Below are 115,343 nucleotides of genomic sequence, written 5' to 3'. Positions count from 1 at the left end.
GCCCCCCGCGGCAAGCAACCGCAGGATCTCGCGCTCCGTCGCCGTCAAAGCCGCGTAGCCTCCCGTGTTCTCCGCCATCGGGAGCTGCTCGAGCAGACGCGCGATACCGCCGAACTGCTCGGCGCGCAACCGCTCCATCGTCGTTGCGATCCCGTCGTTACCGGCCGGCTCCAACGCCCTCCGATAGAACGCCCAACCTGCCTCCGCCAGCGCGTTCAAGCGCGACATCGCGGGATTGAGCTCGCGCTTGACCGCCGCCAAGTGCCGGTGCGCCGACGTTAGCCGCGCACGCGTCAACTCGGCGAACGCCAAGATCAGTTGCGCCCGCAGCGCGCGGCGCGTCGGCTTTCCCCAGCGCGCGATCGCCGTGTCCGCTGCGTCGATGGCGTCTTTGGTTTCGTCGCGCAGCCCCGCGGCGCACGCGTAGAGCGCGACTTCCGCGTAGTACTCCGCTCGCCGCTCGTCGGTGTGATGGTCGCGCGCCTGCGCGAGCAGCTCGTACGCGCGGCGAAACTGTCCGTGCCACGTGGCGCGCAACGCCATCGCCGGAAGGAGCACCTCGCTGCGATTCTGCGACAGCATTCCGGGAATTTCGGCGAGCAGCAGCTCGATGCGCTGGAGCGCCGCTTCGTTTCCGCGATCGGCCTCGATCCCGTACGACGCAATCAGACCGTAGAGCCGGCCTTGCACGCTGCCGCCTTTGCGCGCGCACTCGAGCAGCTTGTCGAGAATCGTCAGGCATGCGATCGGATCGTCCGAATCGTCGTAAGCAATTTGATAGAGCGCGCTGTACGCGCGGACGGCGACGTCGTAGAGATCGCGCGATAATGCAAGATCCACCGACAACGTGGCATAGCGGCGCGCGTTGTCGTGATCGGAGGCCTGACTGTAGACGTACGCCGCCTGTTGGTATAGCCTGGCGCGGGCGTCGTCGCCGACCGTCGGGTCGAGCAGCGAGAGCGCCGTGGCAATCGCGCCGAGCGCGCGTTGGTCTTGCGACGAGCGCGCATACGCCGTTGCGAGCGTCCCTAAGATCGGCACGCGCAACGCCGACGTGATTCCGTTATCGCCGGCGTAGGGCTCGAGCAGTTCGATGCAATCGCGCCCCTGACGCACGAGTTCGATCGCGTACCGGTGCACCAAAGTCAGGCGCAGGCCCGCGAACGTCGCTCGCTCGATCCCCGCCACGAAGCTGCGGGCGGCCGGCTCGAAATGTCCGCGCGCCGCTTCGAGCATCGCCTGCAACCCTAGCGCCGTGGCACTTTGGGCGCGCAGTTCTTCGGGAACGGCTTCGAGCGCGACGGAGAGCGCACCGGCTTGCCCGCGCTCGAAAAGACCGAAGCCGTCAGTCGTCAAGACTTGCAAGATCGCCGGCGCGTCCTTTGCTTTCGTATACAACGCCAACGCACCGGCCGGATCGCGGCGCTCTTCGAGCAATCGCGCGGCCGCCATCGCCGCGCTCTTCCACGCTTCGCGACCCCGCCGGAGCAGTTCGCTTTCGAGATACTCGCGGAAGAGATCGTGATAGCGAAACTCGCCCGGCGCCGTCTCGTTCAAAAACGCAACGCCTTGGCGCAAGTCTTCGATGAAATCGTTCGTGCCGCCGAGTGCGTGCGCGATCGACGCGTCGAACGACGAAAACACCGACGTTGCGAGCAAAAAGTCGCGTTGCACCGGCGAGACGCGCTCGAAGACCTGTTCGGCGAGATAGCGGTAGATCAGGTCGCGCGTGGTAGCGCCGCGCAGTTCCTCGGCTTGCGTCTGCGTGCGCAGCGCGATCGCGAACGCGACGGGCCAGCCGTCGGTCAGCGTCCACAGCGATTCGACGTCCGCAGCGTCCATCGCGGGCCGCTCGGTGCGCGCCGTTACCAGCGCTTCTTCCAACGTGAACCGCAGATCGTTGCGATCGATCGGTAAATCCATTTTTCCGTATGCCAGCCACGAGGCCGCCGGAAGGCCGGCATCGGATCGGCTTGCGAGAATCCACGACATTCGCTCGGCGGTGCGCTCGACGAGTGTGGTGAGAAACGTCATGCAATCCGGATCCGGCGCCGCAAAATGCAGATCGTCGACGACGATCGTTGCCGTCATTCGCTTGAAATGCTCGGCAAACCATTCGGAGAGCAAACCGGGCGCGGCCGCCGTCGACAGTACGTTCCCGGGTTCTTGCAGCGCTGGGAACGACGCGACGATGCTGGGAACGACGGGCTGCAGCACTTCGCCGAAGCGCCGCGCGAATGCCAAGAGCGTATTTTCTTCGGGGCGAACGTCGAAGCGCACCGCTTCCATGCCGGCTTGGCGCAGAAAATCGTCGAGCGCCACGCTCTTACCGAATCCGGCCGGCGCCGTCACGAGCACGATCGGATAGCGCGCGGCATGAGCCAGGCGATCGTTGAGCCGGGGACGAGTCAAGTGCGCTGTTCGCACGCGATGCTATTTACGGCCCGAGAATAATTTCGCCTTCGGATGCCAATGGGATAGCCATTCTTGAACCACGAGTTCAAAAACGCGGAATCGGCAGCAGCGCGCGCACGCGCGAACGGTAGGCTTCGTATTCCGGGCCGAACGTCTCGAGCAGCATCTTTTCTTCGACGCGCATCTTGAGCGCCAGGCCGATAGCCCCTGCTATCACCGGACCGGCATAGGGTCCGACGCCGCACGCCAGCGCGGTTCCAACGAGCATCGCCAAAACGCCGGTGTAAATCGGATGACGCGCGACGGCAAACGGGCCGTTCGTGCGCAGTTGATGCCCCGACCGCTGCGACGGGATGCCAGTCCACATCGTGCCTAGCGTAAAGCGCGCCCACAATGCAAACGCCGTTCCGGCAATGACGAACGCGATGCCGATGCCCTGCAGCACCGGGGAAACGACGACCATCGCATCCCACACGCTGGTGGGAACGAGCCACGATGCAAACCAAGCGATGCCCGCGCCGAGCAAAATCGTCGGCGAAAACGCGCGGCGATCGATTTTCGGTGCGCGCAGCAGATTATAGATCCAGCCGGTAATCCACACGCCGGCGAAGATCAGCCAACAGCTCAGCACCGTCCAGACGACGGCCGGATCGGGATCGTAGGGCATTACCGGTACGATACCCACCGGCCGGCCGTCCGATTCAAAACAGGCGCGCCTGCAGCCAGTCCAGCCGGTCGTGGCGCGCGAGCGGCACGTTGAGATCGTGATGGGCCTCGTACACGTACATCGCCCGCGGCGGCGGAGCGGCCGAGAAGAACCCGGTCGCGTGTTCGGCGCTTACATATTGGTCGTGCGACGCGAACTGAAACAAGAATCCGTGCGCCGTCGAGCGCATCAAATACGCAAGCGGATCGAGCGGCGCCATCTGCGCGCGATAAGCGTCGACGTCGGCCGGCTTCTTCCCGAGCAAATACCAATCCGCAAACGACGTCGTACCGGCCATGAGCACGTAGTAACGCGGACGCGAATCGACGCCGGCGAGCACGGCGCCGTACATCGCGCCGAAATCGTGCGCCACGTACGCGATCCGACCGGGATCGACGCCGGGCTGCGCGAGCAACAGATCCAGCGAGCGGCGCAAATCGACGACTTGATCGATCGAGTGTTTGTAATCGGTATCCGGCGATCGTACCGCCGAAAACCAATCGCGCCTCCCGTTCACGACGGTCGACCACATCGCGTCGAGCAGAACGCACGTCGCGCCTTTGGCGGCGAGCGCTCGCGCGTCGGGCTCGAACTCCTTATGGTTGGTCGTTGCGTCGTCTCCGAGCCAATGCACGAAGAGCACGCCCGGTCCGTGCGCGGTTGCGTGCGCCGGCGCGACGATTTCCGCGGTCAGCCTCCGATCGCCCGACGCAAACGTTACCAGAGTGCGCCGCACGCCGTTTTCGACCGACGCGCTCTGCATGCTCGCCTGTAACGGCGCCGGCGTGTACGCGAACGCTGCAGCGGCCAACGGAATCACGCAGCACCCCTTTCCACGATCGCGCGCGCGAGCCGCGACGGAGCCGACGGCTCGGCGTAGAGATACAGCGTTGGTTCGATGAGCTCGACTTCGAGAATGCACGGCCGTCCGCCGTCGTCGCGCACGACGTCGACGCGAGCGTAGACGTGTCCCGGCGGCGACGCACGCAACGCCGCCGTCGCAACGGCGATCTCGTCGCCGGTCGCAGGGACGGGAACTTCGCCCGAGGTACCCGGCGGCATGCTCGCGCGATCGCCGAGCCGCTGGCTGGCGTGCATGAACGGCGCCTTGGTCACCGCGTGCGAATATTGATTGTCGATAAAGACGAGCGCGCGCTCGTGATGCGTCGCGATGCTTTCCAGGTATGGCTGGACGATTGCGTCGCCGGTTTCCAGCAGTTCCCGTACGTGCGCGCTGCCTTCGCGAACCTGCGCGGGGTCGCGGCGAACGTGCATGACGTTGTGCGCCGATCCGCCGTGCGCCGGCTTGATCACCGCCTCGCGCCAGTTCCGGCGCGCTAACAGCGCGGGCAAGTCGACCGCCGTTCCGTGCTCGAGCCACTCGCTTGGCACCACGGGAACGCCGCGCTGCTCCAGATCGCGCAGATAGAACTTATGCGCGTTCCAACGGACGACCGACGGCGGATTCACCAGATGCGTACGCTGCGAAACGTCGTCGACCCAGGCAGCGAACTCGCTCGGCCGGCGATGATAGTCCCAGGTCGAGCGCAGCACGCACAGATCGGCCGAGCCCCAATCGACGCTCGCGTCGGTCCAAACGGCCGGTCGCACGCGAACGCCGAGGTCGGCCAGCGCCCGCGCCGCGAGCTCGTCGTCGGGATCGAAGCCCGGCAGCTCTTCACAGGTGACAAACAGGCAATCAGTCATTTTTACCGGGGTAAGAGGAAGCATGAGGATTGTGGTCGCTTTCTCGCTCTTCGCCGCTTTTGCCGCGTGCTCCGGCGGCCAACAACGCAATGCGCAGGACGCCGGTAACGACGCCTATGCGACCGTCGCCGTGAAAGCGAAACTGGCCGGGGTCGACGTCGACTCCGCCGATGCGGTCGGTGTTGCCGCTTCGGGCGGGACCATAACGCTCACCGGCAAGGCGCATTCCGACGCGGAACGGCAAGCCTACGTCGCCGCCGCACGTTCGGTCGACGGCGTCCAAAACGTGGACGACCGGCTGGTCGTCGATCCCAACGAACGCGGCGTCCGCGAGCAATCGGCGGACGTCACCTTGGCCGGCAAAGTCTCGGCTGCGATTGCGGGACAAGCCGGAATCAACGTCTTTCACGTCAAGGTCAGCGCGCGCGACGGCGTCGTCGCGCTCGACGGAGCGGTACCGTCGGCATCGATCGCGCGCACGATCGTCGATACGGCGCGCGGCGTCGACGGCGTCAAGCGCGTCGAGTCGCGAATCGCCGTTCATCCATAGTTCACGTCTGCCTGAAGCGTCCTCGTGCTACAATCCGGGGGTGCGCGAATCCAGACGGGTCCCCCTTAGTCCCGATCCCGACGTCGCCGGCGTTGCCGAACTCTTCGGCGATCCCGTTCGCGCTGCAATGCTTCACGCGTTGCTCGGCGGCGGAGAGCTTCCGGCGACCGACCTCGCGTCGCGGGCGGGTGCATCGCCGCAAGCCGCCAGCGCCCACTTGGCCAAACTTGCCGGCGGCGGTCTGATCGAAGCGCGATCTTCGGGCCGGCAGCGTCTCTACCGCATCGTTTCGCCGAGTGTCGGGCACGCAATGGAAGCCCTCGCGGCCATCGCGGCACCCGTGCGCGTCCGCGCGCTCGGCCAAGCCACCACGATGCAGCGCTTGCGCGAAGCCCGCTCGTGCTACGACCATCTGGCGGGACGCGTCGGCGTCGCCGTCGCCGACCACTTGCTGGGCGGGAAGCTCCTCGACGTCGCGGATGCGGAGTTCGTGGTGACGCGCCGCGGCAAAACGTTCTTCGCCGCGTTGGATATCGACGTCGACGAGCTGCACGAGGAGCGCCGCACCTTCGCGCGGCAGTGCATCGATTGGACCGAACGACGGCCGCACGTTGCGGGTGCGCTCGGCGCATCGCTGCTCGAACGCTTTCTCGAACGGCGCTGGCTGGTTCGAAACTCGCGCGACCGCGCGCTGTCGCTCACGCCCACCGGCCGCACCGAGTTTGCCCGTCAGTTCGACGTGAGGATGACGTGATTGTAAAGAAGACGCACGCTTACCGGACGTCCTTGCACTGGAGCGCGGGCGACGGCGAAGGAACGGTGAACTATCGCAGCTACACTCGAAACTTCACCCTGTCATCGGGCGAGAAAAAGCCGATCGAAGGCTCCAGCGATCCGGCATTTCGCGGCGACGCGTCGCGTTACAATCCCGAAGAGCTGCTCGTTGCGTCGCTTTCGTCGTGCCACATGCTCTGGTATCTGCACCTGTGCGCCGTCAACGGCATCGTCGTCACCGCGTACCGCGACGACGCGTCGGGCGAAATGCGCGAAAACGACGACGGCTCGGGCGAGTTCGCGAAAGTGGTGCTGCGTCCGGTGGTGACGTTACGCGAAGGCAGCGACGAAGCCAAAGCCCGCGAACTGCATCATAAAGCGCATGAGATGTGCTTCATCGCTCGCTCGATGAACTTCCCGGTGGAAATCGAAACCTAGAATCGCGTTACTGCGGTTCGGTGAGGACGTTTTTCATCGCCGCGATCGGCGTCCACAAATAACGGCCGGGCTGCGCGGGGCCGAGGCTCTCAAACGAGATCGTCACGCGCTCGTAGAGGTGGCGCCCGGAACCGACCGGTGCGAGGGCTTGCTCCGATGCGATGTATTGCGCGCCGTTGACCGTCGCAAACGTAATCGCCCACGGGACGTTGCTGTTGATGAAGTTCCCTTGCGTTACGAGCTTAACGGTCCCAAACGTCTGCGTATCGACCCACAGGTCGCGCAGCCGCAGCCGTCCCGGATCGTGCGTTGGGCGCAGCGACAGGTGATAGGCTTGGACGCCGTCGACGGAATCGACGCCGTCGAAGGTGATCGCGTAATCGCGGTCGGTCGACGTGACGCGTCCGATTTCTTTGAGTCCCTCGGCGTCGCTGAGCTTCTGCGCCTTCGCGGCCGACATCGGATCGTTGAACTGCCGGCGAATCTCCTCGACGAGCGCCGCTTGATCCGCCTGCGACGTCGCTACCGCGGGCACGTAAGCCGCGATGCCGAACGAGTAATTGGGCGCGAGCATCGGAACGCCAAGGAAGTCGACGGCATCTTCGGGGTGGCCGACGTGCCGTTTGAACAGCGTCATCCAGTCGCGCTTGGGCTCCAACGTGATAGTGGTGCCGGTGGGGACGTGAGGCTGTGCTCGTTCTTCTTCGCTCACCCCATTCATGTAAATGTGGTCGTGCGTCGCGTCGTAGATCGCGCGGTAGTGCGTCGTCTTCGGGACGCCGCGCTCGTCGACGACGACGGCGATCGTATACGCCACGTATTCGGGATAGTGCTGAGCCAGCCACACGGCACGCGCGTGTCCGTACAGCTGGTAGGGATTCGGGGCGATCGCCGCGCGTGCAGTCGTGCACAGCGACGCCGCGATCGCGACGACCCACAGCAGACGTTTCATCGGGCTACGGCCCCGAACTCGGTACCGCGCGATAGACGGCGACCTGATCGGACACGATCCTTTCCCGCACGACGAAGCTCGATCCGGAAGTCAACCGGATCGCCCAGTGCTTCGACGCGTGGGCCGCGTTCGCATTGAATCGCTCGTCGGGGACGTCCGAGAAGCGGTCGTACCGGTAGAGCGTATAGTCCGTGCCCGCTCGCAGGCCGGAGACGGTAACCGTCAGCACGATCGGCATCGGCTTCGGGCGCGCGTTCGAATGGTTGCGCATCTTCGGTTTTTCGTAGTTTACGTTGGTTGCCACGCGTACCGGCAGCGTTTCGTGGTGCGGGTCCGATACGCCCATAATCGCGATGCCGTAGTCGCGAACGCCTGCCGGGAGTGAGTACGGGGGAGCGGTATGCGCGTTGGCTTGCGTGCGCGTCCGCGCGAACGCTGAATCCTGATAGGTAAACAGGTAGGGGCGGGGCGGCCCCCAGAGGCCGCTGTCGCTGAACGTCACCGACGTCGCGCCGGCCGCGACGACCGGAACGATATGGTCGTACGACGCATCGCCCGCCTGCGGATTCGTGTGTCCGTAAAACTTGTACTCGTTGGTGTACACGCCGATGATGACCGGACGGTGCGCCGCGACGTTCTGCTCGATCCAGCCGAGAAACGACGCCGGCGACGCCGACGCATCGTTCCATTTGACCATCGTGAGATGCATGACGTTCGCGGCGTGCTGCGCGTTGACGCCGAGCAAGAGCTGACTCTGCTGCCGATTCTGTGGGATGCCGTCGCTGGCGATCGAGCGAACGTCGTACTGCGACGCCCATTGGCCGTAGTAAAGTCCGGCGCTGATAAACGACGTCTCGCCGCAGTAACCGAAGTTCGCGTTCCACTGCAGCCGCGGCGGAATATCGTTGTGGACCGCGGGCGCGACGATCGCCGGCCCGCTCGCGGGAACCGTTGAAGGGAGGCCTTCCCACGCGCTGCATCCTGAAAGCAGTATCGCGCCGAGCGCAATAAGGTAGCGTCGCACGAGGTACCGGTTCGACGTGGCGGGCGCTTTCCTCTGGAAGCGCGAAGCGCCGCTCATGCAGTTTCTGTCAATTTCGCGCCGGCTTACCGAGCGCTTCAGCGACGAACAGTTTTCGGCTCACATCGGCGCTGAGCGCGAACGCGTGCGCGAACTCTACCGCGACGGCGTGGTGCGCGCGATCTGGAGCCGCAAGGACGCGGCCGGCGCCGTCATGCTGCTGGAATGTACCGACGAAGCCGCCGCAAAACAGGCGGTCGGCTCGCTTCCCCTGGCGCAGCGCGACATGCTCGAAGTACAGATCGTGCCGCTCCAGCCCTATCCGGCCTTTTTCCCAATAAACGCTTAGAGTGCTCGCCGCGCTCGTAGTCGCTGCGACGCTCGGCGAAGCGTCGTACACGTTGTCCGAGCAGCGTGTCGCGGTGCCTGCGGCGACTGCGTCACCTGCAAGTCCGGCCTGGTCGCATGCAATCGATCCGCCGGGCGACGGCAACATGCTCGCCATCGGCGACGGAATCGTCGCGTTCGCCGACAACGGCCGGCTCTGTGCGTATGACGACAAGACGGGCGCGGGTGTGTGGTGCGCCGGTGCGGGGAGCAGCCCGGTTTATGCGCCGGGAGTCGTCGTCTACGCCACGACCGGCAATGCCGTTCGCGCCGTCGACGCGCGAACCGGCTCGACGCGGTGGCAGATGAGTGACGCACATAGGATCTGGCGAACCGGAGACGGACTCGTGCTCGCGAGCGTTTCCGTTGAAGACCCGCAAACGCGCGTTTTTCACGCAACGCTTCAAGGCGTGAGCTTCAACGGAGCCGCGCGATGGTCGAAGACTCTTCCGGCCGACGGCGCGGAAGCGACGGCAACATCGCAGTACCTCATTTGGAGATGGTGTGAAGGCGGCGCCACGCTAACCTGTCAATCAGCGGTCGCCGCATACGACGGCGGTATCGTGGGAGAGGTCGCGGCCGACGTCCTGGGAGTAAACGGGTCACTCATCGTCGACGACTCCAGTTTCAATGACCTCGAAGAGGTTCAAGATCACTTTTTGATGTTCGACATCGGCGCGTTCGATTCGCGCAGAGGTACGTACGCGGCCCAGTTTACCTACGCACCCGATTATCAACAAAACCTCGCGCGTTGGAACGCCAACGCGTGCCAGGGCTCCAAAGACGCCGTTACCAGGCGTCTAGACGGCGATGATCTCTACGTAACAAGCTGCCGCAATCTCTATCGCTATCGACTCGCGCCCGCGGCCGGCCAGCGACCGCTGCTCCTGGCAAACGACGTGACGTTCTGGGGCGGCCCGTACCGCCAACGGCTTTACGTGGAACGCGACGACGGCATCTGGTCGCTCCAGCCAGGCGCCGATAGCGTCCGCGCACAACTCGTCGTGCCGTCGTCCCAGTTCGTTGCCGATTTCACGATCGCGACGGGAATGGGATTCGGCGTTTTTCGCGACGGGAGCGTGCATGGCTTCGATCTCGATTCCGGGCGCGCGACGTTCGAAGCGACGCCGTGTCACGGCGAAGGCTTCATCCCGGTTCGCGTTGCGGCGACGGAAAAACGCATCTTTATCGCCTGCGCGTCCGCGCGCTTTTGGACCCTATACGCGTACGCCCGCTGAGGCTTCGTGCGGCGCGATCCTAAGGGCGGCTGCGCTTGTAACGCGCTTGTTCGACAACTTCGTCAACTGCTGAAATAACCACGGCCGGGTGGTACAGCTGAATCGCATGGGGCGAGTTCTCAATGACGAAATGCGCACCGACGGTGGATAGTCCCGCAAGGCGCTCTTCGGCCTTGTCCTTAGCGACCCACTCTGCTTGCTGCGCGGCCACCGATACCGGACCGCCGTTGTCGATATCCTCGTTTTCTGAGTCGGTGAGTACGATGAGCGGAAGATTGCCGTATGGATGCTCGGCTGCGCGGACCTCCGCCGCGCTTTTGTCGCCGGCCTCGAGCTCTAGCTCCTCGTCTCTCCAGAGCGAACCTCGATTCAAGTGTTGGCCCTGCACTTCCGCAACGGCGCAAGCGGCGGGCGAAATCGCCGGACAACCGGCTGCGCGCAAGTGGCGGTTATACGCGGTAAGGCCGGGAAAGAACGCGCACGCTTCCCGCGAGACGTCTACCGCGCAGGTGTCGTACTGCTTGTACCAGTCGCGCACTTGCTGGTCGAACCATTGAGGCGGTTTTTTCATGACCGTCGTTACGATTTTCGAGTCGTCGGCGAGCGTCTCAAACTCTGAATCGGGATCGACCTCGACGAGGCCGGCGACCTCCTCTGGGAAACGGTACTGATACAGTCGCGTGTATAGGCCGCCGCTCGACCATCCGACGAGCACGTAGGGCGGCGCAATTCCTACTCTCCGCAGCAGTGCGTGCAAATCGCGCACGATCGCTGCCGCGTCCCGCGGCGCGCCAGCGAAATCACTGAAACCCAAACCGGCTCGATCGTACGAGCAGACTCTGGTTTTTCGTGAAATGGCCGGTTGCACCAGCCGCCAGGCGGCCGAATCGGCGACGAGCCCCGCCTCGAGGATCACCGTCGGCGAACCTTTTCCGGTGCACAGAATGTTCAGCCGGCGTCCGCCGACGTCGACGAGGCGTTGCGGGTGAAGATACCAATTGACGTTGTAGGGCGGCCGTTTGTGCGCCGGCGTCGCCGCGATTTGTGTTACAACCGCGGCGCCAATCACGGCAGCACGAAATAAGCATATCGATGCGTTCACGCGGAACCCCCTAGACGAAGCGGTTTACTTTTGGCTAGCTATCCTGCATCTGATAGCCTGATAGATGCCGGCGCCGATGCACATCGCGGGGATGACTCCGCACAACAGAATCCAGGCCGAAAGTGGCGCCTGAGAAGCTGGGTTGCCTGCGAGCGCGGGGATGACGAAGCACAAAACCAGAAATAACGCCGCATAAAATGCAACGCGTGGGCCGTCGGTCCGAACGAGCACCGCAAGGATCGCGCCGAAAACGACTGCATCGGCCCAGTTGACGCAGAACCACAGCCACGCCGGTAGCCAGTGCTCGCCGTGAAATAGAGCTTGCGCTGCCATATCCATAACCGTAACCGCCGCAAGCATCGCAAACAATACGGCGAGCGCAATAAGCGCGACTCCAATCCGGCGAAGCACCGACCTATTCGATCGAGAGTACGAAAGCAGCGACGGAATCGAATGCAGGGTTTGCGCCCAATACCACCGGTTCGCCGCGTTTGCCCCGCTCAAAGACGCGATGCGAAGATACTCCTCGTGCAGATCGCCTGCAACGATCTCGTAATCGCTAGAGGGTGCGGCTGCAGCGATAAGCATCTCAGCGAGTACAGGCGGCCTCATGCCATTGTATTCCGAAGCGGCACGCCTGCGTGAAGCCGTTCCAAGGTTTTTCGCGCGTTCTTGAGGGCCGAGATGCCGTCGGCCTCAATCTTGAAGTGCCTTTTCGCCTTGCCGCCGCGCTCTGCCGTCGGCTCGCCGATCCAGGACGACACCAAACCCTTTCGCTCGAGGCGATCGAGCGTCGCGTGGACCGCGCCAATTGCGGGAGAGCGACCCGTCACGCCCTCGATTTCAGCGCGAACCATCGCTCCGTATGCCCCGTCGCCCAGACGAAGAATCGTCAGTAAAACGATATGCTCGAACTCACCGAGGTAATCGCCCTTCGCCATAATATCTGCATAATAGATAATATGCGACGTTCTGTCAACCCTTTTGCGCGCTTCGTTTTACTTTAGCTCTTCGGCCAGCGCTACGATGATATTCCCCGGACCACGCATGTAGCAAAGCCGGTACGAGTTCTCATATTGGGCCACTTCGCCGACGAGTTCGGCGCCATGGACGCGCATTCGAGCAACGGTGTCGTCGACGCTTTCTACCGCAAACATGACGCTCCGCAGACCCAGCGAGTTCGGCGGTGCGACCGCCGGTTCGCTCCCGACGAGTTTTGGATTGCGAAATCTCGTCAGTTCTAGCCGCCCATGCCCGTCCGGGGTCCGCATCATAACGATGTCGACTTGGACGCTTTCGAGTCCGTTGATGCGGTCGATCCAATCTCCTTCGAGCGCGGCCTCGCCCTCCAACTCTAAGCCTAGCTCGGAAAAGAAAGCGATTGCCGCTGCGAGGTCGTCGACAACGACGCTGACGTGGTGCAGTTGCAACTAAAAACTCAGTGCGCACACGCCGCTAGCGCGGCTTGTCCGAGACAGATGCCGGCGTCGTTGGGCGGAACGATGCGATTGGTCCACAGCCGGTCACCGAGCGCGTCGTACAGATCCCTCGTGAGCACCGCGTTTTGGAACACGCCGCCCGAGACGACGACGTGCTCCTCGCCGAACTCACGCGTCGTCTCGACGACGGCACTGGCAATGGCGCCGTGGAACGCGCGCGCGATTTCGCGCGCGTCGCGGCCCGCGAGCCGGTCGTGGACGACGCAGCTCAGCAGCGGTACGTAATCGAGCTCGCCGTACGCAAACGGCATCGAATACGCGCGCACGGGTGTACTCTGCCGCGCCAGATGCTCGAGCCACATCGCCGCCTGCCCTTCGAATGCGATCTCGCGCGTAAATCCCAGCAGCGCGGCCACCGTGTCGAACAGCCGCCCGATCGACGTCGTTGGAACGACGCGCACGCCGCCGCGCAGGAGCTCGCACGCCGCCTCGTAGCGCGCTGGAAAATGGAACGGCGGCCCTTGGAAGTCGCCGGCGTCGCCGAGCTGCGGATGCTCCCAGAGAAAACCCGCCGCGACCGCAACCGGAAATCGCGCCGCAGCGTCGCCACCGGGGAGCAGCGCGCGACGCAGATGCGCGACGCGACGTAAACCCGACATCACGTCGCCGGCGAAGACTTCGCCGCCCCAGATCTCGCCGTCGTCGCCGTATCCCGCTCCGTCGAACGCGAAACCAACGACCGGCTCGTCCAACACACCGCGCTCCGCCAGCACGCTTGCAACGTGTGCGCGATGGTGCTGCACCGCGTGTTTTTCGCCCGGCAGCCCGCGCGCGAACTCCGAGGAGCGATACTCGGGGTGGGCGTCGTGCGCGACGATCGCCTCGTCGGCGGAAATCTCGTAGAGCGCGCTCCAATCGGCAACGGTCGCCTTGAACGATTCGTAGGCGCCCTGCCGCTCGAGGTCGCCGACGTGCTGGCTCACAAATGCCTGTCCGCGCACGACGACAGCGACCGCGTTCTGAAGGTCGGCACCCGTCGCGACGATCGGGCGCGTGCTCGGGAGCGCCGCGACGGCCTGCGGCGCGTATCCGCGCGCGTGGCGCAGGATGACGGGACCGCTCGCGTCGCTTCGCGCGACCGAGTCGTCGATACGGCGCGCAATCTCGCGCTCGCCGATCAAAAACGCATTGGCGATTTCCCCGAGCGAGCGCCGCGCGTCTTCATCGCGATAGGCGATCGGCGCGTTCGAGCGATTCGCGGCGGTCATGACCAGCACGCTCGGCCCGCATGCGGCAAACAGCAGGTGGTGTAACGGCGCGTGCGCCAGCATCACGCCGAGATCGCCGTTGTCCGGCGCGACGCCGGGCAAATCGGCTTTGGCCGGCGCCAACACGGCGGGGCGCGCCGGCGATTGCAGCAGCTTTTCGCTGCGTTGGTCCAACCGCACGATCGTTCGGGCTGCGCTCAGATCGCGCACCATCACCGGCAAAGGCTGCTCTTTACACGATGTCCGCTCGCGCAGCATCGCCACGGCGATGTCGTTGCGCCCGTCGCACGCAAGATGGTATCCGCCAATGCCCTTCACTGCGAGGATCGCGCCGCCGTAGAGCAGCCGCGCGGCACGGGCGACGGCATCGTAGCCGCGCGACGTCTTTCCGCGCTCTTCCAGCACGTACGCCGGCCCGCAGTCCGGACACGCGATTGGCGGGGTGTGAAAACGCCGATCGAGCGGATCGTCGAATTCGGCGCGGCAAGGGTCGCACATCGGCCACTGCGCCATCGTCGTCTGCGCGCGTTCGTAGGGCAATCCACGGACGATCGAATAGCGCGGACCGCAATCGGTACAGTTGATATACGGGTACCGGTAGCGCCGGTCGCGCGGATCGAACAACTCGCGCAAACACGCGTCGCAAACCGGCAGATCGGCGCAGATCGGAACGCTTGGCGCCTCGCTGCGCTCCCTCTCGCGAGCGTCGACCGCGGGCAATCCAATCCCCTGCACGACCCCACCGGCGCGAAGCTGCGTTCGTGCGTCGAGCATCGGCGTCAACAGATTCTCGGCAGCGGATCGCCGGCGAGCATGTCGACGATACGGGTTCCGCCCGACCGCGTACGCGTTAGCACGACGCCGGCCGGCTGCCGGGCTACGACGCCGACGATAGCCGCCGCTTCGCCGCCCGGAACGGCCCGCATCGCCGCAAGCGCGGCTTCGGCTCGATCGCGCGCGACGACTGCGAGAAATTGGCCTTCGTTGGCGACGTGCAGTGGATCGAGTCCCAGCGTTTCGCACGCGCCGCGCACCGCGTCGGCTACGGGAATGGCTTCTTCTTCCAGTACGATTCCCAAACGAGATTCGCGCGCCAGCTCGTTGAGCGCTGTTGCGACGCCGCCTCGCGTGGGATCGCGCATCCATCGCACGCCGGCCGCGGCGACCGAGCACAGAGCTTCGACGAGCGGCAGCACCGAGCGCGTGTCCGATGCGACCTCGGCTTCGAGCTCGAGTTGGCCGCGCGCGAGCAGAATCGTGATCCCGTGATCGCCGATCGGTCCCGACAGCACGATGCGGTCGCCCGGACGCACGAGGTGCGCGTTCAACGCCAAACGCTCGTCGACGAGTCCCAGCCCGAACGTCGAGACGTACATGCCGTCGGCCATACCGTGCTCGACGACCTTCGTATCGCCGCCGACGATCGCAACGCCCGCGTCGCGCGCCGCAGCGGCCATCGCATCGATCTCCCGCGCAAGGTCGTTGCCCGGCAGACCGGCTTCCAAGATGAGCGTCGCCATCAACGCGATCGGCCGCGCGCCCGAAACGGCCAAATCGTTGATCGTACCGTGCACGGCGAGCGTTCCGATCGAGCCCCCGGGAAACTGTAGAGGCTTGACGACGAAACCGTCGGCGGTGATCGCGATGCGCTTGCCCCCCACCGTGAGCAGCGCGGCATCCGAGAGCGCCTCGAGAACGGAATTAGAAAACGCGGGAAGGATCACGCCTTCGATCAATCGCCGCGTCGCCTTTCCGCCTGCGCCGTGCGCCATCTCGATCTGCGCGATCGTCTCGCGGACGTTCACGTTACCGCCACTGCCTGCCTCACAACCGGCCTTACCCACATTTTGGGATACAGCAACAAAAGGCACGTTTGCCGGCCTCGCGGGATGCGGTAGCCTTGGCGCGAATGAGCTTGCCATGATTGCGTGGGAGAGCGACTACACCGCCGCCATGGGGCGCGCGAAGGAAGAACACAAGTTCGTCTTTTTGGACGTTTTCAACCCTGGTTGAGGGGGATGCCAAGCGCTGGATACCGTGACGTATCCTCAACCCCCGGTCGTCAAGACGATCACCGACTACGCGATCCCGGTTCAAATCGACAACTCGAAAAAAGAGAGCCAGCAGTTTTTGCACGGCATCCATCACATCTGGACGCCGGACGTTCGCATCCTCGACGGTAACGGTTACGAATTCTACCGTTTCGACGGCTTCTTGCCGCCTCCCGAGTTCATGGCGCGCACCCTGTGCGGATTTGCCATGGCATACTTGCGTCTCAAGCGCTTCGATCGCGCCGAAGAAATCTACGTCGACGTGCTCAAGCGTTTCTCGACGACTTACGCCGCGCCCGAAGCGCAATACTATCTTGGCGTAACGCGTTATCGCCGCGATCCCGATAGCGACGAGCTGCTCACGCAGTGGGCCAACCTTCGTTCCCGATACCCGATCAGCGAGTATCGCGTCAAGCAATCGTTTAAGGAGTTTCCGTAATGCCGAGCGAGTGGATCGATCTCACTACACCCGACGGACCCATGCGCACGTACGTCGCACGGCCCGAGTCGAGCGCGCCGCGCGCTGGGATCGTCGTCTTTCAGGAAGCCTACGGCGTTAACGATCACATCCAAGACGTCACGCGGCGGTTTGCCCAGCTCGGACTGGTCGCCGCCGCCCCCGAGCTCTTTCATCGCACGGTCCGCGGCTTCGATGCCCCCTACGATACCGAGGATGCGTGGTCCGCGATCGAACCGCACTATACGGCGCTGACGGCAAACGGGTTATCCGACGACGCGCAAGCCGCGTACGATTTCCTCGCCCGCGAAGCGAGCGTCAAGAGTATCGCCAACGCCGGCTTCTGCCTGGGCGGCCGCGCGTCGTACGTCGCCAACGCGCGCGCGCCGTTTGCGGCCGCGATCTCGTTTTACGGCGGCGGCATCGCTCCCGATCTCCTCGGCCTCGCGCCCAAACAGCACGGACCGATCCTCATGTTCTGGGGCGGGTTGGACGCGCACATTCCGCCGGAGAACTATCGCGCCGTCGCCGACGCGCTCGATGCAGCGAAGAAAACTCAGGAGCAAGTCGTCTTCTCTCAAGCCGGGCACGGCTTCTTCTGCGATCAACGCAAAAGTTACAACGCCCAAGCTGCGCAGCAGGCTTGGGCGTTGTCCGTTGCGTTTCTACGCGCTTACGGCGTAATCGGCTAAACGGCGGCGGCTGCGGCCGCCTTTTCGTCCGCTCCGACTTTCTTGCGCTCGCGCAGGAACTGGAAGAACTCCTTGCCCTCGCGCAGGCGGCGCTTCATCACTTGCGGGTCGGTGATCATGCCGCCCAGCAGCGAGAACATCTTCTTCGGCCGGAAATAGAACTGACGGTAGAAATCGTCGACCGACTCGAACAGCATCTCCGTCGTCAGCAGCCCCGGATAGTTCAGCGCCGCGTGCTGCACGCCGTGAACGTCGACGAGATCGCTCTCCTCCGCTTGCAGCCAACCGTTTTCGCGCGCCTGATTGTAGAGAAACGTTCCCGGATACGGTGCCGCCAGCGAAACTTGCAGTGTTTCCGGATTCATTTCCTTCGCGAACTCGATCGTTTGGCGAATCGTCTCCGGCGTCTCACCTGGGATGCCGAGAATAAACGTGCCGTGGATCTTGATGCCCAGCTCGTGACAGTCTTTGGTGAACTTGCGAATGTGATCGAGCCGCGTGCCCTTCTTCATGCTGTTGAGAATATCTTGAACGCCCGACTCGTAGCCCACCAGGAGCAGACGTAAGCCGTTCTCCTTGAGCACTTCGAGCGTGCTGCGCGAAACGTTGGGTTTCGCGTTGCACGACCACGTGATCCCGAGCTTGCCCAAACGGCGCGCGAGCTCTTCAACGCGGGGAGCGTTGTCGGTCAGAGTGTCGTCGTCGAAGAACCACTCCTTGACTTCGGGAAACAGCTCCTTACCGCGCTTCATTTCGGCCTCGACGAGGTCGACGCTCTTCACGCGGTAGAGGTGTCCGCTGATCGTCTGCGGCCAAATGCAAAACGTGCACCGCGACTTACATCCGCGTCCGGTATAAAGCGAGATGTACGGATGCTGCAAGTAGCCGTTGAAGTAGTTCGGGATGGTCAGGTCGCGCTTGTACACGTCGAGCACCGACGGAAACGCGTCCATGTCCATGATCGTCGGACGATCCGGCGTTCTGACGAAGCTGCCGTTCTCGCGGTACGCGATACCGCCGACTTCACCGAACGGCTTCCCCTGCGCGATCTCGACGCACGTGTAGTCGAACTCTTGCGTGCTGACCCAATCGACGGCCGGCGCGTGCTCGAGCGAATGCTCCGGAAGCACGAAGACGTGGGCACCGACCATGCCGATGACGGCGTTTGGATTCTCTTCTTTCATTCGGGCCGCAAAACGCGCGTCGTTGTTGAACGACGGCGTGCTCGTGTGAATGACGATGAGCTCGTAATCCTTGGCCATGGGCGCCACTTGGTCGACGGTCAAATCGTCGGGCGGAGCGTCGACGAGCTTGCTGCCGGGAATCATCGCCGCCGGCTGCGCGAGCCAGGTGGGATACCAAAACGAACGGACCTCGCGGCGGCACTGATACCGCGCGCCGGCTCCTCCGTCGAATCCCTCGAAACTCGGAGGATTGACAAAGAGCGTCTTCTTGTAGTCAGGCATGCGTCCCAGGTTTTCTACGGGCTCCCCAAAGCCTCTCTATTAAGCGTGCGAGCACCAGGGGTCCAGCAGGGTATCCTCCAGCCTATGAAACGCCCGATTCTTCTCGTTATAAGCGCCGGCTTGGCCGTCGGCTTGACCGGCTTCGCCTCGGCGCAGACCCAGCCGTCACCGCCGCCAATGCAGCCGGCGCAGCCGGCACCGGCACAGCCCATGCAGCCGGGGCCCGCGCAACCCGGTACCGCCGTCGCCGGCGGAACCGTCACGTTGAATCCTCCGAACAATCAGGGGCCAAAAGCGAGTGCGCAGTTGGCTCAGCAAGGCGACAACGTCGTGATCACGCTTCACGCGCCCGCCGACGAAACCACCGCAGTCGTCTTTAGCGGCAAGTGCGCGCCAAACGGAAAACCCCAAGCGACCGGTCCGGGAACCGCGCTGCAGCGGTTGTCGAACGGAACGTCGCAAACCACCCTGCCGCATGCGAAAGTCAGCGATCTCGTTTCTACACCGCACGCGATTGTGGTTCAAGGCGGTAACGTCGCGCCGTATTGCGGCGACGTCAGCACCCTGACCTCGGCACCTCCGCCCTAGTCCGCACCGACCGACGAGCGTACAAAAAGAAGGCCCTCGCACGGCGAGGGCCTTCTTCGCTTTTGCACTTTGGCAGCTAGTGCAGCGGAGGTTTCTTGTCCTTGTCTTGATCCGACGGAGGACTGGTTTTGTGCTGATCCTGCGCCGGCGGTTTCTGGTTGGTATGCTGCGGTTGCGCCGGCGGCTTCTGGTTATGCTGCGGCTGCGCGTTATGCGGCGGCGGCGCGTTGTGGTGCTCCGGCTGCGCGTTGTGCTGCGGCTGCGCATTGTGCTGCGGCTGCGCATTGTGCTGCGGCTGCATCGCGTTGTGCTGCGGCGCCATGGTGTCCTGATGCGCGCCGGCCTTGTCCTGATCGGTTAGGGGTTTGGAGTTCGGCGGGGGATTCTTCGCGCCGAACGGCTTTGCGGCCGCGACGACCGGCGGTTTGCCTTTGTTGACGTTGGCATAGAGATCGCGATCGCGAGCCGCGACTTGGGCGTGATCTCGCTGCACGGGCGTGGGGTCGACGTGGCGTTCGTGCATCACTTGCAGCTCGCGCGCGTCGGGATGCATGACGATTCCGCCCTTGCCGCCGTTGTAGCTCGTGCGGTTGATGACGGTCTTGTTGATGACGGTTCTATCGACGTACGTGTTGTGGATCACGGACTGATTGACCGGCCACACGGCGGTGTTGTAACGGAAGCCCGACGGCTGCCACTGGCCGCCGTAGAATCCGGTTCCGGGGTAGCCGAATCCGTAGTTGACTCCGCCATAGAAGCCGACTTGCGACCCCCAATAGCCGTTGTTCCAGCCGTAGCCGCCGTTGTTATAGCCCCAGTATCCCGGGGTCCAGTAGAGACCGGTTTGCGGCGGCTGCACCCACGTGCCCGGCACCCAGTAGTAACCCCCCGCACCGTAGGCCCAATAACCGGGCGTCCACATGTAGTTCTGATAGGGTGCCTGCGGGATCGAATTATAGTACGGCAGCGGCGGCGGCGGCTGACCGATCGTAAAGCCAATGGTGACCTGCGCGCTCGACGGCGCAGGGATGGCGAGCAAAAAGACGGCGATGATAGGTATCCAGATCAACCTGAACGCTCGCATAACGCGCTCCTTTCCAAGCAACTAACTGATAGATTTCTTTCCCCGATTCTGGGTTAATTAACTGCCCTCTCCATTGGACCTCGATAAAACTTCCCGGCGTACCGTTTCCGGTACAGGAGCATGGGCACAGCCCCGGCCAGCAATAAGCCGAAGACGGTCGCGTTGGCGCGCAGCCCGGCCGTGAGCACCTGCCCGGCGGCCACGGCAAAGACAAAGATCGCGGCGGCGATCGGCCACACGCGGCGCAGGAGCAACGGCAGCACTTCCCCGCGATCCGCGCCGGCGTAGTACGTCGCGCACGCGATCGCGGAGAGCCCGTAGAAAATGGCGACCTCGACGCCGATCGCGTTGATCGAGTCGCTCAAGATCGCGTTCACGCTGCTGCTGGTCGCGGCCAACGCGAACAAGACCAGCGATACGAGCGCGATGGCGATCGTCGCGTTCCACGGTGTGAGGAAGCGCGGGTTGAGCGAACCGAACCGATCGTCGAGAACTTCGTCGCGTCCCATCGAATAGACGACTCGGCTCCCCGACACGAGCGTCGTCTCGAGCGAACCGATGGCGCTGACGATCACGACGATGATCGCGAGGTCGCTCCACGGGCGCGGCACCGCGGCATTGGCCAAGGCGACGAGCAGATCGGACCCGGAGTCGGCGATCGCCCGAACCGGAAGCAACAGTTGGACGCCCACCACGGTCGTCAAGAAGAGCGCCAAAATCACGATCATGCCCAGCAAACCCGACAATCCGGGTGCGCGTTTGCGGTCGACGGTCTCTTCCGACAAGTTCGCCGTTACTTCCCAACCCCAGTAAAAGAACATCGTGACGATGGCGCCGGCGACGAAACTCGAGATGCCGTGGTTTCCGATCGGCGACCACCACGACCAACTCGGCGGATTTGCCGGATGCGCCAGGCCTTTGACGATGGCCGCAATGGCAAACAGCAGGAGCCCCAAGACTTGCACGCCGGTAACGGCCTTCTGAAACTCGGCGGTGGTTTTGATCCCCAATAAAACGATGCCGACGACGACGAGAAACCACGCGAAGCCGATCGCCGTGACGAGCAACACGTCGTGCGTGAGTTTCGGCGCGATCAAATCAAGGGTCGCGTCGGCGACCGGGAGCGATCCCACCACCATGAACAGCACCTGCGCGACGAGCATCGCCCAGCCGGCAAAGAATCCCAGCACCGGCGAGAGCGCGCGGCCTACCCAGACGTACGCCGCCCCCGCATCGGAGCGCCACGCGTTGAGGTAATAGTACGACAGTGCGATGCCCAACATCGGCAACGCGCCGAACAGCAGCGCGCCCGGTCCGCACAGACCGACGACCGCGATCAACGCGGCTGTGCTCGTCGCAATCGTATTTGCCGGCGCGGTACCCGCGATGGCAATGAGCGTCGCTTCGATGGCCGATACCGCGTTGTGCCGAAGCTGCATGAAGGTACCTACGCGATCCGATCCAGCACGCGCTGCCACGTACCGACGAGCGGCAAGAACCACGGACGTCCTCGATACCATGCCGGGCCGGCCGGAAGCGCGCGCTCGAACGCGTGACGCGCCGGCACGCCGGCCAGTGCCTCGCCGGTCAGCGTGCCGAGCAAGGTCGCCATCGCGACGCCGTGTCCGGCAAAGCCGAGCGCGTAATGCACTCCGTCCTGCGTTGCGGCATGCGGCATCACGTCGAACGCAATATCGAGCGTTCCGCCCCAGGCATATTCGATCTCGGTGCCGCGCAGTTGCGGAAAGACCGCGAGCATGTCGCGCCGCAAGATCTGCGCGCTTTGCGCGACCGTTCGCGGACCTTCCGGCAGAAACGCCGCTCGCCCGCCAAAGAGCAGCCGTCCGTCGGGCGTCAGGCGAAAATAGTGCAGCAGCCGCTTCGAGTCGTAGACCATGCGATTGCGCGGGATCAGCGAGCGCGCGAGATCGGGCGCGAGGCGTTGCGTCGCGATGACGTACGAACCGAGCGGAACGAGCCGGCGCCGCAGCGCCGCAAACGCGTTGCCGGTATACGCACCGGTCGCCGCGAGCGCGCTCTTGGCGCGCAGCGATCCGCGCGAGGTATCGACGCGCCAATCGCTGCCGTCGCGCGTCACCGCTGTGACCGCCGCGTTCTCACACAGCACGCTGCCCGCCGACACGGCGGCGCGCGCTAAGCCGGCTACGTAGCGCGCCGGATCGAGTCCCGCGCTCCGCTCATCGAGCAGCCCGCCGTAATATGCGCCCGAACCGAGCTCGCCCGCGAGCTCGTCGCGCGCGAGCGTGCGGACCCTGTGCCCGAATGCGTCGCGCAGCAGTTCCGCCGTGCCAATGAAGTCGGCGAAGTGCGCCGGTTTCGCCGCAACTTCGAGATGGCCGCTGCGGGCGAAGGCGCAGTCGATGCCGTGAAGCTCGACGAGACGTTCGACGAGATCGATCGCGCCGAGCGTCGCCTCGAACATGTCGCGCGCGGCCGGAAGTCCGTACCGCCGCCGCAAGGTCGCCGCATCGAGCTTGAGACCGGTCAGCGCCATGCCGCCGTTGCGCGAGCTGGCGCCGAAACCGGCGTGCGACGCCTCGACTACGCAAACCGATGCGCCGCGCGTAGCGAGGGCCAGCGCGGCGGACAAACCGGCGATGCCGGCTCCCGCGATGACGACGTCCGCTCGCTCGGGCAGCGACGTCGCCGCATACCCTCCGGTGGGCGTTGCGGCGCTCCACACGGACGCTTCGATCAAATCTTCAGCGTTGCGTTGACGAACAGATTGAAGGGTTGCTCCATCGATGAGTTCCCTACTTCGGTGATGTTAAAGAACGTCCCGTAGGGATATTTCACCTGAATCGGCGGCGCCATCAAGAAGTTGCCGGCGGATCCGAGGATGTTCGAGGGCAAGGTCGAGTACACGCACGTCTGCTGGTTGTCCCACGCATATCCGCGCTGGAAGCATTTGTTATAGAGGTTGACGGCGGAGAAGCCGATCGTGAGCCGGTCGCTGACGTCGTAGCTTGCCGACAGGTTCAGCGAGAGCTGCGACGGCTGTGCGTACGTCCCCAGGTTGTCGAAACGATAGCCGTTGTACGGATCCGGTAAAAAGAGCGCGCCGCCCGATCCGCAGAACGCGCCGGGCGTGGCCGGGTAGAGCGCGGGATTGCGCGTGCAGGCTTGAGGAACGTATCCGGGCCACACCAGCGGGGAGCCGTACTGCGAGCCGCTCAAATAATGGAGCGACGGCGTAAAATCGTATTTTCCGTGGCGATAGTTGACCACCAGCGTCGCCACGTCGGGGACGTCGAACCCATTAGCGGCGTTAAACGGCGACGGAATGACGTCGTACGGCGGATAGGATGCGTTGACGTCGAGAATCGGTTGGAACGACCACGGACACGACGACGTCGTCGTCGGGCAATAGTACGGATTCTTCACGCTGCATCCGGGCCCGCAGGCGCCGTTGAAGACCGGCTGGGCGTTACCCGCGTACTTGCCGGACCCGCACGCCGCCCAGTTGGCCGAGCTCGCGGTCACGCCCGCACAACCCTTCGTATAGGAGTTATACTGCTCGATTGGACCGTTGAGGCTGTCGATGACGCTGATGCCGTTGATCAAGTGGAAGCTGATCGAGTTGTTCGTGTGCGTGTACGCTAGCGATCCGGACAAACCGTCCTGCGCGAAATCGCCCATCTGCAGCGCGAGCTCGATGCCGTACGACTTCTGCGTTCCGACGTTGAGGCCGGCCAGCGTTCCGCCCAGGGCGTCGATCGACTGGAACTGCACTTGATTGCGCGTCGACCGGTAGAACGGTGTGACCTTGTAAGAGATCTTGGTGCCTTTGAGGTGCTGCTCGAGCGATACGTCGTAGTTGTTCGACGTATCGGGATACAGCTCGTGGTCGGGCGTGTGATAGCCGTACGAATAGAATTGGCGGATAAACGACGCCAGGTTCTGCTGGGCCGTGTTGTACTGGTAATACGACGAGGCTTCCGCACGGGCGTATTCGCCGGCCGAGCCGCGGACGACGGTGTTGGGATTGAGCGTCCACGTGAACGAAAAGCGCGGCTGGAACGAGTTATGCACCGAAAGCCCGGCGCCGACGTTATACAGCCCGTTGCCCGGGTCGGTCATCGGCAGATACCCAGCGGGACACGGCGAGAACCCGCTGCCGTTCCACGTCGACACCGGCGCGGAGCCGAGCACGCCGCAATGCTCCTTGTTGAACTGCGTGAACCAGAACTGCCGCGCCGGCCACAAGCTCGCGTCGGCGAGATTGCTCGTCGCATAGGCAAAGTGGTCGAAACGCGCGCCGATGTTGAACGTGAGCTTATCGTTGGGCTGCCAGAGATCGGTCAGCGAATAGCCCGAGAACAACGGTTTGACGTCGTCGACTTGCGAGCTGCGGCCGTCCTCCGTCATGATCCAGTGCGCGCCGGCCTTCGCGCCGGGCGATCCCTTGGGCGCCGTTCCGGGCGTGAGATTGAAGGTAGACGCGAGTCCGGGATAACAGCCGAGATTGAACTCGTTGTAACCGGTGAGAAGACATCCGCCCTGACTGCCCGCGTCGAAGCAGCTCCAGCGCTGCCCGGTCGTATAGTTGTAACAGTTGCCGTCGCGGCCGACGTAGTTGCTTAAAATCGTTCCGAGTCCCGTCGGCAGCAGGCTGTTCGCGGTCGGATCCGTCGAACTAAACGTCGCGTTGTACGTCTGCAAGATCTGCTGCGAATACGTCGCACCGGCGGTGAGCAGATGTTTGGGCGAAAGCTGATTCGAGTACGTCAGCACGCCGCCGACCGCGTGCTCGTACACTTCGTAGTCCGCAAGCTCCGCACCGAACGCTAACTCGGCGCTGACCGGTGCGGTGATGAACCAGTTGCTGTACTCGCCGTACGCTTGAAACCGCAAATACGACCGCTCGTTGAAGTTCTTCTGGTACTGGAACTTCTCGATGGCATAGTTGTTTATCGATCCGTCGCGCTCGTTGGTCGGAACCGGCGCGCCGGGAGAATGCTGCATGCTGTTGGGGAACGGATTGAACTGCAGGAACGAGTTGCTGGGCTTTTGCATGAGCGGACCGACGTAGTACGTCGAATCCAAGAAGGCTACCGGATACGCGCCGTAGGCAGCGGCAACGTTGTTCTTGCCGAGCTCCTCCTGCGAGCTGTAGAACCAGGTATTGATGCCGCCGGTCACCCATAGCAGTTGAATGTCGTCGCGCATCGGGTCGTGACGATGTGGAATACCGATGTGAACGTTCGCGACGTTCTCACGGTCCTGATTGAAGGCTTGGGCGTAGCTGTTTCCCGGCGAGAAGGCCGCGCCGTACGACGGCGCCGAGCACGTCGGATGCTTGATCGCGGCGCAGTTCCCGTCGAGAATATTGAATGCCGAGTTGGTGGTCGGGATAGCCAGCGGATAGAAGTAGAGCGGATTCGACGCGCCGTTGAACTGGTCGGCGTAGCGATAATCTTGGTTCGTGCCGGCAAGACCGAGATAGTAGGAAAATAGCCGGTCCGGCGTCGCGCCCGAGGCTTCGACGGTCGCCGAATGATAGTACGACGGCGTTCCTACGCCAAGCGACGCGTCGGCGTAACCGGGACTCGTTCCGGTCTTGATGATCTGATTGATGTAACCCGCCAGGCCCGACGAGTTGGAGCTCGCGGCCGTGCCGCCGGTATAGACTTCGACCTGCTGCGAACCCAGCGCCGTCAAGGTCGCGATCGGATTGAGGTCGGATTGGCGCGTCAGCGGAAGCCCGTCGAACTCGTAAGCGACCTGCTGGTAATCGCCGCCGCGGACGTAGACGCCTTGATTCCATCCCTGCTGGTTGGTTGGAATGTTCACACCCGGCACGCTGTTGATCGCGCCGTAGACCTGGTTCATCGAGCCGGCGCCGCTGGTCGCGATCGTCTTCTGGATGCCGGTGTTGTTGACGGAATAGAGATCGCTCGTGGTACCGGGACGTACTTGATCGCTAGAACCGCGCGAGGCGACACGAGCGATCGTTTTGAGCGTGGGCGTCATCGCGAGGCTCAAGGTCAGCGGCTGATCGGCGAAGATCACGACGCCGGCTTGCGCGAGCGGATCGTAGCCGCTCTTCGCCGCGTGCACGACGTACGTGTCTGGCGCCAACGAGATGAACTGGAACTGACCGGCTGCGTCGGTCAGCGTCGTTGCGACCTGCGAAGGCGCGTCCGCCGTTACGCTCACGCCCGCAAGGGGCGAACCGGACTTGGAGTCGACGATGACGCCGCGCAAAGTTCCAGTGGTACCGGCGAAAGCCGGTCCACTCGCATAAGCCCAGACGATGGCGGCCAGAAGGGCGCCGAAGCGAAGGCCTCGCACGTTGACCTCAGTCTACTTGGCTAGTGCTTGCTCGTCTAGGTGGGCGACGCACAAAGCGCCGGGTCGAGTTTGTGGATCGGCTACGGAATGACGTGGACGACGTTGCCCACGGCGCTCTCCGACAGCCACATGCTGCCGTCCGGTCCGCGGATGACGAACGTCGGGTTGGAAGCGCCGGTGGGCAGCGGGAACGTCTCCACGACGCTGCCGTTAGCCACGGGGAGCCGGTCGACTTGATTGTTGGTCGAGTCGGTAAACCACACGGCGCTGTCGGCACCCGTAGCGATGCTGTTGATTACGTCGGAAGTGGCAATGCTGCCGAACTGTGTCGTACGCGTCACCGTCTGAGTTCCGACGTCGAGGCGGCCGACGTAGCTGATCGTGGTCGTTGAGAAGTTACGAGCCGTATACCATACCGCACCGCTGGCACCGTCGTTCGGCGCCGACGTCAGATACGCGACGGTAGCCCCGTTAGGCTCGGCGATTTGGGTGAAGTTCGTCGTGTTCGGATCGTAGCGATCGATGTTCGTTCCGTCGGCAAAATAGAGCGCGCCGTCGGGACCCTGCACGATCTCGGCTGGAGAGCTCGCGGCCGTGGGGACGATGGTAAAGCCACCACCCACGGTGATTTCGATGAGGGCCGAGCAGCTCGGCGCCCAAACGTTGCCGTCATTGCCGGCGGTAATCCCGCCGGTGCAGTCCATGTTGCTATTCGGCGAGGGAAACTTCGTGATCGTACCGCTCGGCGTAATCCGATCGACACCGACGATGCCTTCGTCGATCACCCACAGCGCGCCGTCGGAAGCGGTCGCGACGTCGTTGAGTAGGGCGAACCCGCCAACCGGGATGGCCGTTCCCATCGTCGGCGCGCCCGACGCCGGCTTGAACGGAAGAATTTCGTTGCCGCCGCTGCCGGAGCTATAGTTTCCAACGACGTACAAATTGTTGTCGGGGCCCACGGCCATCGGCCCGGGACTCGCGCCGATCGAGTACTCGGTAATCCGCACGCCGTTGATCGTCACGCCGCCGGCGATCGCCGTGTTGGTGACCGGCAACACGAGCGTCGTCGAAGATCCGTCGGCGACCGAAATCGAGCATCCGCTCGCGCTTCCCGTCGCACCGCCCGTCGCCGTGAACGACGCCGCCGCGCCGGAACCCGAGAAGCCCGAGATGGTTGCGATACCGGTACAGCCGCTGCGAGTGACGTTATACGTCTGCGACGCGGGCGCGCTCTTTTCGGTAACGGTCAACGCGTTTGCGATGGCGGTGCCGTTGAGGCCGAGTGCGTGCGCCGCAATGCCGGGACCCTCGACGATTAACGGCGACACCTGCAGCGTTTCGGCCGGAGCGCCGTTGGCCGCAAGCTGCACCTGGATCGTATAACCCGACTTACCGCCGCCGTCGTAACGCACGCCCAACGTGTCGTTCGAAAACTTGATTTTCGCATTGCTGCCGCTACCGCTGCCATTGAGCAGCAGCACGGCATGACCGCTGCCGCCGGTTTCCGTGAGCGTAACGTTGACCGGATTGGCGAACGGATCGTTCGAGCCGGCCGTGATTTTATTCCCGCCAAAATCTTTGACGTTGAACGCGATTGCGATGTCGTGCGACGAGCCGTCCGCCGGCACCGACGAGAACAACGGCTTGGCATTGATCGATCCGATTTCGCCGCCTAAATAAATCAGAATCGACGGTGTAACTCCCGCCGTGACGGTCTGGGTAATCGACGAGAAACCCAGCTCCTGTGCGTTCGACGGAAATGTCGCGCCCGACGACGAGCCCGACGGCGGCTTATCGTACACCGTTACGTCAATCTTGTTCGGACCTTCCCAAACCGTCGACGGGATCAGACAGCTAAACCCAGACGACGATGCCGTACAGTCCGGCGCCTTTGGACCCAACGCCGCAACGGTCGTCTCGACGAACGTGGACGTCGATCCGCCTTGCCACGTCGCGACGATCTTGATGCCGCGCGTCGACGGCGAAACGTAGTCGGGTCCACGCCCGTGACGTCTGCGCGGATGGCGACGCGGAATGACGATGTGAACCACGGCGTTGGTGCGTTTGCGATGCTTACGGTCGGTCGTCATCGCAGCGCGTGCGCCCGGGACGAATCCCGAGCCGGGCGCCGTCGCGGAAACTCCGCTCGTTCCCGTGCCGGTACACGCGGCGAGCGCGAACAGCAGTAACAGTGCGATGACTCTACGCATCAGCGGTTCCACCGTACGAGCATTTGCGCATCGTCAAAAACCGTGTACGTGTATCCGCCCGGCGACGTTCCCATCGCGCCCGCCGTCGGCGTCTGCGACGACGAAGAGATTGGTGCGAACGGGCCCGTTGCCATCAAAAACGTCGGCGGATTCACGTTCGTGTCGACCCGTCCGATACCGATTGAGCCGCTCGCCATATAATCGAACCACGCGACGCCCGGCACGACGTTATCGGGCATCAGATACCACGGCGTCGTTCCCGCCGGCAACGATAGCGTATTGACGACGTTCCCGCTCGTGTTGAGGACGTGAATCTTGTTCGATCCCGTATCCGTGACCAGCAGCCGTTCGGTCCCGCTCGTATTCGTCACGTCGAGAATGTCGAACGGCGTCACGCCTAGCGCCGTTCCGGGGGAGCACGCCATGGCGCCGAGCCCCGCGTTGACCGTGCAGCTGCGCAGCGTGCTGCGCGCGGTATCGATAAACCAAGCCTTCGCCGTACTGTCGATCGCAAAGCCGCCGATCGTCCGATCCGCGATGATATCGGTGGCCACCGGCCCCCCGTTGGGCGGATAGAACGCAATATTCGTCCCCGACGAATACCAAACGCCGGCATCCGTATTGTCCCACGCCATCCCGCTGCCGTTGGGAATCGGTGCCGCCGACGCGCTGGCGCACGGGGTCAGTGCAGGCGGCGGACCGGCCGAGACCGTGTCGCACGAGTTTCCGGCAATCGTATAGATGGTGCCGCTGCCGTACTGAGCCGTTCCGGTCCCCGTAAAACCCCCGTAGATCGGCGCCGTCACCGATCCCAGCGTCGCCGAGACGCTCGGACTCGATCCCTCGCAGGAGGAGCACTCGTTCATCGCGCCGTTTCCGCCGGCTGAAGTAAAGTACACGACGTCGGAATACGAGGCGAGGCCGAAGGCGATGCCGCCGTGATACGGATTATTGACGTCGAGATTCGTCACGACGATCGAGGAGTAACTCGGCGCAATCGCCGCCAGCTTCGCCGGTGTCGTCGCGATCGAGGCCGACGAGGCGGTGCTCGCCGAGATCGTTACCGTTTGGTTCGATCCGTTGACGATGCCGTTGGTTTGCGGCGCGTAGGCGAGCGTTACCCCCGCGGGCGGAGGCCCCGTAAGCGAAGCCGGATTGATCGTCAGCGACGGCAAGGACGACGACGACGAAGCGCTGGCAATCAGCGGCAGCGTGTTGTCGGCCGCGAGGTTGACGGTAATCGGATTGCCGTTCCCGTCGACGTACGAATCCGTGACGATGACGTCGCCGTCGGCGTCGAGCGCGTAGACGTTAAGCGTCAAGGTCGTCGGAAGAATCGTGTGCAGCGAGTTCGGCGCGACGTCCAACTGAATTTTCGCCAGCACGCCCGAGAGCGCCAGCGTTACGTTGGCCGCAGTTCCGGCGGTAATGGTCTGCGGCGTGGCGCCGTATCCGAGTTCCTTGGCGGTATTCGGAATGCTGCCCCCGGCGGGCGGCTGATCGTAGGTGGTTGCGACGAACACGTCGTTTCCCGGCGGCGCCTGGAGAGCGATCGTGCACGTGCGCCCGCCGTATGGATCGGATGCGCCGCACTTCGCCGAACCCGCGGAGATATTTGCAACCACGCTGCCGAGCGCGTTCTTCAAGTCACCGCTCGCATACGCAAGGACCCGGATGCCGGCCGTATTGTCCGCAATCGACCAAATATGTTTGAGGCGCGAGCTGAAATGCTCGTGACGACGGCCGTGTTTGCGCTGCCGCACGCTTGGAACGATAACCTTGAAGTTGACCGTTACCTTGACGTGCGACGGCGTTCCGCCGGTAGGCGCGTGCGGAATAGACGCATTGCCGCCGCTGCAAGCGGCGACTGCGAGAGCCAGCAGAATACACCCAACCGGCGCTCTCATCTCATCCAGCAATTAGCAGCCCACCGCCCGCCTTCCTTTATGTGGGTCCGGGTAAGAAACCAGAGACCGAGGGCGAAATCACCCATCCCCTTTCGAGGGGTGTAAAGGAGTTGCCGTGCCCAACTCGCCAGCCGACGAGCAACGCATCAACGCGATCCGGTTTCTTGCCGTGGACGCGGTCCAAAAAGCCAACTCGGGCCACCCCGGCTTGCCGATGGGCGCCGCGGCGATGGCTTACGCGTTATGGACGCGTCATCTCCGCTTCAATCCGAAGGATCCCCACTGGCTCAACCGCGATCGCTTCGTGCTGTCGGCCGGCCACGGCTCGATGCTGCTCTACGCGTTGCTCTATCTCACCGGCTACGACGTGACCCTCGACGATCTCAAGTCGTTCCGGCAGCTCGGCAGCAAGACGCCCGGCCATCCCGAAGCCGAACGCACGCCCGGCGTCGAGGCAACGACCGGCCCGCTCGGGCAGGGCATCGCCAACTCCGTGGGCATGGCGATCGCGCAAGCGCATCTCGGCGCGGTCTACAACCGCGACGACGCGGCGATCGTCGATCACTTCACGTACTGCATCTGCGGCGACGGCGATTTAATGGAAGGGATCAGTCAAGAGGCGATCTCGCTGGCCGGCCACCTGAAGCTGGGCAAGCTCATCGTCCTCTACGACGATAATAAGGTCTCCCTCGCCGGCCCGACGGACGTCACCCTCACGGACGATCCGATCGCGCGTTTCGACGCCTCGGGCTGGCACACGCAGTTCGTCGACTCCGACCACTGCAACGACGTCGCAACGCTCGACCAGGTGATCGGGGTCGCCAAGAACGTGACCGACCGGCCTTCCTTAATTGCGGTGCGCACGCACATCGGCTACGGGTCTCCTCGCCAGGACAACTACCTCGCACACGGCGAGGCGCTGGGCCCCGACAACGTCAAGAAGTCCAAGGAGTTCCTGGGCTGGCCCCTCGAGCCGGACTTCTACGTCCCCGACGACGTGCTGAAGTTCTATCGCGATACCGCCGCCAAGGGCGCGGACCTCGAGAAACAGTGGCAGCAAACCTACGACGCCTGGAAGCGCGCAAATACCGACCTTGCCGCGGCGCTGGAGCGCGCGCTGCGCGGCGAGCTTCCCACGGACCTGCCGTGGCCCACCTTCACCGCCGAAAACGGCAGCGTGGCGACGCGCGATGCGGGCGGCACGGTGATGAACGCAATCGCGCAGAGTCTGCCCGAACTCGTCGGCGGCTCGGCCGACCTCGATCCGTCGACCAAGACGTATCTCAAAGAGTGCGGCGACTTCGAGCCAAACAACTACGCAGGGCGCAACATCCATTTCGGCGTGCGCGAGCACGCGATGGCCGCGATCACCAACGGCATCACCTTACACGGCGGATTGCTGCCGTTCTGCGCGACCTTCTTCAACTTCTTGGATTACTGCAAGCCCGCGGTCCGCTTGGCGTGCCTCTCCGAGCTGCACGACATCTTCGTGTTCACGCACGACTCGGTGTTCCTGGGTGAAGACGGTCCCACGCACGAGCCGATCGAGCAGCTTGCGATGCTGCGCGCAACGCCGAACTGCATCTGCGTGCGGCCGGCCGACGCGCTCGAGACGCTCGAAGCGTGGAAACTTGCCGTCGCGCGTAAAGGCGCGCCGTGGGTGCTCGTGCTCACGCGCCAAAAGGTTCCGTTCCTCGGCGCTCGCGACGCGGCCGTCGAGCGGGGGGCATACGTATTGGCCGAAGCGCAAAACGGCTCGCCGGATCTCATTCTCATCGCCACCGGATCGGAAGTCTCGCTAGCCGTCGACGCCAAGAAGATTCTCGACGGCCGGGGGGTCGCGACGCGCGTCGTTTCAATGCCCTGCTGGGAACTCTACGACGAACAACCGCAAGCGTATAAAGAGCAAGTGTTGCCGCCGTCGGTGACGGCGCGCATGTCGATTGAAGCCGGTGCGACCATCGGCTGGGCGAAGTACGTGGGAGATCGCGGATTCGCGTTCGGCATCGACCATTTCGGCGCATCGGCACCGGCCGCGGCGATCGCCAAGGCCTTCGGTTTCACCGCCGATAACGTCGCACAACTCGCACTCGATAAGTTCGCACTCGCAACGCGTTAGGGAGAGGGGCTTCGTGAAGAACCAACTGCAGCAGCTGCTGGATGCCGGTCAGAGCGTGTGGCTCGACAACATTCGCCGCAGCATGTTCGCCTCGGGCGAACTCAAACGGCTGATCGATCAAGGGCTGCGCGGGATGACGAGCAATCCGTCAATCTTCGAAAAAGCCATCGGCGCCGGAAACGACTACGACGACCAGCTGCGCAAGCTCGTCGGAACCGAAAAGAACGCCGAGGCGCTGTTTTGGGATCTCGCAATCAGCGACATCCAAAACGCCTGCGACGCGTTTTCGAGCGTGTACAAGGAGTCGGGCGGAAACGACGGATTCGTAAGCCTCGAGGTCTCGCCGCTGCTCGCGCGCGATACGCAAGGGACGATTGCGATGGCTAAGGACTTGTGGTCGCGCGTCAACCGTCCCAACGTGATGATCAAGATTCCCGGCACGAAAGAAGGCTTGCCGGCAATCGAAGAGTGCATCTACGAAGGCCTCAACATCAACGTCACTTTGATCTTCTCCGTCGATATGTACGAAAAGGCCGCGCGCGCTTACGTCAAAGGCCTGCAGCGCCGCGCCGCCGAGAAGAAACCGATCGACAAGATTCGTTCGGTGAACTCGGTGTTCGTCAGCCGCATCGACACCGCGATCGACACGCTGCTGCAAGATAAGATTGCCAAAGGTGAAAACCTCCAGGGTCTGCTCGGGAAGACGGGCGTCGCCGGCCTCAAGATGACCTATCAGAAATTCAAGGAGGTCTTCGAGAGCGACGAGTTCGCGCCGCTGGCAGCGGCCGGGGGCGCGGTTCAGCGGCCGCTGTGGGCTTCGACGTCGACGAAAAATCCGAACTATCCGGATTTGATGTACGTCGAAACCGTCGTCGCGCCGCATACCGTCAACACGATGCCGCCGCAGACGCTCGATGCGCTGCTCGAACACGGCAAGGTCGTCGCCGACACGGCCGAGCAGGATCTGCGCGCGGCGCAAGACGTTCTACGCGGACTTCAGGACGCGAAGATTTCGCTCTTCGAAGTGACCGAGCAACTGCAAAACGAGGGCGTAACGCTCTTTGCCGACGCGTTCGCCGCGCTGCTCGGCGCGATCGTTTACAAGCAGAAGCTGTTGGAGTCCGGGGGAGCCGAGCGCGTAACCTTCGCGCTCGGTGCGTCGCAAAAGCACTTCGACGCTGCACTCGAGAAGCTTGCATCGGCCGATTTCCTCAAACGCGCTTGGTCGCACGACGCCACGCTCTGGTCGAGCGCGCCCGATGACGCCGCGATCATCAAGAAGGCGTTGGGATGGATGGACATCCAGCAGCGGATGCTCGAATCCGTTCCCGGGCTGGAATCGTTTGCCGACGAGGCGATGCAGAAGTTCGACTTCGCCGTCGTCTGCGGCATGGGCGGAAGCTCGCTCGCGCCCGACATTATCGCCGACACGTTCGGCGAGTACGACGACTACCCGCAAATCTACGTGCTCGACTCGACCTGTCCGGCCCAAATCAAGGAGCTCGAAGAGAAGATTCGCATTCCCGATACGCTCTTCATCATTTCGAGCAAGAGCGGAACGACGACCGAGCCCAACGCTTTCTACGCGTACTTCCACGAGAAAGTCAGCAAGGCGATCGGTTCCGCGATGGCCGGCAACAACTTCGTCGCGATCACCGATCCCGGCACGTCGTTGGAAGCCGAAGCGAAGCAAGAGAAGTTCCGCGCCTGCTTCGACAACGATCCCAACATCGGCGGACGGTACTCCGCGTTGTCGTTCGTGGGCATTGCGCCGTCGGCGATCGGCGGATACGACATCAACCTTTTGCTCGATCGCGCCCTGGGTGCGATGCACGCCAACGACCGCACCATCGATCCGCGCACCGCGCCCGCGGTCCGGTTCGGCGCCGCGCTGGGCGGCCTTGCGATCAACGGCCGCGACAAGGTGACGATCGTGACGCATCCCGACGTACGGGCGTTCGGCGCGTGGGCGGAACAGCTCATCGCCGAGTCGACCGGCAAGCTCGGTAAAGGCATCGTGCCCATCGAGGGTGAGCCGCTGGGCGATCCGAGCGTTTACTCCGACGATCGGGTCTTCGTCTACGTCGGTGCAAACTTGCCCGATCCCGAACGCGGCATCGAGGACAAACTCAAAGCGCTCGAAGCCGCCGGACATCCGGTGATTCGCCTCGCCATGAACGACGAGTACGATCTCGGCGAGCAGTTCTACACGTGGGAGCTGGCCGTCGCCGCCGCCGGCGTCATCTTGGGTATCGACGCATTCGATCAGCCCAACGTGCAAGAATCCAAAGACAACACCGTCGCGCTGCTCAAGCAGTACGCGGCCAAGGGCAGCTTCGACGAGCCCCAAGCCAGCGTCGAGAACCATTCGCTCGACGTGACGTACCTGTCGGGCAGCAAGGGGATCTCCGGGAGCACTCCGGTTGAGGCGCTGGTGGGCCTCTTCGCGCAGATGAAACCGCACGACTACAACGCGATCACCGCCTACATCGCGCGCAACGATACGCACGAGAAGCTGCTGCGCGAGCTGCGTCTGAAGATCCGCGACTCGCACAAGATCGCGACGACGGTCGGTTTCGGTCCGCGCTTCCTGCACTCGACCGGGCAGCTCCATAAGGGCGGCCCCGACACGTGCGTCGTGCTGCAGATCGTGGCCGACGATCCGGACGATCCGATGATTCCCGGCATGAACGTCGGCTTCCGAACGCTGCTGGCCGCGCAGGCGCTCGGCGACTGGATGTCGCTGGACAAACGCAATCGCCGCGGGGTCCGCGTGCACTTGCGGGGCGACGTCGAGACCGGCCTGCGGGCACTGGTCAACATCGTCGACGAAGCGCTCTCGGTGAAAGCGTGACGGTTCAAACGGCGGCGCAGACTCCCGGCGACGGAGCGGCATTCAATCCGCTCCGCGCCGGCATCGCCAGCGATCGCATCACCGATCCGTGCTCGATCGTCTTCTTCGGTGCGAGCGGCGACCTGTTCAAACGGATGCTCTTGCCGGCCATCTACTCGATGCGCTTGCGCGGGACGCTTCCGACCGATTTCGCGCTGGTAGGATTCTCGCGCACGGACTACACCGACGATGCGTTTCGCGATTACTGCAAGCAGCAACTCGATACGTTCATGCCCGATGGGCAGAAGCCGCAAGGCCAGCTGTGGGAGGATTTCGTTCGGCGTCTGAGTTACATCAGCGCCGACTTCAAGGACGGCAAGTGCTTCACGAAACTCAAGGGCTTGCTGGACAAGAACGACAAAAACCTCGGAACTGCCGGCAATCACATCTTCTACCTCTCGACGCCGCCGCCGGTCTTTCCCGAAATCGTCAAGCAGCTCCACACGTGCGGGCTGGACCCGAAGTCGAACGAGACCGGCTGGACGCGGCTGGTCGTCGAGAAGCCGTTCGGGACCGATTTGGAAACCGCGCAGGCCCTCCAGCGCACGATCGAGCGCGCGTTTTCAGAGACGTCGGTCTACCGCATCGATCACTACCTCGGCAAGGAGCCGGTGCAAGACATCATGGCGCTGCGCTTTGCCAACACGATCTTCGAGCCGATCTGGAACCGCAACTACGTCCAGAACATTCAGATCACGGCCGCGGAGACGCTGGGCGTCGAAGAGCGCGGCGGTTACTACGATCATGCCGGCGCCTTGCGCGACATGATTCAGAACCACGTCACCAACCTGCTGGCGCTCGTTGCGATGGAGCCGCCGATCAGCTCGGCGGCCGACGACATCCGCAGCGAAAAATATAAGGTGCTTTCGGCAATCTCGCCGCCGTCGTACGACGCGGTCGGCTCGATGTCGGTGCGCGGACAATACGGCCCGGGCACGATTGACGGCAAGCAAGTCAAAGGCTATCGCGAGGAGGACGACGTCGCGCCCGACTCCAACATCGAAACCTTTGCGGCGGTCAAGTACGAAATCAACAACTGGCGTTGGGCAGGGGTACCGTTCTACTTGCGCTCGGGCAAGCGCCTCGCCCGCAAAGTTTCGGAAATCGCGGTTACCTTCAAACCGATTCCGCACCGCTTCTACGGCGAACAAACCGACACGATCGATCCCAACGTGCTCGTCATCAAGATTCAGCCCGACGAGGGCATCGCGATGCGCTTCGAGGCGAAGGTGCCCGGTCCGAAGGACCACGTTCGCAGCGTCTACATGGACTTCAACTACGGCGTCGGTTTCGGCGTGCAGTCGCCGCCGGCGTACGAGCGGCTCATCGGTGACGTGATGCGCGGCGATCAAACGCTCTTCACACGTTGGGACGCCGTCGAACGCGCGTGGGAGATCGTCATGCCGGTGCTGGAGACGTGGCTGAACACCAAAGACTTCTCGTTCCCGAACTACGTTTCGGGGAGCCAGGGGCCGCAAACGGCCTTCACGCTCTTCCCCGACTGGCGCCAGTTGTAATGAGCCTCGATCTCCATACCGTGCTTGGCGAGATCACCGAGCGCCGGCGCAACCACCGCGACATGAAGGTCGCGACGATGACCGTCGTAGTCTTCTTCAGCGATGCGGGCGTCGGCGATTGGGCGCGCGACCGTACGCACGCGCTGGCGGTCAAGCATCCGTCGCGCGTGATCGTCCTGGACGGCACGCAGGATCGTGCCATGCAGGTCGTCGGGAATGCGTGCGAGGCGCACGCGGACTGCGTAAAGACGCGCGGCGACTGGATCGAGCTCGGCGTCAAGGACTCGGGCCCTGAAGCATTGCTCTCAGCGGTGACGACGCTGTGCTTGCCCGAAGCGCCGGTCGTGTTGATTTGGGTTGCCGCGGGCATCGGTGAAGATCCGCGATTCGCGATGCTGTCGGAGCGCATGCGCACGGTCGTCTACAACAGTTCGGTGCTGGATTCGGACGATCAGGCGATGCGCGAACTGGTGACGTTCGTCAAAGCGCATCCAAACGTCGCGATCGGAGACTTGGCGTATCTGCGGCTGGCCCCGTGGCAAGAGAGCATCGCGCTGTTCTTCGACGGCAAGGACGTTATTCGCGAGCTTTTCGACCTGCGCCGCGTCGAGATCACGTGCGGATCGGATTCCGAAGCGTACTACCTGCTGGGTTGGCTCGCCAGCCGTCTGGAATGGACGCCGTGCTCGCCCGATGCGTTCTGTAACCGGTTCGGCGTGCAGGTCGATTTTGCGATCGTGCGCGAGGGACGCGCCCGCCGCATCCAGCGCGTCGTCCTGAAGTCGACCGAGACGGAGTTTGCCGCCGAAGTCGACGGCGAGAAAGCCGAAGCCATCATTCTTTCCGTGAGCGGCGCGAAGCAGCATCCGCGGCGCGCCCGTCCGATCAACAACATCGACATCGCTACGCTCGTCGAGCGGGCGATTTTGACCGGACACCAAGATCGTGTTTTCGTGGACTCGCTGATGGCTGCGGGCGAGATCCTGCAGCGCAGAAAGGTGAACGCCTAATGCGGCGCGGCGAAGTAAAAGTGTATCCCAACGCCGATGCGGTTGCGGCCGCATTGGCCGACTTGTTCATCGACGTCGGTCAAACGGCACTGTGCGATCGCGGCGCCTTTCGCGTCGCGCTCTCGGGCGGCAACACGCCCCGGCGCGCGTACGAGCTGCTCGCGCAAGAGCCGCGCAGCTTGGCACTGCCGTGGAAAGACGTCTTTATCTATTTTGGTGACGAGCGCTGCGTGCCGCCCGAGGACGAGCAGTCGAACTATCGGATGGCGAGCAAAGCGTTTCTCGACGCGGTTCCGATTCCGCACGCCAACGTCCATCGCATTCGCGGGGAAGCCGATCCCGGTGCGGCCGCCAACAACTACGCTTCGATCATCCGCACGGATCTCCAGGACCCGCCGCATTTCGATCTCGTGTTGCTGGGGCTTGGGCCCGACGGTCACACCGCGTCGCTCTTCCCGGGCTCGCCGCCGGACCTGCACGATTCGGTGCTGGTTCGTGCGGTCTTCGCGGAATCGCAGGGAATGTGGCGCGTGACGATCACGCCGAAGCTCATCAATCTTGGCCGCACCGTAGCGTTCGCAGTCGAAGGCGCCGCGAAGGCGGACATCTTGGCAAAGGTCGTCGAAGGGCCGGTCGACGCGACGAAGTATCCGGCGCAGATCGTTCATCCGTCATCGGGACGGCTGCTTTGGCTCGTCGACGAGCTCGCGGCGGGAATGCTTCACCAGAAAACGGGGTAGCGCCAAGATCTGTCATCCTGAGCGTAGCGCCATACCGCTACTTGTCATCCTGAGCGTAGGCGCGAAGCGCCGAAGTCGAAGGGCAGGCGCCTCTAATTAAGCGCGTCATCTTTAACGCCGACGACTTCGGTATTTCACGTGAAGTCAACGAAGCGATCGAAATCGCGCATCGTAATGGGGTTCTTCGCGCAGCCAGTCTGATGACGGGCGCGCCGGCGTTCGACGATGCCGTCGAACGGGCGCGGGGACTGCCGTCGTTAGCAGTCGGCTTACACGTCGTGCTGGTGCATGGGAAGCCCGTGCTGCCGCCCGAACGCATTGCGAAGATCGTCGGCCGGGACGGCCGCTTCTTTACCGATCTCGTCGGCGCCGGAGTAACCTTCTTCTTTCGTCCAGGCGCTGCACGCCAGCTCGAGGCCGAGATCCGCGCGCAGTTCGAGCGGTTCGCCGCCACGGGACTCGCCCTGGATCACGTCGACGCGCAAAGCCATATGCACGTCCATCCGACGGTCTATCGCCTGATACTCAAGGTCGGGCGCGAGTTCGGAATGCGCGCGATCCGCATTCCGCGCGAACCGTACGGCGGTACACGCACGATCGAGCCGTGGGTGGCGCTCATGCGTGCCCGCGCCCGCCGTCAAGGCGTGACGAGCAACGACTACGTATACGGCGTCAACGACGCCGGCGCGATGAACGAAGCGCGCGTGCTGCGGATGCTCGACGGCTTACCCAACGGCGTTACCGAGTTGTTCTTCCATCCGGCGACGGGCCCGTTCGCCGGTGCCGACGCCGGGACGGACCGTTTCCAGTGGAAAGAAGAACTCGACGCACTTACGAGCCCAGCCGTTCGCGAAGCACTCACCCGCAACCACATTGAAAGCACCACGTATGGTGCATTGTCATCCTGAGCGTAGCGCCGTAGGCGCGAAGTCGAAGGGCAGGCGCATACCATCGTAGCCATCTTCTTCATCGTCCTACTCGTCATCATCTCCGCGGCGGGGCTGGCGTATCTCATGCTGGCGCTCATGCGTACGGGCGCGTTCGCGAGCCGCACGATACCCGCCATCGTTGACGACGACCTCGCGCCGAGCATCACCGTCCTCAAGCCGGTCGCAGGCGTCGAAGCGGGCCTTTACGAGGCCCTGGCGTCATTTTGCACGCAGGATTATCCCAATTACGAGGTCGTCTTCTGCTTGCACGACGAGGACGATCCGGCGGCCGTTATCGTGGAACGCATACGCGGCGATTTCTTTCACACGACGATTCGCGTTGCGTTCGGTCACAACGACGCGATGGCCAACCCGAAGATCGCCAACCTTGCTAAACCGGGCGCCGAGGCCAACGGTGAGATCGTCGTCATCGCCGATAGCGACGTGATCGTGACGCCGGAGTACCTTCGAGCCGTTGCCGCGGAGTTCGCGACCGAGGGCACCGGCGCGACGACCTGCCCGTACGGGGCGATTCCCAACGGTACCATCGTGTCCGAACTCGGCGCGATGCACGTGGAGGACGAGTTTCTTCCCTCGGTTCTCGTAGCGCTGGCGCTCGGACCGCTGCGCTTCTGCATGGGAGCGACCATGGCCGTTCGGCGCGATCTGCTCGAGCGCATCGGCGGTTTGGAAGCGCTCGGGCCGTATCTCGCCGACGATCACGAGCTGGGTGAGCTCGTCGCAAAACAGGGACGCACGGTCACGCTCTGTCCCTACACGGTAAGCACGTCGGTTCCGGAAAAGCAGTTTGCCGATCTCTGCTCGCACGAGCTACGTTGGGCGCGAACCAAGCGCGCCCAGGCGCCGGCCGGCTACGCTTTTTCTTTCGTGATGTACGCCGTGCCGTTCGCATTCGCATTGCTGCTGCTCGCTCCGGGCTGGCCGTCGTTTACGCTCTTTCTCTATATCGCGATGCTGCGCTGGTTCTTGCACCTGGCATCGCGCGGCGCGCTGCGCAATCGTCGCAAATCGTATTGGTGGCTCATCCCGGTGCGCGACGTAATGAGCTTAGCGATATGGCTCGTCAGCATGTTCGGGCGAACCGTTAAATGGCGCGACGTTCGTTCGACCGTGGCGGCCGACGGCACGCTTCGCTAACCGGCGGGAAGGTTACAGACGCTTGTATACCGATGCTTGACCGCTGGCATATTGCCACTGGCCGCCGTTTTTCACCCAAACGTCGGTATAGCGGGCAAGGAGGTCGTGAACTTTACCGTTTTGGCGATACTTGATGTGCAGCAAGCCGATCAGAATTGCGCAATCGCCGTTGTACGACCGCACCGACACCTCGCTGGGATCGTTGGCCATCCACACGGCTGACCGATCGACGATATCCTTAAGAAACGCATCGCGGTCCCACACTCGTCCGCTGCCGTTGACTAGCGTATAGTCGTCCGTGATCAGCTTTGAAATCGTGTTACTATCGTACCGCTGCGTCGCGGATTGCAGCAGCGTGTTTAAGTCGATGACTTGCTTAGCGATCTGCGCACTTCCGCTCGACGCCGAAGCGCCAAGCAGCAAGACGGCAAGGCACGCGAATACGGTCTTCATAGTGGTCAAGCGTACAAGTAGACGATCCCCTCCGTCGCCTCGGATCTGCCGATTTTGAATAAGAAACGCCGCAAGCTAGCCGTGACGGTACGCTTCGACGAGCAAGGCCTGCGCGCGGGTGAACGGCGGCATGGGCGGCGTGCCGCGCAAGATCGCGACGTCGTTCCAAAAGCGCTCGATGCGCGGATCGTTCGTGCGGCGCCCATAATCGGCAAACCACTCCGGGAAATCGACGGACTGCTCGCAGTTGAGCGCGCTAGCGAAATGCGACGCGTATCGTTCAGCCAGCGCTTGTACGCGCTCGTCGGTCGCGGTCGCGCCCTGCGCAAGCAACGGATACGTCTCGGAAAGAATCTGCATCACGCCGGCCCCGAAAGCCATCTGCTCCTGTTCGCTCCAGGAAACGTCGGCGAACGGTTGATGCTGTAGGCGCAACGTTTCGAGCAGCCCGGGATCGTCGAGGAGGGCGGAGAGCCGCACCCAGGCCGCGAGCTGTTCGTTCGAAAGGTCATTCGGCAGCCCGTCCAGCACCATGCCGCGAATTTTCGCGTTGCCTCCGTCCGACGAGGGTGTCGTCCGTGCCTTCGCGAGCCATTGCTCCAATCGGTGTTCGCGTTCGGCGGCACCCAGCGACGCCGCCGCGTAGGCCGCATCGAGCTGGCGCACCACGTCCTCCCGCGAGCGCAACGTCGCGGCGGCTTGCAGGATCGAGCGCTGCCGCTCGAGCGCGCGCAGCTGCGTTTGCACCAACTCCAACTGCAGCGCCGCGACGTCTTGCGGATCGCGCGTTCCGTCGAGCATCGAAGAGATGGCTTCGAGCGAGAATCCCAGCGCCCGCAGGTTGCGCACGAGCATGAGCCGCCGCGCGTCGCTCTGCGTGTACATGCGGTAACCCGCTTCGCTGGTCGCACTCGGCGGAACCACGCCTTCGTCGGCATAGTGGCGGATCGTCTTCACCGGCACGCCGCAGCGTTTCGCCAGTTCGCCGATCGAAAAGAGTTCTTCGGATTCCATGACCAGACGAGCATAAACTCTCCCGCAAGGGGAGAGTCAAGAGCTGCCTAGCTCGGCTTCCATTGGCAACCCGCCTTCTTGGCGGCAGCAGCGAGGACGGCGTCAACCGTCGCCAGAGGGCACCGCTTTTCCATCGCTAGCGCAAGGTATGCCGCATCGTATGCGGTCAAACCGTGCGTTCGTGCTGCCGCTAAAATCGTGTGCGGATCCGGAGACAGGGTCTGCAGCGGGAGCTTGGCAATCTCGGACAAGATCAGTCCGCTCTTTAGCTCGTCGAGCCGGCCTCGCCGCTCGGCTTTGATGAGGGCGTTGACAATTTCCGTTTGGAAGTTGCCGGGAACGAACGCGCCATGATCGGCGGCACACGATAGCGCGATGTCGGCGTGCTCGCTATTCTCATCCTTGAGGGCGCGAGCGACGACAGTGGATGCGTCGATGACGATCAACGGCGGCCCTCGTCGATCAGCTCCCTGGCGCTAATCGGCGCCCCCTCTAGGTCCTCGCTGAGTGCGCGAATTCGCTCTAGCGCCAAGCGCGCGCGTGCGCGCTGGTTACCTTCGATGGGACGGAGCTCCGCAACCGGCTTTCCGTTGCGCGTTATGATGGTGCGCTTCCCCGCGACTGCATCGTCGATAAGCGCCGAAAAATGCGTCTTAGCTTCGAAAACACCCACCTGCTTCATGAGACTAGTCTATCAGACTAGTTAGCTTTTATCAACGCCCGTAAGGCTAATGCTTCGCGTAGGCTCCCGCGCCCATGAGGTGCAGCGAGACGTAGGGCTCGTCGCCGACGACCCAGCTATCGTGGCCGGGCGCGATATAAAAGATGTCGCCCGCGCGCATCTCGACGATGGTTCCGTCGTCCATGGCAGCAGTTGCACGCCCCGAAACGACGATGCCGACGTGCTCCACGTCGCAGCTCTTCTTTCCTAATGCCGCGCCGACGTCGACCGACCATTTCCAACCCGGTTCGTAGGTCGCGCGTCCGATCGTCATGCCTCCGGCGTTCACGACTTCGAATTTCCCCTTGTCGAAGGTGCGAACTTCATCCGGGCTTTCGAAGCGTTTGAGAATAACGTCGTTCATCGCTGCTTTTCGCCTGCGGCCGGCGACGGAGGCGCCGTTGCGAGCGCTTGCGAGCCCATCGTCTTCAAATCGACGCCGTTGTTGGTGAGGATCGTGCCTTCGACGCGCTGCAGCTCGACGACCGACTTATTGAGATCGGTCTGTGCGAGCAGCTCGCGGCCGCGAGCCTCGTTGAGCTGCACCTCGCGCTGCAATACGAGGAACGTCGTCGATTGGCCGTCGTGGAACCTGCGTAACTCGCTGGCATAGACGTGCTCGGCGGCCTCGCGCGCGTCGCCGGCCGCATCGAGTCGTGACAGGGCCGAATCGTAACGCTGCAGCGCGTTACGCGCCTCGTACGAGATGCGCTCCGCAATCGCGTCCTTCAGAATCTTCGCCTGGCGTTCTTCCTCGGCCGCTTGGCCGCGTAGCCCGTTCGCGAGATCGTTCTGCAGCGGAAAGCTCACGGTAAGATTGATGTTGAAACTGGGATAGAGCGCCGCCCAAAGATTGTGATACGCGTAAGCCATGATGCCTTGCGAATGAGGTGGAGGGGTCGGACAGTTCTTGAACACGACTCTAGCGTCGCTACTGCTGCCCCCAGTCCCAGATTCGAATCCGGGGAGGCCGCACAAGAGCCGCTGGAACTGAGATTGCGGGGCGAGCAACCCGGCGAAGCCGTTGCTCATATACTGCGCATTTAGGTCGGCCTGCGGTAAAGCCTGGTTTCGCGCGTAAGCGCGATCGACGTCGGCTTCGCGCTGTTTGTCGGCGACTTGACGGACCTCCGGGCGGTTTTGCTTAGCTGCGGCGACGATCGCGTCCAGGTCCTCGGCGCTCGGAAGGTCGAGGACCGACTGCGTGGGCACGAGGTTGGCCTTCCATATCGGATCGTCGGGATCGGTGACGACGAGCGCCTTCAAGTCGTTTTGCAAATCCGCGACGTTCTCGAGCGCAGAGTAGACTTGATCTCGGAACGTTGCAACTTGCGTCGACACTTGCACGACGTCCACGCGCGACGCGTAGCCATTATGCAGTAAGCGAACGTTGCTGTTCTGCTGCGTTACCGCATCCTTGAGCGCATCTTCTTGAATCGCGACGTTACGCCAGGCCGCGACGAGACTCCAATACGCTTGCTCCACTTGCGACAGCGTATTGGATGTATCGATGAGTGATTGTGCCGCCGCGGAGTCTTCGTTGATGAGCGCCAGCCTCAGTTGGCGGTTGCCGGCGTTCATGCCGAAGTTCTTCAACAGCGGCTGCGAGACCGATACGTTGAGCGACGCCAAGTAATAAGGGTCGAAGAAGTTGAAACCGGTGTTGTTATACACGCGCTGCTGCTGGATGCCGGCAGAATACTGCGTTCCGGCCTTCGTTTGACCGCCGAGCCCGTACTGGAACCCTGACTGATGCGTGAAGACGTTGTTGGGGCCGCAAAGGTTCTGTAGTGTCGAGACGCAGTCGATCGGAGGACCCCCAGCAAACAGATTCGTCGGCGGTGTTACTTGAAAACTCGAGGAGGGCTCGACGCGAAACTGCATATCGAACGGCGCCTTCGCTTGCACGATCTGGTAGCGGGCGATGTGCGAGTTCGAGACCGACACGGCGAGATTCGGATTCTTCAGGAGCGCCATTCCGATCACGTCTTGCAGCGAGATGCCGACGAAAGGTTGCGCCACGCCGACGATGTGTGCCGGCGACGGCTTCGTTTTTGGCCTCCGGTAGCCCGGTGCAACGGTCGGCACCGGCGGAAGCATCGGCAACGTTGCCGGCGTCGGGTAAGGCGCGCTATCCTGCGCACCGGCCGGCGCGAGCGGCGTTAAGGTCGATACGACGACGGCGAGACATGCCGAAAGAACAAAGGGCCGTGCAACGTTCACGTGGGGTCCTCCTACTATCGGACTTTCCTACGCTCGAACGCCGCCGTGCCCTTCTTTAGCGGTGCGCGTGACGCGCGTTTACTTTTTCGAGGGTGACGTTGCCAGCGCTTGCGAGCCCAGCGTCTTGAGGTCCACGCCGTTGTTCGTCAAGATGGTTCCTTCCACGCGATCGAGCTCGACGACCGATTTATTCAGATCGGTCTGCGCGAGCAGCTCGCGCCCGCGCGCCTGATTGAGCTCGACCTGACGCTGCAATACGAGAAACGTCGTCGACGTACCATTCTTGAACTTGCGCAGTTCCGACGCGTAGACTTGCTCGGCTGCTTCGCGGCCTTGGCGCGCGGCGTTGAGACGCGAGAGGGCCGACTGATACGACTGCAGTGCGTTGCGCGCTTCAAACGAGATTCGCTCGTTGACGCCCTCGGTCAATACGCGCGCCTGATACTCTTCTTCGGCGGCTTGCCCTTTGAGGCCGTTGGCGACGTTGTTCTGCAGCGGGAAACTCACCGTGAAGTTGAGATTGAGGGTTGGGAACAGCCCTGCCCACAGATTGTGATAGGCATACGCCATCCCGCCTTGCGTGTGCGGCGGCGGCGTTGGACACGTACCGCCGCAAAACAATCCCAGTATCGGCGGCTGCGGCGCTAAGAGCCCGGCAAATCCATTGCTTTGATATTGCGCGCTGAGATCGGCCTGCGGAAGCGACTGATTGCGAGCGTAGGCGCGGTCGATGGCTGCCTGGTCGTTCTTGTCCTTGGCCTGACGCACCTCGGGCCGATTGTGATCGGCGACGGTGACGATCGTGCCGAGATCCGCCGCGCTCGGTAGTTGCAACACCGAGGAGGTCGGCACCAAATTTGCCGTCCAAATCGGGTCGCCCGAATCGGTAACGACGAGAGCTTTGAGCTGGTTTTGCAGCTCGGATACGCTCTGCAGCGCGGAAAAGACCTGATCTTGAAACTGGGCGACTTGCGTCGACGATTCCACGGCGTCGATCGGCGCCGCCGCGCCTTTGCGCGCGAGGCGGACGTTGCTGCCCTGCTGCGCTACGGCATCTTTGAGCGCGTCCTCCTGAATGGCCACGTTGCGCCACGCCGATACGAGATTCCAATAAGCGTCCTCAACCTGCGAGATCGTGTTCGAGGCATCGATCAAGGCTTGTGCGGTGGCGGCATCTTGATTGACGATTGAGAGCTTATACTGGCGCTTCGCAGCGTTCATCCCAAAGTTTTTCAGCAACGGCTGCGTTACGGAGAGGTTCAGCGAAGCCAGATAGTACGGATTGAACGTATCGAGCACGGTGTTATTGTACGTACGTTCCTGCTGGATGCCCGCCGAGTACTGCGTACCGTTGATCGTTTGACCGCCCACGCCGTACTGCCATCCATACTGGTGCTGGGTCACGTAGCCGGGTCCCGGAGACGAGCCGGGCACGACGTCCTGCGGCGGACCTCCGCCAAACAGCGTCAACGGCGGCTGCACGCTAAAGCTCGTCGACGGTTCGACGATAAACCGCACGTCGAACGGACCCTTCGCTTCAACGATTTGGAAGCGCGCGATCTTCGTGTTCGACGCCGAGACGGCGAGGTCGGGATTCTTCACCAATGCCATCGCGACCGCGTCTTGCAGCGAGATGCCGACAAACGGCTGCTGCGTGACGCCGATAATATTCGCGGTGCTCGGCGCGACTTGCGGTGCGGCGTAGCCGGGAGCCACCGTCGGCACGGCCGGCAGAATCGGCGACGGCACCGGCGTCGGTATCGTCGCGCGCGGCGTCGAGCCGCGTGCGAGCGCCGGCTGCAGCGGCAGCACGGCCGCAAAGGCGGAGAGCAAAGCAATGCTGGCAAGTATCGGTCGAACGGTTTTCACGTGATTTCCCCTTCTACTCCGCGGCAACGAGCCCGAGACGCGGCTTATTGAGCAGCAGTACCAGTGGTGTCAGCGCGATCGTGATGATCGCCACCCAGCGCGACGTGTCTGCGTAGGATTGCACGGCGGCTTGCCCTGCCACCAAGTTACCCAATTCGATTTGCGACGTCGGCGAACCGTCGGTCTGAAGGTACTGAGCGGTCGGCGCGTGCGCCAAGGTCTGCGTCGCGGCCAGCTCCGTCTGATGAAGCGTCGTTCCGCGAACGAGTAAGGTCACGAGCACGGCCGTAGCGATGCTGCCGCCCACTTGACGCGACAGATTGAAAAACGCCGACGTTGCCGGAACCTCTTTGTCGGGCACGCCGCCGAGCACCGCGATCGAGAGCGGCACGAAGATCTGCGACAAGCCGATGCCGCTGAGAATCAGCGATGCGACCAGCGTGCCGAACTGCGTCTCGGGCGTGGTGACGCCGGCGAGGATCCAGTTCGAAACGCCGAGCAGCACGAACCCGACCGCCGTCGACACGCGCGGATCGATGACGCCGCGCCCGGCCAGCGCCGCGGTGATCGGCGTAAAGACCATGATGGATACCGCGCGCACCAGCATCGTCAAGCCCGAAAGCGTGGCAGTGAAGCCGAGCGAATTTTGCAAGTATTGCGGCAGCACGAGAATCGAGCCGTACAGGCTGACGCCGAGTATGGCACCCAGCACGCTGCCGGCGGCGACTTGGCGCAGGCGCAGCACGTGCAGATCCACGACCGGCTTGACCGAACGCAGGGTCCACCAAACGAACGCCCCAAGTCCGGCTACCGAAACCGCGGTAAACAACCGGATATTGGCGTCGTCGAACCAATCGTACTGTTGTCCTTGGTCGAGAACGTACTGCATCGATCCCAGACCGAGCGCGAGCAGTCCCAAACCGATCCAATCGAGCGGCTTCTTTTGCGGTTCCGACGGATTGCGCAGGTAAAGCCAAATCAACGTCGCCGCCGCAACCCCGACGGGTAAGTTGATGAAGAAACACCAGTGCCAGTTCCAGTTATCGGTGATCCAGCCGCCGAGGACGGGGCCGAGTGCCGGTCCGACGATCACGCCCATCGCGAAGATGCCTTGCGCCCTACCCTGCTCTTTTAGCGTGTACGTGTCGCGCAGAATCGCTTGCGACGTCGAGATCAATCCCCCGCCGCCCAGACCCTGGATAATGCGCCAGAAGACGAGTTGTCCGAAGCTCCCCGAGAGACCGCACATCAGCGACGCGATCGTGAAGATGACGATCGATGCGAAGAAGTACTGGCGCCGGCCGAAGCGCGCCGCCAGCCACGGCGTGATCGGGATGACGATGACGTTGGCGATGATGTATCCGGTGACGATCCACGCGCCCTGATCGACTGCGACGCCGAAGTTTCCCTGAATGTTCGGCAGCGCGACGTTGACGATCGTGGTGTCGATGATCTCCAGCAGGGTGGCCGCGATGACCGCGAGGCTAACGATCACCCTGCGCAGGCCGATTTCGGCCACGCTTTGTTCCATCTCCGGTTCTCGCTATTTGACTTTAACTGAAGTCTCGACGCTCATTCCGGGCCGCAACGGCATGTCGGATCGAGGGTCGTCGATCGAGATGCGGACGGGGATGCGCTGCGTCACCTTCACGAAGTTGCCGGTGGCGTTTTGCGCCGGCACGAGCGCGTAGGTGTTCTGCGACGCCGGATTGATCGATTCCACGTGTCCGTGGAACGTCACGCCTTTATACGCGTCGACTTTGATATCGACCGGCTGTCCCACGCGCATGTTGCCCATCTGCGTTTCTTTGTAGTTCGCCGTGATGTAAATGTGATTCGGAATCAAGGTCATCAAGCTCGCACCCGCGCCGACCGTTTGACCGACCTCGACGTTCTTCTCGCCGACGTAGCCGTCGATCGCGGACGCGATGCGCGTGTCCGCCAAATTCTGCTTGGCCAGATCGAGCTGCGCCTTGGCGGCTTCGACTTGACTGGGATCGGCCGACTGCTGCAGCTTGCCCTGCGCGGTCGTCAGGCCGCCTTGGGCCGACGTCACGCCGGCTACGGCCGCGCCGACGCGCGACTGAGCGGCGGCGACGCTGGCTTGCGCGGCGGAAACTTGATCCTTGGCCGTTTGCAGTTGAGCCGCAGCTTGCGCTTGGTTTGCGCGCGCGGTGTCGAGCTGCTGTGCCGCCTCGTCGCCGCTGGCAACCAGCGACGCGGTACGGTTGTAATCGGCCTGAGCCTTCGCGTACGACTGCTGCGCGGCCGGAACTTGCGAGACCGCGACCTGCAGCTGCGATTGCGCTTGCTGCACGCCCGATTGCGCGACCGGAACTTGCGCCTCTTGCGTGCCCACGGTTCCCCCGGCCGCCGTCACGCCGCCTTGGTTCTGCAAGGTCAGCGTGCGTTGATTCGCGAGCGCCAGATCGTACTGCGCCTGTGCCTGCGAGAGTTTCGCGAGCTCGTCCTTGTTGTCGAGCACGACCAGCAGCTGGCCCTTACGAACCTGCTGGTTGGTGTTGACCAAAATCCGATTGATTCGCTCGGGGATTTTGCTCGTGACGGCAACGACGTCGGCGTCGACGCGGGCATCGTCGGTGCCTTGGTGCGACAGCGCGTACGACAGCCACGGGATCCCGAAGACGAGTAATAGGATGACGGCCACGACGCCACCCGCGATGAAGACGAGCCGCCGACCCGATCCGCTTTGCTTTTCGCCATCCGCCTGGTCGGCGCGCGCTTCGGGCGCCTGAGCCGCCGAGCCGTTGGTCCCTTTGACCGGCGGCTTCTCGATAACCTGACGGTCGGCTTCCCGTGTATCCATTACTTGCCTCGTACCCCGTTGAGTAAGACGTCGATGTAGTAGCGGAGCGCCGCGTCGTCGCTCCCTTGGTGCAGCTCGGAGTCCGGAAACTTCGAGCGCCCGAGGACGTGCATGAAGATCAACCCCATAAACATCATCGCGAGTTTCTTGGGATCGCCGCGCAGCTCGCCGCTCTCGACGCGCGGTCGCAGAAACTCGACCAGCACTTCCAAGACCGCTAACTGCGGACGCCACGCCGTGCTGGCAAAAATGTCCGCTTCGTAATCCATCTCGACCAGCGACCAGCGGATCATGTCCATCTGGGAATCCATCCGGACGAGCATCTTGCGGCCGATCGCTAGGAGATCTTCGCCGAGATCCCCGTGCAGGTGCGACACGACCTCGCGAAGCTCGCCGAAGCCGCAAAAGTGCTGCGCGACGGCGATAATGAGCGCTTCTTTCGTACCGAAGTGGCGGAAGAGCGTCGCTTCGTTGACGCCGGCAACGTCGGCGATCTCGCGCGTGGTCGCGCCGCGCTTACCTTTGCGGGCGATCACCTCGCGTGCCGCCGCCAGAATACGCTCGCGCGTTTCCTCGGGGGACTTGACGGATTCTTGGACCTTGCGTGCTTCGATCATGGGCTCTTCTTACCGTCGCTCGCGGCGGCGACGTTGGTTTGATATTCGTTGTAAGACGCGTCCGCGACGGCGCGTATGTGAGGAATGTCGATATCCGCGTGCTGCGACGAGAGCACGTAGTTGGAGCCGTTACGCGCGTAGGTTTGCGTCATCGTGATCTTGCCGCCGCTGGTGTAGTACCACTCCATCTGGATCAGCGCGTAGCTGAACGGATCGACGTACGCAAGCGTGTGATCCAAGATGTCGCTGTGAATCTTCTTGGTCAGGCGCAGCACGATCATGGGATGGCCCCAAAGCTTCGCGGTGCCGTCGAGCCCGATGTTTTGATCTTTCTCCCACGCGCCCGGGTCACCGACGTCGTCGAAAATCTTTTGAAAGCCCTTGGCGTAGCCCGGCATCTTGTCGAAAACGACCTCGTACGTGTCGGGGCGCTTGTAGTACGACGTTCCGTCGAGCTTGGGCGCCAAGTAGGGAAAGCTCAACATGCGCACGTCGACGTGCACGCGCGCCTTATACGACTGCAGCGACGGATTGCGCGCGATCATTTTCTCGACGACCGCATGGGCGTCGGGCGGCATCGGCGGCGCCTGCGTCGGCGCGGGCGCGGATGCGACGAGCGCGGCAATCAGCGGCGCAATCATGCCGCGGCCTCGACGACGGGAAAGAGCCGGTCGAGCGCCGTGACCGCCAGAGTACGGCGCACGCCCGGTTTGCTGACGCTCAGCGCGAGCTCGCCGCCTGCGGCGCGCGAGCTGCGGAGAAGCTTGATGAGGCCCCGAACGCCGTCGGTATCGAGCGACTCGACCGTATCGAGGTCCAAAACGACCTGTACGGCACCGCCTTGGAGGGCGGCAAGGACTGCCGTCTCGAGGGCTGCAATGGCGTCGGGGCGGTACTCGATGACCACGTTTTTCAATCTCTTCTCCGAAGCTGGCGAGGGCTCAAATGCTGCAAGTGGGTACTTGCACGCAAAGTCTAACATGGCCGGAATAGTGAATGCAAGTGCTTACACGCATTTTTTTTGGAGGTATTGTCCTGCGTCTCGATCCTGATCTGCTCCTAGGGGCGGCCCTCAACGCCGGCCTCGGGCCGGCTTCGATCGTGGTCGCCCCGCTCGACCTGGCCGCCGGGCCGGTCACCGTCGAGCCGGAGCTGCCGCTTTATCCGGCGAGCATGATCAAGGTGCCGGTGGTCGCCGCTACCCTCAGTGAGATCGCTTCGGGCCGGCTTTCCCCGATCGATTCGACGGTGACGGTCGAGCCCGCGAATATGACCGCCAACGACGCCGCCTCGCCGCTCGTACCGGGGTATGAGGCCACTTTGCGCGAGCTCATGTGGTTGGCAATCGCACGCTCCGACAACGTCGCGACGAACGTGCTGTTCGACGTGGTCGGCCGCGAGCGCGCAACTGAGATCGCGCGGGAAAAACTCGGCCTAAGTACCACCGCGTTTTATCGCAAGCTTTCGGGAGGCGACCCGTTGATCGACGATCCGCAGTGGGACGGCGTTCATCGCAACGCGCATCCGGCCGCCGAGTGCGCGCACCTGATGCGAGCGATCGCGGAGAACGCGATTGCGCACGCGGCCCTGCTGCGCGAAATGCTCGCGGCGCAGGAGTGGAACGAAAAACTTAACGGCGGCCTGCTCTCGTGGGACCGCTTCGCACACAAAACCGGAGATACCAGCGAGGTCACGCACGACGGCGGCATTCTCGTCACCGGCGAAGGCAAGCGCTTCGTCATCGTGGTCTATACCGGTTTGCCGTCGACTCCCGAGAACAACGCGCGTTTCGCGCCGTTCATGCGTGCGATACGAGGACTCTTGTGATGACGCCGCAGCCATTCGCGCTGGAGCGCTATTTCGCGCAGTACGAGTTTACGACCAAGTACCTTCTGTGCGCGAGCGATCCGGAGTCGATGCCGATCGCCGAGCTGCTGGCGTTGGAAGAGGGCGCGGCGGAGCGCTTTGCGCGCACGTGGCTGGGCTATACGGAATCGCGCGGCGCGCCCGAGCTGCGCGACGCGATCGGGGCGCTCTACCCCGTTACCGGCGCCGGCGGCGTGTTAGTGCACGGCGGAACCCAAGAGGCGATCTTCGCCGCGATCAACTGCGCGGTTGGCGCGCGCGATCATCTCGTCGTCCAGTTTCCCGCGTATCAATCCCAGTATTCCGTCGCCGAAGGCATAGGCGCGACGGCATCGCGCTGGAACGTCGATCTCGACGGCGACGGCGCGCCCGATCCCGACGAGCTCGAAAGCCTGCTGCGACCGCAGACGCGCGCGATCGTCATCACCTCGCCGAGCAATCCGACCGGCTACGTCTTCGATCGTCAACGTCTCGACCGCGTCGTCGCGATCGCGCGCAAACGCGGCTTGTGGCTCATCTCCGACGAGGTGTACCGTGGAACCGAGCGCGATCTCGCCGATCGCCATCCGCCGGTCTGCGATCTCTACGAGCGCGGAATCTCGCTGGGCGGCACGGCGAAGGCGTACGGGTTGGCCGGCTTACGCATCGGATGGCTCGCCACGCGCGACCGCGCGTTTTACGATCGCGTCGCGGCCTTCAAGGACTACCTCACGATCTGCAACGCCGCACCGAGCGAGTTTCTCGCGGCGCTGGCGATGCGCCACGGCGACGCGCTCATCGCCCGCGTGCAGCGCATCGTCGCACGCAATCTCGATCTCCTCGATGCATTCTTTGCCCGTCACTCAGAGGTTTGGCAGTGGCACCGTCCGCGAGCGGGGACGACGGCGTTTCCGCGTTACCTGCGCGGCGATACCGACGCGCTGTGCGCCGATCTCGTCAAGCGCGCGGGCGTGTTGTTACTGCCGAGCAGCCTGTTCGACGCCGGCAACGACCGCGTGCGCATCGGGTACGGCCGCGAGAATCTCCCCGAAGCGCTCGCGGCCTTGGAACGTTACATCGAGTTGCTGTGATGCTTCGCGCCGCCAGCGGGGCGGTCGCCTTCCTTCTTGGCTTGGCTCGGACACATGTACTTGCCGTGCTTCGTGTGACCGTACCTCGGATCGCCCGGCTCGTGATACACCTTGGTCTTCGTGTTCACCCACACGGCCTTGACGGCGCCGCAGTCGGGAATGTTGCTGGCGTTCTCGCTGGACATTTGCGTGCCGTTGGTCAGCGTGCCGTTCGACGCGCCTTCGACCGGCGTCGCCGCGGCGCTCGTGGATTTGTTTCCGCCGCAAGCAACCAGGCAGCAGAGCAGCAATACGGATGCAATGTATTTCATAGAAGGCGCTTCGCGATTTTTGCGGCGGCTTCCCATGCAAGCCGGGCCAGCTGCGACGGCTCGCTGACATAGACGCGACGGCCGCCGACGAACGTTCCCTGCACCCAAGCGTCCTCGCCGCGATAGACGAGCGCGTTGAGCGGCGGCGCCCACGGATCGATCTTCGATGCGTCGAGCACGACGTAGTCGGCCGCATTGCCGGCCAAAAGATCGCCTGCCGCAACGCGCAGCGCTTTGGCGCCCTGCGCCGTACCGAGCGCGAATGCCGTCGTCGCGGGCAACGCGCTTCCGTCGAGCCGGCGTAATTTCTGCAGCAGCGCGGCGGCGCGCATTTCGTCGATCAGCGACGGCTTCACGTCGGCGTCGGTTCCCAATCCCATCGTGACGCCGAGCTCCGCGAATCCCGTCACGTCGCAAATGCCGTCGCCTAAATACTGATTGGTCATCGGATTGTGAATGACGCGCGCGCCCGCGCGGGCGATCGCTTCCTTCTCGGCATCGCTCACGTAGATGGCGTGGATTGCCACCGTGCGCTCGTCGAGGGCGTTGAGCTTCCCGAGAAGTGCGATCGGCGTTGCGCCGTATCGCTCGAGCGTCTGCCGGCCTTCGTAGGATGCCTCGGCGACGTGAACGTGCATCATGCAGTCGAACTCGCGCGCGAACTCCGCGGCGGCGCGAATCATGTCGTGCGACGCGGCGTGCAGCGAGTGCGGCGCGACGCACACGTTCGCCCCGGGGTAGCCCTCCATCAGCTCGCGAGTCCGCTCGGCCGCGACCGCAGCCGTTTCGCGGAACTGCGGCGGGGCGTAATCGGCGTCCATCCACGCGCGCGCGAACACCAGTCGAATACCGGTATCCGCCGCGGCGCGGATCGCGGCCTCGGCATGGGCGTTGCCGGCTCCGTTGAGATAGAAAAACTCGGCGACGGTCGTGATGCCGGCCGCGAGCATCTCCGAAAACGCGGCAACGAACGTCCAGTACACGTCGTCGGGCGTCAGCTGCGGAACCACTTTGTAGAGTGCGTCGGTGCGCCACTTGGCAAACGGCCAGTCGTCGGCCCACCCGCGCAGCAGAATCTGGTACGCGTGGCTATGCCCGTTGACGAATCCCGGCACGACCAGCCGATCGTCCGGGAACGATCGCGAATCGAGATCGCGCGCCCCGTCCCGGACGTCTAAAAAGTCGCCGCCGGCGACGATCGTTCCGTCGCGTACGACGAACGCGAAATCCTCACGCAGCATCCCCGACACGATCGCGCGCTTGCAGCGCACGAGCTCGTTAATCAACGCGCACTCCCTTTTTGTACACGGCTTTTGCGAGGTTGCCGCCGAACTGCCAGCCGAACTCGTCGGGCGACGCGATCTGCAGCGCGACGAAATCCGCCCTCGCGCCCGGCGCGATGCGTCCGGCGTCGAGGCGCAGCGAGTGCGCCGCCGCGCGCGTCACCCCGTAGAGCGCTTCCGCCGCCGAGAGCCCGAAGAACTTGCGCCCGAAATACGCAACGGTCTGCAGGTTGAAGCACGGCGACGTTCCGGGATTGTAATCGCTGGCGAGCGCGACCTGACCGCCCGCTTCGAGCAGCGCGCGCGCCGGAACGCGCTGCGCTAAGCCGAGATACTCAATGGTCGCGGGGCACGCGACCGTGACGATGCCGCGCTCGGCGATCGCGCGCACGTCGGCGTCGGTAATATAGTTGCAATGATCGACGGCGTCGACCTCGAGCCCCGTCGCCATAGCCGCCGCGGCACCGTACGACATCTCGTCGCAATGCACGCGCAGCCGCATGCCGTGCAGCCGTGCGGCATCGAGATACCGCCGCGTCTGTTCGGGCGAAAAGAACCCCGGCTCGCAGAACGCGTCGGCGTACACCGCTCCGTGCGCGGCCGCGGCCGGAATCACTTGATCGATCAGATAGTCGACGAAACGATCTTCGCGCAGAAACTCCGGCGGCAGGGCGTGCGCACCCAGAAACGTGGGTACCATCGACGGCACGTCGGGATCGCCGCGATGCGCGGCGATCAGATCCAGCAGCGCCGCTTCTCCGGGCTTGTGCAGCGCGTACCCCGTCTTCGTCTCCAACGTCGTCGTGCCGTGCGCCAAGATCGTTTGAAGGCGCGGCCGCACGACGTTTTTGTAGAACGACTTCGGATTGAGAAGCGCTTCGCGCGTGCGCTCGACCGTATAGAGCATTCCGAGCGACGGTTTCTCGCCGCGCTGGCGTGCCGCAAAATCCGGCTCGCGATCCCCGGCAAAGAGCGGATGCGCGTGCGCATCCACAAAGCCGGGAACGAGCGTGCAGTCCCCGAGATCGACGATCTCATCCTTTTTCTTCGCGATCGCGTCCGTCTTACCGACCGCGGTCACATATCCGTTCTTGATTTTGATCGCGCCGTCGTCGATTCGACCGAGCGAATCAAAGCCGACGCCGCATTGCGCGGCGTCGGTGTCACACGTAACGATCGTCCGGGCGCGGACTACAAGCGCCAATCGATGCCTTTTTCGTCGGCCGTTTCGATGGCGATGTCGTACCCGGCGTCGGCGTGGCGAACGACGCCCATGCCGCAGTCGGTCGTCAACACGCAGCCTAAGCGCTCGCGAGCGTCGTCGCTGCCGTCGGCGACGACGACCATGCCGGCGTGCAAACTGTAGCCGATGCCGACGCCGCCGCCGTGATGGAAGCTGACCCAATGCGCGCCGGCGGCGGTATTGAGCAGCGCGTTGAGAATCGGCCAGTCGGCAATGGCGTCGCTGCCGTCTTTCATCGCTTCGGTCTCGCGATACGGCGACGCAACGCTTCCGGTGTCGAGATGGTCGCGACCGATCACGATCGGCGCTTTGACTTCACCGCTGCGCACCAGCTCGTTGAACGCGAGTCCCGCCTTTGCACGATCGCCAAAGCCCAGCCAGCAGATCCGCGCGGGCAATCCCTGAAAGGAGACGCGTTCGCGCGCGAGTTGTAACCAACGCCGCAGCGACGCGTCGTCCGGAAACAGTTCGAGCAGCTTTTCGTCGCAGCGCGCGATATCGGCGGGATCGCCGGAGAGCGCGGCAAACCGGAACGGTCCCGACCCGCGGCAAAACAGCGGCCGGATAAACGCCGGCACGAAACCCGGAAACGCGAACGCGCGTGCGAAACCGGCGCGTTCCGCTTGGGCGCGAATGTTATTGCCGTAATCGAAAACGATGGCGCCTGCATCTAGATAACGCACCATCGCCTGCACGTGCGCGCCGCAGCTCTCGAGGGCGCGCCGTTCGTACTCTTCAGGATCGCGCCGGCGCAGCCGGGCGGCTTCTTCGAGCGTCAGACCCGCAGGAACGTAACCGTCGATCAGATCGTGCGCCGAGGTTTGATCCGTGACGGAATCCGGACGAAAACCGAGATCGTACAACTGGGGAAACTCAACGGCGGCGTTGCCTTCGTATCCAATTGAGAGCGCTTGCCCGCTCTTCCGAGCGGCTTCCACCGCGGCAAGCGCTTCCTCACGCGAATCGACGACGCGGTCGAGGTAGCGCAGCTCGCGCCGGCGCTCGAGCCGCGAACGGTCGACGTCGACGACGAGTGCGATGCCTTCATTCATCGTAATGGCCAGCGGCTGTGCGCCGCCCATGCCGCCGATACCGGCCGTCAAGCAGACGCGGCCCTTCAACGAGCCGCCGAAATGCTGGCGCGCCAGCTCGGCAAACGTCTCGTACGTCCCCTGCACGATGCCCTGCGTTCCAATGTAGATCCACGAGCCGGCCGTCATCTGGCCGTACATCGTCAATCCTTGCGCTTCCAGCTCGCGGAAGACTTTCCAGTCGGCCCACTTGGGGACGAGATTCGAGTTGGCGATCAGCACCCGTGGCGCGCGCGCGTGCGTCTTCCACACCGCCACCGGCTTGCCGCTCTGCACGATCATCGTCTCGTCGGATTTGAGGCGCTTGAGCGTTGCGACGATGGCGTCGAACGCTTCCCACGATCGCGCGGCGCGGCCGTTGCCGCCGTACACGACCAAATCGTCGGGGCGTTCGGCGACCTCCGGATCGAGATTGTTCATCAACATGCGCAGCGCGGCTTCTTGCGGCCACGCGACGCAACTGATTTCGGTGCCTCGCGGCGCCCGAACGACGCGGGGTGCGGATGCGGTGGTGCTCATAGCCGAGGCTTCGCCGAAGGCCCCCTCACGCCTGGAGCGAAAGCGCCCGCATGATGTGGAAGCGCTCGTTAGTTGCGGCGGGGCTTGCCGCCTTCGTCTTACTTTTTAATAGCTCACCCGTGCCGGCCGGCACGACCGGAACGGTCAGCGGATCGGTCGTCTCCACGAAAGGCGCCCCGATCGCCGGAGCGCAGATAACGGCGGTCAGTCCGTCGCAAACGTCGACGGTCACGACCGACGGCGCCGGTCACTTTGCCCTGCTTTCGCTCGCACCCGATACGTATACGATCACGGTGTCGAAAGACGGCTTCGAAAGCCTCTCGGAAGCCGGCATCTCGGTCTTTGCCGACCAGGTTCAGAACATCCGGATCGCGCTGCAGCCGTCGCTCAAGACGATCGCGCGCGTTACGACGCGCTCGTCGATGGATCTGGTGAAATCCGGTACGACCGCCGATGTGTACTCCGTCAACTCCGCGGTATCGCAGGCCGCGGCGGGTGTCGGCGGCGGCGGAAATCTCAACAACGCGTATTCGGCGATCGCGACCGTCCCCGGTGCGTTCGTTCCGCCCAATCAGCAAGGCTGGGATCAAGTCGTCTACATCCGCGGCGGCAACTACGATCAGGTCGGTTACGAGTACGACGGCGTCCCGGTGAACCGGTCGTTCGACAACTATCCCGGAAGCACGGCGGGAACGCTGGGCCAACAGGAGCTGCAAGTCTATTCGGGCGGCGGCACCGTCGGACAGAGCACCAGCGGTTTGGCCGGCTTCATCAACCAAGTCATTAAGACCGGCACGTATCCCGGCTTCGCCGACGTCAACGCCGGCCTCGGCACGCCGACCTACTATCACAATATGCAGGTCGAGGTGGGCGGAGCTACGCCCGACCGTCGCTTCTCGTATTACGTTGGCGTCGGCGGATACAATCAGGACTTCCGCTACCTCGATCAGTTCAACGGACAGAACCTCGGACTCGTTTGGGGCTATCCGACGATCGCGTTCAATACGACGAAGACGTATTTCGGCGGCGACTATCCGATCTGCCAGTTTACGGCGCCCAAGAGCGGCAGCTACTACGGCGGCCCGCTCTACAGTGGTCCAAACGCGTCGCCCGTGTACGACCCGTTCCAGCTCTCACCCGGTCAACCCGGATATATCGCGGCGCCGGTCAACACGGAAAATGGCGGCTCCAACGATCCGGGCTGTTACAACACCGTCTCACCGGCGTACTTCAACTACTCCAATCTCGTCGACCGCGAAACCGTCATCAACCTCCATTTTGGGATTCCGCACAAACACGACGCCGGCCGCGACGACGTTCAGATCCTCTACAACCCGGTAGCGCTGCACACGCAATATTACAGCTCCGGAAACGATATCGGCCCGCATCTCGTCAATCAGCTCGACGAGCTCGCCGGCTACGGCAACGTTCCACTCATTTGGGGCGATTTCGTAACGTGGCCCACGGGTACGCATCCGGGGCAAAGCGCGACCGGAGTCTCGGCCATTCCGTACATGATGCCGGCCTCTCCCGGCGACCGATGCGCGAACGTCTACCCGTCGTCGATCAAAGGCGTACCGTTGCCGGCCGGTTCGTGCACGGCGGGCACCTATTCCGCCGTGCCGTTGGATTCGCGCGACAGCTTCTGGAATGACTCCTCGATCGTCAAGCTCCAATACCAGCACAACATGGGCTCGAACGCGTACATTCGGCTCTACGGTTATACGTTTTACTCCGACTGGCTGCAGACCAGCCCGCTCAGCTACGGATCGTTCCTCTACGGCTTGGGTGCAACGTCGTACGACTACGAGCTCGAGGCGCACACGCGCGGTATCGCTCTGACCTTCGCCGATCAGCTCAGCCCCGCACATCTGTTGACGTTCGATGCGAACTACACGACGGCCACGACCAACCGTTTTAACAACACGACGTTCAACAACTACCTCGACACGAGCGCGACCAATCTTACCAACGGCGCGCAGTGTTTTGCGATGTTCACCGGCGCCGTATATCCCGGCCAACCCGTCAATAAAGCGTACAATCCGGTGATCCAAGCGGGGCAGCCGGCTCCGTGCAACAGCCGGCTTACCAGCGGAACGTTCGGCGATCCAACCGATTCATATCTCTGCGCCGCCGGTTCGTACTCGTCGTCGTCGATCTCGTGTTTGGCATCGCTTCCCAAGGGCGCGTCGTGGCAGGTGACCTCCAGCGGTACGTCCGGATTCCATAACCAGGTGACCCCCGAGTTCACGACGCTCTCGCTGCAAGATCAGTGGAATCCGACGGAGCGGCTCAACGTGCAAGTCGGGTTACGCGACGAAAACTATCAGTACAATCTGGCCAACACCACGAGCAACGGGCAGAATTTTTGGTTCCTTGCCGACCAACACGAGTTTTGCTACGATCCCAAGACGCTTGCACCGCTCTTCATTCCAGAGCCCCCCGCCAGCTTCCGTCCCGCCAACCCTTTCATCGGGCTAAACTGCCCCGCGGGTTACGTTCATCCCGATGGCAAGAACGGTCACCTTCTGCTGAGCGACACGTACGGCCCGACGATCAGCGACAACGCGTTTACACCGCGACTCGGCTTGACGTACACACTCGATTCGGATACGGTGATTCGTTTATCTGCCGGCCGCTTCGCCCAACCGCCGCAGACGTATCAAGTGCAATACAGTGCCGCCGACAGTAATTTGGCGTACGATCTGTTTCAGGCGTTCTGGCAATACGGCTACACGACGCCGCGTCACGACCCGCTCGTGCAATACTCGAACAACTACGATGCCTCGCTCGAGAAGCGATTCAAAGGCACCGACATGTCCGTCAAAGTAACGCCGTATTACCGGTACGCCACCAATCAGGTGTACGGCATCAGCTTGCCCTACGGACTCTCCGGCGGCTTCAATAGCGGCATCGAGCGGGTCGACGGCGTTGAGTTCGAGTTCACCAAAGGCGACTTTGATAAAGACGGTCTGTCGCTGATCTTCTCGTACACGTATACGAATGCCGCGGAAAAGTGGACCAATTTCCCCAACAGCAGCATCAACCCGATCGATCAGTACAACCAGGACATCCAGAACTTCAACGCGCTGACCAAAGCCGGCGGCGGCGCCGCGTGCTACTACAACAACGCGCCCAGCGCCGGAAACGGCTACCAAGGTCCGGGCAACGTCGTACCCGATCCTAACTGCGGGCCGGTTCCCAATGGCCAGGCATGCAAACGTTCGTCCAGCAGCAACGCGAGCTGTTATAATCCCGTTATTCGCAATCCGTACTACAACGTGGGATCGCAGCCGCTGCTCGATCGGAATGGCTGGTATCCGGTCGGTTTGGACTTCCCGTACCTCTCGCCCAACGTTGCGAGCCTGCTCGTCAACTACAAACACCGGCGGTTCGCGGTCACGCCGGCGCTGACGTTCAACGAAGGCCAACCCTACGGCTATCCCGCCGACGTGTACGGTAACGATCCGCGAACGTGCACGCGCAACTCCGCCGGGCTGATCAACTCGCCGATCCACAAGTCCGATCCGCTTCAAGCCGACTGGACGAGCTGCGTTCTGGCTGCAACGCAAGGGGGAACCTCGCCGGGCTCGCTGTTCATTCCCAATCCGCAGACCGGCGTCTTCGACAGCTTCGGCATGTTCCACCAGCCGAACCAGCTCAACATGAGCCTGTCGATGTCGTACGACATCAGCCCGCGGATCAAGGTCACCGCCATGCTTGCCAATCTCGTCAACGCCTGTTTCGGCGGCTCCTCGGAACCGTGGAGCAAGCAGTTCCCGCCCAACGCATACACCTGTGGATACATTCCGAACTACTACTACGCATCGAACTTCTACAACGGAACGTCGCCCAACGACAAAGGCGCCAACGGCGTAGCCATGAACCCGGCGTTTGCGAGTTCGTACATCCCGGCGTACGCCGATACGAACTCATACGTCTTGCCCAATCCGTTCAACGCCTACATTAGCATCAACGTAAAAATCTAGAGGCGCGGAATGAACGACGTCAACGCGGCCGAATTTCGCAAACGCGTTCTCGATAACTGGACGTCGGACCCAACAGTCGCCGCGTGGCGGCGCTGGCACGCCAAGATCGCCATTCAGCAGCGCGAAATAACTGAAGCACTGATCGGCGCCGCTCGAATCACGCAAGGGCAGCGCGTGCTCGATATCGCAACGGGCAGCGGCGAGCCTGCGCTGACGATCGCGCACCGCGTCGCTCCCACGGGCGGCGTCGTCGGAACCGACGTCAGCGAGGGGATGCTCGTCGTAGCGCGCGACTTCGCCCGCCGCGACGGAATCGAGAACGTCGAATTCGTCTACGCCGACGCGGAAAGCTTGCCGTTCGAAGACGGTTCTTTTGACGCCGTGACGGCACGCATGGGTGTCATGTTCTTCATCGACGTCGCCCGGTCGCTCAGTGAAGCGCGGCGCGTATTACGCCCGGGCGGAAGGGCGGCATTCTCCGCGTGGGGATCGTGGGTTGACTCGTCGATGTTCCACGCGTTTCTGGAGCCGTTTGCCCGCCGTGCGTCGCCTCCCGATCCGCCGCTCGGCGCACCCCATCCACAGCGGTTCGCGATCGAAGGATCGCTTTCACACGCGCTGCGCGCAGCCGGCTTTAACGAAGTCACTGAGAAGACCCATGTCTTTTCGGCGCCATGGTCGGGCCCGCCGGAAGAACACTGGAACGCTTTTTGCGACCTCATCTCACCGGCGTACGTGGACGACATGCCCGAACCGGACAAACCCCACGCGACGGCCGAGGTGATGGAAACGCTGCGCTCGCTCTACGACGGCACCGCAGTGCAAACGCGCGCCGCCGTGGTTATCGCGTCGGCTACAGCGTAACGCCGGCTGCGCTCTGCGCGACGCCGGCAAGGTGGCCGCCGCGTATGAGCTCGCGCGCTTTCACAATGTCGGGTGCCGGCGCGCGATCTTCCGTCCACGCGGCAATGTGCTCGCGCGCGAGATCGTACGCCGCTTGCGTGCCGCGTCCGGACCGCAGCGGCCGCCTAAAATCAGTAGCGGTAATCGCGCCGAGCAGCTCGCATGCAAGGGCCCCTTCGACGTTGTCGAGGACGCGCACGAGGTTATTGGCCGACGTCATGCCCATGCTGACGTGATCTTCTTGTCCGGCCGAGGTCGGGATCGAGTCCACGCTGGACGGCCACGCCAAACCCTTGTTGTCGTTGACGGTCGCTGCGGCCGCGTACTGCACGATCATGAGGCCCGATTGCAAGCCCGAGCGCCCCGTCAAGAAGAGCGGCAATCCGCGATCTTCGGCATTGAGCAACAGGTACAGCCGGCGCTCGCCGATGGAGGCCAGCTCCGAGATCGCGAACTTCAAGAAATCGATGGCGAGTGCAATCGGTTCGCCGTGGAAGTTGCCGCCCGAGAGAAAGACGCCGTCTTCGGGAAAGACGAGCGGATTGTCGGTGACCGAGTTCGCTTCGATCTCGGCAACGCGCCGGGCGTGCGCGATTGAATCGCGCACCGCCCCGTGCACGACCGGAATACACCGGAACGAATACGGATCTTGCACGCGGCCGCACTCGGCGTGCGATTGCACGATCTCCGAATCGGCCAGCAGGGCGCGCAGATTCTCGCCGACGCGCGACTGGCCGGGATGCGGACGCAGCGCATTCAAGCGCGGGTCGAAGACGCGTTCCGACCCGAGAAACGCTTCCAGCGACATGGCGGCGATGACGTCGGCGGCGGCGGCAAGTCGCTCGGCGCGCAAAATACCCAACGCCGCGATTGCAGTCATGACCTGCGTGCCGTTGATGAGCGCAAGCCCTTCCTTGGCGGCGAGCTTCACGGGTTGCAATCCCGCGCGCTCCAGCGCGACCGCACTCGGTAGGCGCTCGCCCTCGAACAGCGCTTCACCCTCGCCGATGAGCGTCAAGGTCATGTGCGCGAGCGGCGCGAGATCGCCGCTGGCGCCGACCGATCCCTGGCACGGGACGACCGGCGTAACGCGCCGGTTGAGCAGTTCGAGAATCAAGTTGAGCGTCGCGGGCCGGATGCCGGAATGTCCGGCCGACAGCGAGTTGGCTCGTAAGACGCCGGCTGCGCGGACGTAGCGTTCTTCGAGCGGCGCTCCGGTGCCCGACGCGTGGCTGCGCACCAGGTTGAGCTGCAAGAGCGCGGCATCTTTGGGATCGACCGGAACGTTGGCCAGGCGTCCGAACCCGGTGGTCACGCCGTAGATCGCTTCCCCAGACGCAAAGCGCTCGTCGACGAACTCGCGCGCGCGTTCGACCCGCGTTTGCGCGGCGTCGGAGATGTGGACCGGTGAGCCGTCAGCGACGGCCTCGACCGCTTCGAGCGTCAGATGGCGGCCGTCGAGTTCGACCGCGGAAGCCGTCATGACCATAAGCCTAGAGCTTCGACCAATCCGCCGTAATCGGCTTCGCGAATGGCGGTCCGTTCTGAATAACGATGATTTCCATGTCACGCAGGACGATTGCGCGGGGGTCGCTGCCGTGCCACGGCTTGCCATTGACCCAGATGGACAGGCGCTTGCCGTGCGGCGCGGTGACGCCCGCAGCCTGCGTCCAGCTCAGGCTCGGTCCCCAAATGTCGAAGAACTGTCCGAGCGTGAACGGCCGCTTGACCGGCGACTCGATGTGGATGTAACCGTCGCCCGTGTGTGTGTGAACCCAGTACAGGCACTCCGCGCCCTGCGGCATGCCGACGCCTTGCGGCACCGCCACGGCATGCCCGTGATCGTAGATCTGCAGCATCGAATGAATGTGTTCGACCGACCCCTCCATGCGGTCGCAATGGACCCCGTCGATCGGTAATCCGCCGAAGAAACTTTGGGCAAGCAAGATTGAAAGGACAGCTAGAAGCGCCATGCGGCTGCACGTTCGCGGTCATGGGTGGATAACCCACCGGGACGTGTGCATAACGGCAAAATCTTGTGGACAGTTTGTGAATTGGAACGAGCCTTGCTTGTTTCCGCGCGCGGCGCCATGATACGATGCACGCACTTCGAAATTTATTCGAAGGGCGACACACGTATCGTTCGCGATCGGAAGCAAACACGTGACACGCTGCGATGAGCGGCGATCCGTAGCCCCGGTCAAACCGCCGAACGACGTCAGTGGGGCTCTCCCACCCGGGAGCCAAACAGGCGAGTGCGGTGAGTGAATACGTCGGAACCGAGGAGCTCCGCTCTTCGGTTTCGTTATTTTAGTACTTCCCCGAAATTTCTTTGGCAAGCCCAGCGATGCGCGCGCGCGCTGCGGGCGGCGACAGTATTTCGGCTTGCGCGCCCCAGCCCAATATCCATCGCACCAGCTCGTCGACGTCGGCAACGCGATAGGCGATCTCGACCGAACCGTCGATTCCGCGCTCCACTTGACGCTCGCTGACGACGCGCGCCGCAATGGCGGCCTTCGCGACGCGAGCGGCAAAACGCACCGCCACCTCGGTCGTCTCGCCGGTGTGCAAAACTCCGCTGATCGATCCGCCCGCGTATCGCTCGACGTCGAAGTCGGACGGCTTGACGAACGTCTTCGCGAGGACCACCGGATCGGTGATGCTATCGACGGCAAACGTCCGCATGTCTTTGCGCACGTGGTCGTAGCCGACGCAGTACACGCGGCCGGCGTGAATGATGAAGCCGTACGGATCCACCGTCCGCGCGCTGGGATTGCTGTCTTTGTCGAGGTACGAGAACGCCACGGTTCGCGACGCGCGCTCGGCCGACGAGAGCAGCGAGAAGGCGCGCTCGCCCGAACGATCGAGTCCAACTTCCGCAAACCGAAACGCCACCTGCGGCGGCGCGTCCACGCGCGCTTGCGCCGTACGGCCGGCCGTGCCGACGAGCTTTTCAGTGACATCGTCGATCGACGCGCCGATCGCGCCGCCGATACTCGCGCCCAGCGAACGCAGCGCGACCAGTCCGAACAGCTCGCCGTTGGAGAGATCCAAACGCTTGAGGCTGTATCCGCCCGCAAACCGGTAAGCGTTGGTGGCGCGATCGAAATACCACGGGAAACCGGCTTCGGAGAGAATGGCCAGATACCGTCGCAGGCTGCGCGTGCTCGGGCGCTTGCCGTTCTCGGCGATGCGGTCCTTGAGATCCTCGAACGAGTGCGCGCCCTCGTCGATCGCATTGAGCAGGCGCACCAGCAAGACGATCTTCGGTTCGCTCGCGCTCCCCGCCGGCACGGTCATCGCAAGAACCATCTTATCCGCTTCTACGCCCCGGCGGCGCGAAGGTTTCACGGCGACGGCTCGATCGACGGCACCTCGGTCGGCACGGGCTTTGGGAAACATCCGTCCGGAGCCGCGATCGGGGGCGACGACGGTTCGGGCGCGGTTTCGGTGACGCCGACCTCGACCGGATAGAACGAGCCGCCGTCGGTCATCGTCTGCACGTACGAGCGAACCGTTTGATGCGGACCGACCGTATACGCCGCGACCTGATACGGGTTGGGGAGCCGCATGCATCCCAGCTGCACGAGATTGCCGTCGACCAAGAACGTGGCGCGCGTGATGCCGGCCAGCGGCTTGAAGTACAGATACGCCGGAACGGCCGCGTCGCCGGGATTCTCCATGGTTACGTCGATAACGTGCGTCACGCCGTAGTCGCCGTAGTCGTGTCCGGGCGCGCTGGAATCGACGCTCGGCGGCGTCGGGTCCCGATCGCCGATGACGACCTTCGCGTCGGCACCGCCGGCCGTAAACGCCAACGTGTCGCTGCCGAAGTTCGAGATCGTGAAGATGCCGGTTCGGTGATGTCCGTCGCCGGGCAACAGCGGGCCGCCCAGTAACGTCGTCGGGTCGACGCCGGGCGAATACGCGACGACGGTCACCACGATCGGGCCGCCCGAGAGCACGCGAAAGTCGATCGTGCCGGCGACGAGCTGCCGCGGAGGCAGCGGAAGATCGTGCAGCACGTACGGCTGATTCTGCTGCAAGCTCACGACGATGCCTTCGTCTTGCGATTTGTCGATGAGAAACTGGCGGGTCGCCGCGTCGCCGACGTGCATAACGTCGGCGTTGGGTCCAACGGTCGCATCGATCACTTGCACCGAAGCCGGATCCTGCGACGCGCTCGTGAGCACGACTGCGATGCGCCGCGGGTCGGTCGTCGCGTCGTGATAGTAGTACAGCCGCACCGGCTGCGTCACGGCCACAGTTCCACGAAACAGCGCCCCGTCACCCGACACGTGTTCGGGATCGTCGTCGTAAAAGAGCAGCGGCGGTGCGAACGGATCGAGCGCAACGTTCTGTACGTTCACGACCGTCGTGCCGGATTGATCGAACGTCGCGCCCGTCGGATCGGTGATTTGCACGGGAATTAAAAACTGCGTCTGCACGCCGGGTGCGAGCGGCGCCGGCGGCGCCGGGACCTGACCGATCTTCGTTTGGGTTCCGGGAAGCGCTTGGGTTAAGCGCGTGACGAAGGACTGCACCTGTTTTAGCAGCCAGTCGGCGTCGGCCGGCGCGCCGGTGATCTGCAACGTCGCCTGCGGCACGATCGTCCCGGCATTGAAGGCGACGCGCACGGCAACGTCGGCGCGCGCGCCGTTGGCGTCGGCGAGATGCAGGACGTCGTTTCCCGTCGCTTGGGTTGCAGTCAACGTGACGCTCGTGTTGCTCGAGTCGACGGCAACGTTGACGAGTTTTTTGTCGAGCGTTGCCGTCAACGGCGGCGCCGCCCCGCTGACCGAAATGGTGCGTTGCTGCACCGGATTGAGCTCCACCGAATCCGTCGAGACGGTCAGCACCGGCCCCGACGGCGTGGCCGTCGGCGAGGCGCTGGGACTCGTACTGGGTAACGGCAAGGGCGACGCCGAGGGCGACGGCGTAGGCTCAGAGAGCGGCGGCGGCGTGGGGGGCGGTGTGACCTGCGGGGTGACTTGGGCGAGGGTCGCGGCCAGGAACGCAAGCGTGAAGAACATGCGCTAGCCGCGGTTCGACAGCGAAGTATTTCGTGCTAGCATAGTGCGGTGTTTCAGGTTCACGCCGACGCCGGTACCGTCTCCGAGCTGATCGCCCTCGGCCGCTTCGCCGCCGAGCGCGGCTGGGTGCCTGCCACGAGCGGCAACTTCTCGCGCCGCCTCGACGCGCGCCACATCGCCGTAACCCGCTCCGGGCGCGACAAAGGCGCGCTTACCGAGGCCGACTTTGCCGTAGTGGCGCTCGACGAGCCGCTGCCGCCGGGTGTCTCGGCCGAGACCCCGCTGCACGTTGCGCGATACCGCCGCGACCAGGCGATCGGTGCGGTCGTTCACGTGCACTCGCTGGCCGCAACGGTCGCATCGCGCGCCGACGAAGCCAAGGGGGCCGTCGTGCTCGAAGGTTTCGAGATGCACAAGGCGCTCGACGGGTTCACGACGCACGAAAGTACGCTGCGCATTCCGATTTTTCCCAACGCGCAAGATACCGTCGAACTCGCGCGCCGCATCGAGAGCTCGCTCGGTGACGCACCCGTTCCGGGGTATCTCCTTGCCGGGCACGGGATCTATGCCTGGGGCGCGACAGTCGCCGACGCACGGCGTCACGTCGAAGCATTCGATTATTTACTACGCTGTTCGCTCGAAGAACGGAGGATGAAGCAATGACAACCACTGCTGCAACGACGGTACTGCGCATCTTTCGCGACGACCAGCCGCACGAGCCGGTGCTCGAAACCGTCGACGGCGACATCATCGCCTCCGAGCTCGACGAGATCGGCGTGCGCTTCGAGCGCTGGGACGCCGACGTCGACCTTCCCGCCGGGGCCGATCAGGCCGCCATCATCGAGGCGTACCGCAGTTCGATCGACCGGCTGATGAACCAATGCGGTTACCAGTCCGTCGACGTCATTCGCTTGGAACGCGGCGCGCCCAACGTGGAAGCCATCCGCACGAAGTTTCTCGACGAGCATAGCCACGGCGAAGACGAAGTGCGCTTCTTCGTCGAGGGTCGCGGCTCGTTCTATCTGCACGTCGATAATCGCGTCTATCAAGTCGTTTGCGTGCGCGGCGATTTGATCGGCGTTCCCGAGGGAACCAAGCACTGGTTCGACATGGGCCCCGATCCCGAGTTCACCGCGGTGCGGCTCTTTATCAATCCCGAAGGATGGGTCGCGCAGTTCACCGGCGAGACGATCGCGCAACGCTTTCCGAAACTGGAGAGTCTCTGAGACTCTCCGCGCACGCGGCGCTGCTCGATATCGAAGGCACCGTCGGCTCGATCGCGTTCGTTCGCGACGTCCTCTTCCCGTTTTCGCGAGCGCGCATGGACGGCTTCGTGCGCGCGCGCACGGAGGACCCAGCCGTGCGCGCGGTGCTCGATCAAGCCGCGCGTGAAGCGGCCGTCGACGTTCACGATCTCGACGCGATCGTGCGCGCGCTGCAAGACTGGAACGACCGCGACGTCAAGGCGACGCCGCTCAAAGAGCTGCAGGGCATGATTTGGAAAGACGGCTTCGAATCGGGCGAGATTCGCGCGCCGCTCTACGACGATGCCGTCGATGCGATGCGGCGCTACCGCGCCGGCGGCGTGCGGCTCTTCATCTATTCGTCGGGATCGATTGCGGCGCAGCAACTGCTCTTCGGCCATGCCGTTGCCGGCGATTTACGTCCGTTGTTCGAGGGCTACTTCGACACGACGACCGGCCCCAAACGCGAGTCGGCCTCCTATCGCCGGATCGCACAAACCATCGGCGTCGCTGCGAAGGACGTCGTCTTCTTCTCGGATCACGCGCCCGAGCTCGACGCCGCCCGCGGAGCCGGAATGCAGACGGTGCAGTTGGCGCGCCCTGAGGACGGGGTCAACCCCGAAGGCACCCACCCGGCGACCCACACGTTCGCCGGAATAGAACTCGAGCCGGTGAAGGTCTAGACCATGGGCCGCTATCTCAACGACTTTGCCGTCGGCGACGCCTTCGAAAGCGCCGGGTACACCGTCAGCGAGGAAGAGGCGCTGGACTTTGCCCGATCCTTCGATCCGCAGCCATTCCATCTGTACGCCGGCGAGGCGGCCCGGAGCTTCTTTCACGAGCTGGTCATCAGCGGGTGGCACACGGCCGCCATCACGATGCGCCTGGTCGTCGACAGCGGCGTCCTGCGGGAGACCGGGGTGATCGGTACGGGAATCGACGAGTTGCGGTGGCTGGCGCCGGTCAAGCCGGGCGACACCCTGTGCGTTCGCGGCGAGGTGATTGGAGCCGCGCCCTGGCCGGGAAGCGATACGCGCGGGACCTTGCGGGTCAGACTCCAAACCGTCAATCAGGCCGGGGTCGTGGTGATGTCGCAGATTGCGAACCTGATTCTGCCGGTTCGGCCGGTCCCGGCCTAGTCTTTAAGCACTACTTTTCACAAGCTATACACTTCTTTAACGACGGCCTTACTCAAAACACTCTCGCATCCCTAGAACCTACGACTAACCTCGCCGATTCCTGTTCTTGGAGCCTTTGACGGGAACCCAAAAGGTGGAGACGACCGTTAGCTCCAGGGGTAACAAAAATTATGCGAGTAGCTGCATTTCGGGATCACCCGCACGCGAACACGGTAGCGACCATTCTTCAGGAGCAGGGCTACGACACGGAGCTCGTCGAGCTCGGCGGAAATGACCCAAACCCGCGGGCGCGGGATCTGTGTGAAGCGATAAGGGACGCCGCGTGGGCTCGGGCTTTCCTGATCAGCAACTGCGAGCTGGATCACTTCGAGTCATTGGTCAAGGAAAATTTCGGCGACGTCGTCTTTAACCGGCGACTGCGCTGGGCAAGTTAACGCAGAGTACATCGCGCAAGTTAGGTACAGGAGAGGGGCCGCCAGAAAGGCGGCCCCTCACGTTTTGCCGTACTCGTTCGCTCTTTTGAGAGCGATGATGAAAAGATACGCCGTCTTGGCGGCCATCCTGATGCTAACCGCCTGCTCGCAGACCGACACGTCGAAACGCGTCGCAGCGATCGCCGCGGGTTCGGCCGCACCGCAGAGCTCGACCGATCCCGCCCACCTCATCGATCAGTACGTCGTCGGGATCAATACCGATTTCGCCGACCTGCAGGGCGATCCGACCAAACAGACCGGGGGCATCAACTACTACCGCGCGACGAGACCCCTTCCCGGCGCGAGCAACTGCTCGGTGTACGTCGATTCCAAGAGCAACGATCGCTTCGGCAGCTGCGACTTCGATGCGCCCAATCTCGGGTCGGCCAAGAAACTCTACGATACGTGGATCGCGAACATCCAATCCGCGGAGTACTACTGGAAGCAGCTCGACGTGTCACCGCTGCCCGCCGGCATCGCCGAAGCAACGCTCTTCGCCGACGACAAGGAAACCCGCGGCATCTACGTCACCGTCGCCGACGGCGCGCACCCGCACCTCACGATCACCTTCGCCAAGATGTCCGCGCTACGGTCCTGAGTCTTCAAAAAGCGAATCGGGTTCGCTTCCCGGGAAGGATATGTCGTTCAACGTTTCCGAGACCGACTCGCGCGGCGTTGAGGCCGCGATATGAACGATCGTCCACGCTCGCGACACTCCCACTTGCGCAAAGTCGTAGGTGATGCGTGCCGTCGTCCGTTGAAACGGGCGCTCGTATACGAGGCGAACGATTTCGTACGAGTCCGATGCCACCCAGAGGTCACGCAGCGGATAGAGGGTCGGTTCGCGCAGCGGCGTCAGTTCGAGATGCGTCGTCGCGACCCCATGTATAGTCTCTTGACCGACGATTCGAACGCGGTACGCATAGTCGATTGCGGTTACGGTTGCGATCGTTCGCAGCGGATCGGGCGCAAGGTTCGGCGGTGGAGAAGCTACGGGCGTCCCTTCCGGAAGCCGCCGCACGAACCCAAGTGGCGCGCCCGCCGGCCCCGTGATGTACGCTCCACGCACGAGAATCTTTGGGGAGGCGCCCGGCTCGGCAATGGTTTGGGCGTAGGTCCGGCCGTCGCTCATTCGCACGATGAATAACAGATGCGCGTCCGGCGCGCACGACGGCGACAAGAACGTTGCGTCGCACGGCAACGTGAACGCGACGTAGGCGGGCTGAGCGCGCGAAGTCCAGGCGGCTTGCGCGCGAAGAAAGATTTGCTCGGCGGTGAGCGGCGGTGTAAGCATTGAACGTCGTGTCAAAAAAAGAGGCGCCGCATTTGGCGCCTCTTTCGCTTAGGTTACTGCCGGTTCCGGCGGGGTTGCCGACGGCGGATCGACCGACGGAATCTTCGAGTACTTCATCTTCTCCGGATCGTCCGGATCGACGTCGCCCAAGATGTGATCGCCCGAGCCAAACTTGCCTTTGAGCATCTCCTCGGCGAGCTCGTCCTCGACCATCCGCTGAATCGCTCGGCGCAGCGGACGCGCACCGAACTGCGGATCCCAGCCCTTCTTGGCGAGCAGCTGTTTGCCGTCCTCGGTGACTTTGAGCTCCATCTCCTGCGCCTGCACTTCGCGTACGACTTTGTCGAGCTCGAGCGTGACGATTTGTTCGATTTCCTCGCGGCTGAGCTGATGGAAGACGACGATCTCGTCGACGCGATTGAGGAACTCGGGCCGGAATGTGGACTTGACCTCCTCCAGCACTTTGTTCTTCATGCGCTCGTAGGCTTTGGTATCGTCGTCACCGGCCTGGCGCTGCGGGCGGAAACCAATGTCGCTGCTCGTCGACATGCCGACGGCACCAACGTTGCTCGTCATGATGATGACGCAGTTCTTGAAGTCGACCTGGCGGCCCTGAGAATCCGTGAGACGTCCGTCGTCGAGCATCTGCAGCAGCAGGTTGAAGACGTCCGGATGCGCCTTCTCGATTTCATCGAGCAGCACGACGGAGTACGGACGGCGGCGAACCGCTTCGGTGAGCTGGCCGCCTTCTTCGTAACCGACGTATCCGGGCGGCGCGCCGACCAGGCGGCTCACCGAGTACTTCTCCATGTACTCCGACATGTCGATGCGGATCATCGACTCTTCGTCGTCGAACAAAAACGCCGCCACGCTGCGCGCGACTTCGGTCTTGCCGACGCCGGTCGGACCGAGGAAGATGAACGAGCCGATCGGGCGACTGGGATTCTTTAACCCTGCCCGCGAGCGGCGGATAGCGCGCGTGATGACCGAGATGGCTTCGTCTTGTCCGACGACGCGCTCGTGCAGCAGATCCTTCATCTTGAGAAGCTTTTCGGTTTCGGCCTGCGCGAGCCGGCTCACCGGGATCTTCGTCCACGCCGATACGATCTCGGCAATGTTCTCGGCGTTGACCTTTAAGATGTGATCGGCTTGGCGCTTCTTCTCTTGCCACTCTTGCTCGAGACGGCCTTTTTCGAGACGCAGCTTCTCTTCTTTGTCGCGCACCGACGCGGCCTTATCGAACTCTTGGTTTTTAACGACCGACTCTTTTTCAGAGATCACCTTGCGCAGCTGTCCGTCGATATCGCGGATCTCGGGCGGCGGCAACGTCGCTTGCAGGCGCACGCGCGAACTCGCTTCGTCGATAAGGTCGACCGCTTTATCGGGAAGGAAGCGGTCGGTAATGTACCGGTCGCTCAAGCGAGCCGCCGCGGAGAGAGCCTCATCGGTGATTTGCACCTTGTGGTGGGCTTCATAGCGGTCGCGCAAGCCTTTGAGAATCTCGATCGTCTCTTCGACGGTCGGTTCGCCGACCATGACCGGCTGGAAACGCCGCTCGAGCGCCGAGTCCTTTTCGATGTGCTTGCGGAACTCGTTGAGCGTCGTCGCGCCGATGCACTGCAGCTCGCCGCGAGCTAGCGCCGGCTTGATGATGTTGCTGGCGTCGATCGCACCTTCGGCGGCGCCCGCGCCGACGAGCGTGTGCAGCTCGTCGATGAACAGAATGATCTCGCCGGCGGCGCCGCGGATCTCGTCCATCACGCGCTTCATGCGCTCTTCGAACTCGCCGCGATACTTCGTACCGGCAACCAAACCGGCCAGGTCGAGGGTGATGACGCGCTTCTCGCGCAGCGGCTCGGGAATGTCGCCCTTGATGACGCGCTGCGCCAAGCCTTCGGCGATGGCGGTCTTACCGACGCCGGGCTCGCCGATGAGCGCCGGATTGTTTTTGGTGCGGCGCGACAGAATTTGGATGACGCGCTCGATTTCGTTATTGCGTCCGATGACCGGATCGAGCTTGCCTTCGCGAGCGAGCGTGGTGAGGTCGCGGCCGTACGCATCGAGCGTCGGCGTCTTGCTCTTGCCCTTAGGCGCGGGCGGTTGGCCTTCGGCACCCAACAGCGACGTCGTCTGAACGCGAACCTTGGCGGGATCGACCCCTAGGTTGGTCAGGACGCGCGCGGCAACGCCTTCACCCTCACGGATGAGGCCGAGCAAGAGATGTTCGGTACCGATATAATTATGGTTGAGCTGACGCGCCTCTTCGAACGCGAGCTCGATGACGCGCTTGGCGCGCGGCGTGAAGACCATCTCTTGCTGAACGGTCTGTCCGCCCCGCCCGACGATCGCTTCGACTTCCTGACGTACCTTCGCTAAGTTGACGCCGAGCGACTCGAGCACTTTGGCGGCCAAGCTCTCGCCCTCGGAGATGATGCCGAGGAGAATGTGCTCGGTACCGATGTAGTTGTTTCCGAGGCGTTGGGCTTCTTCTTGAGCGAGAACGATGCTGCGCCGCGCTCGCTCGGTGAAGGGCTCCCACATTGACATTGGTTTGCGCTGTATCCTTTCGCTCTAATAACTCTACCCGCGAGGGTACAGTTTCGTGACAGCTTGGGCACGCCCGCCCGGGCTGCGCCCCCTCCCCAGGCCTTCTCGGGGGTTTTGCCCTCGGGCTGCGGAATCCCTGAGCCCCATGCCCACGGTCGAACAAATCCGCGAGTCCTTAACCGAGGTGAAAGATCCCGAGCTCAATCTCGGCATCTTGGAGCTCGGTCTAGTGTACGACATCTCGGTCGAGGGAGAGAGCGGCGAGCACGTCATCGTCACGATGACCTTGACTTCTCCAATGTGCCCGGTCGGACCGATGTTCAAAAAATCCGTCGAGGATCACGTCCGCGCGGTCGACGGCGTGCAAAGCGCCAACGTGGAGATCACGTTCACGCCGCCCTGGGACCCGAAAACGATGGCGTCCGACGACGTCAAAGCCATGCTAGGCATCTGGTAGCGCGGCGCGATCCAGTTTCTCGGTACCCAAGATAGCTAAGGTCGCGGTCGCGTGCGCGATCGTTTTTCCACGCGCGTCCACGATTCGGCCTTCGGACGTTCCGATCGTCGTTCCCACGTGAATGGCCGTCGCTTCGGCGACGACTTTCTCTCCGGTCGGTAAGAGCGGCCGCAAGAAGTTGACGTTGAGCTGCACGGTTTGACACGTCTTGCCCTTCGGCAGCTTCGATGCGACCGCAAGCGCCAAGACCGTGTCGAGCAACGTCGCCGCCATGCCGCCGTGCACGACCGCTTGCGGCGTACACATCCACTCCTCGGCACGCATCGAAAACGCAACGCGGCCGCGATCGATCTCTTCGATCTCCATTCCCAGCAGCTGCGCGGCGGGCGGCGGCGGAATATCGCCGTCTTTCATCCGCCGCAGCCAATGCAAACCTTCCTCGCCTAGCGCGCTTTGCGCGAGCTCGCGCGGATCGGTCCAGCCAAACGTCCGTTCCCGCATTAGACGCGGCATTCGCTCACGCACGGCCGCACTCCCAGCCGGCGCAGGGTGCCTTGGAAGGCCCGTGCAAAGGCCTCCAAGTGAGAACTCATCAGGAAAAGTACGAAGAGCTCGCGCGCAAACGCGCCCTCTCGGAATCCCCGTCGGGCGCCGAGGGCGCGGAGCGGCAGCACGCGCGCGGGAAGCGCACGGCCCGCGAGCGCGTGACGGCACTCGTCGACGAAGGCTCGTTTAGCGAGTTCGATCGCTTCGTCGTTCACCGGACCAATGCGTTCGGACTCGACGAAAAGGAGTTCCTCGGCGACGGCGTGATCACCGGGCGCGCAACCATCGACGGCCGCCAAGTCTTCCTCTTTTCGCAAGATTTCACGGTCCTGGGCGGTTCTCTTGGCGAAGCGTTCGCCGAAAAGATTTGCAAGGTGATGGATCTTGCGGTCCGCACGGGATCCCCGCTGATCGGCATCAACGATTCGGGCGGCGCGCGCATTCAAGAAGGTGTCGTGTCGCTGGGCGGTTACGCGGAGATTTTTTGGCGCAACGTCGCGGCGTCGGGCGTCGTGCCGCAAATCAGTCTCATCGCGGGACCGTGTGCGGGCGGCGCGGTGTACTCGCCCGCGATCACCGACTTCATCATCATGACCGAAAAAATCTCCCAGATGTTCATCACGGGACCCGAGATCATCAAAACGGTCACCGGCGAAGACGTGACGTTCGAGGAACTCGGCGGAGCGATGACCCACGCGACCAAAAGCGGCGTCGCGCACCTCATCGCTTCCGACGAAGACGATCTGGTCGAACAAACGCGCACGCTGCTCTCGTTCCTGCCGCAGAATAATCTCGAAGATCCGCCGCGCTTTGCGTGTGACGACGATCCGCATCGCAGCGTCGAGTCGCTCGACGACGTGGTTCCCGATTCGCCTAATAAACCGTACGATATGCACGACGTCGTCGAAGCGGTCGTCGACAACGGCGACTTCTTCGAAATCCAGCCGCTCTTCGCGCGAAACATCATCTGCGGCTTCGGACGAATCGCCGGCCGATCCATCGGCATCGTTGCCAATCAGCCCAACGTGCTCGCCGGCGTGCTCGACATCGATTCGTCGACGAAAGCTGCGCGCTTCGTGCGTTTTTGCGACGCGTTCAACATCCCGCTGGTGACGTTCGTCGACGTGCCGGGCTTCTTGCCCGGAACCGATCAGGAATACGGCGGGATCATTCTACACGGCGCAAAGCTCCTCTACGCCTTCGCCGAAGCGACGGTGCCGAAGGTTACCGTAATCACGCGCAAGGCCTATGGCGGCGCGTACGACGTCATGTCGAGCAAGCATATCCGCGCCGACGTAAACCTGGCGTGGCCGACTGCGCAGATTGCGGTCATGGGCGCCGAAGGCGCCGTCAAGACGATCTTCCGCCGCGAGCTCGCCGCCGCAAAAGACCCGGCCGCCAAGATGCGCGAGCTCATCGACGAGTACACCGAGCGTTTCAACAATCCGTACGTCGCCGCCCAGCGCGGTTACGTCGATGACGTGATCGAGGCGCGGCACACGCGCAGCGCCATTGCTACAGCGCTCGACATGCTGGCCGACAAACGCGTCGAGCGTCCAAAGAGAAAGCACGGCAACATCCCGTTGTGAAGGAGCTACCAGGCAATGACTACGCGGAGTGAATTTCTCGGCGCCGGGGTGGCGGCAGCGGCGCTCCCTCAAATTGCCGCGGCGTCTCCTGCAGCGAAGACTTCTTCGACGGCGTCACCTTCCCCGAGCCCGGCGCCTTCGTTTCCCCCGTTGCGCTTCAGCGTTGCCGCGTTCGATGCCGTGCTCAACGTACCGGCACCGCATAAGCACCTTTTTGCCTCGGCAAAGATCAACGGCGGCCTTATCCTCGACTCCATGCGCAGCACGGTCAACGCCTACCGCGAAATCGACGTGACGCTCAAGGATGTCCAGCCGGTTGCCGTCTTCTACCACGGCTCATCGTTCTTGGGCTTCGACGACCACATTTGGGACGAATACTTCGTGCCGCTGCAACCCAAAGGCACGAAGAACCTCAACGATTTTGCCAAGGACTTCGCAACAGTCTACGACGGGAAGTCGCGCGGCAATCCATGCTTGCATAAGACCGGCAAGGACGGCGATACTTCGATTGAGTCGTTGATCGCCGACGCCGGCGCCCGTTTCTTTGTCTGCAACAACGCTACGAAAGGCTTAGCGGGATACGCCGCTGGGCATCTGAAGCTCGACCCGCTCAAAGTCTACGCACAAATGACTTCGCACCTCGTTCCCAACGCCATGCTCGTCCCCGCCGGCGTGTGGGGCATTCACGCGGTCCAGGAGCGGCATTACACGTATTTGCAGGCAACGCTTTAGGCCCGATGGTATCTAGGCTACTGTGAAATTACTTGAAGGAAAACGCGCGCTCGTTACGGGCGTGGCCAATCGCTGGTCCATCGCGACCGGCATCGCCCGGAAGTTCCATGAGAATGGCGCGACGCTCGCCCTGACCTATCAAGGCGAACGCGTCAAAGACGAAGTCGAAAAACTCGCCGCCGAACTCGGCGGGGCGCACGTCGTCGAGTGCGACGTCTCCAACGACGCGTCGCTGGCCGCGATGCGCGACGACGTTGCGAAAAACTTCGGAAAACTTGACGCGCTCGTCCACTGTATCGCTTACGCGAACAAAGAAGACCTTTCGGGCAAGGTGTACGACACCTCGCGCGGCGGATACTCGCTCTCGCTAGACGTCTCGGCGTTCTCTTTGATCGCGCTCGTGCAGACGTTGCGCGAAGGGCTCAACGACGGCGCCTCGATCATGACGCTTACCTATCTGGGTGCGACGCAGATCGTTCCGAACTACAATCTCATGGGCGTCGCCAAGGCCGCGCTCGAGGCCGGAATGCGCTATCTCGCGTACGATCTCGGCGACCGCGGCATACGCGTCAACGCCATTTCGGCGGGTCCGATCAAGACCGCAAGCATGCGGCAGGTCGGCGGCGCGACGAAGATGCTCGACATCGTTCCGAAGATGGCGCCGCTGCGCCGCAACGTCACGGCCGAAGACGTCGGCAACACCGCCGTCTATCTCGCCTCCGATCTCGCGTCGGCCATCACCGCCGACGTACACTTCGTCGACGCGGGCTACCACACGATGGGTATGTTACCACCGGACTTTAAAATGTGATCGAGTTCGTTTCCGGCAATCCGACCGACGAGGAAATCGCTGCTATCACCGTCATCCTGAGCCCTTCGACTTCGCTCGCTAGGCTCGCTACGCTCAGGACAGGCGAATTCGAAGGGCAGCCGCCTCGAATCTCCGCCTGGGCTCTCGCAGCCCGTAACTACGACGACGAGCGCGATGTTTTCTAAAATCCTGATCGCCAATCGCGGCGAGATTGCGGTGCGCGTCATTCGTACGGCACACGAGATGGGGATTTCGTGTGTCGCCGTATACTCGGAGCCGGATCGCGACGCGCTGCACGTGCGCATGGCCGACGAAGCGTATCTTCTGGGGCCGGCAGCGCCGTCGCAAAGCTATCTCGACGGCGAGAAGCTCATCGAGGTCGCAAGGCGTTGCGGAGCCGAGGCGATTCATCCGGGGTACGGATTTCTCGCCGAGAACGCCGCGTTCGCGCAGCGCACGATCGACGCGGGCTTGGTGTGGATCGGTCCTCACCCCGAGGCGATCAACGCGATGGGCGATAAGCTGCGCTCGCGCATCGCGATGCAAAAGGCCGACGTTCCGGTCGTGCCCGGCGGCATCGATCCGATCGCCGATGCGATCGAAGCGCGCGAAGTCGCCAAAAAATACGGATATCCGCTCGCGCTCAAAGCCAGCGGCGGCGGGGGCGGGAAAGGGCTCAAAGTCGCGCGTTCGCCCGAAGACGTCGAATCGGCCTTCGAAACGGCGCGGCGCGAAGCCGAGGCGTATTTCAAGAACGGGACGATCTACGCCGAACGGTACTTAGAAAATCCCAAGCACATCGAGCTGCAGATTTTGGCGGACAAGTACGGCACCGTGCTGCACGTCGGCGAACGCGACTGCTCGCTGCAGCGGCGCCATCAGAAGCTGTGGGAAGAGGCGCCGGCGCAGCTCACTCCTAACCTGCGCGGGCACATGCGCGAAGCCGCCGTACGAGCCGCGCAAGCGATCGGGTACGACTCGGTCGGCACGATCGAGTGTCTCGTCTCCGAAACCAGCTTCTACTTTCTCGAGATGAACACACGCATTCAGGTCGAGCATACCGTCACCGAAATGATCTCGGGGCTCGACTTGATTCGCGAACAGATTCGCGTCGCTGCCGGCGAGCCGCTCGGCTTCGTCCAGGACGACGTCACGTTTACCGGCTTCTCAATAGAAGGCCGGGTCAACGCCGAAGACCCGTCGCAAGATTTCCGGCCCGCGCCGGGGACGGTGACGGCCTATCGCGAGCCCGCCGGCCTCGGCGTTCGCGTCGACTCGGCCGCCTACCCCGGCATAACGATTACGCCCGAATACGACTCGATGATCGCCAAGCTGATCGTTTGGGCCCCGACGCGCTCGCAAGCGATCGCCCGTTTCAAGCGCGCGATCGACGAGTTCGTCATCGAAGGCGTGCCGACGACGCTGCCGCTGCTGGGCGCGCTGTGCGATCACGAGCCCGTCGTCGACGGCACCTTTGGTACCAGCACGCTCGAAACATTCGCCCAAACGCTTAAAACGCAGAACAATGGCAGCAATGTCATCCTGAGCCCTTCGACTCCGCTCGCTTCGCGAGCTGCGCTCAGGATAAACGAAGTCGAAGGGCCGGCGCCACAAACGATTAGTGTCGAGGTTAACGACAAACTGTACCGCGTGCGCGTGTTTGGCGCCGCACCTCGTACTTCACCCGGCGCTGCGCGTACCGCGCCGAGGCTCGGGGCTGCGAAGAAACGCGCGGCCGCCGCGTCCGGCAACGACGTCGTTTCGCCGATGCACGGCGTCGTGGTCGAGCTGCGCATCGCCGAAGGCGCCGCGGTGAACGAAGGCGACGTCGTCGCAGTCATCGAGGCGATGAAGATGATGAACGAAATTCGCGCCCACAAGAGCGGGACGATCGCAAAGGTGCACGCAGCCGCCGGCGGGACCATCGAAGCGGGTTCGCCAATCGCTTCAATCGATTAACGTTATGGCCCGCGATTTCAACGCCTCCGGCATCCCTCTCGAACCCGTGTACGACGAAGTCACCGGCGAGCCGCACGATCTCGGCGAACCCGGAGCGTTCCCGTACGGCCGCGGCATTCGCAAGGACATGTATCGCGGGCGGCTGTGGACGATGCGCCAATACGCGGGCTTCGGCACGGCCGCCGAGTCGAACGCGCGCTATCGCTACCTGCTCGAACGCGGTCAGACGGGTCTTTCCGTTGCGTTCGATCTGCCGACCCAGCTCGGGTACGATTCCGATGCGACGCAAGCGCGAGGTGAAGTCGGCAAAGTGGGCGTCGCCATCGATTCGGTTGCCGACATGGAGACGCTGCTCGACGGCATTCCGCTCGATCGCGTGACGGTTTCAATGACGATCAACGCGCCGGCGTCGATTCTGCTCGCGCTGTTTCTCGCTGTGGCGCGCCGGCGCGGTATTCCCTTCGACAAGCTCGGCGGCACGGTACAAAACGACGTCCTCAAGGAGTACGTCGCGCGCGGCACCTATATCTATCCGCCGGCCGCGTCGATGCGGCTGGTTACCGACGTGTTGTCCTACTGCGCGCGCGAAGTTCCGCAATGGAACACGATCTCGGTGTCGGGATATCACATCCGCGAAGCCGGCTCGACGGCGGTCGAAGAGATCGCCTTTACGCTGGCCAACGGCAAGGCGTACTTACAGGCCGCGCGCAATGCGGGCATCGAGCTCGATACGATCGCTCCACGCATCTCCTTCTTCTGGAACGCGCACAACGACTTCTTCGAAGAGATCGCGAAGTTCCGCGCGGCCCGCTACCTATGGGCGCACATCACCCGCGATGAGTTCGGCTGCAAAGATCCTCGATCGCAGACGCTGCGCTTCCACACGCAAACCGGCGGCTCGACCTTGACCGCGCAAGAACCTGAGAACAACGTCGTCCGCGTAACGCTTCAGGCGCTGGCGGCCGTCTTGGGCGGGACGCAGTCGCTGCACACCAACGGCAAGGACGAAGCGCTGGCGCTGCCGACGGCGGAGAGCGCCAAGGTCGCGTTGCGAACGCAGCAGATCATCGGCTACGAATCGGGCGTCGCCGACGTCGTCGATCCTCTGGCCGGCTCGTACTACGTCGAATCGCTCACCAACGCGTTGATCGAGCGCGCGTCGTCGTTAGTCAAGGAGATCGACGCGATGGGCGGCAGCATCGCGACCATTGAAAGTGGCTGGATGCAGGCCCGCGTCGCCGACTCCGCTTATGCCGCCCAGCAAGCGATCGAATCGGGCGAAGCGGTCGTCGTCGGCGTCAACCGGTTCGCCGAAGCCGGCGGCGAGACGGGCGAGATTCCGTTGCAGCGCATCGAGGAGAGCGTCGAACGCGAGCAGGTCGCCCGGCTCACCGCATTTCGCAAAGCACGCGATGGCGCTAAAGTGCCAAGGCTCCTCGAAGCGGTACGCACCGCCGCGGCCGCATCGGAGAACCTCATGCCGCACTTCGTCGAAGCCGTTGACGGCGGCGCGACGCTCGGAGAAATCTGCGACGTGCTGCGCGGCGTCTTCGGTGTCTACCGCGCTAAGGAGATCGTGGCGTGAAGATCGATCACATCGCCATCGTCGTCAAGGATCTCGAAGCGACGGTTCGTCTTTACACGCAGACGCTCGGCTTCCGCGAAGTCTATCGTGAAGTCATCTACGACCAAGGCGTCGAGGCCGTGGGGCTCGAGGCCGGCGACTCCATTATCGAGCTTCTTCTACCGCTCGACGAAAATTCGCCGATCGCCAAATATCTCGGCGAGAGCGCGACGCGCTTGCATCACACGGCATACCGAGTCGACGACATCGACGCAAAGCTTGCCGAGTTGGCGAGCAAGGGCGTTCGCCTTATCGACGAACGTCCGCGCAAAGGCGCGCACGGAAATTTGATCGCTTTTCTGCACCCCAAATCAACCGGCGGCACGTTGATCGAACTGTGTCAACCTGACCGCTCTAATCCCGACTTAACCACGCACTAATCGGAATCGCGCGCACGCTCACCTCAGGTACGGCAGAATAGCCTTAAATGAGGTTGAGCACAAATATGTATAAACGGCTTCTCGGTGTGGTTGCGGCTTCGGCGATGACCGCATCGGTTCTGCTTTCCGCGGCACCTGCGAGCGCGCAGGTCTACGCGGCCCCCGCGTATGCAACGGCATACGCCCCGGTCATGCCCGCGGCTCCGTATGCCAGCTGCCCGATGTACGGCAACGGCATGTGGCTCTGGAGTGGTAACGCGTGGACCTGGTGCCCTCCCGCCTCGGTCGCGATCGCGCCCGTTGGTGAAGCGGCTCTGGTCGGTTACTACGGTTTCGGTACGATGGCGCCGCCTCCGACGGTGGCGGTCGCACCGATGACCGCCGCTCCGGTCGTGTACGTCCCCGTCGTCGCTTCGGCGTATCCGCAGCAATATGGCTACGGCTACCCGCAGCAGTATGGCTACCCGCAACAATACGGCTACCCGCAGCAGTACGGCTACCCGCAACAGTACGGCTATCCGCAGCAGTACGGCTATCCGCAGGTTGGTTACGGCTACCCGTCGCCGTACGGCTACGGCGCCTATCCGTCGTATCCGCAGTATGGTTATCCGCAGCAATACGGCTACGGCTACCCGCAGCAGCCTTACGGCTACCCGCAGCAGCCCTACGGCTACCCGCAGCAGCCCTACGGCTATCCGCAGGTCGGCTACGGCTACCCGTCGCCCTATGGTGGTTCGCCTTACGGCTACTCGCCGTACGGACTTGGCGGCGCTTCGATCACGGGTAATCCGATTCTCGATTCGCTCCTTGGCGCAGTTGCCACGGGTCTTCTCGGCAGCGCGCTGGGAATGAACTCGCAGCCGTACGGTTACGGTTACTCGCCCTACGGCTACGGTGCCTATCCGCAAACCGGCTACTCACCGTACGGCTACGGCTACCCGCAAACGGGCTACTCGCCCTACGGCTATGGCTATCCGCAAATGGGCTACTCGCCGTACGGCTACGGCGGCAGCTCGCCCTCGTACGTCTACAACGTGTATCGTACGAAGAAGATCGTGCGGATCGTTCGGCGCGGTAATGGCGGCCACAACGGTGGCGGCGGACGCGTCATCCGGGTACACAACCCGATCGTGGCCCGCGGCCCGGTTACGGTACGTCGCGAGGGCGGTCGCCCGATCGTGATCTCCCGTCATCCGTTGCCGATCGCTCATCCGGTCATGGCTCGCATCGCGCAGCACCCGGTTTCGGTTCGCAACGCCCACCCGATCATGGCTCGCATCGCGCAGCATCCGGTCATGACGCGCATCACGCATCCGGCAACGGCTCGCATCGCGCAGCACCCGGTGATGGCTCGCATCGCGCATCCGGTAACGGGTCGCATCGCGCGCCCAGTGACCGCTCGCGTACAGCGCAGCACGTTCGCGGCGGCCCCGGTTCGCGACCGTCAGATCGCGGCACCGCGTACAGACGCGTTGCGTGCGCCGTCGACGTTCCGTAACGACGTAAGCGCGCCGCGCGTCCGCCAAGACAACAGCGTCTTCGCACCGCGTAACGCCGTACGTCAGGACAATACGTTGCGTCAGGACAACACGTTGCGTCAGGACAATACGATGCGCCAAGACAACGCGCTTCGTCAGAACAACGACGTCTTCGCGCCGCGTAACGCGGTTCGCCAAGACAACGCGATGCGTCCGGACAACGCAGTTCGTCAGAACAACGATGTCTTCGCACCGCGCAACGCGCAACAGCCTCGCTTCGATCAGCAGCAACAGCCGCGCTACGATCAGGCTCCGCAGCCGCGATTCCAGCAGCAGCAACAACCGCGCTACGATCAGGCTCCGCAGCCGCGATTCCAGCAACAGCAACAGCCGCGCTACGATCAGGCTCCGCCTCGCGTTGAACGCCAACCGGCGTACTCCGCACCGCGGCAAGCACCGCAACAAGCTCCGGCCCGCGCCGACCGCGCTGACCGTTCGGGCGGCGGCGGTGGCGGCGACCACCACAAGCAGCCTCCGGCCTAAAAGGCCGAAAGCGAGAACAAACGCCTCCGAGTACGCTCGGGGGCGTTTTTCAATTTTAACGCTAGTGGCGGAAGACCGGCGTTTGAACGGCGCCGTTGATGACGAACTGCACCGCGAGCGCGCCGAGTATGATGCCGAGCAGGCGCGTGACGACGTGGATGCCGGTGTTGCTGATGAGTTTTAAGAGAAACCCAGAAGCGCGCATACACGCCCACGTGACGATCAGCGCGGCGGCGTAGGCGACGACGACGACCGCCAGCTCCAGGCGATTCCCGTGCGCCAAACTCACGAGCAGCAGGATCGTGGCGATCGTTCCAGGTCCCGCAATCATCGGGACCGCCAGTGGAAACACCGCGGGATTCTCGTTAGCGGCTGCTTCGCGTTCCTCGGCTTCGGTGCGCTTTGCACCGGTCGGACGCGCGAACAGCATATCGATCGCGATGAGAAACAGAAAGATGCCGCCGGCGATCGTAAAGGCGGGCAGCGTAATCCCGAGATACTCTAGAAAAGGCCGTCCGACCAGGCCCATAAAGAGCATGATCACTGCGGCCACGATGACGGCCTGATCGATGATACGATTGCGCTGCTGCGGCGCGTCGTTCGCCGTCGCGCTCAACGTCAACGGAATCATGCCGATCGGGTCGATGATCGTAAAAGCCGTCGCGAAGGCGGTCGCGAGAAATGGGACGTCCATCTTGCGACCGTTCCTACAGGTTGGGCGCGATACCTACGTCAACCGACGTTTCGAAGGTCCGGTCCCACGGAAGGCCGATCGAAAGCGCGGCGATATGGTAGCCCGGATAGAGCTGCGCGAGGATCGTATCCGCGCGATTCCAGAGTAACGATCGGTCGCGCTCGGCCGAGGACGCGGCGGTTAGCGCCGGCAGCAGCGTGTGATCGGTCACGCCTTGCGCGTCGAGATCGGCGTTGAGATTGGGACGGACGAAGTCGTGATACGCGTAGTCGTCGACGAATCGGACGAACGTAAACGTACGATGCGCCAGCGCGTCGTACGTGTGCATCCGCCGTCCGGCACCGGCTGCCACCGCTTCGGCCAGCGCCGTGCCGACCGTGTTGGCGTTGGTGTTCCACGACGCGTATGCGTCGATCTTGGCCGCAGTGCCCGAGGAGAGAATGCGCTGCGCGAACGCCGCTTGCGAAGCGTAGGACGCGAGATACGAAAGATCGGCGAGCGCGACGCTGCCGCCCGCGTTGACGTCGGCAGCCATCGCGCCGGCAAACGCGTCGTCCTGTTCGGCGGTCGTATGCGGCACGCGCACGAACAGCGTGAGGTCGGGGTGGTTATCGTCGAGCACGCCGCCGCAGAGCCGCACGAGGCCGTCGACGGCCGCCGAGATCGGGGCGAACTCCAGCGGATCTTGAAACGACGCGCCGTTTGGCGTCGAGTAGGTAACCGCGACGTGCGGCACCCAGTGCGCTTCGCGCGCAATCGCGTGCGCCACCAGCGCCATGCCGAGTTCGTCGGCGCCCGGCTCGATGGCGGCACGCTGCGCCATCGACGGATTCTGCGCGACCACCGATTGCAGCCAGGTCACTTCCTTAACGTGCAGTCCCACCGGACCGGCGTCGTCTTGTCCGAGCACGAGGCTGTCGATCGTGCCGTCACCGGCCATCCCCAGTAACAGTCGGTCGACTTCCACGTTTCGGCCGCGCGTTGCAAGATAGGCTTGGAGCGTTTGGTCGCCGATCAGCGAGCGCAGGTGCGCGGCGCGCGCGGCTTCGCTCGGCAGCGGCGGATCGTGCAGATTTGCGTACTGCTGCAGATAGCTCCATGCGGGATAGGGTGCGAAGTACGCCGCGGTCGACGGCACGCCGGTCGGCGCCAGCCGCATCACCGTGCCGAACGTCGCGATCCACGCGTCCGGTCGCTCGGCGCGCAGATGCGCCAGCTCTTTGAGCCGGAAGTACGCGTCGGCGTACGACGCGCCGGGTACGCGCGATGCGAGCAGTCCGCCGTACGCGAGCATGTCGCTCGACACGACGAACGCACGCGTGTCCTTGTCGGCCGCGCGCCGGTTTAGCCAAACGACGATCGCATCGGGTTGTCCTGGTATCAAGTAATGCCCGAGCAGCGCCGGCGGCGGCGTCTCGACGCGCACGCCGGCGATCCGGCCTAGCATGACGGGAAGGTCCGCCGTGACGGGGCGATCGTCGAGCGCTACGAAGGCGATCGACGCAAGCAGGGTAACGGCGATCAAAGCGCGGCCCGCAGCGAACCGCGGTGTCGTTCCAACAATGCGACGGCCTCTTGCGCGCCGACGTTGCGCCGCCCGATAATGGCCGCTACTTTGACCCTTCCGTTCGCCATCGACAACAGTTCGCGCGCGCGCTCTTCGTCGGCGCCGGTCAGGTGGCGCACCAACCGAATCGCTCGCGCGCGCAGCTTGACGTTGCCGGCGACGACGTCGACCATCAAGTTGTCGTAGACCTTTCCCAAACGCACCATGACGGCCGTCGACAGCGTGTTGAGCGCGATCTTCTGTGCGGTACCGGCTTTTAGGCGCGTCGATCCGGCCAGCGCTTCGGGTCCGGTCGTCAAGAGGATCGATACTTCGGCAGCGCGCGTCAACGCCGAATCTTCGACGCCGGCAATGCCGATCGTAAACGCACCGAGCTCGCGAGCGCGCTCGACGGCACCGACGACGTACGGTGCGCCGCCGCTGGCCGAAAGGCCGACCACCGCGTCACCCGCGCTCGCACAGGCTTGCGCTGCCGCGGCACCGGCCGCAGCATCGTCCTCGGCGCCTTCGACCGCACGCGTGAGCGCTTGGGATCCGCCGGCAATGTGCGCGCAGACCGTTGCCGGATCGGTACCGAAGGTGGGCGGCATCTCCGACGCATCGAGAACACCGATTCGGCCGCTGCTGCCGGCGCCGAAGTAATGCAGACGTCCGCCGGACTCCAGCCGCCGCACGATGCCGTCGACCGCGAGCGCTAACGCCGGCGCAGCGGCTGCGACGGCGTCGACGGCGGCACGGTGTTCGCGCGCAAGCAGTTCTACCATCTCGTGCGTCGCCATCGTGTCGAGGCCCGCGCTGTGCGGATTGACGGCCTCGGTAGGGGGAAGATCTTTCATCCGTCGCCGGCTAACGCGCGAGCCTGTGCCAGCGCGCCGAAATGCGGCGCGGCCGGGTTCTTCAGGATGGCGAGATGCGGCAACTCGTTGGCGACGCGCGTTTCGAGCAGATAGGTCAGCATCGAGTTTTTGCCGAGCAAGCCGCCGCAGAGTGCGAGCGGCGTCTCTTTGGCGCTGCCGATCGAAGCAATCCGGCAAATCGAGCGCACGAGATCGAACAGATCGAGTGCGGCGGCCTGAACGATTTTGACCGCGCTGCGCTCGCCGGCGCCGGCCTGTTCCAAAACCAGTGCGGCGAACGACGCGACGTTGGCGACCGGGGAATCGGCGGAGTAGAGCGACGCCACCGCCTCGCGCGCGTGCGCGGCGCCGATACGCGCGAGCACGGCTTGCGTCAGCGCATCGCTCGGCGCGCGTCCTTCCGCCGCTTTGAGCGCGACGCGAACCGCCGCCGCTCCGATCATGAAGCCGGATCCCTCGTCTCCGACGAGATACCCGAAGCCGCCTGCGCGAAAAATAGTGCCGCTAACCTCCGCATAGGCGATCGAACCGGTTCCGGCGATGAGTGCCACGCCGTCGCCGGCGGGGACTGCGGCCCGCAAAGCGACGTGTGCGTCGTCGGTCACTTCGATTCGCGAGTGCGGAAATCGCGCCGTTAATGCTGCAAGCAATGCGCTCGCCGTGCGCTCCGTTCCGGCTCCCGCGACGCCGACGACGACGGCGTCGGGCGACGCGGATCCGGTAGCCGCGGCGATCGTATCGCCGATCGCGGCGGCGGCGCGTTCGATTCCCCCGATCGTCACGCTGGCAGCGCGCCCGGTGGCCGCACGGAGCAGCTCGCCGTCGCGCATCGCCACGGCGACCGTGTGGCTCCCGCCCGCGTCGACGCCGACGGCGATCACGCGATCGTTCCGGCGCGCAGCTCGCTCTCGACTTCGCCGAGCAAGGTCTTCAGGTCGAACGGCGCGATTGCTCCTAGCGCAACGGCGCGATCCGCGCCGGTCGCACGCGGCAAGTTCGCGACGCGGCCGCGCAGCGTTTCGTAGCCAAGCAACGCAAAGAACATCGCTTCTTTTGCATCCGCCGGAATGCCCATCGCGTCGGAGAGTTCGACGCGCGCGTGCGGGAGCCGCTCCGATAGGCGGGCGAACATCGTCGCGTTGCGCGTGCCGCCGCCGCTAACGATCGTCCGTGCCGCAGCCATACCCGCCGCCTCGATCGCCCGCGCGATGGTTATCGCCGTCAACTCGGTCAAGGTTGCCGAGCCGTCCTCGCCGCTCAACCGTGCGAGCCGATCGCCGTGACGCGTGAGAAACTGCGCTCCAAAGCGTTCCCGGCCCGTCGTTTTTGGCGGCGGGAAGTGAAAGTAGTCGTCGGAAAGCATCGCTTCGAGCAGCGGTTGATCGATCGATCCCGCTGCCGCTAATGCACCGCCGGCGTCGTATGCCGACGCTCCGCGGGAGCGGTCGCGAACGAACGCGTCGACGAGCATGGTACCGGGCCCCGTGTCGAAGGCCCATGCCGGTCCGTCGTGCGGCAGCACCGTCAGATTCGCGATTCCACCGATATTGAGCGCCACGCGATCCTCGCTCGAATCACCGAAGAGCAGTTCGTCGACGTACGGAACCAGCGGCGCGCCGTGTCCGCCCGCGGCGCAGTCCGCACTGCGAAAATCGTAACAGACCGTCGCGCCCACGGCTTCTCGAATGACGAACGCATCGCCGAGCTGCAACGTCACGTGCCGCTCGCCGTCGTGCCACACCGTTTGCCCGTGCGACGCAACGAAGGCGACGCGGTCGCCGGCGGCGACCGCCGCCGCGGTCGCAGCAAACGCTTCGCCGAGCGCGCGGTGAAGGGCCGCGACGAGCGAGACGCTTCCCTCGTTCGGTGGAAGCGCCGCGACCAGCGCACGGCGCAGCTCCGGATCGAACGGTACGGTGACGAAACGCACGAGTTCCAGCGCGTAGCCGTCGCCGCGCGGCGCAATCTCGACGAGAGCGGCATCGATGCCGTCGAGCGACGTTCCGCTCATAAGCCCAATCGCTCTCATCCCAACCGGTCCGCGACGTCCATGGCCGCTTCGTAAAACGCCGCGCGCAGATCGCGTGTATCGTTGCGGCCGAAATAGACGCTATTGGTCAACAACACGCCGGACACGTCGCGTACGGGGTCGGCCCAAACGCACGTACCGACGAAGCCCGTGTGCCCGAAGCTCGTCGCGTCCATCGCCGCGCCGCACGAATTCGTATCGCTCGTTTTGAGGGCCCAGCCCAAGCCGCGGCGCAATACGGGATCGTAGGCTTGCTCGCGCACCGCTTCGCGCACGATCTCGACCGGAAGCAGCGTCTCGGGCCGTCCGTGCAGCGATCCCAAAAACCCTTCGGTCAGCCGCGCGACGTCGGCTGCGGTGCCGAACAAACCGGCGTGGCCTGCTGTTCCGCCCATCAGATAGGCCTTTTCATCGTGCACCATGCCCTGCACTCTTCCGCGCCAGCCGTCTTCTTCGGTCGCCGGAATCCAACCGCGCTCGTCCGCACGCGGACGAAACCCGAGCGTCGCGGACGCAAACGTCTCCTGGGCCAGTGTCGCAAGCGACTTTCCCGCTGCCCGCTCGATGACGACGCCGAGCGCGATGAAGCCGAGGTCGCTGTAGACGACGCGCTCGCCCGGAGCCGCAATGAGCTCGCGCTCGAGCGCATAGCGCTCGACGTTCTCGCCCAGAATCGTCCGGTAGTCCGCGCCCGAGTTCATTCCCGACGTGTGCGCGAGCAGCATGCGCAGCGTCACACCGTCGTGAAGCACCGGCGCGTCGAGCGGCGCACCACGTGCAACCAGCCGCAGCGCGAGCGTCGCGACGAACAGCTTGGTGAGCGATGCCAGATCGAAGCGCGTGTCGACGTACACCGGACGCGACGACTCGTCCAGGCGCGTCGTTCCGTATGCGCGTTCGAAAATGGGGCTTCCTCTCCGCTCGATACGCGCGACGGCCCCCGTGAACGCTTTTCCGGTTGCGGCTCGAAGCACCGCGTCGACGTTCGAAACCGCGTCAGCCAACCGCAGTCGCGTACTCCACGGGAAGCGTTCCCTGCGCCATGATGCCGCCGAAGATCACATCGGCCAAACCGCCGATTGCGGCAGCGTCGTCACCGTAGGCGGCTAGTACGTGGCGCGCGTCACCGAAGCAGCGCAAATCGTACGGTTCGAGCATCGAGATCACGAGTGCGTCCGCAAAACGCGCGACGATGCGATCGATCGCGCTCGCTTGTGCTGGGTGCATGTGCGCCCGGCGCGCGAGCACGATCGGCCGGCGGCGGCTCCGCTCCGCGGCCGCGAGCGCTTGGGCGACGTCTGATTCTTGCGGATCGATCGGCAGCACGCATTCTTCCAATACCGGCGCCTCTCGGCGAAGCGACGGGCGTCCGCCGCCAAAATCGACGACGTAAGACGCCGTCGGGTCCGCGTGCGCGACGCCGCGAACGACGGTCACGGCACGCCGTGCGATCTCGCGTCCCACGCCGGGATGCGGCGCATACGCATCGAGCGGCAACGGCGGCTGCCCCGCCCGTCGCAAGACCATGATGCGCTCGTAGGCGTCCTCGAGGCGCGAACGCGCAACGCTTCCGCTTTCAACGGCTTTTACGATCGCGATCGCACTTTCGGCAGCGACGTCCGGCTGGTGGCTAAAGAGCAGCAAATCGGCCCCCGCGCTCAACGCAACGACCGACGCGTCGACGGTCTTCCCTTCGCCGGAGACAGCGGCCATTTCCAAGCAATCGGTAAGATACGCGCCGCCGAAGCCGAACTCGCCGCGCAGCAGTGCGACGCCGACGCGCGGCGAGAGCGACGCGGGCGCGCCGGCATCGAGCGCGCGTAACACGACGTGCGCGGCCATCATTGCGGGCGCCTCTTTCGCCAAAGCTTCGAAAGGCGCGAAATCGCGCGCGCGCAGGGTTGCTTCGCTGGCGTCGACAACCGGCAGCGCGACGTGCGAATCGACGTGCGTCGAGCCGTGTCCCGGAAAATGCTTGTAACACGGGAGAATGCCGCTCGCCCGCATGCCGCGCGCGACGCGTTCCGCAAGCGCGGCGACCGCGCGCGGGTCGCTGCCGAACGATCGCGTTCCGATAACGAGGTTCTCCGGCTCCAGCGCTAGATCCAACACCGGAGCGAAATCGAGCGTGCAGCCCGCGCGCCGAAGGTCGAACGCAATTTGCTCGCCGGCGCGCTGCGCCAGATCGAGATCTCCGGCCGCACCGAGCGACATCATCGACGGCATCGGCTCGACGCCTTCCCGAAGGCGCGCGACGCGGCCGCCCTCTTGATCGATCGCGACAATCGGCGGCACGTCGCCTTCGTGCCGTTCACGCAGCACGTCGGTAACCGCGCGCACGCCCTCGATCTCTTCGCCGTTGCCGGCGAACAGCAGATAGCCGCCGAAGCGCGGCAGCTCGTCGATGCGCGCGTTGTCGAAACCGCTCGCGATAATGCCGCGCGCGAGATCGGTGGTGGTTAGGGTCATCCGGCCGTCCCCGATTCCTTGGAGAAGCGCCGAACGAAAGCGTCGGGAAGATCGACGTCGACCGCGTCGCCCGTTCGCGGCGCGTGCGATGCCGCAACGCGCGCCGTGAGCTCGCCGCGAGGCGTCGACACGAGCACGTACGCGTCGGCACCGGTCGATTCGGTGCGAAGCACGGTGCCGCGCAGCGCACCACCGGCAACGATCGCCACGCGCTCGGGCCGAATACCCACAAGAAACTCGCCGTCCTCGAGCAGGTTCATCGGCCGATCGCCTAAGAAGCGTGCGACCGCGACGGTCCGCGGTGCGTCGTACACGCGTTGCGGATCGCCGGTATCTTCGATGCGCCCATCGATGAGGACCGCGAGTTCGTCTCCCACGCTCATCGCCTCGGCGTGGTCGTGCGTCACGTAGACGATCGGTCCCGCAAAACGTTCGCGCACGCCGATGACTTCGTCGCGAACCGACCTTCGCAGTGCCGGATCGAGGTGCGCGAGCGGCTCGTCCAAGAGCAGCACCTCGGGATCGGAGAGCATCGCGCGGGCGATCGACGCGCGTTGGCGCTCGCCGCCCGACAGTTCGCGCGGGCGCCGGTCGAGCGTCGCGCCGACATGCAGCGCGCGCGCCGTTTCTTCCACGCGCTCGGGTTCGTTGCGATGGCCGTTGCGCAGCGCGAAGCGCAGATTCCCACGCACCGTCATGTTATCGAACAGCGCGTCGTCTTGAAAGACCAGGGCCATCCGCCGCTCTTGCGGCGACAGTGCCGCGACGCTCCTTCCGCGCACCATCACGTCGCCCGACTGCGGACGCAGCAGACCCGCCAAGACGCGCAGTAAGGTCGACTTTCCCGCGGCCGATGGCCCCACGATCGCCAGGGTCTTTCTCAAAGAAACTTCAATTGAAACGCCGTCGAGAGCGCGTTTAGATCCGTATGAAACGACAAGATCGCGCGCCGAGAGGGCGGTCACGGGCTTATGCCGCTCCAAGGATGACGCGGTATTCCTCGCGCGCTTGCGCTTGGCCGCCGCGGGCGCGCTCGGCGACCGCCCGCAATTCGGTAACGGCGGCGTCGTCGGCGCGCTTTCCGGCCAAAACCAGCCGCAGCGCGATCAAGCTCAACTCCGGAGTGCGCTTGCCGAGAAGCCGCATGCCTTCGTAGAAAGGCGACGCGCCTTCGACTTGACTTGGTGACTTTAGCAGCCGCCTCACGACTTCGGCCTTATCGGGCTTGCCGTCGAGAAGATAGCTATCGAGCAACTCGAACTCCATGGTGATGCCCTTCGCCGTACGTGTCGTCTTGCTCTTCGCGCTGGCCGCTTCAACGCTGGGAGCGGCGCCGCGCTCGGCGATCGGACCGCTCCTAGAGGCCATGCGGACCGCCGCCGGACCCGTGTGGAGCGCGCACTTCGTCTCGATCTCGCGCCTATCGTTCAACGGCGCGATCAACACCGTCTCGAGCGAGAGCCAAGGCATCCCGTTCACCTTGAGCCGCTGCAACGGCGAGCTTTGCGACGGAACGTACTTCGATGGCGAGCATCTCTTTACGGTCAACGTCAACGACACCGCGCTTCCGCAATCGTCGGAGCCGGAGCCGTATCTTCGCTCGCTTCGCATCCTCGCATCTCTCGACTTTCTGTCACCGGCGTTTACATCCCACGGCGGCCGCCTGATCGACGGCGGCACCGCGACGATCAACGGCAAGCGGTTCCGAACCGTCTTCGTCGTCGATAGGCAGGCGATACCTCTACGGGTCTACGTCGATCCGCAGACTCACCTGATTCGATACGCGCGCGACGTCAACGGCGAGGACACGTTCGAATACCGCGATTACCGCCGCGTCAACGGCTATACGCTTCCCTTCGAAGTGATGCACAACGGCACGACGCTCGAGCGCTACGACGACCGCACGCCCGTAACGTCGCCGTTTCGCGCGCCGCACGGCATGGTGCCGATGTTTTCGGGGGCGCCGCAGGCGGTGCCGCTCGATCCCTCGCACGTCACACCCGTCTTTCCGTGCACCGTCGGCGGCGTGGCGATCCGCTGCCTGCTCGACACCGGAAACTCGGGCATTTCGATGAGCACCGAACTCGCGGCGCGATTGGACGCGCCGGTGGTCGGCGAGCACACCGTGCGCGGCCTCGGCGATTACTCGACGCAAGTCGTTCGAGCGGGGCCGCTGGCGATTGGAAATGCGAGCTTTCCCGAAGGGTACTACCTCGTGCTCAACGACATCCACACCTACGGCTACGACGTGGTCATCGGGACCGACGTGCTCGCCGCCACGAACGTGCAGATCGACGGAAATGCGCGCACGATCCGCTTCGGCGCCGTACCCGCTTCCGCGCCGATCACGGTGCCTATTTCCTTCGAAAACTTCGTGCCGGTGGTCAAAGTGCGGCTCGGCAACGTCGACACGCGTTTGCTCGTCGACACGGGTGACGAGTCGAATATCAATCTCGCGTACGATTTTTACTCCAAGCACCCGTCGCTCTTTACGATCACGGCTCAACGCACGGTGCGCGGCATCGGTGCCTCGTCGGTCGAAATGCTCGGCAGCATTCCGCAAGTTACGGTCGGCACCTATACCACCGGCCCGCAAACGATCGGAACGACACAGACGCTCGTCGGCACCGCCTTCGGCCACCTCGGTGCCGCGTTCTTGCAGCAGTTTGACGTCGACCTCGATTACAGCGCCGCGGAACTGCACTTAATACCGCACGCCTGACCTGTATATGACTCGTGTGACACTTGCCTTAGTGTCTTCAATACTGCTCCTCGGTACGGTGCGGGCACTCGGAAACGGCGAAGCCGCCTATCATCGCACCGTGTATGCGCCCTATCGCTTCGACGATACACGAATTCGGCTACACTTCGATATCGCGAGGCGCACCATTTATGGCGACGAGATCGTCGTCCTGCGCCCGAAATACACCGCTTTGCGTAGCCTTCCTTTCGACTCGGCCGGCATTGAATACGAGCGCGTGACGGTAAACGGGAACGTAGCGGCAATTACGGTCGATGGCACCGAACAACGCGTAACCGTAAACGTTGCGCACCCCGTGGCTGCCGGGACGCCCATGGTCATTGAGTTCGTCTACCGTGCCAGACCGCAGCGCGGACTCTTCTTCATACTGCCCGATAGCGGCTACCCGAAGATAACGCCGGAGATTTGGACACAAGGCGAGCCGACCGACAACCGGCGCTGGTTTCCCACATGGGACGAACCAAACCAAAAGACGCCGAGCGAGCTTACCGTCACGGTCCCGCGCGGCTGGACAGTGGTCGCTAACGGTTACCTGAAAGCGCACCGTACGACGGCAAGCAGCGAGACTTGGAACTGGCGATCGCCACAGCCCAAATCGACGTACCTTATCGCTTTCGCTGCCGGGCCGCTCATAAAGCATCACACCGCGCTCGGCCGCTTCGACGTCGATTCGTTCGTCCAGCCGCCCTACGCGGACTTAAACGCCCTATGCTTCGGCTCGACCAAAAACATGGTTGCCTTTTACAACCACCTGATCGGCATCGATTATCCCTTCGCAAAGTACGATCAGACCACGGCCGAACGATACGATTTTGGCGGAATGGAGGACGAATCGGCAGCGCTGATAACCGCGCTTGCTTTACATCCCGCAGTAGCAGACGTCGAGAGTTCCTGTGATTTCGTCGTTTCACACGAGCTGGCTCAAAATTGGTGGGGCGACGACGTTACGATGGCCGATTGGTCAAATGCGTGGATCAACGAGGGCTTCGCTACCTACTACGACGAGCTATGGACCCAGCATCGCTACGGCGAGGCAGCCTTCGAATACGCGCGCTATAAAGCCCAGCAGCAGTATTTCGAGGAGACACGGCAGTATCTGCGCCCTATCGTCGACTATTATTACGCCGATCCACTTGATCTGTTCGACGCCAGCGGTCACGAGCGTCCCGCGGAAATCCTACATATGCTGCGCGTCATGTTTGGCGATCGGAGGTTTTTCGGCGCTTTGCGCAACTATCTGCGCGAATACACTTACCGCAACGCCGACACGCACCAGTTTTTTGATTCGATCGATAGGAGCCTACACACCGATCTCACTTGGTTCCAAACGCAGTGGTTCTACCGAAGCGACTATCCTCACTTTGTCGTCACCGACCGGTACGAGCCTTTAACGCGTTCGCTCACTCTCGATGTCAGCCAGCAAAACATTGGCGGGAAGCCCTATCGCGTACCAGTCGTCGTCGAAGCACACGTTGACGGTCGCATCATCGCACGGTCCTTCATTGCGAGCACGAATCATCAGATCGTTACCCTCGCCGGCGTGACGTCGCGTCCCCATATGGTGTTGTTCGACCCGAACGACAACGTGTTGTGTGAACTGTCGTTTAAAAAGCCGATCCCCGAACTCGTCTATCAGCTCCGGCACGCTAAACACGTCGGCGATCGCGAACGCGCCCTGAATCAACTTGCTGCCTTCGCCGCCAAAAGTACGCCTCGCGATCGCGAGGAAGCCGAGACCGCAGTCCATCTCGCCGCGGCTAACGACGCGTTTTACGGCCTCCGTGCGGATGCCGTGTCGGTCGCCGCCACATTTAGGGATGATGACGCCGTCGCGCACGCGTTTGACGATCCCGATGTCCGCGTGCGTCTAGCCGCCGAACGAGCCGCTCCGCAGCTAGGTACTGCCGCTACGCCCGCGACGCTGACGGCGCTCCGTGCATTGACCAACGACAACGATCCCACTGTCGCTGCCGCGGCCCTCACCGCGATCGGATCGCTGCACGCCGGCGGCGCCTACGATCTGCTTGTTTCGGCGCTCGACCGTGATTCGTTGTGGCAAGCGATCGCCGTTGGGGCGATCCGCGGGCTAGCGGAGTACGGCGACGTGCGCGCGCTGCCGTTACTGCGCGACCGAACCCGCTACGGCATCCAAGACCAAGAACGCGCCGCAGCTGCAATCGCCCTCGCCCAGGTGGCAAAGTCCTCAGACAATCCGGCGGAGGCGTTGCCCACGTTACTGCAGTTGGTGCAAAACGATCCGATCAGCGGAATGCGCATTGCGTCAGCCCGAGCCCTCGGGCTCCTCGGTGACCGTTCCGCGGTCGAAACGCTGGAACACGTGCAGAAGACCGATTCGCAAGTCCTCGTGAAAGATGCCGCTCAGGCTGCAGCTCGGATACTACGAGAGCCTTCGTCCTAAGACGTTAGCGTTTTCACGTGGCGCGAGGCGTGCACTTCGCTGACGTGGATGATGGCCTCGTCGACCGCAACCGGCTCGCCCAGGAAATACCCCTGGACCTCGTGCGCGCCGATCGCGCGAATGTGTTCGAGCGTCAGGCGCGACTCGATGCCCTCGGCAATCGACGTCAGGCCGAGATTCTCCGACAGCGTCACGATCGCTTTGACGATCGCTTCGTCTTGCGAACCGGGTAACATATCGCGCAGAAAACTCTGATCGATCTTCAGCGTGTCGATGGGGAAACGCCGCAGATAGCTCAGGCTCGTATAGCCGGTCCCGAAGTCGTCGACGGACAGACGTACGCCCAGCGCTTTAAATTCGTTGAGCAGCGCGATGCCGCTCGTAATGTCGCGCATGATCGACGATTCCGTCAGCTCGAGCTCGATCCGCGTCGGCGCCACGGAGCTATCGCGCAGCGCCGAAGCGATCGTCTCTCTCAAGCCCGGACGCTCGAACTGTCGCGCCGAGATATTGACGCAGACCCGCGGCACGTTAATGCCTCGCGCATCCCATTCGCCGAGCTGCCGGCAGACGTCGCGCAAGACCCAGGCGCCCAGTTCGTCGATCGCGCCGGTTTCCTCGGCCAAACCGATGAAGTGATCGGGGCCCAGCAATCCCAACGTGGGGTGCTGCCAGCGCACGAGCGCCTCGAATCCGGCAAAGACGAGGTCCTGCGAACGGAAGATCGGCTGATAGTGCAGCACGAGCTGTCCCGATGACGGGGCGACCCGCAAATCGCGCTTGAGCGCCAAGCGCTCCGACGACGACGCGATCATCGTCGGCACGAACGAACGCCAGCCTTTTCCGCCGGCTTGTTTGGCCGCCAGCATGGCGGCTTCGGACGAGCGCACCAGCGTGTACGTGTCGTGACCGTCGTCGGGATAGAGACTGATGCCGCTGCTCGCGGTGAGGTAAATCTCGTTATCGCCGATGATGAACGGCGATTCGAACGATCCGTGCAGCCGCTCGACGAACGTGTTGGCGTCGCCGCCGTTCTGGACGTCGACCAAAAGAATCGCGAACTCGTCGTCGCCGACGCGCGATACCGTCGCACCGCCGTCGACCATTCGGCGCATGCGGCTGGCCATGAGACGCAACACCTCGTCACCGTTGCTGGTTCCGTAGAGATCGTTGACCTCTTTGAAATGATCGATGTCGGTCGTCACGAGCGCCAGGATGCCCGAATGGCGGCGCGCCATACCCATTGCCTGCGTCAACCGGTCTTCGAGCAGCGCGCGGTTAGGAAGGTCAGTCAGCGGATCGTACTGGGCGAAGTACGCCAAACGCTGTTCGGCGATCTTGCGTTCGGTGATGTCGAACGCAACCGCGATCGTCCCCACGATACGCCCGTCGATGTCGCGCAGCGGCTCGACGTGCGCGCGGAACGTCTTGCCGCCCCAAATCATTTCGTACTCGGCCGCACCGCCTTGGAGCGCCTGCAAATGCGCGTGACGGATCGGGAAACGCGATTCGTCCGCCAGCAGCGCCGAGCTGGCGACGTGCGTTCCGATCAACGTCTCGGGCGCGTCGGGCACCGACTGGAGCTGCGCTCCTTCCACCGAGGTCACGGTAAGGCTGGTATCGCACGAGATCACTAGGGCCGGGAGTTGTTCGAACAGCAGTCGCAAGCGCGTCTCGCGTTCGCGCAGCTGCACTTCCATCAGCGCCCGCGCGCGGCGCAGCTCCGAATCGCGCAGCGCGCGTTCGGCGGCCGGTCCCAGCCGTTTGAGATTGTTCTTGAAGATGTAGTCGTAGGCGCCAAGCCGGATCGTTTCGACCGCCGCCTCTTCGCCGACCGCTCCGGAGACAATCAGGCAGGGAATGTCCACGTTGAGTTCTTTGATCAGCTCCAGCATCGCGATCGCCGAGAACGACGGCATCGAATAGTCGCACAGGATCAAGTCCCACTGCTCGTCGAGCAAGACGCCTTGCGCGTCTTCACGCTTGTCGACGCGCTTGGTATCGCTGTCGAAGCCGTGCCGCGTAAGCGCGAGCACGTTGAGCTCGGCGTCGTCGGGAGAATCGTCGACGCAAAGCACCCTCAGCCGCGAACCGCCGCTCAGATCGTAATCCCCTGCGGCGGCGCCTCGTTGAGCACCAGCCAATAAAGGCCGACTTGCCGTACGGCTTCCACGAACTCATTGAAGTCGACCGGCTTGCGCACGTAGCTGTTGACGCCCAGCCGATAGCCCTCCAGCAGATCTTCCTCTTGTTTGCTGGACGTGAGAATGACCGTCGGAATCAGATGCGTGTCGGCGTTGCCGCGGATCTTCTCGAGCACTTCCAAGCCCGAAACTTTGGGCAGCTTGAGATCCAACAGAATGACTTGCGGCAGCGAGCGTCCAGCACGATCGCCGAAGAGAAATTCGCACGCTTCCGCGCCGTCGCGCAACACGACCACTTCGTTGATGATGTGGTTTTTGTTAAACGCACGCTGCGTCAGCTCGATATCGTCTTCGTTATCTTCGACGAGCAAAATGTACGGCTTCATATCACTCCCGGTAGTGAGAAGTAAAACGCGGCTCCCTTGCCGATCTCGCCTTCCGCGCGAATCGACCCGCCGTGGCGGTGGATGATGCGCGCCACCGTGGCGAGGCCGATTCCGGTTCCCTCGAACTCCTCGTTGGCGTGCAAGCGCTGGAAGGCGCCAAACAGTTTATTGCCATAGGCCATATCGAATCCCGCACCGTTATCCCGGATAAAGAACTCGCCTTCCTCCGTCCGGCCCACCACGATGCGCGGCCGCTCGGCCTTGCGCGTGAACTTCCACGCGTTGCCCATGAGGTTTTCCAAAACGGCACGCAGGAGATTCGGCTCCCCCGACACCGACAGCCCCGGTTCGATCGCATACTGCACGTCGCGCTCCGGCTCGCGATCGCGCAGCTCCTCGGCGAACGATTCGGCAATGGCGGTCAGGTCGACCGGCGAATACGTGATCGACGCGCGTGCGACTTTCGCAAGCTGGAGCAGCGCGTCGATGAGGCTGGCCATCCGCTGGGCCGCCTTGCGAACCCGATCGAGATAGTTCTGCGCGCGCTCGTCGAGCTGCTCGCCGTAATCTTCCACCAGTGCTTGGCTGAAGCCGTCGATCGCGCGCAGGGGTGCGCGCAGATCGTGTGAGACCGAATAGGAAAACGATTCAAGTTCCTTGTTGGCCAACTCTAACTGTTTGGTACGCTCGGCGACGCGAGCTTCCAATTCGGCGTTGAGATCCCGGATGCGCTTTTCTTCGGTCTTGCGGCGCGTGATGTCGCGTACGTAAGCGGCGACCCCGTCGCTGAACGGGTACATCCGCAACTCGTGCCAGCGGTCGCGCCATGGGCTCTCGACCGTATGATGCTGCTGCCCCTGCAGCGTTTCCAGCAGCGCGCGGTAAACGCGGTTGCCGGTTTCGCCCAGCGGATCGGTAAGCTCGGCGATCGACTGTCCCGTCATATCGTCCGGCGTCGAACCCCAGAAGCGCGCGAAGCGCTCGTTGGCGTAGGTGATGCGCAGGTCGCGATCGAGCGCGACGAAGCCGTCGCGCACCGTCTCGACGACCTGGCGCATGCGGCGATTCGATTCTATCGACGCCGACGATTCGGCGATCGTCTGGGCGAGTGACTCGACGAACCGCACGTCGCCGACCGCGAAGGTTCGCGGAACCGTCGTATACACGACGATCATGCCTTTGGGAAGCGCGGGCGTCCCGACCAGCACGCAGATGCACGAGCGCACCCCGTTGGCGAGCAACTCGGTCATCGAACGAGCGCGCGGATCGACGCGCAAGTCCCCCGAGACGAACGGTTCGCCGGTACGCAACGCGTGCTCGAGATGCTCTATTTCGGGCGAGAACGGATCCAAGGCCGAACCGGGATTCCAGCCGACCACGCCCGCGGCAATCAGCCGTCCGCGCAGGCGATCGTAGGTATAAATTTCGACGATCGGCGCTTCGAGAACGTCGCGCAGTAAATCGATGGCGTCGGCCAGGAGCTCCTCGAAGGTAAGGCCGCCCAACACCGAGCGCCCGAAGTCGATGATGGCGCGCTGACGCCGCGCGTTGCGCTCGACCTCGCGCTGCGCTTCGATACGCGAGCTGACGTCGCGAAAATATACGGACAGGCCGTCGGGCGACGGGTAGGCTTTCACCTCGAACCAGCATTCGGCGGTTGCCGAATACTCGACGAACTGCACCGGCGTTTGCTCGCGCATCGCGCGGCTGTATTCGCGTTCGAAAAGGCGCCCGCGGGCTTTGGGGAACGCATCGAGCCACACGCGACCGATCGGATCGCTCTCGACGTGGAGCAAACGGCGCGCTTCGGAGTTCATGTACGCGATGCGCCAGTCGGCATCCAGCGCAAAGAAGCCGTCGGTAATACGCTCTAGAACGAGCGCTAAGTTCGGCTGCAAAACGGCGGCATCGGTGGAAGTTCCGTCGGCCACTGTGTCCCTCTAGGTCTCCGGAACTACCCTTCAACCGACAAGGGAAGGCCGCCTGTCCGCGCCAAGGCGGTCACGTCGATGAAGCCGCGATCCCCGCTGGGTGCAATACTGCTGTGCGTTCTCGCGCTCGGGGTCACGCCGGCACCGCCAACCGCACCGCCCCTCAACCCGTGCACCGTGGTCGCAGTGGAAATGCTCGAAGGCGTGGATTCGTCCGAAGCACGGCCCGGCGATTTCTTCCGTTTCGAAACGGTCAACGCGGTGACCAGCGGCGCGAAGGTCGTCATTCCCGCACGTACGTTGGGTTACGGAATCGTGGCTGTCGCCTCGCCGGCGGGCCGGCAGAACCGTCCCGGAGTCCTCGTCCTGGAACCACGCTATCTGGTCTTGCCGAACGGACGCCACGTCGGCGTCGTGCTCAACCATAATTCAGACTCTTTACAGAAAGCGGGCGCAAGTGAAGCGGTGCCCGGTTACCTGGGTGCGATTCCCATCCCCGGCGTTGGTTTGGCGATCGCCGGCTTCAACTATTTTCACCACGGAAAAAACATCGTGGTTCCGCGCGGATTGATCTTCACGGTCTTTCCCAGCGACGATCCGGCGGTGGAACGCTGCCAAGACCGGCCACAGATGTAATCCTACGTGACCGTGAGCGGCGACGCCGTCGGCGGCACCGCTACCCGCACGCGATTGCGCCCTTCGTGCTTGGCGCGATAGAGCGCATCGTCGGCATCGGCGATCAGCGCTAGCGGGTCGTCGCCGGGCGCCGGAACGCGCGAAGCGATGCCGACGCTAATGGTGATCCCGCCGTCGCGCTCGACGACCTTGCGCATATGTTCGGCCAGCGTGACCGCGTGATCGAGATCGATGTTGACGAGGATCGCCGCGAACTCTTCGCCGCCGTAGCGTGCAAAGCAATCTCCCGCGCGCCGCAGTGCCGACGAGCAGAGCGCCGCGACGCGGCGCAAGCATTCGTCGCCGACCTGATGCCCGCGCGTGTCGTTGAGCCGTTTGAAGTGATCGATGTCGACCATTGCGACGGCGATCGGCACCTTTGCGCGCCGGGCGACGTTCCACATCCGCACCAGCGTTTCGTCGAACGTTCGCCGGTTCGAAACGCCGGTCAAGGGGTCGAGATACGCCAGCCGTTCAAAGCGATCGCGCTCCATTTGAATCCCGCGACTGCGCAACGCTACCGCATACGCGAAAAACGCGGCTTCCCACGCGATGCCGCCGAGAAATGCCGGTGGAGCGGTCACGATTGCGTTGAAGACGGGCCCCGCCAGCGCGATGAGATAGAGGATTGCAATCGGCCCTTCGTAGGACAAGGCGCGAGCTCCCACGACGACGAGCATTGCGAGGAGTGCATCGAAGGCAACTTCGTGGGGGACACCTCCAACGAAGACGAGCGGCAGATTGATCAGCACGACGCCCGCCAGGATCCAGCTGACCGTACGGTCGTAACGCGGCGTGCGCAGGAGCCCCAGCGCAAAGGCTGCGATGGCGACGGCGTACAGCGAGACGAGCGTCGCCGACAGCACGAACGCCGATTGAAAGAGACCATCACACGCGTTTGCGGCGGCCACCGCCGCGAGCACGGCGTAGGCGGCGCTTGCGCGGCTGCGGTTCAGCTGCGCGGATATCGCACCGGCAAGCGACAACGCAACGAAAAATCCGGCAAATGCGGCAAAGACGGCTGGGTTCATCGAGATGCCTCCAGCCGCTCGCCGATCCAGTTCGCGGCAGCCGCTTCCACGTACGCGCGGCGGTCGCGGTGCGGGGCGTGCCCGCAGTTCGCCAGCAAGATGCGATCGACCGGGCCGCTAGCGCGCGCGGCCAGCGCGTCGATCTGCGCCGGCGTACCGTATTCGTCGTCCACGCCTTGCAGCGCGAGCACCGGCACGCGCACGCGGCTCGCAAACTCTTCGACATTCCAATCGGCAAACGCGGGGGCCAGCCAGATGTCGTTCCAGCCGTAGAACGTCTTGTCGACGTCGGCGTGATAGCGGCTCATGCGCTCGCGCAGCGACGTCGTTTCGTACTGCGTACGGATTGCGGCGATGCTCGCGACGGAAATCGGCTCGACGAACAGATGCGGCGCCTCGAGCACCAGCGCGCGAACGCGCGACGCATGCTCGGCGGCGAAGATAACGGCTATCGACGCGCCGTCGCTATGCCCGAAGAGCAGCGTCTCGCGGATCTCCAATCGATCGAGAAGCCGCGGAAGAACGGCGAGCGCCTCGTCGTGCATGTACGACGGTCCGCGGGGAGCCTCGATCGTGGTCGAAAAGCCGTTGCCGCGACGCGAATAGACGATCGTCTCGGCGCCGGTACGAGCCGCGATCGAATCGGGAAAATCGCGCCACAGCCCGACCGAACCGAGACCCTCGTGAAGAAAGACGAGCGACGGTATGCCGCGGCGCCGGGCCGGAATCCGTACGAACTCCAACTCGGCGCCGTCGAGCGCAAGACGTTCGATCTGGGTGGTCTCCATCGGCGAGACCTCTTAATTCGGTATCGGGGTCGGTATCTCTGCCGGTGTCGGCGTCGGATTGACCGTGACCGCGATCGGCGCGTCAGTGCAGGTGCACGACGAGTCCGTCACGGTGATCGTGGCGGTCCCGACCTTGGCCGCCCGCATGTCGGCGTGCGGCGACGGCGGCGGCCACACCGGCGGCGGCGTTGGAAACACCGGCAGCGGCGACGGACTCATCGGCGTTATCGTGACCACGCCGGTATCGCTCACCGAGAACGTTACCGTGTCGCCCGCGAGGGGCGTGCTCGTGCTGCCCGGTGCCGGCGTGTTGGCGTTGTAATAGACGTATTTCGTCTGTCCCACTTGGTTGAACACCGGCGACATAAACGTATAGAAGTTGGCCGGCGGCGGCGCCGGACACGCGCGGTTGTACGGTGGAGGCAGGGGCGCGGTCAGGGTTTTGCCGAGCTCGCCCGCATCGCGGAAAAAGACCAGCGGCGGCAGCGACGGCGTGACCAGCGGCAGCACGGGCAACGCCGTTGGATTTGGATATGCGAACTCGTGATAACGTGCCGGTCCGGTCGCGAACACCACGTTGCCGCACAAGACGACGTAATAGCTGCTGAAGACGTCGCTATGCTCGTACACCGTCGGTACCCCGACGTGCGCGGCGAGAACGTTGGCGACCGAGAGATTCGCCGGCGTCGCGACGTCGGGCGATCCGGCCGGATACGACGGCGACGGATACGTCACCGTCGGGAGCGGCGTTCCGTCGACCGAGAGCGTATGGAAGCGTGCGTATACCGCGACGTCGAGCGGCATGACCGACATCGTCCCGCTTGCCGAGTCGTTGCCCGAACCGCACGGATTGGTTTGCGTTCCGGCGTCGAGCACGTTGCCCGCGAGTGCGTACTCGAAGAGCACCGGCTGCGAGCCGGCGATTGCAATGACTTGCCCCGCCTTGACGCGACGGTGCGGCGTTTTGAGGAACGACTTCACCGGGTGACCGAAACCCGCATAGAGCGTCTCGACGCCGCTCTGCGTTTGGATCACGATCGCTTGTCCGAGGCCGGTGACGTTCGCGACGTACGTCGCTTTGCCGGATGTGGCGGCAAAAACGTACTTCCCGCCGTGATACGCGAACTCGACGCCGGGAAACGCGTACCGCACTTTTGCGGAGGTCATGCGCAGCTCCCCGAACGCGACGACGATCGGCGGCGTTCCTTTTACGGGTGAGTGGAGCGGCTTTGAGATCGTGCACGGCGCGTGCGCCGTCTTCGTCGCGTCGACGACGCCGGGTGCGCGAAAGATTGCAGGCGTGAGATCCGGTCCCGCCGGCATCTGTTGGCCGCACGCCGCCAACGCGGCCAAAGCGCTGAGAACGAAGAAGGCACCCGTACGGTTCATGTTCCTCCGTAATCGACCGTTTGTTGTGAGAGCCTTAGGCTGCGCCGTGCAACCTGACCGGTTCCACACCGGCATTCGGCTCCCGTGAGAGTCGCAACTCGACCCGCCGGCGAATCTCGCGCGCGGCTTCGTTGTCTGCGTGCGCGCGATGACCGCACCGCACACAGCAAAACCGCCTCCCTCGCCGGCTCTCCGCCGCTACATGCCTGCAACGCGAGCATGTCTGCGACGAATATCGTGCGTCTACCTCGACCACCGTACGCGCGGCCTCTTCCGCCTTCGCCACGATCATCTGCCGAAGCAGACCAAATCCTGCATCCAAAATCCGCGGTTCAAGCCGGCTTTCGCGCGCACGTTGCGTCCCGGCGCTTGCACCGTTCCCCTCGCGCTGCGGGTCAGGTACCCTACGTTGAGCGCCTCGAGTCCGATGACGTCAGCGGCGATAACGATCTGGCGCGCGACCTTGTGCGCGTGGTCCCGGCGCGCGTTGGCTTCGGCTCCCTTCGTTCGCGCCAACCGCAGAGCCGCCGCTATCCGCCTAGAATCGCGCCGGTTGAGCACATGTCCACGAGCGTCACGCTGTGTGAGGCCCTCGAGTTTACGTCGCATCGCTGCCACCTTGGCGGCGTTGCGATCGCCCGGAGCTCGATTGGCGATGCGCGTGCCGTCATCGAGCGCAGCGAGCACCGCGATCCCTCGATCCACGCCGACAATCCTGCCGGTCGGGTCCAGCTCCTTGACCTCGCGCTCGCACTCGAAAGCCGCGTACCAGCGGTCGCAGCGGCGCACGATCCAAGCTCGCCCATACGTCGCCGGAATCCGGCGGCCTCTGCGCAGTTTAGCCCAGCCGATTCCTGGTACGCGTACACGGCACTGCTGGTCGTCGAACTTCAGCGCGCGATCGCCGTGGGAAAACTCGAGCTGCGTCCAGCGTTCGCGAGCCTTAAACCGAGGATAACCAGGCGTTTCCCCAAGTCTGACCCTTCGGAAGAACGCCGCAAATGCGAGATCGAGCCGATGTAAAACCGCATCCTCACACTCGCGATATACCGCAGACACGCGTGCATCTTCGTCGCGCAGACCGGTCAGTTCAGCGTACTGCTGTTTACCGGTGACTCGCGTCTTGTTGCGCCGGTAGGCGTCGCGACGTTCTTGCAGCGCGGCGTTGTAGAGTTCGCGAGTTACGTCAAGTGCAAACGTGAGGCGCTCGATCTGTCTCGGCGTAGGGTAGAGACGCACGCGTTCGATTCGCTTCACGTTACAATCCTACGATAGCCGAGTGCCACCAGGGTGGCAGCGTGAAAACCTGGCCCTCAGTTTATTCTTCAAGGCGCCGTTCGATGCGATGCGCTCGACGCTCCACAGCGCTGGGCTGGCGGCCAGCTCCGCGACCTCCATATCACTCCGGAGGATTCGGAAGCCTTAACTCCCCATCTTAAGAACGTGAACGCCGAGCGGGAGCGCCTCGAGAAGCGCCGCGAGAAGACCGAGCACTGGAGCTGGTGGGGACCCTACGTCAGCGAGCGCCAATGGGGAACCGTCCGCGAGGACTATAGCCCGTACGGCACGGCATGGGACTACTTCCCGCACGACCACGCGCGTTCGCGAGCGTACCGGTGGGGGGAAGACGGTATCGCCGGCATCAGCGATCTTCATCAGCTGCTCTGTTTTGCGCTCACGCTGTGGAACGGGAACGATCCGATTCTCAAAGAGCGCCTGTTTGGGCTGACCAATAGCCAAGGCAATCACGGCGAGGACGTTAAGGAGTACTACTTCTACCGCGACAACGTGCCGTCGCACGCGTACATGAAGATGCTCTACCGCTATCCGCACGACGCGTACCCGTATCAACGGCTCGTCGAGGAAAACGCGCGCCGCACAAAAAACGATCCCGAGTTCGAGCTGATCGATACCGGCATCTTCAACGGTAACCGTTTCTTCGACGTTGACGTCGAATACGCCAAGGCCTCGCCCGAGGACATGTTGGTTCGCATCACCGCGACCAATCGCGGCGCCGCCTCGGCGACGCTCCATCTCCTGCCGACGCTGTGGTTTCGCAACACCTGGTCGTGGCGCAGCGGGTCGCATAAACCATCGCTGCGCGACGTCACCCCCAACGGCGCGAGCGATGTGCGCGCGATCGCCGCCGAGCACGCTACGCTCGGCGAGTTTCATCTGTTCCTCGACGGCGCCGCCGATCTGCTCTTCACCGAAAACGAAACGAACTACCAGCGGATCTTCGGCGCCCCGAACGTCAGTCCGTACGTGAAGGACGGCATCAACGAGTACGTCGTCAACTCCAACGCCGGTGCCGTCAATCCGCAGCGCACGGGAACCAAGGCATCGGCGCACGTCGTGCGCGAGCTCGGCCCCGGCGAGACCTTTTCGATTCGCCTGCGACTGGCCAAAGGCGATCCTCCGGGCGATCCGTTCGCGGGATTCGACGACGTCGTCGAAAAGCGGCGCATCGAAGCCGACGAGTTTTACGGCGACGCGTTCGACGGCCCGCTCGACGACGACGAGCGCGCTATCGCGCGCCAAGCGCTGGCCGGAATGCTGTGGAGCAAGCAATTCTATTACTACGTCGTGCAGGAGTGGCTCGACGGCGATCCAGCCATGCCTCCGCCGCCGCCGGAGCGCAAACACGGCCGCAACGCCGACTGGGAATTCTTCCACGCCGCCGACGTGCTTTCGATGCCCGACACGTGGGAGTATCCGTGGTTCGCCGCCTGGGACGCGTCGTTTCACTGCGTGGTTTTAGCGCTGGTGGATCCGGACTACGCCAAAAAACAGCTCACGCTGCTGACCCGCGAATGGTACATGCATCCCAACGGACAGATTCCCGCCTACGAGTGGGCCTTCGGCGACGTCAATCCGCCGGTGATGGCGTGGGCGGCAATGCGCGTCTATCAAATCGAAGCCAAACGCACCGGCCGTCAGGACCGCCTTTTCCTCGAGCGCGTCTTCCAGAAGCTGCTGCTCGCGTTTACGTGGTGGGTCAATCGCAAAGACGCCGGCGGAAATAACATCTTCGAAGGCGGTTTTCTCGGACTCGACAACATCGGCGTCTTCGATCGGAACATGACCCTGCCGGCCGGCATCACGCTCGAGCAGTCCGACGGCACCGCGTGGATGGCGATCTTCTCGGCGAACATGCTGCAGATCGCACTCGAACTCGCCACCGATAGTCCGGCATATGAGGACATCGCGTCGAAGTTCTTCGCACACTTTCTCTACATCGCAAAGGCGATGAATCATCCGGACGACGGCCTCTGGGACGAGGGCGACGGCTTCTACTACGACTCGCTTCACGACGGAAGCAGCGCGATTCCGCTGCGCGTTCGCTCGCTGGTCGGTTTGCTTCCGCTGGTGGCGTGCGCCGTCGCCGATCCGAAAACGCTCGGAACGCTTCCCGATTTTGCCAAGCGCGTCCGCTGGTTCGTCGCAAACCGTCCCGATCTCGTCGAGACGATCGCCTACATGCAGCAAGCCGGCATCGGCGAGCGGTACCTGCTCGCGCTGGTCGACGGCGATAAGATGCTGCGGCTCCTGCGCCGCATGCTCGATCCCGGCGAGTTTCTCAGCCCCTACGGAATACGCTCGCTGTCGCGCGTTCATCTCGAGCACCCCTACACGCTCGACATCGCCGGCCATCAGTACTCGATCGACTACGAGCCGGCCGAGTCGCGCACGGGCACGTTCGGCGGCAACTCGAACTGGCGCGGTCCGGTGTGGTTTTCGCCGAACTTCTTGCTGATCGAAGCACTGCAGAAACTGCACTTCTACTACGGGGACGACTTCAAGGTAGAGATGCCCGCCGGCTCGGGCAGCTACGCGACCTTGTGGGAAGTGGCGACCGACCTCTCGGAACGGCTCATTGGGATCTTCTCCCGCGACGCCTCCGGGCGCCGCGCGGTGTTCGGCGGAAACCAAACGTTTCAAAACGATCCGCTCTGGCGCGATCTGATTCCGTTCTACGAGTATTTCCATGGCGACAACGGCGCCGGGCTCGGCGCGAGCCATCAAACCGGATGGACGGCGACCGTCGCCAAGCTCATCCTGCAGTGCGCGGAGTATCAAGGAAAGCACCCGCTCGACACACGGCCGCAGGGATAAACGCTCCCGTGAACGGCATCGCGTTCGGGCGCGCAATCTGCGACGATCTCGCGTCCGGCGAGCGCCGCGAATGGCTGGTGACCAACGGCCTCGGCGGCTACGCGTCGGGTACCGTCGCCGGAATCTTGACGCGGCGCTACCACGGACTGCTCGTGGCCGCGCTCAAACCTCCGGTGGAGCGCACGCTGCTCGTCACGAAGATCGACGAAACGGCGCGCTATCGCGACGCGAGCTACGATCTGTTCGCCAATCGCTGGAGCGGCGACCTCATTTCGCCGGCCGGCTATGTGAATATCGAACGATTTACGCTCGACGGCACGATGCCGGTATGGCACTTTGCGCTCGCCGACGCGTTGATCGAAAAACGCGTCTGGATGGAGTACGGCGAGAACACCGCCTACGTTCGCTACCGCGTGCTTCGCGCCGGTGCGCCAATCGCGCTCGCGCTGCGCGTCTTCGGAAACTATCGCGGGTTTCACGGCAACACGCACGCGGGCGATTGGGACGTCGCGATCGAGCGCGACGGCGACGGCGTCGTGGTGCAGGCCTACGACGGTGCCGTTCCGTTTTGGGTGTGGTCGGACCGCGGCAACCTTACCATCGAAAACGTTTGGTATCGCGATTACGTTCTCGCCGCTGAGACCGAGCGCGGCTTAGACGATCGCGACGACAACCTCGCGATCGGTACGATCGCTGCGACGCTCGACGTGGGCGACGAACTCACGATAACGGCAAGCGCGCACTCCGCGTCCGCTGCGCCCGGAGCGCTGCAGCGCCGGCAATCGCGCGACGCTCAAGTCCTCGGCGCGTGGGACGGTACGCCGCGCGCCGCCGCCGCTCCGCAGTGGGCGCGACAATGCGTGCTCGCTGCCGATCAGTTCGTGGTGAGGCGCCCGATCGTCGGCGACGACACCGGACTCAGCGTGATCGCCGGATATCATTGGTTCGCCGATTGGGGTCGCGACACGGCGATTTCGCTCACGGGATTGTCGCTGGTAACCGGGCGCCCGGAGATCGCGAAGAAACTTCTCCTAGAGTTCGGACGATTCGTTAACGGCGGTATGCTGCCGAACTGTTTTCCCGAAAGCGGGGCGACGCCCGAGTACAATACGGTCGACGCGGCGCTATGGTACGTCGAGGCCGTCGCGCGATACGCCGTCGCCACGAACGATGCGGCGACATTGGGCGCGCTGTTTCCCACCCTCGAACACATCGTTTGCTCGTATCGCGACGGCACGCGTTACGGCATTCACATGGATACCGACGGCCTCATCGTCGCAAGCGCCCCCGGGCTGCAACTCACGTGGATGGACGCAAAGGTCGGCGATCGCGTCATCACGCCTCGCGCCGGGAAGCCAGTCGAGATCGCAGCTTTGTGGCATAACGCGCTCATGCGCGTCGCCGAGCTCGCACCGAAAGTTTCGAGGAACGGGAGCGAGTACGCGTCGCTTGCCGCTGCGACCCGCGACGGATTCGAGCGCTTTTGGAACGCCGAACGGTCTTGCTGCTACGACGTGATCGACGGACCGGATGGAAACGACCCAACGCTGCGGCCGAATCAGCTGTTCGCCATCGCGCTCGCGCATCCGATCCTGCGCGCCGATCGTTATCGCGCGGTCGTCGACGTGTGCTCTTCGCAACTCGTCACGTCGAGCGGCGTGCGCACGCTCGGTCCGAACGATCCGAGATTTACGCCGAGCTACGGCGGACCGCAGGCCGAACGCGACGCCGCGTACCATCAAGGAACGGCGTGGCCGTGGCTGCTCGGCGCCTTCGCCTGCGCACACGCGCGCGCGTACCGCGATGCCGCGCTCGCACGCTCGTTTCTCGTGCCGCTGGCGGATCGGCTCGTCGACTACGGTTTGGGCAGCGTTTCGGAAATTGCCGACGGCGGCGCACCGTTCCGCCCGCGCGGGGCCATCGCCCAAGCGTGGTCGGTCGGGGAGCTCCTGCGCGCCTGGTTCGACATCGAGGACATCTGCAAAGAGGATATTCGCATTTCGTGATTCTCGAACGATACTGGACCGATCCCTTTTCGTTTTTAGGAGCGCACATCGAGGGGCGAACGCTCGTCATTCGCGCTTCGCTGCCGCAAGCCGAGCGCGCCTTCGTGGTCAAACGCGGTGGCGACAAACGATTTGCCATGCAGCGCGTCGACGACGACGGCCTCTTCGAAGTGCGCTTTGGCAACACGAAGCCGTTCGACTATACCTTCGAAATTGCGTCCGGCGACTCGAAGACGACGCTCGAGGACCCTTACCGCTTCGGCACGATCCTCGGCGACGTCGACGCTCACCTCATCGGCGAAGGAACGCATCGCCAGTTGTGGCGCGCGCTAGGATCGCACCGGCGGACCGTCGACGGCGTCGACGGCGTCGCGTTCGCGTTGTGGGCTCCCAACGCGCTGCGCGTCAGCGTGGTGGGCGATTTCAACGATTGGGATGGACGCCGTCATCCAATGCGCAAACGCGTCGAGTGCGGCGTTTGGGAGATCTTCATCCCGGGCGTCTGGGAAGGCGCCTGCTATAAGTACGAGCTCGAACGCGCCGGCGGCGGCCTCTTGCCGCTCAAAGCCGATCCGCTCGCGCGCTATGCGCAGCTGCGGCCGCAGAACGCGTCCATCGTTCACGCGATGCACGCGCCGCCGTGGCAAGACGGCGCGTGGATGGCGTCGCGCGGCGCTCGACAACGCCGCGACGCGCCCATGTCGACGTACGAAGTGCATCTGGGCTCCTGGCGGCGCCGTCCCAACGGCGAGTTCCTCACGTATCGCGATCTGGCGCATCAACTGCTTCCGTACGTCGCCGACATGGGGTTCACGCACGTCGAACTCTTGCCGATTACGGAACACCCCTTCGACGGGTCGTGGGGATACCAGCCGACCGGAATGTTCGCATCGACCAGCCGCTACGGCTTGCCCGAGGACTTCCGGTACTTCGTCGAGCGCGCGCACGAACTCGACATCGGGGTGCTGCTCGACTGGGTGCCGGGACATTTTCCCAACGACGAGTACGGGCTGGCGTTCTTCGACGGCACGCACTTGTACGAGCACGACGATCCGCGCAAAGGCTTTCATCCCGACTGGAACACGCTCATCTACAATCACGGACGGCGGGAGGTCGCGAACTTCTTGGTGGCGAGCGCCCTGTACTGGCTCGAAGAGTTCCACGTCGACGGTCTGCGGGTCGATGCGGTGGCGTCGATGCTGTACCTCGACTACAGCCGGCGCGAAGGCGAGTGGATCCCCAACGAGCACGGCGGCAACGAAAACATCGAAGCCATCGCCTTCCTGAAAAATCTCAACGCCACCCTGGCGACGGTAACGCCGGACGCGACGGCGATCGCGGAGGAGTCGACGTCCTGGCCGCTGGTCTCCCGTCCGGTCGACGAAGGCGGCTTGGGCTTCGGATACAAATGGAACATGGGATGGATGCACGACACGCTGCGTTACTTCGGCTACGATCCGATCTATCGGCGCTACCATCAGAGCGATCTCACCTTTTCGCTCGTCTATGCGTACAGCGAGAACTACGTGCTTCCGTTCTCGCACGACGAGGTCGTGCACGGCAAACGCTCGTTGCTGGAAAAGATGCCGGGCGATCGCTGGCAGCGCTTCGCCAACCTCCGCATGCTGCTGGCCTTCATGTACGCGCACCCCGGCAAGAAGCTGCTCTTCATGGGCGACGAGTTTGCATCGGTGCGCGAATGGAATCACGACGCGCAGCTCGAGTGGCACCTGTTGGACGACCCGCTGCACGCGGGCATGCAACGGCTCGTGCGCGACTGCAACCGGCTGTATCGCAGTTCCCCCGCCCTCTACGAGCTCGACGCGGAGCCGCGCGGTTTCGAATGGATCGACTTTCAAGACGCCGCCCACAGCGTACTCGCGTTCGCTCGGCTCGGACGCGACCCGGAAACGCCGGCCGTCGTAGCGTTGCTCAACGCAACCCCCGTGGTTCACTACGGGTACCGCATCGGCGTGCCCGAAGCGGGCCGGTACGCCGAAGCGCTCAATACCGACTCGGAACATTACGGCGGCAGCAACGTGGGCAATCAGGGCACCGTGGACAGCGAAGCGATTCCGGCGCACGGGCGCGCGCATTCGATCGGCGTTACGTTGCCGCCGTTGGCAACGGTGATTTTCGTTCGTGTTGAATCGTAAGCGCGCCGCGGTTCTGCCCGGGCGGCCCTATCCGCTCGGCGCGACGTGGAACGGCGCCGGCGTAAACTTCGCGCTCTTCTCCGAACACGCCGAACGCGTGGAGCTCTCGCTATTCGATCAGCGCGGACGCCGCGAAGTCGAACGGATCGCGCTTCCGGAGTACACCGATTCGGTCTGGCACGGCTACCTGCCCGACGCGCGGCCCGGCCTGCTGTACGGCTATCGCGTCTACGGCCCGTACGATCCGCAAAACGGCCACCGCTTCAACCATCACAAGCTGCTGCTCGATCCGTACGCCGCGATGATCACCGGCGGCATCGTGTGGAGCGACGCGAACTTTGGGTATCGTGTGGGATCGTCGCGCGCGGATCTTTCGTTCGACCGTCGCGACAATGCGGCAGGCATGCCAAAATGTGTCGTCGTCGACACCGCATTCACGTGGGGCAGCGACCGGCTGCTGCACACGCGCTGGCACGACTTGATCGTTTACGAGATGCACGTGCGCGGCTACACGATGAAGCATCCCGCCGTGCCCCCCGGCATGCGCGGCACCTTCGCGGGCTTAGCGTCGCCCGCGGTCATTGAATACCTCAGCCGCCTCGGCGTCACCGCGATCGAGCTGCTGCCCGTCCACAACTACGTTGACGAGCGGCACCTCGTCGAAAAAGGGCTTCACAACTATTGGGGCTACAGTCCGATCTCGTTTTTCGCGCCGGTTCCGCGCTATCTCTCGCGCCCGGACTTGGGAGAGTTCAAGACCATGGTTTCCCGCATGCACGACGCCGGCATCGAGATCATTCTCGACGTCGTGTTCAACCATACGGGCGAAGGTAACGAGCTCGGCCCCACGTTGAGTTTCCGCGGCATCGACAACAAATCGTACTACCGGCTCGCGCCTCACGACGAACGCTACTACGTCGACTATACCGGCTGCGGAAACTCGC

Annotated in this window: 96 protein-coding genes (2 of these 96 running past the window's edge); 39 read left to right on the top strand and 57 right to left on the bottom strand. The window is 63.5% G+C overall.

Features of this window, described 5'->3' with window-relative positions; genetic code table 11:
• From VGG89_00935 to VGG89_00920, 4 genes are all read right to left on the bottom strand, one after another.
• Positions 1 to 2,427, bottom strand: partial view of a LuxR C-terminal-related transcriptional regulator gene (locus tag VGG89_00935; protein ID HEY1975094.1) — the 5' portion only. It extends 153 nt beyond the left edge of the window; 2,427 of the gene's 2,580 nt are visible here — the first part of the coding sequence; it begins with the start codon at positions 2,425 to 2,427; the stop codon falls past the left edge of the window.
• Positions 2,428 to 2,500: 73 nt separating this feature from the next.
• Positions 2,501 to 3,082, bottom strand: coding sequence for an isoprenylcysteine carboxylmethyltransferase family protein (locus tag VGG89_00930; GenBank protein ID HEY1975093.1), 582 nt, complete (start codon positions 3,080 to 3,082; stop codon positions 2,501 to 2,503).
• Positions 3,083 to 3,116: 34 nt separating this feature from the next.
• Entirely contained in the window at positions 3,117 to 3,941 is an 825-nt protein-coding gene (locus VGG89_00925) for a hypothetical protein (protein HEY1975092.1), read from the bottom strand.
• A complete protein-coding gene (locus tag VGG89_00920; protein ID HEY1975091.1) occupies positions 3,938 to 4,828 on the bottom strand; it encodes a hypothetical protein in 891 nt (296 codons plus the stop codon). Before VGG89_00920 ends, VGG89_00925 begins: the two co-directional genes overlap by 4 nt.
• Before the next feature lie 22 nt (positions 4,829 to 4,850).
• On the opposite strand from VGG89_00920, the gene VGG89_00915 reads away from it, so the two are divergent.
• From VGG89_00915 to VGG89_00905, 3 genes are read left to right on the top strand one after another with little or no spacing between them, the layout of a single operon-like run.
• On the top strand, positions 4,851 to 5,378 hold the full coding sequence (locus VGG89_00915; protein ID HEY1975090.1) for a BON domain-containing protein: 528 nt from the start codon (positions 4,851 to 4,853) through the stop codon (positions 5,376 to 5,378).
• 40 nt (positions 5,379 to 5,418) lie between these two features.
• Positions 5,419 to 6,132 carry a metalloregulator ArsR/SmtB family transcription factor gene (locus tag VGG89_00910; protein HEY1975089.1) on the top strand — a complete coding sequence of 238 codons (714 nt, stop codon included), beginning with the start codon at positions 5,419 to 5,421 and terminating at the stop codon, positions 6,130 to 6,132.
• The gene (locus tag VGG89_00905; GenBank protein HEY1975088.1) at positions 6,129 to 6,590 is read left to right on the top strand and encodes an OsmC family protein; all 462 of its coding nucleotides are present in this window, start codon (positions 6,129 to 6,131) and stop codon (positions 6,588 to 6,590) included. Before VGG89_00910 ends, VGG89_00905 begins: the two co-directional genes overlap by 4 nt.
• A gap of 7 nt (positions 6,591 to 6,597) precedes the next feature.
• Here the strand turns inward: VGG89_00905 and VGG89_00900 are convergent, their stop codons facing one another.
• Positions 6,598 to 7,542 carry a hypothetical protein gene (locus VGG89_00900; protein HEY1975087.1) on the bottom strand — a complete coding sequence of 315 codons (945 nt, stop codon included), beginning with the start codon at positions 7,540 to 7,542 and terminating at the stop codon, positions 6,598 to 6,600.
• A 4-nt stretch (positions 7,543 to 7,546) separates the two neighbouring features.
• Positions 7,547 to 8,566, bottom strand: coding sequence for a hypothetical protein (locus VGG89_00895; protein ID HEY1975086.1), 1,020 nt, complete (start codon positions 8,564 to 8,566; stop codon positions 7,547 to 7,549).
• A gap of 16 nt (positions 8,567 to 8,582) precedes the next feature.
• Between VGG89_00895 and VGG89_00890 the strand changes: the two genes are divergently transcribed.
• Both VGG89_00890 and VGG89_00885 read left to right on the top strand, forming a co-directional pair.
• On the top strand, positions 8,583 to 8,912 hold the full coding sequence (locus VGG89_00890) for a muconolactone Delta-isomerase family protein (protein ID HEY1975085.1): 330 nt from the start codon (positions 8,583 to 8,585) through the stop codon (positions 8,910 to 8,912).
• Between the two features lies 1 nt (position 8,913).
• Entirely contained in the window at positions 8,914 to 10,188 is a 1,275-nt protein-coding gene (locus VGG89_00885) for a PQQ-binding-like beta-propeller repeat protein (protein ID HEY1975084.1), read from the top strand.
• A gap of 19 nt (positions 10,189 to 10,207) precedes the next feature.
• Here the strand turns inward: VGG89_00885 and VGG89_00880 are convergent, their stop codons facing one another.
• The 6 genes from VGG89_00880 to hypE are packed head-to-tail and all read right to left on the bottom strand — an operon-like array spanning position 10,208 to position 15,802.
• Positions 10,208 to 11,257: an alpha/beta hydrolase gene (locus VGG89_00880; protein ID HEY1975083.1), complete on the bottom strand. Its 1,050-nt coding sequence runs from the start codon at positions 11,255 to 11,257 to the stop codon at positions 10,208 to 10,210.
• A gap of 57 nt (positions 11,258 to 11,314) precedes the next feature.
• Positions 11,315 to 11,902, bottom strand: a complete 588-nt coding sequence (locus VGG89_00875; GenBank protein ID HEY1975082.1) for a hypothetical protein — start codon at positions 11,900 to 11,902, stop codon at positions 11,315 to 11,317.
• Positions 11,899 to 12,231 (bottom strand): hypothetical protein, encoded by a 333-nt coding sequence (locus VGG89_00870; GenBank protein HEY1975081.1) that lies wholly within the window; start codon positions 12,229 to 12,231, stop codon positions 11,899 to 11,901. The genes VGG89_00875 and VGG89_00870 overlap by 4 nt, the downstream gene beginning before the upstream one ends.
• A gap of 57 nt (positions 12,232 to 12,288) precedes the next feature.
• A complete protein-coding gene (locus VGG89_00865) occupies positions 12,289 to 12,720 on the bottom strand; it encodes a VOC family protein (protein HEY1975080.1) in 432 nt (143 codons plus the stop codon).
• Between the two features lie 8 nt (positions 12,721 to 12,728).
• Positions 12,729 to 14,771 (bottom strand): carbamoyltransferase HypF, encoded by a 2,043-nt coding sequence (hypF, locus tag VGG89_00860; GenBank protein ID HEY1975079.1) that lies wholly within the window; start codon positions 14,769 to 14,771, stop codon positions 12,729 to 12,731.
• Positions 14,772 to 14,776: 5 nt separating this feature from the next.
• On the bottom strand, positions 14,777 to 15,802 hold the full coding sequence (gene hypE, locus VGG89_00855) for a hydrogenase expression/formation protein HypE (protein ID HEY1975078.1): 1,026 nt from the start codon (positions 15,800 to 15,802) through the stop codon (positions 14,777 to 14,779).
• Positions 15,803 to 16,034: 232 nt separating this feature from the next.
• On the opposite strand from hypE, the gene VGG89_00850 reads away from it, so the two are divergent.
• Both VGG89_00850 and VGG89_00845 read left to right on the top strand, forming a co-directional pair.
• On the top strand, positions 16,035 to 16,487 hold the full coding sequence (locus tag VGG89_00850; protein ID HEY1975077.1) for a tetratricopeptide repeat protein: 453 nt from the start codon (positions 16,035 to 16,037) through the stop codon (positions 16,485 to 16,487).
• Positions 16,487 to 17,197: a dienelactone hydrolase family protein gene (locus VGG89_00845; GenBank protein ID HEY1975076.1), complete on the top strand. Its 711-nt coding sequence runs from the start codon at positions 16,487 to 16,489 to the stop codon at positions 17,195 to 17,197. The genes VGG89_00850 and VGG89_00845 overlap by 1 nt, the downstream gene beginning before the upstream one ends.
• Here the strand turns inward: VGG89_00845 and hpnJ are convergent.
• Positions 17,194 to 18,663 carry a hopanoid biosynthesis associated radical SAM protein HpnJ gene (gene hpnJ / locus VGG89_00840; protein HEY1975075.1) on the bottom strand — a complete coding sequence of 490 codons (1,470 nt, stop codon included), beginning with the start codon at positions 18,661 to 18,663 and terminating at the stop codon, positions 17,194 to 17,196. The genes VGG89_00845 and hpnJ overlap by 4 nt on opposite strands.
• Positions 18,664 to 18,747: 84 nt before the next feature.
• On the opposite strand from hpnJ, the gene VGG89_00835 reads away from it, so the two are divergent.
• A complete protein-coding gene (locus VGG89_00835; protein HEY1975074.1) occupies positions 18,748 to 19,251 on the top strand; it encodes a hypothetical protein in 504 nt (167 codons plus the stop codon).
• Between the two features lie 76 nt (positions 19,252 to 19,327).
• Here VGG89_00835 and VGG89_00830 read toward each other — a convergent pair whose 3' ends face one another.
• From VGG89_00830 to VGG89_00805, 6 genes are all read right to left on the bottom strand, one after another.
• Positions 19,328 to 20,320, bottom strand: a complete 993-nt coding sequence (locus VGG89_00830; GenBank protein ID HEY1975073.1) for a hypothetical protein — start codon at positions 20,318 to 20,320, stop codon at positions 19,328 to 19,330.
• Between the two features lie 68 nt (positions 20,321 to 20,388).
• Positions 20,389 to 21,774, bottom strand: coding sequence for an APC family permease (locus VGG89_00825; protein ID HEY1975072.1), 1,386 nt, complete (start codon positions 21,772 to 21,774; stop codon positions 20,389 to 20,391).
• 8 nt (positions 21,775 to 21,782) lie between these two features.
• Positions 21,783 to 23,054, bottom strand: a complete 1,272-nt coding sequence (locus tag VGG89_00820; GenBank protein HEY1975071.1) for an FAD-binding oxidoreductase — start codon at positions 23,052 to 23,054, stop codon at positions 21,783 to 21,785.
• The gene (locus tag VGG89_00815; GenBank protein HEY1975070.1) at positions 23,051 to 26,650 is read right to left on the bottom strand and encodes a TonB-dependent receptor; all 3,600 of its coding nucleotides are present in this window, start codon (positions 26,648 to 26,650) and stop codon (positions 23,051 to 23,053) included. Before VGG89_00815 ends, VGG89_00820 begins: the two co-directional genes overlap by 4 nt.
• Positions 26,651 to 26,730: 80 nt before the next feature.
• A complete protein-coding gene (locus VGG89_00810; protein HEY1975069.1) occupies positions 26,731 to 28,860 on the bottom strand; it encodes a hypothetical protein in 2,130 nt (709 codons plus the stop codon).
• A complete protein-coding gene (locus tag VGG89_00805) occupies positions 28,860 to 30,767 on the bottom strand; it encodes a hypothetical protein (GenBank protein HEY1975068.1) in 1,908 nt (635 codons plus the stop codon). Before VGG89_00805 ends, VGG89_00810 begins: the two co-directional genes overlap by 1 nt.
• A gap of 115 nt (positions 30,768 to 30,882) precedes the next feature.
• Here VGG89_00805 and tkt point away from each other — a divergent pair, with 115 nt between their 5' ends.
• From tkt to hpnI, 7 genes are all read left to right on the top strand, one after another.
• Complete coding sequence (gene tkt / locus VGG89_00800; GenBank protein HEY1975067.1) at positions 30,883 to 32,886, top strand: transketolase; 2,004 nt, start codon at positions 30,883 to 30,885, stop codon at positions 32,884 to 32,886.
• 13 nt (positions 32,887 to 32,899) lie between these two features.
• Positions 32,900 to 35,740 (top strand): bifunctional transaldolase/phosoglucose isomerase, encoded by a 2,841-nt coding sequence (locus tag VGG89_00795; GenBank protein HEY1975066.1) that lies wholly within the window; start codon positions 32,900 to 32,902, stop codon positions 35,738 to 35,740.
• The gene (gene zwf, locus VGG89_00790) at positions 35,737 to 37,296 is read left to right on the top strand and encodes a glucose-6-phosphate dehydrogenase (protein ID HEY1975065.1); all 1,560 of its coding nucleotides are present in this window, start codon (positions 35,737 to 35,739) and stop codon (positions 37,294 to 37,296) included. The genes VGG89_00795 and zwf overlap by 4 nt, the downstream gene beginning before the upstream one ends.
• Positions 37,296 to 38,306, top strand: a complete 1,011-nt coding sequence (locus tag VGG89_00785; protein HEY1975064.1) for a glucose-6-phosphate dehydrogenase assembly protein OpcA — start codon at positions 37,296 to 37,298, stop codon at positions 38,304 to 38,306. Before zwf ends, VGG89_00785 begins: the two co-directional genes overlap by 1 nt.
• Positions 38,306 to 39,046, top strand: coding sequence for a 6-phosphogluconolactonase (pgl, locus tag VGG89_00780; protein HEY1975063.1), 741 nt, complete (start codon positions 38,306 to 38,308; stop codon positions 39,044 to 39,046). The genes VGG89_00785 and pgl overlap by 1 nt, the downstream gene beginning before the upstream one ends.
• Before the next feature lie 95 nt (positions 39,047 to 39,141).
• Entirely contained in the window at positions 39,142 to 39,954 is an 813-nt protein-coding gene (gene hpnK / locus VGG89_00775; GenBank protein ID HEY1975062.1) for a hopanoid biosynthesis-associated protein HpnK, read from the top strand.
• Between the two features lie 42 nt (positions 39,955 to 39,996).
• Entirely contained in the window at positions 39,997 to 41,133 is a 1,137-nt protein-coding gene (gene hpnI / locus VGG89_00770; GenBank protein ID HEY1975061.1) for a bacteriohopanetetrol glucosamine biosynthesis glycosyltransferase HpnI, read from the top strand.
• 12 nt (positions 41,134 to 41,145) lie between these two features.
• Here the strand turns inward: hpnI and VGG89_00765 are convergent, their stop codons facing one another.
• The 11 genes from VGG89_00765 to VGG89_00715 all read right to left on the bottom strand — a co-directional run bounded on the left by VGG89_00765 (position 41,146) and on the right by VGG89_00715 (position 51,764).
• A complete protein-coding gene (locus tag VGG89_00765) occupies positions 41,146 to 41,586 on the bottom strand; it encodes a nuclear transport factor 2 family protein (GenBank protein ID HEY1975060.1) in 441 nt (146 codons plus the stop codon).
• Positions 41,587 to 41,661: 75 nt separating this feature from the next.
• Positions 41,662 to 42,600 (bottom strand): MerR family transcriptional regulator, encoded by a 939-nt coding sequence (locus VGG89_00760; GenBank protein ID HEY1975059.1) that lies wholly within the window; start codon positions 42,598 to 42,600, stop codon positions 41,662 to 41,664.
• A 47-nt stretch (positions 42,601 to 42,647) separates the two neighbouring features.
• Complete coding sequence (locus VGG89_00755) at positions 42,648 to 43,046, bottom strand: type II toxin-antitoxin system VapC family toxin (GenBank protein HEY1975058.1); 399 nt, start codon at positions 43,044 to 43,046, stop codon at positions 42,648 to 42,650.
• 282 nt (positions 43,047 to 43,328) lie between these two features.
• Entirely contained in the window at positions 43,329 to 43,685 is a 357-nt protein-coding gene (locus VGG89_00750; GenBank protein ID HEY1975057.1) for a cupin domain-containing protein, read from the bottom strand.
• The gene (locus VGG89_00745; protein HEY1975056.1) at positions 43,682 to 45,544 is read right to left on the bottom strand and encodes a TolC family protein; all 1,863 of its coding nucleotides are present in this window, start codon (positions 45,542 to 45,544) and stop codon (positions 43,682 to 43,684) included. The genes VGG89_00750 and VGG89_00745 overlap by 4 nt, the downstream gene beginning before the upstream one ends.
• A 78-nt stretch (positions 45,545 to 45,622) precedes the next feature.
• Positions 45,623 to 47,413 carry a TolC family protein gene (locus VGG89_00740; protein HEY1975055.1) on the bottom strand — a complete coding sequence of 597 codons (1,791 nt, stop codon included), beginning with the start codon at positions 47,411 to 47,413 and terminating at the stop codon, positions 45,623 to 45,625.
• A gap of 13 nt (positions 47,414 to 47,426) precedes the next feature.
• A complete protein-coding gene (locus tag VGG89_00735) occupies positions 47,427 to 48,944 on the bottom strand; it encodes a DHA2 family efflux MFS transporter permease subunit (GenBank protein ID HEY1975054.1) in 1,518 nt (505 codons plus the stop codon).
• A 12-nt stretch (positions 48,945 to 48,956) separates the two neighbouring features.
• On the bottom strand, positions 48,957 to 50,240 hold the full coding sequence (locus tag VGG89_00730) for an HlyD family secretion protein (GenBank protein ID HEY1975053.1): 1,284 nt from the start codon (positions 50,238 to 50,240) through the stop codon (positions 48,957 to 48,959).
• Positions 50,240 to 50,857 carry a helix-turn-helix domain-containing protein gene (locus VGG89_00725; protein ID HEY1975052.1) on the bottom strand — a complete coding sequence of 206 codons (618 nt, stop codon included), beginning with the start codon at positions 50,855 to 50,857 and terminating at the stop codon, positions 50,240 to 50,242. Before VGG89_00725 ends, VGG89_00730 begins: the two co-directional genes overlap by 1 nt.
• The gene (locus tag VGG89_00720) at positions 50,854 to 51,498 is read right to left on the bottom strand and encodes a hypothetical protein (protein HEY1975051.1); all 645 of its coding nucleotides are present in this window, start codon (positions 51,496 to 51,498) and stop codon (positions 50,854 to 50,856) included. Before VGG89_00720 ends, VGG89_00725 begins: the two co-directional genes overlap by 4 nt.
• Positions 51,495 to 51,764, bottom strand: a complete 270-nt coding sequence (locus tag VGG89_00715) for an STAS domain-containing protein (GenBank protein HEY1975050.1) — start codon at positions 51,762 to 51,764, stop codon at positions 51,495 to 51,497. The genes VGG89_00720 and VGG89_00715 overlap by 4 nt, the downstream gene beginning before the upstream one ends.
• Before the next feature lie 95 nt (positions 51,765 to 51,859).
• Here VGG89_00715 and VGG89_00710 point away from each other — a divergent pair, with 95 nt between their 5' ends.
• Both VGG89_00710 and VGG89_00705 read left to right on the top strand, forming a co-directional pair.
• Complete coding sequence (locus tag VGG89_00710) at positions 51,860 to 52,684, top strand: serine hydrolase (protein HEY1975049.1); 825 nt, start codon at positions 51,860 to 51,862, stop codon at positions 52,682 to 52,684.
• Positions 52,684 to 53,793: an aminotransferase class I/II-fold pyridoxal phosphate-dependent enzyme gene (locus VGG89_00705; protein HEY1975048.1), complete on the top strand. Its 1,110-nt coding sequence runs from the start codon at positions 52,684 to 52,686 to the stop codon at positions 53,791 to 53,793. Before VGG89_00710 ends, VGG89_00705 begins: the two co-directional genes overlap by 1 nt.
• Here VGG89_00705 and VGG89_00700 read toward each other — a convergent pair.
• The 4 genes from VGG89_00700 to hutU are packed head-to-tail and all read right to left on the bottom strand — an operon-like array spanning position 53,775 to position 58,240.
• Positions 53,775 to 54,104 carry a hypothetical protein gene (locus VGG89_00700; protein ID HEY1975047.1) on the bottom strand — a complete coding sequence of 110 codons (330 nt, stop codon included), beginning with the start codon at positions 54,102 to 54,104 and terminating at the stop codon, positions 53,775 to 53,777. The two genes, VGG89_00705 and VGG89_00700, sit on opposite strands and share 19 nt — an antisense overlap.
• Complete coding sequence (locus VGG89_00695) at positions 54,101 to 55,390, bottom strand: amidohydrolase family protein (protein HEY1975046.1); 1,290 nt, start codon at positions 55,388 to 55,390, stop codon at positions 54,101 to 54,103. Before VGG89_00695 ends, VGG89_00700 begins: the two co-directional genes overlap by 4 nt.
• The gene (locus tag VGG89_00690; GenBank protein ID HEY1975045.1) at positions 55,383 to 56,591 is read right to left on the bottom strand and encodes an amidohydrolase family protein; all 1,209 of its coding nucleotides are present in this window, start codon (positions 56,589 to 56,591) and stop codon (positions 55,383 to 55,385) included. Before VGG89_00690 ends, VGG89_00695 begins: the two co-directional genes overlap by 8 nt.
• The gene (gene hutU / locus VGG89_00685) at positions 56,579 to 58,240 is read right to left on the bottom strand and encodes a urocanate hydratase (protein HEY1975044.1); all 1,662 of its coding nucleotides are present in this window, start codon (positions 58,238 to 58,240) and stop codon (positions 56,579 to 56,581) included. Before hutU ends, VGG89_00690 begins: the two co-directional genes overlap by 13 nt.
• Positions 58,241 to 58,290: 50 nt before the next feature.
• On the opposite strand from hutU, the gene VGG89_00680 reads away from it, so the two are divergent.
• Positions 58,291 to 62,229: a TonB-dependent receptor gene (locus tag VGG89_00680; protein HEY1975043.1), complete on the top strand. Its 3,939-nt coding sequence runs from the start codon at positions 58,291 to 58,293 to the stop codon at positions 62,227 to 62,229.
• A 9-nt stretch (positions 62,230 to 62,238) separates the two neighbouring features.
• The gene (locus tag VGG89_00675; protein HEY1975042.1) at positions 62,239 to 63,093 is read left to right on the top strand and encodes a class I SAM-dependent methyltransferase; all 855 of its coding nucleotides are present in this window, start codon (positions 62,239 to 62,241) and stop codon (positions 63,091 to 63,093) included.
• Here the strand turns inward: VGG89_00675 and hutH are convergent.
• The 4 genes from hutH to VGG89_00655 form a co-directional block, all read right to left on the bottom strand.
• Complete coding sequence (gene hutH / locus VGG89_00670) at positions 63,083 to 64,615, bottom strand: histidine ammonia-lyase (GenBank protein ID HEY1975041.1); 1,533 nt, start codon at positions 64,613 to 64,615, stop codon at positions 63,083 to 63,085. The two genes, VGG89_00675 and hutH, sit on opposite strands and share 11 nt — an antisense overlap.
• A gap of 10 nt (positions 64,616 to 64,625) precedes the next feature.
• Positions 64,626 to 65,105: a hypothetical protein gene (locus tag VGG89_00665; GenBank protein HEY1975040.1), complete on the bottom strand. Its 480-nt coding sequence runs from the start codon at positions 65,103 to 65,105 to the stop codon at positions 64,626 to 64,628.
• A gap of 337 nt (positions 65,106 to 65,442) precedes the next feature.
• The gene (locus VGG89_00660) at positions 65,443 to 66,483 is read right to left on the bottom strand and encodes a WYL domain-containing protein (protein ID HEY1975039.1); all 1,041 of its coding nucleotides are present in this window, start codon (positions 66,481 to 66,483) and stop codon (positions 65,443 to 65,445) included.
• Positions 66,480 to 68,165, bottom strand: a complete 1,686-nt coding sequence (locus VGG89_00655) for a hypothetical protein (protein HEY1975038.1) — start codon at positions 68,163 to 68,165, stop codon at positions 66,480 to 66,482. Before VGG89_00655 ends, VGG89_00660 begins: the two co-directional genes overlap by 4 nt.
• Before the next feature lie 48 nt (positions 68,166 to 68,213).
• Here VGG89_00655 and VGG89_00650 point away from each other — a divergent pair, with 48 nt between their 5' ends.
• From VGG89_00650 to VGG89_00630, 5 genes are all read left to right on the top strand, one after another.
• The gene (locus tag VGG89_00650; protein ID HEY1975037.1) at positions 68,214 to 68,828 is read left to right on the top strand and encodes a methylthioribulose 1-phosphate dehydratase; all 615 of its coding nucleotides are present in this window, start codon (positions 68,214 to 68,216) and stop codon (positions 68,826 to 68,828) included.
• Entirely contained in the window at positions 68,825 to 69,391 is a 567-nt protein-coding gene (locus VGG89_00645) for a hypothetical protein (GenBank protein HEY1975036.1), read from the top strand. Before VGG89_00650 ends, VGG89_00645 begins: the two co-directional genes overlap by 4 nt.
• Positions 69,328 to 70,092, top strand: a complete 765-nt coding sequence (gene mtnC / locus VGG89_00640; protein ID HEY1975035.1) for an acireductone synthase — start codon at positions 69,328 to 69,330, stop codon at positions 70,090 to 70,092. Before VGG89_00645 ends, mtnC begins: the two co-directional genes overlap by 64 nt.
• Positions 70,093 to 70,095: 3 nt before the next feature.
• Entirely contained in the window at positions 70,096 to 70,548 is a 453-nt protein-coding gene (locus VGG89_00635) for a MaoC/PaaZ C-terminal domain-containing protein (GenBank protein HEY1975034.1), read from the top strand.
• Between the two features lie 528 nt (positions 70,549 to 71,076).
• Complete coding sequence (locus VGG89_00630) at positions 71,077 to 71,619, top strand: hypothetical protein (protein ID HEY1975033.1); 543 nt, start codon at positions 71,077 to 71,079, stop codon at positions 71,617 to 71,619.
• On the opposite strand, the gene VGG89_00625 is transcribed toward VGG89_00630, so the two are convergent.
• Both VGG89_00625 and VGG89_00620 read right to left on the bottom strand, forming a co-directional pair.
• Complete coding sequence (locus VGG89_00625) at positions 71,608 to 72,315, bottom strand: hypothetical protein (GenBank protein HEY1975032.1); 708 nt, start codon at positions 72,313 to 72,315, stop codon at positions 71,608 to 71,610. The two genes, VGG89_00630 and VGG89_00625, sit on opposite strands and share 12 nt — an antisense overlap.
• Positions 72,316 to 72,363: 48 nt before the next feature.
• Positions 72,364 to 74,862, bottom strand: a complete 2,499-nt coding sequence (locus tag VGG89_00620; GenBank protein ID HEY1975031.1) for an ATP-dependent Clp protease ATP-binding subunit — start codon at positions 74,860 to 74,862, stop codon at positions 72,364 to 72,366.
• A 145-nt stretch (positions 74,863 to 75,007) separates the two neighbouring features.
• On the opposite strand from VGG89_00620, the gene VGG89_00615 reads away from it, so the two are divergent.
• Positions 75,008 to 75,319 (top strand): iron-sulfur cluster assembly protein, encoded by a 312-nt coding sequence (locus tag VGG89_00615; protein ID HEY1975030.1) that lies wholly within the window; start codon positions 75,008 to 75,010, stop codon positions 75,317 to 75,319.
• Here the strand turns inward: VGG89_00615 and VGG89_00610 are convergent.
• Positions 75,305 to 75,820 carry a PaaI family thioesterase gene (locus tag VGG89_00610; protein HEY1975029.1) on the bottom strand — a complete coding sequence of 172 codons (516 nt, stop codon included), beginning with the start codon at positions 75,818 to 75,820 and terminating at the stop codon, positions 75,305 to 75,307. The two genes, VGG89_00615 and VGG89_00610, sit on opposite strands and share 15 nt — an antisense overlap.
• A gap of 80 nt (positions 75,821 to 75,900) precedes the next feature.
• Between VGG89_00610 and VGG89_00605 the strand changes: the two genes are divergently transcribed.
• The 7 genes from VGG89_00605 (at position 75,901) to VGG89_00575 (ending at position 84,981) form a co-directional block, all read left to right on the top strand.
• Positions 75,901 to 77,454, top strand: a complete 1,554-nt coding sequence (locus tag VGG89_00605; GenBank protein HEY1975028.1) for an acyl-CoA carboxylase subunit beta — start codon at positions 75,901 to 75,903, stop codon at positions 77,452 to 77,454.
• A 15-nt stretch (positions 77,455 to 77,469) separates the two neighbouring features.
• Positions 77,470 to 78,186 carry a hypothetical protein gene (locus VGG89_00600; protein HEY1975027.1) on the top strand — a complete coding sequence of 239 codons (717 nt, stop codon included), beginning with the start codon at positions 77,470 to 77,472 and terminating at the stop codon, positions 78,184 to 78,186.
• Positions 78,187 to 78,208: 22 nt separating this feature from the next.
• Positions 78,209 to 78,997, top strand: a complete 789-nt coding sequence (locus VGG89_00595; protein ID HEY1975026.1) for an enoyl-ACP reductase — start codon at positions 78,209 to 78,211, stop codon at positions 78,995 to 78,997.
• Between the two features lie 174 nt (positions 78,998 to 79,171).
• A complete protein-coding gene (locus tag VGG89_00590) occupies positions 79,172 to 80,956 on the top strand; it encodes an acetyl-CoA carboxylase biotin carboxylase subunit (GenBank protein ID HEY1975025.1) in 1,785 nt (594 codons plus the stop codon).
• 4 nt (positions 80,957 to 80,960) lie between these two features.
• On the top strand, positions 80,961 to 82,541 hold the full coding sequence (locus VGG89_00585; GenBank protein ID HEY1975024.1) for a methylmalonyl-CoA mutase family protein: 1,581 nt from the start codon (positions 80,961 to 80,963) through the stop codon (positions 82,539 to 82,541).
• Positions 82,538 to 82,960 (top strand): methylmalonyl-CoA epimerase, encoded by a 423-nt coding sequence (gene mce, locus VGG89_00580; GenBank protein HEY1975023.1) that lies wholly within the window; start codon positions 82,538 to 82,540, stop codon positions 82,958 to 82,960. Before VGG89_00585 ends, mce begins: the two co-directional genes overlap by 4 nt.
• Positions 82,961 to 83,025: 65 nt before the next feature.
• Positions 83,026 to 84,981, top strand: a complete 1,956-nt coding sequence (locus VGG89_00575; GenBank protein HEY1975022.1) for a hypothetical protein — start codon at positions 83,026 to 83,028, stop codon at positions 84,979 to 84,981.
• 61 nt (positions 84,982 to 85,042) lie between these two features.
• Here the strand turns inward: VGG89_00575 and VGG89_00570 are convergent, their stop codons facing one another.
• Genes VGG89_00570 through VGG89_00530 form a run of 9 tightly spaced genes read right to left on the bottom strand, consistent with a single transcriptional unit; the run spans position 85,043 to position 93,863 of the window.
• Positions 85,043 to 85,675 carry a MarC family protein gene (locus VGG89_00570; GenBank protein HEY1975021.1) on the bottom strand — a complete coding sequence of 211 codons (633 nt, stop codon included), beginning with the start codon at positions 85,673 to 85,675 and terminating at the stop codon, positions 85,043 to 85,045.
• A 13-nt stretch (positions 85,676 to 85,688) separates the two neighbouring features.
• Entirely contained in the window at positions 85,689 to 87,200 is a 1,512-nt protein-coding gene (locus VGG89_00565; GenBank protein ID HEY1975020.1) for a DUF4127 family protein, read from the bottom strand.
• Positions 87,197 to 88,078, bottom strand: coding sequence for an N-acetylmuramic acid 6-phosphate etherase (gene murQ, locus VGG89_00560; protein HEY1975019.1), 882 nt, complete (start codon positions 88,076 to 88,078; stop codon positions 87,197 to 87,199). The genes VGG89_00565 and murQ overlap by 4 nt, the downstream gene beginning before the upstream one ends.
• Positions 88,075 to 88,980, bottom strand: coding sequence for a BadF/BadG/BcrA/BcrD ATPase family protein (locus tag VGG89_00555; protein HEY1975018.1), 906 nt, complete (start codon positions 88,978 to 88,980; stop codon positions 88,075 to 88,077). Before VGG89_00555 ends, murQ begins: the two co-directional genes overlap by 4 nt.
• Complete coding sequence (locus VGG89_00550; GenBank protein HEY1975017.1) at positions 88,977 to 90,128, bottom strand: anhydro-N-acetylmuramic acid kinase; 1,152 nt, start codon at positions 90,126 to 90,128, stop codon at positions 88,977 to 88,979. Before VGG89_00550 ends, VGG89_00555 begins: the two co-directional genes overlap by 4 nt.
• On the bottom strand, positions 90,125 to 91,132 hold the full coding sequence (locus VGG89_00545; protein HEY1975016.1) for a serine hydrolase domain-containing protein: 1,008 nt from the start codon (positions 91,130 to 91,132) through the stop codon (positions 90,125 to 90,127). Before VGG89_00545 ends, VGG89_00550 begins: the two co-directional genes overlap by 4 nt.
• Positions 91,125 to 92,597 (bottom strand): beta-N-acetylhexosaminidase, encoded by a 1,473-nt coding sequence (gene nagZ / locus VGG89_00540; GenBank protein HEY1975015.1) that lies wholly within the window; start codon positions 92,595 to 92,597, stop codon positions 91,125 to 91,127. The genes VGG89_00545 and nagZ overlap by 8 nt, the downstream gene beginning before the upstream one ends.
• Positions 92,594 to 93,562 (bottom strand): ABC transporter ATP-binding protein, encoded by a 969-nt coding sequence (locus tag VGG89_00535; protein ID HEY1975014.1) that lies wholly within the window; start codon positions 93,560 to 93,562, stop codon positions 92,594 to 92,596. The genes nagZ and VGG89_00535 overlap by 4 nt, the downstream gene beginning before the upstream one ends.
• A gap of 4 nt (positions 93,563 to 93,566) precedes the next feature.
• Positions 93,567 to 93,863 (bottom strand): hypothetical protein, encoded by a 297-nt coding sequence (locus VGG89_00530; GenBank protein HEY1975013.1) that lies wholly within the window; start codon positions 93,861 to 93,863, stop codon positions 93,567 to 93,569.
• Between the two features lie 4 nt (positions 93,864 to 93,867).
• Here VGG89_00530 and VGG89_00525 point away from each other — a divergent pair, with 4 nt between their 5' ends.
• Positions 93,868 to 95,319 carry a retropepsin-like aspartic protease gene (locus VGG89_00525; GenBank protein HEY1975012.1) on the top strand — a complete coding sequence of 484 codons (1,452 nt, stop codon included), beginning with the start codon at positions 93,868 to 93,870 and terminating at the stop codon, positions 95,317 to 95,319.
• A gap of 16 nt (positions 95,320 to 95,335) precedes the next feature.
• Entirely contained in the window at positions 95,336 to 97,777 is a 2,442-nt protein-coding gene (locus VGG89_00520) for a M1 family aminopeptidase (GenBank protein ID HEY1975011.1), read from the top strand.
• On the opposite strand, the gene VGG89_00515 is transcribed toward VGG89_00520, so the two are convergent.
• From VGG89_00515 to VGG89_00505, 3 genes are read right to left on the bottom strand one after another with little or no spacing between them, the layout of a single operon-like run.
• Positions 97,774 to 99,855 carry an EAL domain-containing protein gene (locus VGG89_00515; protein ID HEY1975010.1) on the bottom strand — a complete coding sequence of 694 codons (2,082 nt, stop codon included), beginning with the start codon at positions 99,853 to 99,855 and terminating at the stop codon, positions 97,774 to 97,776. The genes VGG89_00520 and VGG89_00515 overlap by 4 nt on opposite strands.
• Positions 99,856 to 99,875: 20 nt before the next feature.
• Positions 99,876 to 100,307 carry a response regulator gene (locus tag VGG89_00510; GenBank protein ID HEY1975009.1) on the bottom strand — a complete coding sequence of 144 codons (432 nt, stop codon included), beginning with the start codon at positions 100,305 to 100,307 and terminating at the stop codon, positions 99,876 to 99,878.
• On the bottom strand, positions 100,304 to 102,238 hold the full coding sequence (locus VGG89_00505; protein HEY1975008.1) for a PAS domain-containing protein: 1,935 nt from the start codon (positions 102,236 to 102,238) through the stop codon (positions 100,304 to 100,306). The genes VGG89_00510 and VGG89_00505 overlap by 4 nt, the downstream gene beginning before the upstream one ends.
• Positions 102,239 to 102,316: 78 nt before the next feature.
• Between VGG89_00505 and VGG89_00500 the strand changes: the two genes are divergently transcribed.
• The gene (locus VGG89_00500; GenBank protein ID HEY1975007.1) at positions 102,317 to 102,874 is read left to right on the top strand and encodes a hypothetical protein; all 558 of its coding nucleotides are present in this window, start codon (positions 102,317 to 102,319) and stop codon (positions 102,872 to 102,874) included.
• Positions 102,875 to 102,876: 2 nt separating this feature from the next.
• On the opposite strand, the gene VGG89_00495 is transcribed toward VGG89_00500, so the two are convergent.
• The 4 genes from VGG89_00495 to VGG89_00480 all read right to left on the bottom strand — a co-directional run bounded on the left by VGG89_00495 (position 102,877) and on the right by VGG89_00480 (position 107,378).
• A complete protein-coding gene (locus VGG89_00495) occupies positions 102,877 to 103,944 on the bottom strand; it encodes a GGDEF domain-containing protein (GenBank protein HEY1975006.1) in 1,068 nt (355 codons plus the stop codon).
• Positions 103,941 to 104,732 carry an alpha/beta fold hydrolase gene (locus VGG89_00490; GenBank protein HEY1975005.1) on the bottom strand — a complete coding sequence of 264 codons (792 nt, stop codon included), beginning with the start codon at positions 104,730 to 104,732 and terminating at the stop codon, positions 103,941 to 103,943. Before VGG89_00490 ends, VGG89_00495 begins: the two co-directional genes overlap by 4 nt.
• Positions 104,733 to 104,744: 12 nt before the next feature.
• Positions 104,745 to 106,121, bottom strand: coding sequence for a M23 family metallopeptidase (locus VGG89_00485; protein HEY1975004.1), 1,377 nt, complete (start codon positions 106,119 to 106,121; stop codon positions 104,745 to 104,747).
• A 288-nt stretch (positions 106,122 to 106,409) separates the two neighbouring features.
• On the bottom strand, positions 106,410 to 107,378 hold the full coding sequence (locus VGG89_00480) for a transposase (GenBank protein ID HEY1975003.1): 969 nt from the start codon (positions 107,376 to 107,378) through the stop codon (positions 106,410 to 106,412).
• A gap of 186 nt (positions 107,379 to 107,564) precedes the next feature.
• Between VGG89_00480 and VGG89_00475 the strand changes: the two genes are divergently transcribed.
• The 4 genes in view from VGG89_00475 to glgX are tightly spaced (at most 8 nt apart) and all read left to right on the top strand, a layout consistent with a single transcriptional unit that may run on beyond the window.
• Entirely contained in the window at positions 107,565 to 110,237 is a 2,673-nt protein-coding gene (locus VGG89_00475; protein ID HEY1975002.1) for a hypothetical protein, read from the top strand.
• A gap of 8 nt (positions 110,238 to 110,245) precedes the next feature.
• A complete protein-coding gene (locus VGG89_00470) occupies positions 110,246 to 112,243 on the top strand; it encodes an amylo-alpha-1,6-glucosidase (GenBank protein ID HEY1975001.1) in 1,998 nt (665 codons plus the stop codon).
• Positions 112,240 to 114,399 (top strand): 1,4-alpha-glucan branching protein GlgB, encoded by a 2,160-nt coding sequence (glgB, locus tag VGG89_00465; GenBank protein ID HEY1975000.1) that lies wholly within the window; start codon positions 112,240 to 112,242, stop codon positions 114,397 to 114,399. Before VGG89_00470 ends, glgB begins: the two co-directional genes overlap by 4 nt.
• Positions 114,389 to 115,343, top strand: partial view of a glycogen debranching protein GlgX gene (gene glgX, locus VGG89_00460; GenBank protein HEY1974999.1) — the 5' end (the start) only. The gene runs 1,169 nt beyond the window's last position; only the first 955 of its 2,124 coding nucleotides appear in the window; the start codon lies at positions 114,389 to 114,391; its stop codon lies beyond the right edge, outside the window. The genes glgB and glgX overlap by 11 nt, the downstream gene beginning before the upstream one ends.

The organism is Candidatus Baltobacteraceae bacterium (assembly GCA_036488875.1).
Lineage (GTDB): Bacteria > Vulcanimicrobiota > Vulcanimicrobiia > Vulcanimicrobiales > Vulcanimicrobiaceae > JAFAHZ01.
Note: the sequence above shows the minus strand (reverse complement) of the source record. Positions and strands in the feature narration are given on the sequence as shown.

Coding starts and splice junctions, on each gene's coding strand:
- VGG89_00590 (HEY1975025.1), top strand. CDS start 79,172: ATGTTTTCTAAAATCCTGATCGCCAATCGCGGCGAGATTGCGGTGCGC.
- hutH (HEY1975041.1), bottom strand. CDS start 64,615: ATGACGGCTTCCGCGGTCGAACTCGACGGCCGCCATCTGACGCTCGAA.
- VGG89_00845 (HEY1975076.1), top strand. CDS start 16,487: ATGCCGAGCGAGTGGATCGATCTCACTACACCCGACGGACCCATGCGC.
- hutU (HEY1975044.1), bottom strand. CDS start 58,240: ATGAGCACCACCGCATCCGCACCCCGCGTCGTTCGGGCGCCGCGAGGC.
- VGG89_00700 (HEY1975047.1), bottom strand. CDS start 54,104: ATGAAATACATTGCATCCGTATTGCTGCTCTGCTGCCTGGTTGCTTGC.
- VGG89_00915 (HEY1975090.1), top strand. CDS start 4,851: ATGAGGATTGTGGTCGCTTTCTCGCTCTTCGCCGCTTTTGCCGCGTGC.
- VGG89_00920 (HEY1975091.1), bottom strand. CDS start 4,828: ATGACTGATTGCCTGTTTGTCACCTGTGAAGAGCTGCCGGGCTTCGAT.
- VGG89_00575 (HEY1975022.1), top strand. CDS start 83,026: ATGTATAAACGGCTTCTCGGTGTGGTTGCGGCTTCGGCGATGACCGCA.
- VGG89_00765 (HEY1975060.1), bottom strand. CDS start 41,586: ATGAAGACCGTATTCGCGTGCCTTGCCGTCTTGCTGCTTGGCGCTTCG.
- VGG89_00615 (HEY1975030.1), top strand. CDS start 75,008: ATGCCCACGGTCGAACAAATCCGCGAGTCCTTAACCGAGGTGAAAGAT.
- VGG89_00725 (HEY1975052.1), bottom strand. CDS start 50,857: ATGATCGAAGCACGCAAGGTCCAAGAATCCGTCAAGTCCCCCGAGGAA.
- VGG89_00900 (HEY1975087.1), bottom strand. CDS start 7,542: ATGAAACGTCTGCTGTGGGTCGTCGCGATCGCGGCGTCGCTGTGCACG.
- VGG89_00875 (HEY1975082.1), bottom strand. CDS start 11,902: ATGAGGCCGCCTGTACTCGCTGAGATGCTTATCGCTGCAGCCGCACCC.
- VGG89_00835 (HEY1975074.1), top strand. CDS start 18,748: ATGAAACGCCCGATTCTTCTCGTTATAAGCGCCGGCTTGGCCGTCGGC.
- VGG89_00490 (HEY1975005.1), bottom strand. CDS start 104,732: ATGGAGACCACCCAGATCGAACGTCTTGCGCTCGACGGCGCCGAGTTG.
- VGG89_00630 (HEY1975033.1), top strand. CDS start 71,077: ATGATGAAAAGATACGCCGTCTTGGCGGCCATCCTGATGCTAACCGCC.
- VGG89_00585 (HEY1975024.1), top strand. CDS start 80,961: ATGGCCCGCGATTTCAACGCCTCCGGCATCCCTCTCGAACCCGTGTAC.
- VGG89_00495 (HEY1975006.1), bottom strand. CDS start 103,944: ATGAACCCAGCCGTCTTTGCCGCATTTGCCGGATTTTTCGTTGCGTTG.
- VGG89_00750 (HEY1975057.1), bottom strand. CDS start 43,685: ATGAACGACGTTATTCTCAAACGCTTCGAAAGCCCGGATGAAGTTCGC.
- VGG89_00610 (HEY1975029.1), bottom strand. CDS start 75,820: ATGCGGGAACGGACGTTTGGCTGGACCGATCCGCGCGAGCTCGCGCAA.
- VGG89_00665 (HEY1975040.1), bottom strand. CDS start 65,105: ATGGCGCTTCTAGCTGTCCTTTCAATCTTGCTTGCCCAAAGTTTCTTC.
- mtnC (HEY1975035.1), top strand. CDS start 69,328: ATGGGTCGCGCAGTTCACCGGCGAGACGATCGCGCAACGCTTTCCGAA.
- VGG89_00810 (HEY1975069.1), bottom strand. CDS start 28,860: ATGCGTAGAGTCATCGCACTGTTACTGCTGTTCGCGCTCGCCGCGTGT.
- VGG89_00625 (HEY1975032.1), bottom strand. CDS start 72,315: ATGCTTACACCGCCGCTCACCGCCGAGCAAATCTTTCTTCGCGCGCAA.
- VGG89_00600 (HEY1975027.1), top strand. CDS start 77,470: ATGACTACGCGGAGTGAATTTCTCGGCGCCGGGGTGGCGGCAGCGGCG.
- VGG89_00680 (HEY1975043.1), top strand. CDS start 58,291: ATGATGTGGAAGCGCTCGTTAGTTGCGGCGGGGCTTGCCGCCTTCGTC.
- VGG89_00500 (HEY1975007.1), top strand. CDS start 102,317: ATGAAGCCGCGATCCCCGCTGGGTGCAATACTGCTGTGCGTTCTCGCG.
- VGG89_00760 (HEY1975059.1), bottom strand. CDS start 42,600: ATGGAATCCGAAGAACTCTTTTCGATCGGCGAACTGGCGAAACGCTGC.
- nagZ (HEY1975015.1), bottom strand. CDS start 92,597: ATGACCCTAACCACCACCGATCTCGCGCGCGGCATTATCGCGAGCGGT.
- VGG89_00525 (HEY1975012.1), top strand. CDS start 93,868: ATGCCCTTCGCCGTACGTGTCGTCTTGCTCTTCGCGCTGGCCGCTTCA.
- VGG89_00785 (HEY1975064.1), top strand. CDS start 37,296: ATGAGCCTCGATCTCCATACCGTGCTTGGCGAGATCACCGAGCGCCGG.
- VGG89_00805 (HEY1975068.1), bottom strand. CDS start 30,767: ATGAGAGCGCCGGTTGGGTGTATTCTGCTGGCTCTCGCAGTCGCCGCT.
- murQ (HEY1975019.1), bottom strand. CDS start 88,078: ATGAAAGATCTTCCCCCTACCGAGGCCGTCAATCCGCACAGCGCGGGC.
- pgl (HEY1975063.1), top strand. CDS start 38,306: ATGCGGCGCGGCGAAGTAAAAGTGTATCCCAACGCCGATGCGGTTGCG.
- VGG89_00550 (HEY1975017.1), bottom strand. CDS start 90,128: ATGAGAGCGATTGGGCTTATGAGCGGAACGTCGCTCGACGGCATCGAT.
- hpnJ (HEY1975075.1), bottom strand. CDS start 18,663: ATGCCTGACTACAAGAAGACGCTCTTTGTCAATCCTCCGAGTTTCGAG.
- VGG89_00825 (HEY1975072.1), bottom strand. CDS start 21,774: ATGCAGCTTCGGCACAACGCGGTATCGGCCATCGAAGCGACGCTCATT.
- VGG89_00675 (HEY1975042.1), top strand. CDS start 62,239: ATGAACGACGTCAACGCGGCCGAATTTCGCAAACGCGTTCTCGATAAC.
- VGG89_00730 (HEY1975053.1), bottom strand. CDS start 50,240: ATGGATACACGGGAAGCCGACCGTCAGGTTATCGAGAAGCCGCCGGTC.
- VGG89_00645 (HEY1975036.1), top strand. CDS start 68,825: ATGACAACCACTGCTGCAACGACGGTACTGCGCATCTTTCGCGACGAC.
- VGG89_00720 (HEY1975051.1), bottom strand. CDS start 51,498: ATGATTGCGCCGCTGATTGCCGCGCTCGTCGCATCCGCGCCCGCGCCG.
- VGG89_00735 (HEY1975054.1), bottom strand. CDS start 48,944: ATGGAACAAAGCGTGGCCGAAATCGGCCTGCGCAGGGTGATCGTTAGC.
- VGG89_00930 (HEY1975093.1), bottom strand. CDS start 3,082: ATGCCCTACGATCCCGATCCGGCCGTCGTCTGGACGGTGCTGAGCTGT.
- hypF (HEY1975079.1), bottom strand. CDS start 14,771: ATGCTCGACGCACGAACGCAGCTTCGCGCCGGTGGGGTCGTGCAGGGG.
- VGG89_00620 (HEY1975031.1), bottom strand. CDS start 74,862: ATGTCAATGTGGGAGCCCTTCACCGAGCGAGCGCGGCGCAGCATCGTT.
- VGG89_00530 (HEY1975013.1), bottom strand. CDS start 93,863: ATGGAGTTCGAGTTGCTCGATAGCTATCTTCTCGACGGCAAGCCCGAT.
- VGG89_00570 (HEY1975021.1), bottom strand. CDS start 85,675: ATGGACGTCCCATTTCTCGCGACCGCCTTCGCGACGGCTTTTACGATC.
- VGG89_00510 (HEY1975009.1), bottom strand. CDS start 100,307: ATGAAGCCGTACATTTTGCTCGTCGAAGATAACGAAGACGATATCGAG.
- VGG89_00870 (HEY1975081.1), bottom strand. CDS start 12,231: ATGGCGAAGGGCGATTACCTCGGTGAGTTCGAGCATATCGTTTTACTG.
- VGG89_00705 (HEY1975048.1), top strand. CDS start 52,684: ATGACGCCGCAGCCATTCGCGCTGGAGCGCTATTTCGCGCAGTACGAG.
- VGG89_00485 (HEY1975004.1), bottom strand. CDS start 106,121: ATGAACCGTACGGGTGCCTTCTTCGTTCTCAGCGCTTTGGCCGCGTTG.
- VGG89_00655 (HEY1975038.1), bottom strand. CDS start 68,165: ATGTTCTTCACGCTTGCGTTCCTGGCCGCGACCCTCGCCCAAGTCACC.
- VGG89_00635 (HEY1975034.1), top strand. CDS start 70,096: ATGGGCCGCTATCTCAACGACTTTGCCGTCGGCGACGCCTTCGAAAGC.